The following is an 84383-nucleotide window of genomic DNA, read 5'->3' on the forward strand; positions in this document are numbered from 1 at the left end:
CCCTGCTGATCCCCGAACGCCGGGAACGCACCTGCCCCCGCGCCGTCAAACGAGCCCGCCACAACAGCTACCGCGTCAAGAATCGCGACGAGCCGACCAGCATCCGCCACCCAGACCCAGCCACCGTTCACATCTACCGTCTTCGACCCCACACAACATGATCAACTTAAGCTACGTGGCATTGAGCCTAGAGCGATGAGCCCGAAGCTCCCATGCACCGTTATGCTTAATTCCGGGACGGTCACCCAACCCGTCATGGGAAAGCGATTCGATCAAAGTCAGTGGATGAAACAACCAACTCACGTGAACAAAGTCGATGTCTTGTTGTCCGCCATAGACATGCAGACCATATTGGCGCGTTCCTTGAATCTCCGGGAACAACTGCCTACGATTTGAAAAATGGGCATGGAACCGGAGATGGCGGTAGGTTGCCCGACGCAAAACGCCCTCATTGGCGCCACTGAAGTGACTATCGGGGTGGATCAGTGCAGCCATCCCCTTTGGGGCTTGATTAGCCCACGCCCGCACCATAAATGCCCTATAAAGGTCCGGCTGCGTGCCGACCAAGAGTCGGTACGTACCGGACGAGCCGAAGACCTGGGATCTACCAACATTCGAGGCAAACTCCCTCAGCAAAAACCAGCGCCCCGCAGCCAGGAGGGCGGCCTTTTTTCGGTCACGCCATAGCTGCGTCGAGGGCTTCCCCGAGAGGGTGAACCAGGGGTCCAATTCGGCCAGTACAGTCGGCTCATCCCAGATAGGACGCACCCAAGGCGGGTTACCCACTTGAAGATCAAAGCCGCCCTTGACGAAGGCTTGAGAGAAAGTGAGTTCCCAGTGGAAGAAGCCCTCCTGTTCGGCGAGCAAGCTGGCGGCGAGAAGCCAGGGGAAGCGGTCAGACAGAGTCCAAGGCGAGTCGACGCCGATGACGCCGTCGAGCTTCCGCTCGAACTCGCTCATCTCGCTCAGGCTGGTGAGCGTCCGGCCGTAGAATCTCTCGGTGTTCTCGTCCACATCGCTACGGCCGATGAGTGCCTCGGCGAAGGTGAGCCAGTCGTCGAGGTTGGACAGCGGCACCTGCTGGCGGAGCTGTTCGGCCACCGTCATTCGCCGGGTCCCCCCGGTCGGCATCGTCGGCAGCTTCATCTGTTGCGGCTGCACGTTCCCGAAGATGTCCGCGGTCTCGTACACGGCCGGTTCCTCGTACGCCGGCTCGTCCCTGATATGTGAGACCTCGACGGGCGCGGCCGGGTAGACCGGGTCGGAACCGTCGAGCAGCCCAACCTTGTCCAGTGGCCAGAACCACAGCGCGCACCAGACGTCCATCAGCGTCTTGAGCCGCCAGTACGGCGTCCCAGGCGCGGTCAGGTCGGCGAGGATGTCCTCCCGGGGCACCGCTTCCGTGACCGGCGGCAGGTCCTCGGCACCCCAGACCGCGATGTCGCGGCGGATCTCCCGCTCAGAAATGTCGAGCCGCTGCTGCACCAGCCCCCACAGGAACTCGACCCGCCGCGCGAGGGCCTGCAACCGCTGCACCTGCGAGTTCTTCCCCTTGGCGGACGGCGTGCGCTTCATCGCCGTACGCCAGGCTTTCAATCGGGCGGTCTCGGCCGGCGCCAGCTCGCGGGCCTCCTTCTCGCCCGCTACCGCGCCCCAGCCATCGGCGGGGAGCAGGAAGTGGTGGATGGTGCCCTCGTCGATCGGCCCGTCCCGGAACGGCTGCTCCTTCGGGGCGGTGGTGAGCCACGACTTGTCGGCAAGCTGCTTCGGGCCGTAGGTCTTGCGGCCGGCGCCGATGAGTGAGTTGCCGCGTTGCAGGTGCAGGCCGAACCAGGGTGCCTGGAGGCCGGCGTGCATGACGTTGAGCCAGAGCGACACCTCGGCCAGCTCGACGGCGGTGCGGTTGAGGTCGACGCCGTAGCTGTTGTGCAGGGCGATGTACGCCTTCACGCGCTGGAGTTCGAGGTGGTACTGCTCCGGGTCCAGGTCGACCTGCAACTCGCGAGCGCGACGGCGCAAGTACTCCGCCGCGACCTGGTTGATCGCCTCGTTGAGGAACGCGCCGGAGCCGAGTGCCGGCTCGCAGATGGTCCAGTCCAGCAGTTCGCGGGCCGGGGTGACCGTGTCGTCCTGGTCGAGCCGGTACTTGAGGGCGAGCTGGACGGTGACCTCGGTGAGCGACTGCGGGGTGTAGTAGGAGGCGCTGGTCTGCCGGTCTCGGCCAGCAAGCCGGTAGACGAACTTGCCAGGCTCGTAGCTGACCCGGCTGCGCACGCCCGTGTACGGCTCCTCCCGGTAGACGAAGACGCTGTCGTCGTACTCGTCCGTCTTGGAAGCCGGGATCATCCACGAGCCGTCCTTCGGGTCGCCGTTCTTGGCGACCTCGAAGAGCTGCTCGGTGGCGACGAACCCGGTGTACGACATCAGACCCTCGTAGACCGCGCCGAGCTGGTTGATGCCGAGCTGGGCGTACGAGATGAAGCCGCCGCGGCGCTTCTTGCCGCCCTTGGTCAGCATCAGCCGGCGCAGCACCTCGTAGAGGACCTTGTTGCGCAGCCGCGTGTCGATCTTTGGGCCGTCCGAGTCGTCCGGGTCGCTGCCCGGTACGGCAATGAGCCGGCCGATGAGCTTCGTCTTCTCCGGCAGGAACAGGTCCGACTTCATCGGCTCGAAGCGCAGCCCCTCCCCCTCGCTGGCCTTCTCCTCCACCTCGGCGCCGCCGCGTGGCCGGTGTCCCTCGTTGACCATGCGGAAGAGCAGGTCGAGTGACTCGTACAGGTGGGTGCCGTCCTCGCCGGAGGGGGCGAGGCGGCGGGAGACGAGGTCACCGAGGCGGGTGAGGCTGTAGCCCTCGACGTACTGGGGGTCGTTGACCGGCAGTACGCCCAGTTCGGGGCGGGCCTCGGCGTAGAGCAGGAACAGGATGCGGTAGAGGTAGCGCAGCGACTCCCGGCCCAGTTCCTTGGCCAACTCGTCGAGGTCCATCACCTGCTGCGGCTGGTAGCCGGCCCGCCGAATCTGGTCGAGGACCTCGTTGGCGATGAGTTCGACGGAATCCTTCAGGCCCACACGAAGTTCGCTGGAGACACCGACGGCGTGCTGGCGGGAGCCGGCGACCAGGTCAGCGAGGGGTTCGGTGCCGCCCTCGGCGGGCGGACGCAGCGAGTCGGCGCCGAAGAGTGCGGCGACGACGTCGAACTCCTTGTCGTCGTTGCGGGCGTACGCGGTGTCGAGGCTTACCGCCAGGTAGCGGCCCTCACCCCAGACGGTGCGGTCGGCGAGGGTGATCACGCCGCCGCTGAGGATCAACACGTAGCGGGGCTTCGGGCTGTCGGCGGCGAAGAGCAGCGAGGCGAGCTTGGCGCCCGTCTCGATGGTCTCGGCGCTCGACAGGGTGAGCGGGTCGAGCAGGCGGCCGGCGTCGTCCGGGTCCTGTGCGGCCTCGGTGTCGACCGCCCACCCGCAGTCCAACGCGATGATGCCGTGTGCGGTGGTCAGCTCGGCGTGGGCGACGTGGACCTCGTACTCCTGGCCGTTGCGCTCGACGGTGATGGTCTGCGGCTGCGGGTCGAAGCCGAGCGCCCGCAACACGTCCTGGTGCTGTTTGCGCAGCCGCTCCGGGTCGAAGAAGTCGACGTCGGTCAGCTCGGTCTTGGCGTCGAAGTACTGCCGGCGCATGCCCCGCAGCCCGGCGCGCGGTGTGACCCGGCCGGACTTCTCGTCCTCGGTCCACTGCTTGAGCAGGCCGCCCTTGAGGGTCGTGGGCAGGATCTCGGCAAGGTAGTGCGCGGAGAGGTACTCGCCACGGTTGGTCAACGACTCGAAGCTCATGCGGCGTTCTCCTGCGACGGTACGAGGACGGCGAGCACCCGCAGCAGCGGGTCGCCGGCGGTTTCCAGGCGGTCGAGCAGGTCGTGCTGCTCCTGGACGGTGCTGTCGACGCGTTGGCGTCGCTTCTCCCGGTGCGCCCCGGGCAGCTCATCGAGGAGGCTGGCCTGTTGGAAAGTCCTCAGCTGCTCGCGGTGCCGCCGCAGTGGCTCGGCGTTGGCCTCGGCCCACTCGGCGCACTTGCCTTCCAGGTACTGCCGGGCAACCGCGACGGCCTCCGGCAGCAACTCCTTCAGCGGGTCGATGGCGATGGCCTCGGCGCGGTTGACCATCGTGGGGCCGACGTTGGCCTCGCGCAGCACCTCGTCCATCGGCCGGATCGTCGGCGACGCGGGCAGGTCGGAGATGGCCATCCACTGGACGACGGTGGGCTGGCCGAGGCGGTTGGCGTAGACGCCCTGGATCAGGAACGTCGGCGCGGTCACATCGGCGGTGAGCACCGGGGCCTGCTGGCGGCCCAGCCGGATCAGGACCTTGTCCACCAGCCAATCGACCATCGGGTGTACGTCGCTGAGGAAGGCGATGTCCGGCCACATCGGGGTCTTGCTCTGCCGGGCCTGGTCGAGTTTGCGCTGCGCGAGGGCACGGTCGAAGGTGACCTTGAGCCGCAGATCCTCACCCTCCCGGTGCGCCCGCAGGTAGGAGCGGGGCAGGTCGGTGAGCCGGTGCACCAGGTCGTGGGGGGCGAGGAAGGTCATGAGTTCGTCCTCGCGGCGCAGGTCGATGTGGTCCTCGGGGCGGTCCTCGTAGATCTCGTAGAGGGCGGCGTCGACGAAGTCCTGAGTGGAGTCGAAGAGCTTCGGAACCCGTGCCTGGAGCACGTCAGCCGTGACGGGCGCGGTGCCGACCTCCCCGAAGAGGTCCGCCATCACGTCGACCTCGGCGTGGGCAGCCTCGTAGGACTCGTCCACCGACTTGCCGGCGAGCAGATCCCGGACCAGCCGGTCCTCCTCGGCCTTGGCGTCGTACTGGCCGGTCACCGCCTCGACGCTGCCGAGGCTGCGGTGGGCGGTCTCCTCCCGGTTGAGCAGCTTCTCGGCGACCGTCCTGTCGTCCTTGGCGTCCTCCCGGTCGGAGGTGAGGATCAGTGCGCGGAACTGCGGCTGGTGCTTCTGCCCGTAGCGGTCGATACGGCCGTTGCGCTGCTCGATGCGGATGAGGCTCCACGGGATGTCGTAGTGGATCAGGTGGTGGCACTGCTGATGCAGGTTGACACCTTCCGAGGCGACATCGCCGGTGAAGAGCAACCGGACATCGCTGCCAGCCAGCTCGAACTCCTGCAGGATCGTCTGCTCGTCGGAGTCAGCCACCCCGCCGTGCAGCACCCGGATCGCGCTCGGCTTGAGGCCAAGCAGCCCGGGGACGACCTCGGCGAGCCACTTGATGGTCGGCACCCGCTCGGAGAAGACCACTGCCCGGGTGCTGCTGTTCTTGCCGACGCCGATCTTCCTCAGCTCGTCGACCAGGCCCTTGAGCTTGCTGGAGTCGCTGTCGGTCATCGCGGAGGTCAGCTCCGCGAGCCGGTCCAGCGCTGCCCGCTCGGTGCCGGTGGCCTTCTTGCGTCGGTTGGTCACCGTCTCGTGCAACGCCCGGTGTGAGGACAGAAACGACTTCAACAATGTGTACGGGAAGAGCCGGTGCTGCCCGGTGATCGGCTCGTCGGTCCATTTGCCGGCCAGCCACACGTCGGTCAACTCGTCGAAGATCTGCTCCTCGGTGGTGGTCGCCGTGCAGTGCAGGGCCTGGGAGGGGCCTCGGTCGGCCCAGCGGTCGCCGATCTGGTCGCGTACCTCCGGGCTGATCTTCGTGCGGCGCAGGTAGAGGTGCGCGATGTCGCTGGCCTGATAGTCCTTCTCGTTGGCGATCGCCGCCGGGTCGAGCAGCGAGATCAGCTGCGCGAACGACTCCTTGTCGCCGTTGTGCGGGGTGGCGCTGGCCAGCAGCAGTGCGTCGGTCTTCGCGGCCAGACGGCGGGCCAGCTCATTGCGCTGGGTGCCCTTGTTGATGAGGTTGTGCGACTCGTCGATGACGACGGCGTCCCAGGTCGTGGCGTCGAGGTGATGACCGAACTGGCCGGCGTCCTTGAGGGTGTCGACCGAGATGATGGCCCGCTTGAAGTAGGTGAACGGGTTGCGCCCGGCCGGGATCTCCTGCTGAATGCGCTGGATGCCGGTCGAGTCGAGCCGGACGAGCGGGATCGCGAACCGGGTCCACAGCTCCCGTTGGAACTGCTCCAGGACCTGCTGCGGGGAGACCACCAGGATGCGCTCGCCTCGGCCCCGGCGGATCAGCTCGGCGAGGATCAGCCCGATCTCCAGGGTCTTGCCCAGGCCGACGACATCGGCGAGCAGGATCCGTGGGCGCAGGCCAGCCAGCGCCAGCTCGACGGGGCGCTGCTGGTAGGTCAACGGGTCGAGGAGGAACCGGTCCGCGAGGGCCAAACCCCGCTCGGTGCGGGGCAGCGGAGTACGCCGCAGCACGGCCTCCAGGAAGAGGCGGCTCTGCCGGAACCGCGACGAGGTGTCCTGGATGAGGTCCGTCTCCTCGGGCACCAGCGGTGTGATGGTCTCAAGATCGGTGAAGAAAGTCGCCTCGACGTCCTGCACGAACTCGGATACACCGACCGCCTTCACCATCGTGCCGTCCGCGGTGCCGGTCTTGACGCTGCGGATCAGCCACTCCTCGTCGCGGACGACGATGCGGGAGCCCGGGGCGAAGGTCGCGGCCTGGGTGCTGGTCATCGGTGGTGCCTTCCTACAGGGTCGAGCGGCGGGCGTACTGGCGGCGCATCTTGTCGACGAGCCATGTCACATCGGCTGGCACGTTCGCGGGCCGCTCGGGGCCGCGCTTGTCGGGCTTTGGCGTCGGATCCGGAGGGGTCTCGTCCTCGACGACCGCGGTGCCCTCCGGGTCCTGCCGCGGATCATCCAGATCTGGCGGGACCAACAGTTCGGTGTCCCCGTCGTAGGTGAGCGCGGCCACCTCCTGCCGCAGGGCGTGGACGCTCTTGCCACTGGCAGCCGTGGCGACCGCGAGCAGCCGGGCGCGAACGTCGGTCAGGCCGGGGCGAGCGGTGGGGTCAAAGGCGAGCATCGTGCCGAGCAACTGCACCAGCTCGGCCGGCACGCCGGACAGGTCGGGAAGGTCGCTCGGCTCGCTGATGCGCAGCAGCAGATTCCAGGAGTTGGTCTGCGGGTAGAGCCCGTGGCCGGTGAGGGCGAAGACCAGCGTCGCGGCGAGGGCGTAGATGTCGACCGCCGGGGTGAGCTCCCGTTCACCCTTGACCTGCTCGGGCGACATGTAGGCGGGAGTGCCGACCAGGGCGCCAGGCTCGGTCAGGTAGTCGTCGCGCTCGATCAGCACCGCCAGGCCGAAATCGATCAGCTTGGGACCGTCGGGGCCAAGGATGATGTTTTGCGGCTTGAGGTCGCGGTGCAGCAGCTTGACCTGGTGCACCTTGGCGAGGCCTTCGGCGAGCATCGCGCCGACCATGGCGGCCAGCGGCAGGGGAAGCGGCCCCCGAGCGTCGACGTGCTGACGCAGCGTGGCGCCGGGAACGTACTCCACGGCGAGCCACGCCGGGCTCGCGTACGGGTCGGCGCCCTCCAGGCGGGCCACCCGGGAGCCGAAGACCAGCTTGAGGCTGTCGACCTCGGCGGCGAACCGCTCGCGCACCGTCGGCGCCTCGATCAGGTGCTGCTTGATCACCTTGACGGCGACCCGCTCGGCGGTCGGCGACACCGCGAAGAACACGTCGCCCATGCCACCTGAGCCAAGCGGCCGGAGCAGTTCATAGCCGCCGATTCTGCCCAGCGTCATTCGTCCCCCTCACGATGACACCCACCCCAACTACCGTCCCGCCCTGGACGTCTGGCGGACGCATGACCGTACAACGTACAACTTTCAACGAGGAAGCGTCCGAATGGCGGTTCCTGGTGGGCCTCGAATTCACACTTCGGTAGGCTCCAGTGTATGAGTCGACGTGTGACGATCTCCGTCCCTGATGACGTGGCCGAGCAGCTGGATGCGCTCCCGGCCCGCCAGGTTTCCGCGTATGTCACCGAAGCGCTGCGCCGGCGTCGGATATCCGACGACATGCGGGCCGCTCTGCGGGCAGCCGGGCACGGCGAGTTTCCGTACGACCCGCAGGGCGCCGTGCAGCGGCTGGCAACCCGGCAGGTGACACCGGAGATGCGCGAGGCGGCGATCGCCCGGGTCGCGGAGCTGTTGGAGCGGCCGGTCGACGAGGTCCGCGCCGACTTCGACCGGCCGAGCGCGGCATGAGCGCGCCGGTCTACGTGCTCGACACCGGCGCCCTGATGGCCTACGCCCAGGGCGTCGACGCCGTCGGTGAGGCGATGGTGGCGGCGGCCGACGCCGATGCGACAGTCGCCGTGCCGCTGGTCTGCCTGCTCGAGGCGTACAGCCTGCTCGACCACACCGAGCACGAGTACCTGACGATGCTGCGTCGCAACCCGACCGTCCAGGTCCTCGCGCCGGCCCTGCAGATCGACCAGGCCGACGACTGCCCGGTGATCGGGGGCATGGCCCGGCAGACCGGTCGCCTCGGCGCCGGCCACGCGGCGTTCCTCGCGATCAGTAGCGCTGCGGGCCTCATCACGTCTCGAGCGGATCAGGTGCGCAAGGTGCTCGGCGACGACTGGCCCATCGTCGAGGTCTGACTGTGACCAGCAAGCTTGTCAGCTGGTCCAAAACATCAGATCGCGTGCCTGCCGCGAACAAGCCGTCAGCTCCGGCACGCCCCGCGAAGGCACGACGTAGTGTCGAAGATGCCCTCCTGCGGCTCGGCGGAGCGGACCGGCCCGAATTCGCGGAACATCCCCGCCGCCCTCAGCTGACCGCCGCCCATCAACGCCCACCGTTCGGATAGAAGGTCTTCGACTCTCCGCCGCCCCGGATCATCGGGGTCTGCCCCACCGGACCATGCCGGTCGACACCGACAGCGTCTGTCGGTGCCGTCACGGGCACTCCGAGAGCATCGGCGACCTGTCGCGCCGCCGGATGTCGAACCGCAGTGTCCCGGACAGGCTCGAAGCCTGTTTCTCGTTCGCCGACGTCCTCAGTTGCCCGGCCAGGAACCGTTGACGGTCCTGGGTGTGGCGTTGCGCCTCAGGCCACCTGCGCGGCGGCCGACTCCTCGTCCAGTGCTCCGGCGAAGTGGCACGCCGCCGCGTGCCCGGTGCCCACCTGCAGCAACGGCGGGGTGCTGGTGGCGCAGACGTCCTCGGCCTTCCAGCAGCGGCTGCGGAACCGGCATCCGGTCGGCGGGTCCATCGGGCCGGGCACGTCGCCGGTCAGTCGGATCCGCGCCTTGGGCGCCGCGCCGCGCGCCACCCCCAGGTCGGGTACGGCGGAGAGCAGCGCCTGGGTGTACGGGTGCTGTGGCGTGCCGTAGAGCGCGTCCCGGTCGGCGATCTCGGCGACCCGCCCGAGGTACATGACCGCCACCCGGTCGCAGAAGTGTCGTACCACGCCCAGGTCGTGCGCGATGAAGACGAACGCGATGTTGAACTCCTTGCGCAGGTCTTCGAGGAGGTTCATCACCTGCGCCTGGATCGACACGTCGAGGGCGCTGACCGGTTCGTCGGCGACGATCACCTTGGGCTGTACGGCGAGCGCGCGGGCGATGCCGATGCGTTGCCGTTGGCCGCCGGAGAACTCGTGCGGGTACCGGTTGTAGTGCTCCGGGTTGAGGCCCACCACCTCCAGCAACTCTCGTACCCGGTTCAACTCCTTGCCCTTGGGCACGAGGTTGTGCACGCGCAGGGGGGCGCCGATGATGGTGCCCACCGTGTGCCGCGGGTTGAGCGACGAGTACGGGTCCTGGAAGATCAGCTGCAGCTCCCGCCGGTACGGCCGCAGGTCCCTCTCCTTCAGGTGCGTAATGTCGGTGCCCTGGTAGAGGACCTGCCCGCCGGTCGGCTCCAGCAGCCGGGTGATCAGACGTCCGGTGGTGGTCTTGCCACAGCCGGATTCGCCGACGAGACCGAGCGTCTCGCCCACGCGCAGTTGCAGCGACACCCCGTCGACGGCCCGGATCCGGTGTGTGTCGCGGCCGAACCATCCGTCGCCCCGGGCGGTGAAGTGCATCTGCAGGTCCCGCAGCTCCAGCAACGGCGTCCCGGTCGTGCCGGCGGGCGCAGCGAGAGTCGCGGTGTCGGTTGAGGATGTCAACTCGTGCTCCTTCAGGGCAGCCGGGGCAGGATGTCGGTCGCGAAGATCCCGGCCGGGTCAGACAGGTGGCAGCGGGCGGTCCGAGTGGTGTCGTCGGTGCGGGAGACCAGATCGGGCAGTTCGACCGAGCACGCGGCGCCGGGTACCCGGCCGGCGAACTCGCAGCGCGGGTGGAACGAGCACCCGCTGGGCAGCGCGAGCAGGCTGGGCGGCGTGCCGGGAATGGGGTGCAGCCGGGCCGGTTCGCCGGAGACCGCCGGGATGCTCTCCAGCAGACCCCAGGTGTACGGGTGCAGTGGCCGGCCGAGGATCGACTCGGCCCGGCCGTACTCGACGCCGCGGCCGCCGTACATGACCAGCACGTCGTCGGCGATCTCGGCGACGACGCCGAGGTCGTGGGTGATGAAGAGGACCGCCGAGCCAAAGTCCTGCTGTAGTTCCATGATCAGGTCGAGGATCTGCGCCTGCACGGTGACGTCCAGCGCGGTGGTGGGCTCGTCGGCGATCAGCAGCTTGGGGTCGTTGACCAGGGCCATCGCGATCATCGCGCGCTGCCGCATGCCGCCGGAGAACTGGTGCGGGTAGTCGTCCAGGCGACGGCGCGGGTTGGGGATGCCGACCCGGCCGAGCATGTCGACCGCTCGGTCCCGGGCCACCCGCTTGGACACCCGGTGGTGCGCCCGGTACGCCTCGATGATCTGGTCACCGACGGTGAAGTACGGGTGCAGCGACGACTGGGGGTCCTGGAAGATCATCGCGGCGTTGGCTCCCCGCCGCTTGCGAAGCTCGGCGGGCGGCATGCCGACGATCTCCTCGCCGCCGACCGTGATCGAGCCGGTCATCCGGGTGCTACGCGGGTCGTGCAGGCCCATGATGGCCATGCTGGACACGCTCTTGCCTGAGCCGGATTCGCCGACCACGGCGAGGGTGCGGCCCAGCGGCAGGGAGTAGCTGAGCCCCTGGACCGCCTGCACGAGCCCGTCGGCGGTCGGGAAGGTGACGGTGAGGTCGGTGACCTCCAGGTAGGACTGCCCTTCGGTGCGGTCGCCGGTGACCCGGCGGGCGCGGGAGACCGTTTCGGGCCGTCGGTTCGGGGTCGACAGCAGTTGCGGTTCGGTCATCCCAGCCTCACTCGCGGGTCGAGGATCGTGTAGAGGATGTCGACGAGCAGGTTCATCGCGACCAGCACCACCGAGCCGATCAGCACGCCACCCATGAGCACCGGCAGGTCGTACTGGTTGAAGGCCCGCAGGGTCAGCACGCCGAGGCCGGGCAGCCCGAACATCGCCTCGGTGAAGATCGCGCCGGTCAACTGGAAGGCCAGGTCGAGGCCGAAGATCGTGGCGATCGGGGTGATCGCGGCGCGCAGGCCGTGGCGGTAGACCACCCGGCGTTCGCTGATGCCCTTCGCGCGGGCGGTGCGGATGTAGTCCTCGCCCAGCGTCTCGATCATCGACGCGCGGGCGTAGCGGGTGTACGAGGCGGCGTTGGCCAGGCCGAGCGTCAGCCAGGCGGCCAGCAGCCCGGTCGCCCAGGTGAGCGGGTTCTCCAACAGTGGGTGGTAACCGGCGTGCGGCAGGAACGTCACGTAGAGGGAGACGAGCAGCGCCACCACGAAGTACGGCACGGCGTTGATGCCGAGCGAGGTGCCGACCATGAGCCGGTCCAGGTAGGTGCCTCGTCTTCGGGCGGCGATGATGCCGCCGAGGATGCCGGCGATCAGGTACACCAGGGCGCCGCCGAGGACGATGGAGACGGTGACCGGCAGCGCCTGTCCGATCAGTTTGGTCACCGGCTGGCCGAGGGTGTACGAGTAGCCGAGACAGGGCGCGTCGCACTCGATGGTGAGCCCACCGGAGTGGTACGTGCGCCCGACCGCCAGGCCCTTGAGATACTCGCCGACCTGCTGCACGACGGGCTCGTCGAGGTTGAGGCTGGCGCTGATGTCGGCGTAGCGCTCCGGGGTGCAGCGCTGGCCGCAGATCGTCCCGGCCGGGTCGGTGGGGGCGACGAAGAACAGGCCGAAGCTGGCGACCAGCGTCACGATGACGACGGAGACCGCGCTGGCGATCCGTCGCAGGATGTAGATGAGCACCGCCGAGGCTCCTGGTGGCAGCGGGCCCGGGCTGGGAGCCGAGGCCGGAACGGGGAGAGGGGTGGACGCCGGCCGGCACAGGTGCCGGAGGCCGGCCGGCGTCCACGGTCGGGAGGGCGGAAGATCAGTTCTTGAGGAACATGTTCAGGTAGAACGGCTCACCCGCGGAGGCGTCGCCCTCGGCGCCACCGATGTTCGTGCCGGTGACGAAGGCGAGCTTGCCGTAGTAGCGCGGCAGGACCACGTACTTGCCCATGATCTCCTTGTCCAGCTCACCCCACTTGGCGACGGCCTGGTCGGCCGGGAGGTTGCCGATCTCGTCGATCTTGGCGTCCAGCGCCTTGTCGCTGAGCTCGCCCCAGCTGAGACTGTCGCTGATGCTGTGCGTCTGGAACAGCACCGGGAACCAGCTCCCGCCGCTCGGCCAGTCCGAGCACCAACCCTGCGGCGCCTGGCCCATGTTGACCGGAGCGTCGTAGTCTCCGATCTTGGAGCGCAGCTCCGCGGTGGTGACACCGATCGGCTTCACGGTGAAACCGGCCGCCTTCAACGCGTCGACCCGGATCTGGTTGGTCTGCTGCGCGATCGGCTTGGTGTTGTCGTAGTACCAGCTGAGCTCGAAGCCGGCCTTGCCGGCCGCCGCCAGGTCGGCCTTGGCTGCGGCCGGGTCGCCCTGGCCGACACCACTCAGGCCCGGCAACGGCTCGTACTTGGTGTAGCCCGGCACGCTCGGCGGCAGGATGGTGCTGGCCGGCTGAGAGTTGAAGCTGTTCAGGCCGGCGGCCTTGGTGATCTGGTCGTACGGGTACGCCTTGGCGATCGCCTTGCGCACCTCCAGCGGGATCTTGCGGGTGTCCATCTGCACCGAGTAGGTGCAGGGCTGCTCGCCCTGGACCAGCTGGGCCTTCTTGTCCCCGGTCAGCTGCGGGATCAGCGAGGCGTCGACGGCGCCGTAGTTGAGCGCGTTGGCGTCCTCGCCGGCGCTGTTGAGCACCTGCTGCTGGGTCTTCGGGTCCTCGCCGCCCCACTTGAAGTCGAAGCCGTCCGGGTACTGGTGCCGCACCGCGTCGGTGTTCGGGTCCCAGTGCGGGTTCCTCTTCAGCTTCAGCTCGGTGCCCGGGGTGTAGGTGTCGAACTGGTACGGCCCGGTCGCGAGGGGGTTGTTCTTGTAGTTCTCCTTGGTGTCCTTGGCCTTCGGGATCGGGGTGAACACCGGGAAGGTCAGGTAGAGGGGCAGGTCCGCGTACGGCCGGGCCAGGTGGATGACCAGGGTGGTCGGGTCCGGGGTCTCCACACCGGCGTAGGTGTCGCCGCTGACGTAGGGGCCCTTGTACTTGTCGCCGTCCTTGAAGGTGGTCAGCTGGTACGTCGGGCCGTTGGCGAACACGTCGTGGGCGAACGACCGCTTGATCGCGTACGCCAGATCCTCGACCTTGACCTCGCTGCCGTCGGCGTACTTGATGCCCGACTGCATCTTGAACGTCCAGGTCAGCTTGTCCGACGAGACGGTGCCGAGGTCGGTCAGGTCCGGCACGAGCACCGGCTTGCCGTTGCGGATCGCGAACTGGGTCGGGCTGCGGAAGAGCAGCTTCTCGATCGCCAACGCGTCGGCGTAGTAGGTGTCGGTCGGGTCGAAGGTGTTCGGGGTCAGCTGGGAGTAGACCGTGATGACGCCGCCCTTCTTGGCGCCGGGCACCTCGGCCGCCGGCCCCTTGGCGGTCGGGTCGTACGTGCTCTGCTGGGTTTCGATGCCCTTGGTGTCACCTCCACCGCTGCTGCCGTTGTTCGACGAAGGGCTACCGCAGCCAGCCACCGCCACGGTGGCGGCCAGTGCGGCGGCGAGACCAACCTTCAGTTGCCTCACAGACGTGCTCCTGTCTTGTCTTCCGGTGTTACTTCAGCCCAGGGCGTCCTCATCGACGGGTCCGGGGATCGAAGGCATCGCGCACGGCGTCGCCGAGCAGGCTCAGGGCGAGCACCAGAATCGTGATGCCAAGTACGGGCAGCCACAGGTAGAGCGGGTCGGCCCGGTAGTACGTGGTGGCGGCCGAGATCGTCAGACCCCAGGACGGTGTGGGTTCGATCAGCCCCGCCCCGAGCACGGTCAGACCGGCCTCTGCCACGACGTAGCCGGGCAGGGCCAGCGACACGGAGACCACGATCGGTGCCACCAGGTTCGGCAGCAGCTCCCTTGAAGAGCACCTGCCGGGTCGGGATGCCGAGCACTTTGGCCGCCGCGACGAACTCGCGCTCTCGCAGCGAGAGCACCTGCCCGCGGACCAGGCGGGCGAGGCTGGCCCACCCGAAGAACGACAGCACGCAGATCAGCGAGATGAAGCGGATCTGGGCGACGTCCTCGGACCCGGCACCGTCCGGGCCGCCGAAGATCGCGACCAGGACGGCGGAGCTCGCGATCGCGAAGAGCAGGTACGGCAGGCTGAGCACCAGGTCGATCAGCCAGGAGAGCACCCGGTCGACCCAGCCGCCGGAGAAGCCGGCGACCAGACCCACGACCACACCGATGATCGTGGTGATCGTGGTGACCGCGACGGCAACGATGAGCGACGGCCGGGCGCCGTACACCCAGCGGGCGAAGAGGTCGCGGCCCAGGCGGGGCTCCACCCCGAACCAGTGTTCGCTGGTCGGCCCGATCGTCGGGAAGCCGAACTCGTCGATCAGGTCCTGGTGCAGGTCGCTGGCGTTCTGCCCCGCCAGCCGGGCGAGCAGCGGCGCGAAGATCGCGATCAGGACGTAGGCGACACAGATCGCAGCGCAGATCATCGCGATCCGGTCGCGGCGCAACCGGGCCAGGGCGATCCGGGTCGGCGACTTGCTGACCGTCCGGACCGGGGCGACGGGCGACGCCACGCTCTGCACCCGTTCGTCGCCCGGCTCTCCGGCGCGGAGCACCTGGGGCTCCGTGACCATCGGCTCCACGCGGGACGACCTCCTCATCGTGCTGACACATGACACCGCCACCCGAGCGGTTCTCCGTCCGGGTGGCGGCTCTAATGCCGGAACGTCATCCAGACAAATGATTTCGTTGTGGGTCCGCCCTGTTGCAGGTTAATTACGTGGACAACGCCAACCTGGCCTTTCGGACTGCCGGCCACAGTCCTCGTCGGCGACCGCGGCGCGACAGTCACCTCATGACGCGGAGTGACGTAGCAGCCCCGCCGTCGCCGCCACCGGGCAGCAGCGGCCCGCCATAAGGGCTGTTCAATGCGTCGATCTATCGATGCGTCGAACATAACGTTGACCGAGGCAACGACAGTTCATCACTTGCTGTAACGGCACTCAATGGGGCATTGCCGTCCAAGAATACGATTCCACGAAGCAGCCAGCGCATTAGCCACGCACAGAGGAAGGAGGTCTTCGGAACGATTTTGCATTGACTGCAATGCTCATCTGATGCACCGTACCGAATTCCCGGGCCGTACGGGCTGGACGATACGTAGCGCGACATCGGCGCAAGCGGACCGCGCACTCCTGCTCGGCAGTCGCTGGTCGGCCGGGGGCACCGACACCTCGTCGGGGTGCCGGACCAGATCACCGGGCTCGAGGTCGCCGCGGAGAATCTGAGGGCTGACACGCCCTTCCGGTCGCGCTAGCGTCCATGGCGGACGATCGACGTCCACCCGACCTCACCGCAGGAGACGCCGATGTTCGAGGAGTTCCTGGGCATTCCCGCCCACCCTCTCGTGCTGCACGCCGCGGTCGTTTTCGTGCCGCTGCTGGCCCTCCTGACGATCGGCTACGCGCTCGTCGCCCCGGTCCGGCCGCACACCCGCTGGGTGCTGGGGCTGCTCGCCCTGGGCGCGCCGCTCTGCGCCCTGATGGCGAAGCTCACCGGTGACGCCTTCTTCGAGCGGATGCGCTCCGCCAACCGGGTCACGCCCGAGTTCGTCCCGAAGCTGGAGGCGCACCAGGATTTCGGTGACCTCACCCTCTACGCGACGATCGCGCTGGCGGTCGTGGCGTTGGCGCTGGTCCGGTTCGTCCCGCCGGGAACCGCCGAGGGCGTACGCCCTGGTCGGGCGCTGACCATCGCGTTGCAGGTGTTGTCGCTGCTCGCCGCCGGCATCGCCGTGTACTACGTGGTCCGCACCGGCGACTCCGGCGCGAAGGCGGTCTGGGAGGGCCAGTGACTCGGTAGTACGCCAGACCGGTCGCCGGGCAGCTCGGTACGGCAGATGGTGTGCTGGTGCGGCCCGGTTGCAGGTCGGGCCGCACCAGCTCGTTGACCGTCAGCTGGCCTGGTACGCCCGGATGACGGTCTGGTCGATACCGCTACCACCGTTCGCGGCGGCCTTCACCCGCAGCGAGACGGCCTGCCCGGAGGTGGTCTTCGGCAGGTCGAACCGGTAGCCGTCACCGCTGCCGGTGACCCGGGCCGTCTTCCAGGTGGCGCCGTCGTCGGTCGAGGTCCAGACCTGCATCGACGTCACCTTCTGCGCCTTCACGCCGTGTGCCTGCCGGACGGCCAGCTCGGCCGTGCCACCGACCGTGTGGTTGTTGTGGTCCATCGGCAGGGCGTAGTCGACCGCGAGCAGCGGCAACGGCACACTTCCGGTCCCGTCCGGCCCGGCGGACCGGAACGTCCACGAGGTGTTGACCTTCGTCGAGATCGGCAGGATCAGGCTCGTGTCGACGTCGAGGGTCAGCCGGTAGTCGGCCATCGACTGCCCGACGGTGAAGTCGCCGAACGGGCCGTTGCGCTGCTCGACCAGCTTGCCGTCGCGATACAGCGACAGGGTGCGCCGCACGCCGACCGCTTCGCCCTGCAGGCAGTCGGCGCGCTGGTGCTGGTCGGTCAGCGACACCAGGTCGATGTGCAGGTTGCCCCGGGTCCGCGACGGTGCGGAAGCGCAGGTCCACCCCGCGCCGGCCGGGTCGTCGTACCAGTCGGAGTGCAGCGGCTGCCGCGCCCAGATCTTCGGCTGCCGGCTGCCCGGCAGGTACTGCCGGGGCGCCTCCATGGCCGGCAGGCCGCCGTAGATACCGGTGTCGGCCCAAACGATCTCGGGCGAGACGTAGGAGGTCCGGGCCGGCGGCATCGGGCCCTCGTCGGTCTGGGTCACCGCCACCCCGTCCGGAGTCGCGCCCACGCGGAGCAGCTGGGTGGGCATATCCGGTGAGTCGGTCTGGTGGAACCGCTCGTCGATGCGGGCCAGCCGGGCCTGCTCGGCCCGGCTCATCCGGAACGACGGGTCGGCCGGCACCCCGCCCACGTACTCGTGCACGAGGTTGTAGCGGTACGGGTTGGCGGTCCCGGCCGGCGAGTCGAGGTTGACCGCCGCCCAGGTGCGCCGGGACCCGATGGTGGGCTTCGGGATCGCGGTGCTGCGGAGCGCCGTCGCTACCCCGAAGCCGCTGATCTGCTCCCACCACGACAGGCCGTTCGCCGCGGTCTGGACGTTGGTGAAGTCGATCCGGGTGGGCTTGGTGGGCACCCCGTCGACGGTTCCGGTGACCGGCCGGGCCTGCGCCGGGTCGAGGGTCACGCTGCGCGCGCCGTGCACATCCAGGTCACCGGCGGCGGCGAGGGTGCTTTCCCGCACGTCACTGTCGACGTAGTAGGCCACGGACGAGCCGAGCACCGAGTATCGGCCGGCCGGAACCCGCAGGGTGAAGGTGTCCCCGGGGGTGCCGTTGACCCCGCGGTAGTAGAGCAGGGGGTCGGTGAGGTTGGCGACCATGACCCTGACCCAGGAATCCGCGCCGTCCCGCAGGCCGGGCAGCGGCTTGGTGCGGATCGTCAGGTCGTAGCTGGGCGGCTCGACGTAGAAGCTCACCGGCGTGGTCACGACCGCGTTGCGGCCGGTGCGGGCCGTGACGGTGGCCACGTAGAAGCCCGGCCGGTTGGCAAACGCCGCGCGGTTGAGGCGCAGCGTCGCCCCCGCCGTGGCGCCGCGCTTGAGCGTCACCCGGGTCGTCGACAGCGACGCGGCGCCGCGCGGCACCGGTTGGCCGTCGTGGTTGACGATCGACACGTCGAGGTCGAGAACGCTCGTCGCCGGGGTGGACCCGCCGGTCCAGCTGAGCTTCGTCGCGCTGGTCCCGGACTGCGGGTACGCGAACGTGCCGAGGTTGACCACCGGCTGGTCGCTGGTCGGGCCGCCGAGGGCGCGGGCCGCGTTGAGGCGGCCGGCCCCGATGGCGTACGGGTCGATGCCGGTCAGCGGGTCGGCCGCGCCGACGAGCGCGGCCTTGATCTTCTCGCCGGTCCAGTCGGGGTGCCGCTGGGCGAGCAGCGCGGCGGCGCCCGCCACGTGTGGGGAGGCCATCGACGTGCCGCTGCTGGCCTCGTAGTACCTGTCGATCGGCGTCTGCAGGTTGGTGCCGGCGGCGCGGGCGGCGACGATGTCGACGCCGGGCGCGACGATCTCCGGCTTGGCCGCGTGGTTGTTGATCAGCGGTCCCCGGCTGGAGAAGTAGGCGAGCTTGTCGTCACGGTCGACGGCGCCGACGGTGAGCGCGGTGGCGGCCGAGCCGGGCGAGGAGATCTGCGCGCCGCTGTTGCCGGCCGCGATGACGAAGAGCGTGCCGGTCTGCCGGCTCAGGGCGTCGACGGCGAGTGAGAGGGGGTCGCTGCCGTCGTCGGCCCCGATGCCGCTGAGGCTCATGTTGATGATGTCGGCCCGGGTGGACGCCCACTCCATGGCGGCGATGATGCCGGAGTCGTCGCCGGACCCGTGGTCGTCGAGGACCTTGCCGATCACCAGCTTGGCGTCCGGCGCGACGCCGCGACGCTGGCCGTGGGCGGCCGCGCCGGTGCCGGCGATTGTCGACGCGACGTGCGTACCGTGGCCGTTGTGGTCGACGGCGTCCCCGCCCTCGGCGGTGAAGTCGGCCCGGTCGACAACCCGGCCGGCCAGGTCCGGGTGGGTGAAGTCGGCGCCGGTGTCGAGCACCGCGACGCGGACGCCCTTGCCGGTGTAGCCGGCCTTCCACGCCTCCGGGGCGTCGATCTGGGCGAGGTTGCGGTCCAGGTCGGCGGGCTTCGCACCGGCGGGCAGGGCGGTGGCGCGGACCTTGCGGTCCAGCCAGACCTTCTTCGCTCCGGCGAGCAGCGAGTTCGTCGCGAGCTTCGCGGTGGCCGGGCTCTTCTTGGGTACGTGTCCGGCCACCGCGCCGATGCTGGAGAGCGTCTGCACGTCGGCGAGCGCGGCCACCCGGGCGGAAGCGGTGGCGGGCTGCACGATGACGGGCAGCTGGGAGGTGGTCTCGTCGTCGTACCCGTCCGCGATCAACGCGGTGACGTCGAAGAGGTCAGGATCGAGGACCGCGCCGATCTGGGACTCGACGCGGGCGGGGATGACGTGCAGGTGACCGTCCGGGCCGCAGGTCTGACGGATCACGTCGTTGCCGTCGACGGGCCGTACGGTGGCCTGCGGGCATCCGGGGCCGGTGCTCCGGACGTTCACCACGTCTCCGGTGAGCAGGGTGACGGTGCGTGTCTTCGGGTCTGTGGAGGTGCCGGGTGTGCCTGTTGGGGCACCCCCGCTGGGCCCGGCTGTCGCGGTGCCGCCCGGCAGGGCGGTCAGCGCCGTGGCCGTCATGGCGACGGCCAGCAGCCAGTGCGTTTTCCTGAGCATTTCGCTCCTGTCTCATGTGGACAAATGCGCCGCTTCGGCGACATAGCGCAAGATCATATGCCCGGGTACCGGATCCTCGGGAGTCGGTGACCAGGTTTTTTCCCCGCCGGAGCAGGGGTTTCCGCCATGTGTCGGCGCCCGGCCCACTTCGATGTCGGTTCGATTACCGCTATTTTTCCCGATCCGGATAACGGCCGACGGCGACCACCCGAAGGGATCGACGTGACCTCCACTCGCACCTAACATGGCGACGAATGGATCTTCACGATTGGCCCCTGCCGAGACCCGGCAACCAGCCCGACCGAACGGAGACGCGCGTGCGTCGACCCCGCCATCTCGCACTTCTCAGCGTCGGCGTGTCCGGCGCACTGGTCCTGAGCGCGACACCGACACCGGCAGCCGCCCAGCCCGCGGCAGCCGCGCCCACCGGCATCGTGGTGGCCGACGGCATGACCCAACCGGTCTTCTCGCTCGCCGACGCCATCGAGGAGCGGGTGTACGTCCAGACCCCGGTGGACACCGACCACGACGGCCGCCCCGACCGGGTCGCCATCGACGTCTCCCGGCCCCGGGAAACCGCCACCGAGGGCTTCAAGGTGCCGGTCATCTTCGAGCACAGCCCGTACCGCAAGGGCACCTGGGGTGACGTGCCGTACCCGAGCGTGCTCGTCGACGACCTGCCGCAGAACGGCCTGACCGACCGCACCGGGCAGCGGACCCTCGACGCCGGCACGCGGCGCGCCCAGGCCAAGGCCAACCTGCCCGGTTCGCTGGACGACTACTACGTGCCGCGCGGGTACGCGGTGGTGCTCGGCCAGAGCGTCGGCACCGGCGACTCGGACGGCTGCCCGACCAGCGGCGACCAGGCCGAGACGCTCGGCACCAAGGCCGTCATCGACTGGCTCAACGGACGCGCCAAGGGGTACGACGTCAACGGCGCCCCGGTCACCGCCGGCTGGACCACCGGCGCGGTCGGCATGACCGGTGTCTCCTACAACGGGACGCTGCCCAACCAGGTGGCCACCACCGGGGTCAAGGGACTGAAGACCATCGTGCCGGTCTCCGCGATCAGCAGTTGGTACGACTACTACCGGGCCAACGGCCTGGTCGTCGCGCCCGGCACCTTCCAGGGCGAGGACCTCGACATCCTGGCCCAGTACACCGCCGGGCAGGAGCGGGCCGAGGGGCGCTGCGCCGATGAGATCGCGCAGATCACGAAGGAGCAGGACCGGGTCACCGGTGACTACTCGACGTTCTGGCAGGAGCGCGACTACCTCGACGCCCGCGACGTCAAGGCCAGCGTCTTCGTGGTGCACGGCCTCAACGACTGGAACGTCAAGACCGAACACTTCGCCGGCTGGTGGGACGAGTTGGCCAAGCGCCACGTGCCGCGCAAGATCTGGCTGCACCAGGGTGAGCACGGCGGGCCGGGCAGCGGCGCCTCGGTGACCCTGCCGGACGGCCGCACCTGGACGTACAAGCAGACCGAGAACCGCTGGTTCGACTTCTGGCTGTGGAACGTGCGCAACGGCATCATGGACGAGCCGACCGCGGTGCTCCAGCGGGAGGACCGGGCCTACACCACGTACGCCAACTGGCCGGACCCGGCCGCGCGTGAGGTCGACCTGAACTTCACCGCGACCGACGCCACCGCACCGGGCACCCTCACCACGGGCAAGCCGCCGAAGGGCACGGTCGAGCAGAGCTTCGTCGACGAGGGGCGGACGATCCACCCGGACGCCCTGGTGGCCAACCCGGACACGGCGAGCGGGAACCGGCTCGCGTACCGCTCCCCCACGCTGACCCGGGACGTCCGCTTCTCCGGTCGTCCGGAGATGCGGCTGCGGATGGCCGTCGACAACAGGCCGGACGCGAACCTCACCGCGTACCTCGTCGACTACGGCCCCGCTGGGTCGACCGCCGCACCCACCGTGGTGACCCGCGGCTGGATGGACCCGCAGAACCGCAGGAGCCCGGCCCGCACGTCAGCGGTGCGGCAGGGCAAGCTGTACGACTACCGGTGGACCATGGAGCCGAAGGACTACATCTTCGCGGCGGGCCACCGGATCGGCGTGGTCGTGTTCTCCAGCGACCAGGAGTACACCCTGCTGCCGTTGGGCGGCACCGTGCTGCGGGTCGCACCGAACGACAGTGAGCTGCGGCTGCCGGTCGTCGGCGGGCGGGGTGCCCTCGGGTTCTGAGCTGCTGCTCGTGGCGCAGGTGGGCAGTCCGACGTGTCGGGCTGCCCACCTGCGCGTCCGCCGTCGGTACCGGATCCGGCTCGCCCGGGGCAGAGGTCCGGCCCGTCGCCCGTCATTTCCACCAACTGCCAACGGTCGGGACCTGGACTCCCCGGATCACAAGAGTCACCTGGCGTACCCGGTGAACCAGGCCTGCCCGAGCACGCACCCGGTACACGTGCCGAAGTTGCGGCAGGTACTGCGGTACCCCGTCAACGGTGAACCGTCGCGGTTCCGGCTGGCGTCCGGGCCCGGCTACACCATCCACGGTGACCTCTTCAACGCCTGGCCGATCGAGGAGATGGCCCGGCGCGTCCAGGACTGCATCCGCCCGGCCACCACCGCGCTGGTCAGCGACGGCGGCAGCACGGCCGGCGATCGACCACCAGGATCAGCGGGCCGGCGACGCTCAGACGGCGTAGCGGGCGGCCAGGTCGACGGTGCGCCGTGCGGCGGCCACCATCGCCCGATCGGCGAATCGGCCGTCGGGCAGGACCACGGTCCCCGAGTCCCGCAGCTGCGCCTCGGCCACCGCGGCCAGCAACTCCTCGGCACGCGCCACTTCCCGGTCGGCCGGCCGGAACGCCTCGACGATCACCGGAAGCTGACGCGGGTGGATCGCCGCACGACCGAGAAAGCCCAGCCGCCGGCCCACCGCGCAGGAGGCGGCCAGGCCGGCGACATCGACGACGTCGGCGTACACCGCCATCGCCGGCGGGGTCAGACCGGCCGCGCGGGCCGCGACCACCACGCGGCCGCGCGCCCAGAGCAGGCCGTCGTCGTCGCTCACCCCGAGGTCCGAGCGCAGGTCGGCCTCACCGAGCCCGATCGAGGCCACCGTGGGATGGGCAGCGGCGATGGGGTACGCGGACTCCAGCCCGAGCGCCGACTCGATCAGCAGGTGCAGGGGCGCGTCGACCCGCTCGGCGAGCGCGGCCACCGTCGCGGCCGACTCGACCTTGGGCAACCGCAACCCGGCCAACCCGGGCCGGCCGGCGACCGCCGCGAGGTCGGCGTCGACGTCCGGGCCGGTCAGTTCGTTGACCCGGACCTGCACGGGCACCGGATGCGTCTCGGCGAGGAACTCGGCGACGGCGGCCCGCGCGTACGCCTTGCGTCCGGCGACCACGGCGTCCTCCAGGTCGAGGATGACCGCGTCGGCGCCCGAGGCGACCGCCTTGGCGAACCGGTCCGGACGGTCACCCGGCACGTAGAGCCAGCTCAGCAGCATCAGAGCACACCCCGCTCGCGCAGCGCGGCCAACTCGTCGGCGCTCAGGCCGAACGCGCCGAACACCGCGTCGGTGTCCTGCCCGTGCCGCCGGCCGGCGTGCCGGATCTCCCCCGGTGTGTCGGCGAGCCGGAACGGCACGTTCTGCATCCGTACCTCGCCCAGTTCCTCGTCCGGCACGGTGCGGACGGTGCCCAGTGCCGCGTACTGCGGGTCGGCGAGGATGTCCCGTACGTCGTAGACGGGCGCGACGGCGGCCTGCGCCTCCTCGAACGCGGCCACCACCTCGTCGCGGTCCCGCTGCGCCACCCAGGCGCTGACCGCCGCGTCCAGCTCGTCGGCGTGCGCCGCCCGGCCGCTGCCGGTGGCGAACCACGGCTCGTCGATCAGCTCGGCTCGGCCGACCAGCCGCAGCACCCGCTCGGCGATGCTCTGCGCGCTGGTGGACACCGCCACCCAGCGCCCGTCGGCACAGCGGTAGGTGTTGCGGGGGGCGTTGTTGTTGGACCGGTTGCCCAGCCGGGGCTGGATGTAGCCGAGCTGGTCGTACCAGGTGATCTGCGGTCCGAGCATCGCCATGATCGGTTCGATGATGGCGAGGTCGACCACCTGCCCGGTGCCGGTGACGTCCCGGGCCCGCAGGGCGAGCATCACGGCGTACGCGGCGGCGAGCGCGCTCACCGAGTCGGCCAGCCCGAACGGGGGCAGCGTCGGCGGGCCGTCCGGTTCCCCGGTGGCCGCCGCGAAGCCGCTCATCGCCTCGGCGAGGGTGCCGAAGCCGGGCCGGCGGGCGTACGGGCCGACCTGCCCGAACCCACTGATCCGGGTGATCACCAGCCGGGGGTTGACCGCGTGCAGCTCGGCCGGTCCGAGCCCCCACCGCTCCAGGGTGCCGGGGCGGAAGTTCTCCACCAGCACGTCGGCGTCGGCGAGCAGCCGGCGCAGCAGCGCCGCGCCGTCCGGGTCGGACAGGTTGAGGGTGACGGTCCGCTTGTTGCGGCCGAGCACCTTCCACCAGAGTCCGACGCCGTCGCGGGCCGGCCCGTGTCCCCGTGACGGGTCCGGCTTGGCCGGATGCTCCACCTTGATCACGTCGGCGCCGAAGTCGCCGAGGAATGCCGCCGCGAGCGGGCCGGCGAAGAGGGTGGCCAGGTCGACGACCCTGACCCCGTCCAACGGCGCGGTCACCGGGTCACCTCCGCGGCGTCGGTCAGGTCGGCCGCGCAGCGGAAGCCGACCTGGTCGGAGCGGGTGAGACCGGTGCCGGTGAGCAACAGCTTCACCGACACGTCGGCCGGTTGCGGGCCGCCGTCGAGGTACCAGTCGGAGCCCTCCGCCCGGTACTGGGCGCCACCCTTGAGGATGGCGAAGCGGGTACGACCGTCGGAGTGCTCGCTCTCGGTCAGGTTCCACACCAGCGGCTCCCGCCGCACGAGCAGCCCCGCCTCGGCGGCAACCTGCCACTCGTCCTCGGTGGGCAGACGCAGCCCGGCCCACGCCGCGTACGCGCGTGCGTCGGCCAGTTCCACCCCGGTCACCGGTGCGTCGGCCGGTCCGCGCCCCGCCGTGAACCGCTCGGGACGCGTCGGTCGGTAGCCGGTGGCCCGCAGGAACTCGGCGTACTCGCCGTGGGTGACCTCGTGGGTGGCGATGGCGAACCGGCCGAGCCGGACGCTGCGCCGCAGCGTGCCGGTGTGGTGCAGCCGGGGCGGCAGCGGCTTCCACTCGTCGACGTAGGGCGCCTCGCCGTACAGCCCGGTCTCCCGGACCCGGTGCCGGACGAGCAGGTCCCGCCGGCCGCCCTCGACGGCGACCAGGCCCGGCGGCACCTCCCCTCGGGGCGCCCACGGCGTGCGGACGCGCACCGCGGCGCGGGCCGGGAAGGACGGGTCACCGGTCGGCGGCTCGTGGTGGTGCTCGGCGTCGGCGCCGGGCACCACGGCCGCGATCGCGCCGGCGGGCAGCGGCCCGCCGACCGCCAGTCGACCGTCGGCGGTCTCGGTGACGGTCAGCTCGGCACCGGTGACCAGGTCGACGAAGCGTCGGCCGGCGCTCGGGTCGGTGACCAGCCACGGCCCGTCGTGGTCGGCGCCCCGGTTCACCACCGTCCACAGTGGCAAGTCGTCGTGCGTCCAGCGGGACGCGTACACCTGGCCCTCGCCGGGGTGGTCGGCAAGCGGAACCCAGTCCTCGGCGCGCAACCACGCCGCGTGGCTGGCCTGCACCCGGCGCATGGCCCGCAACACCGCGCGGTCGCGGTCGTTCCAGCCGACCCAGACGCCGAAGACGCTCTCCCACACGAGGACGCCGACGCCGTTCAGCCAGGCCGAGTGCAGCTCGTCGAGGTGGTCGCGGTGCCAGCGCCGGGTGTGGTGCAGCACGTGCCGCCGCTCGAACCACTTCGCCCGCAGCACGCCGGGCACCTCGGAGTCGGCGAACCACTGCGCCCAGGACATCGCGTGGTCGGCGATGCGGGCCAACGGAACCCGGCTCTCGCCCTCCAGGACCAGGCCGGGGCGGACGGCGTCCAGGGCGGCGCGCAGCTCGCCCGCGCCCTCCTTGAGGGTGTCCAGGAAGACGCCGTCGACGCCGAGCTTGCCGGCCAGCGCCGCGACCTCCTCGGCGTCGGTGCCCGGCTCGCGCCGCGTGCCGGTGTCCCACGGGTTGTAGTCGACGAAGACCCGCACCCCGCGCTCCTGGAAGGCGCGCACCACCTCGGGCAGCTCGGGCACGTCCCGGTACCAGTCGAACTGGTTGCGGTCGTCGAGGCCGATCACCGGGTACGCGTGCCAGAGCACCACCCCGTCGAAGCCACCGAAGTCCCGCCCGGCCGCGTCGAGGAACTCGTCGACGGTGAAGACGCCGCGCTCGTGGTCGTAGAGTGCCTCGTCCCAGAGCCAGGCGAGGCAGACGCTGAAGCAGTCGCCGGCGATCTCGTCGTAGTGGGTACCGGTGTAGCCGATCCGGTCCCGGGCTTCGACGCGCCAGCGGGCGATCTGCTCCCGCCACGCCGGCCAGTCCGCCGGGTCGGCCGGCGCGGCGAAGATCTTCGCCTCGTCCAGCGTGCTCAGGTCGGCGTGCCCGCCCAACGGCACCTCGGTCGGCCGGTCGATCGGGCGCGGAACGTACGGGTTGAAGCTCACGGTGCACCTCGGTAGGTCGCGTCGTAGAGGGCGTCGATGGCCAGCCGGTCGGGCAGTGCGGTGGACGCTCCGGGCCGCTGGGCGCAGGCCGCGCCGGCGGCACACGCCCAGCGCAGGGTCGCCGTGACGGTCTCCTCGTTGCTGGCGCCACCGCGCTCGGCCCAGCCCACGGCGAGGGCGCCGGTGAACGCGTCACCGGAGGCGGTGGTGTCCACCGCGTCGATACGCGGCGCCGGGACGGCGATCCGCAGGTCACGCCGATCGGCGTACGCGGCGCCGCGCGCGCCGAGGGTGAGCACCACCCGGGGCACCATCGTCAGCAGGGCGTCGAGCAGGACCGACGGGTCGTCGGAGCAGACCCCGGCCACGACCGCCGCCTCGTGCTCGTTGACCACCAGCACGTCGACCAGGTCGAGCAGCTCGGTGGGCAGCACCGCGGCCGGAGCGGCGTTCAGCACCACCGTGGTGCCCTCCGCCCGAGCCCAGTCGGCCGCCCGGGTCACCGCCGCCAGCGGCACCTCCAGTTGCAGCAGCAGCACGTCAGCCGCCGCGATCGTCGCGCGGTCGTCGGCGTCCAACTCGGTCAACGCGCTGTTGGCGCCGGGCGCGACCACGATGAAGTTCTCCGCAGCCCGGTCGACGGCGATCAACGCGACACCGGACGGGCCGGCGACGGTCCGCAGACCACGGACGTCCACGCCCGCGCCGACGAGACTCGCCCGCATCTGCGTGCCGAACTCGTCGTCGCCGACCGCGCCGACGAACTCGCAGACGGCGCCGGCCCGTGCGGCGGCGACGGCCTGGTTGGCGCCCTTGCCGCCGGGCACGGTCCGGAAGTTCTCGCCGAGCACCGTCTCTCCCGGGCTGGGCAGGCGCGACGCCGTGACCACCAGGTCCAGGTTGCTGCTGCCCACCACCGCCACACGGGCGCTCATGCCGCACTCCCTTCGGTGCTGCTCCCCGGCCACACCAGGGCCAGAGTCCGCTTCGCCAGGTCGTCGAAGCCGATCCCGTCGAAGCCGGCGATGCTGCTCGCCAACCGGTTGCGCAGCGGGGAAACCCAACGCGCGGGCAGACCGGACGCGCCGGTGAGCGCCCCGGTCACCGCGCCGACCGTCGCGCCGGTCGAGTCGGTGTCCCAACCGCCGCTGACCACCGCCGTGATGGACCGCTCCAGGTCACCGCGCCCGTACGCCAGCGCGGCGGCCACCAGCGCGGCGTTGTTGCGTACGTGCACCCAGTGCAGGTGGCCGTGCCGGGCGTACAACTCGTCGACCACGCGCTCCCAGTCGTCGGTCCCCGCGCCGAGGGCGCGCGCCTCGCGGACCGTTGCCGCGAACCGGCTGCGCGGCGGCAGCACCGCCTCGGCGGCGTCCAACACCTCGTCCACGGTGTCCGCGACCGGCGCGGCGGCGGCCAGCGCGGCGGCCCAGAGCGCACCGTGCACCCCGCCCCGGACGTGGCTGACGGTGGCGTCGCGCAACGCCAGCTCGGCGGCCCGGTCCGGCCGGCCGGGGTTGACCCAGCCGTACACGTCGGTGCGGATCTGCGCGCCGATCCACTCCCGGAACGGGTTGTGCCGACGGGCGCTGTGCGGTGGCGCGTACCCGAGCAGCAGGTTGCGGTACGCCACCCGCTCGGCGGTGAAGACCCGCCCGCCGGGCAGCCAGTCCAGCCACGCCTGCGCCACGTCGGCGCTGGTGAAGCCCCGCCCGTGTGTCTCCAGCACCCGCAGGGCCAGCAGCGCGTAGTTCAGGTCGTCGTCCTCGGGCATGCCGTCGATGTTCTCGGCGAGGCTGGTCGGCGCGCTGCGCCGGTTCCACGGCCAGCGGGCCGCCACGTCGTCCGGCAGGCCCTTCGCGGTGAACCAGTCGCGCAGCGGCCACCGGCCCGTCCCGGTGAGGATCTCCCGGATGCCCTCGCGGGGGATCTTCTCCACCGGCTTGCCGAGCAGGCAGCCGACCGCCCGGCCGAGCCAGGCGCCGTGCAACCGGTCGTCCGTCACGTCGGTCGGCAGCGACCAGCTCGCCGGCCATCCGGCGCGCAGCCCGGCCAGGTCGTCGGCCTCGTCGGCGGTGTCGCCGGCGGGCAACGCGTCGGCGGCGTCCAGCAGCTCCGTGGCGAGGGCCCGCAGCCGCGGCGACGCCGGAGTCGGCGACGCCCCGCTGACCGGTGGGGCCAGGTCCCCGCCGGCCACCGTCCACCGCTCGGCGAGCGCGGCGACGTCACGCCCCTCGTCCCGGCTGGCCGCCAGCTCGTGCGGCAGCAGGTCCTCCGGCTGCACCCAGGTGATCCTCACCGGGTCTCGCCCCCAGCCTCCCGGGTGGCGTCGCCGGCCAGCCCGGCGAAGCGTTCCGCCCGGCGGGCGAACCGGGCCTGGTCGCGCTCGAAGACCTCACCGGCCACCGCCGCGAGGACCCGGGCCGGCTCCACCAGGTCGGTCTTCGAGGCGGTCGCGACAACCTCGGACCACTGGGCCGGCACCGCCGGCGCACCGCCGAGCGCACCGGCGATGGCGGCGGCCATGGTGGCGGTGGAGTCGGCGTCCCGGCCGTAGTTGACCGATCCGAGCACCGCCGAGCGGAAGTCGCCGCCGGCCACCACGAGCATGCCGAGTGCCACCGGCAACTCCTCGATGGCGTGCAGGCGACTGGGTCGCCGCGCCCCGAGGCCGGGGCTGCGGTACTCCTCCCCCACCGTGTCGTAGGGCGCGACCGCGGCACGCAGCGCCGGAATCGCCTGCTTCCAGTCGTGGTGGCCACGGGCCTCCTTGACCACCGCGTCGATGGCCGCGCGGGTGCCGTCGCGGGCCAGGTCCAGCGCCGCGGCGACGACATCCTCGACGCCCGCGCCGGGGGTCGCCGCCGCCGCGACCGAGGCCGCGAACACGGCGGCGGCCTCCCGCCCGTAGCTGTGCTGGTGCGCGCCGGCGATCTCCACCGCCTCGGCGTACGCCCCGGCCGGGTCGCCCGCGTTGACGATGCCGACCGGGGCCATGTACATGGCCGCACCACAGTTGACGATGTTGCCGACGCCGGCCTCACGCGGGTCCGCGTGGGCGTGGTGCAGGCGGGTGACCAGCCACCGCTCGGCGGCCGCGAGCCGGTGGAAGGTCACCCCGTCCCGCTCCATGTCGGGGATGTGCACCACCCGCTCGATCAGGTCGGGGACCAGCAGCTCCACCACGTCGTACGCGTCGAGGTGGTCCCGTTTGGCCGCGTACGCGCGGACCAGGGCGTGGGTCATCAACGTGTCGTCGGTGATGTGCCCGTCGCCCTTGTGGTACGGCGCGAGCGGACGCGCGGTGGCCCAGTCGGCGTGGTACGGGGGCACGATGCCCTCGACCCAGCCGCCGAAGCGCGTGCGGATCTGCTCGGGCAGCGCCGTCTCGGTGGCGCCACCCAGGGCGTCTCCGACCGCGGCGCCGACCAGGCAACCGACCGATGTGTCGAGCAAGAGTGACATGTCGTTACCTCAGAACCTGCTTGCCACCGTCGACCAGCTGCGTGGCGAGCTGATCGAGGGTGATCTTGTTGGCGAAGTACTGCTGGAGGGCCGGGGTGGCGTACTTGGTCTTCCACTCCGGGTAGCCGTCGGCCTGCTGGAACGGGGCGACGGTCAGGTCCGCGGCACTGTCCGCGGCGACGTCCCAGCCCTGCTTGCCGGCGGTAAGCTTGACCAGCTCCTCGTTGGCCTGCTTGCCGGTCGGTACCAGCCAGTCACCCTTGGCCAGCGCGGCCATGTTGCTCGGGTTCAGGAAGTACTCGAGGAACTGCGCGGCCTGCTTCTTGTGCTTGCTGTCCGCGGAGACCGACAGCGTCTGCGGGTTGGCGGCCTGCTTGGTGGAGAGGCCCTTGATCGGGGGCAGGGTGACCCATTCGAAGCCGGCCGGCGCCTGCTCGACCATCTGCTGACGCAGCGACACCGAGCCGGGCAGCATGGCGTACTTGCCGCCGAAGAAGCCGGGCAGGGTGTCCGCGCCGCTCATGCCGAGCGCCTCCGGGGAGGCCGACTTGGCGGTGTAGAGCATGTCGTGGATCCGCTTCGGGATCTCCTTCTCCGCGTCGCCGACCTTGACCTCGGTCTTGCCGCCGTCGCCGTAGAAGAACGTGCCGTCGTAGTTGAGCGCCAGGTTCAGCACCCGGTTGGTCGGCGACTTCAGCGCCCAGGCCGCGCCGTACTGGCCGGGCTTGGTGAGCTTCTGCGCGTTGGCCTGGAACTCGTCCCAGGTCCAGCCGCCGTCGGCCGGTGGCACCGCGACACCGGCGGCGTCGAGCAGCTTCTTGTTGGCGATGACGACCTGCGACTCCAGCAGGAACGGCACACCGGTGACCTTGCCGTCGAAGGTCGCGGTGTCCCAGATGCCCTTGTCGATCTGACCCTTGAGGTCGTCGGAGAGCAGGTCGGAGAGGTCGGCCAGGTAGCCCTGCTTGCTGAACTCGCCGATCGAGGACGCCTCGTAGTGCACGATGTCCGGCGCGTCGCCACCTTCGAAGGAGGTGAGCAGCTGGTCGTGCACCGAGTTCCAGTCACCCTGGACGTACTCGACCTGGATGTCGGGGTGCTCGGCGTTCCACTTGGCGACCAGGTCCTTGTTGACCTGCAACGACTCCTTCTGCCAGGCGAGGCTGAGGAAGCGCAGCTTGACCGGGCCGGATGTGGCCTCGTCGTCGCCGCCGCTGCCGCACGCGGCGAGCGCGCCGAGGCCGACGACCGCGACCGCGGTGGCCGCGGCGAGTCGACACAATCGGGTACGGAGCATGGGGGTTACCTCCTTGGTGGTGGTGGTGGGGGACGGTTCAGCCCTTGACCGCGCCGGCGAGCGACCCGGACGAGAGCCGGCGTTGCATGAACGCGAAGAAGATCAGGCTGGGCAGCGTGGCCAGCAGGGAACCGGCGGCCAGCGGGCCCAGTCGGGCGGTGCCCTCGATGCCGACGAACCGGGCCAGCGCCACCGGCAGGGTGGCCAGCTCCGGCGTCTTGATCAGCACGAGCGCGAAGAAGAACTCGTTCCAGGCCGAGATGAAGGAGAACAGCGCGGTGGCGACCAGGCCCGGGGCGAGCAGCGGGAAGACCACCCTGCGCAGCACCTGTATCCGGGTCGCGCCGTCGACCGAGGCGGCCTCCTCCAGCTCGCGGGGGATGTTGCGGACGAAGCCCTGCAGCATCCACAGCGCGAACGGCAGCGCCCAGACCACGTAGATCAGCACCAGCCCGGCGTGCGTGTTGGCCAGGCCGACCTGCCGCAGCACCAGGAAGATCGGGATGATCAGCAGCACGAACGGGAAGAGCTGCGACAGCAGCACCCAGCCCAGCGCGGCGGTGCCGAGCTTGGAACGGAACCGGGCCAGCGCGTACGACGCCGGCATGGCGACCAGCACGGTCAGCACCGCCGAGGCGAGCGAGACCTGGAGGCTGTTGAGCGCCGCCCGGCCCAGCTCCTGCTCGGTGAACGCCTGGACGAAGTTCTGCAGGGTCGGGTTGTCCGGGATCAGCGTCGGGTGCAGGCGGACCAGCTCGCGCGGTGGTTTGAACGCCGTGGAGAGCAGCCAGACCAGCGGGAACCCGAGGAAGATCAGGTAGCCGGCGAGAGCCACGTACTGCAACGTCCGGCTCGTGCGGCTCGGTTTTCCGAACATGTCAGTTCGCCTCCCTGAGCCGGCGACGGAGATAGACGGCGAGCAGCGCGATGATGATCACGACCATCACGTTGCCGAGCGCTGCCGCGTAGCCGTAGTTGCCGTAGCGGAACGCCTCCTCGTAGGCGAAGAGCATCGGCAGCATCGTCTTGCCGCCCGGCCCACCCGCGGTGAGCACGTAGACCAGACCGAACGAGTTGAAGTTCCAGATGAAGTCCAGCGAGGTGATCGCCACGATCACGGGGGCCAGGGCGGGCAGCGTGACGTGCCGGAACCGGTGCCACGTGCTGGCCCCGTCCACCGCCGCCGCCTCGTGCAGCTCGCGGCCCACGCCCTGGAGGCCGGCGAGCAGGACGACGGTGGTCTGCGGCATGCCGGCCCAGACCCCGACGATGATCACCGCGGGCAGTGCGGTGCTGAAGTCGCCGAGCCAGTTGGTCCGCAGCCCGTCGGCGCCGACCCGGTGGAAGAACTCGTTGATCAGGCCGGCGTCGGGGTGGTAGACGAGCTTCCAGAGGATGCCGACCACGACCGGCGGCATCGCCCACGGCACGACGGCCAGCACCCGGGCCACGCCCCGGAACCGCAACTGCTGGTTGAGCAGCAGCGCCAGCCCGAGGGCGAGCAGGAACTGCAGCACCGTCACCCCGACCGCCCAGAGCAGGCCGATCTTGAACGAGTTCCAGAACAGCTCGTCGCCGAGCAGCTCGCGGTAGTTGGCCAGGCCGGTGAAGCTGACCTCGACGTTGCGCCCGGCCCGGGCGTCGGTGAAGCCGAGGTAGATGCCCCGCAGCAGCGGAAACACCGACAGCACCAGGATCGGCAGCAGCGACGGCAGGAGCAGCAGGTAGATGGCGGTGCGGTCGGAGCGGAACCGGTGCGGTCGGCGGGCCGGGCCGGGCCGCTCGACGTCCGGTCGTTCGGCCAGGGTGGTCATGCGGTCACCCCTTCGCTGGACGGGTGGGTGGTCGGTGGGCCGGCGGGACGGGGGGCCGGCAGCGTCGCGGCACTGGATGCCCGCACGGTGAGGCTCGGCGGCACCTGTTCGCGTCGCGGCGGCAGGGTCGCGTCGGCGATGCGTTGCAGAAGCAGTTCGGCGGCCCGGCGACCACGCTCGGCCGAGCCGAGCGAGACGCTGGACAGCTGGGGGAACATCATCCGGGCCAGCTCGGTGTCGTCCATGCCGACCAGGGCGACGTCCTGCGGCACCCGACGTTCGGCGGCCAGCAGGGCGTGCAGCGCGCCGACCGCGATGAGGTCGTTGGCGCAGACCAGGGCATCCGGGTCGGCGCGGGCGAGCAGCCGCTCGGTGGCGTCCCGGCCGGCGGCGTACTGGAAGTCGCCGACCTCGATCAGCTCCTCGTCGAGCGGGATGTCGTGCCGCGCCAGGGCGGCCCGGAACCCGGCGTCACGCGCGGCGCCCGGAACGGTGTCGAGCGGGCCGTTGACGAAGCCGATCCGGCGTCGGCCGGTGGCGACGAGGTGGTCCACGGCCAGCGCCACACCCTGTCGGGAGTCGGTGCGTACGTTGTCCACGGCGGCGTCCGCGCCGAGCTGGCCGACGACCACCACCGGCACCGGGCTGTCCACCAGCGCCCTGAGGTGGTCGTCGGTCACCCGGATCGGCGAGACGATCATCCCGTCCACGTAGCGGTTGGCCAGCCGGCGCAGCAGCGCGGTCTCGTTGTCGATCCGACCGCCGGTGGCGTGCACCAGCAGTTGCCGCCCGGAGGAGGCGACCACGGCCTCGATGGCGCGCATCATCTCCACGTACACCGGGTTGCCGATGTCCTCGACGGCGAGCGCGACGAGGCCGGTGCGCTGCGACTGCAACGACCGGGCGATGGCGTTGGGCACGTAGCCCACCTCGGCCGCCGCCTCGCGGACCTTGCGGATCGTCTCGGGGCTACCACCGACGCCGTTGAGCACCCGCGAGGCGGACGCGATGGAGACGCCGGCGCGGGCGGCGACGGTGTGCACCGTGGGCCGGCCGTCCGCCGGTTCCTGTAAACGTTTACGACCCACGTCCGGCACCTCCACCCGATAGCTGTAAACGTTTCCGGGGAGTCTGCTCCGCAGGTGGCGGAGAGGTCAAGGGCTCGTTACGAAAACGTTTCCAACCGCCCGGACCAGCCGAACAACGCGGGTGGGGGCGATCTCAGCCGGTTGTTGTCAGGAGTCGGGCCACGGCTGCTGGTTCGGCCAGGTGTGGGAAGTGGCTACCGGGGAGCACGGTCACCAGGACCGACCGGATCGGCGACCCCCACCTCGGTCACCTGGTCGTGCACGGCCTCGACAACCTCCGCCATCGCGTACGAGGACCGCCGCTGTGAGTCGCCGTGACCGGGCAGGTCGAGAGCGAGAACCTGCCGGGCAGGATCGATCACCGCGAGCTCCCGCCGGACCGGGTCCCACTGCCCCCGGTCGAATGTGAGGCCGTGCAGCAGCACCAGCGTGGGCGACGATCGTCGTCAGTCATCGACGTTGCCTTTCCGGTGTCCCGATCTCCCGGTACCGCCCGAAGGTGAGGTGGCGGCGGAGGGTGAAGCCCATGGCCTCGTACAGTCGGATCGCGCTCGTGTTGACCGTGGCCGCGTGCAGGAAGGGCGTCTCGCCGCGCGCCTGGACACCGGCCGCGACCGCACGGATCAGCCGGGTCGCGAGGCCGTGGCCCCGGTACGCCGGATCCGTGCAGACCGCGCTGATCTCGGCCCAACCGGGCGGACGCATGCGCTCCCCCGCCATGGCAACGAGCGAACCGTCGCGCCGGATGCCCAGGTAGGGGCCAAGTTCGATGGTGCGGGTCAGGAACGGCCCCGGCTCGGTCCGGCGGACGAGGTCCCTGACCGTGCGCCCGGGTGCCTTCCACCGCCCACAACCGGCACCCGTGCGGCGGGGTGTGCGCGGCGGCGAACGCCAGCAGCCGACTCAACCCGTCCTCGTCGGTGGGCACGGTGACCTGCGCCAACACCGCCCCGAGCCGGTCGAGCACCGCAGCGGTGCGCGTGTCCGTGTGGGTATCCACCCCCACCACCACGTCATAGCGATCCGTAACCCGCTCTACGATCTGTGCCATCTCGGGTTGTTGCTCCTTTGCCAGTGACGACCGGGACAGTCGGCGTCGGCTCGGGATGCAGTCACCTCAGCGGCAAATCTGTGATGGGCCACGTGTGCTCGCACGGGCAGGCTTCTGATCAGGCCAGCAAGGTGGGCCGGGCCGGCGCCGACGACCACCTGGGGACAGGTCTTGCACAAGGCACACCCGCACTCCGAGCGGCCGGATCGGCAAAGAGTCACCCAAATGATCATTGACGCCGAACCCTATCGGCAACCGACCGAACCGATCACCACAGACATAGAAGCGTCTTGCACTTACTGTCCCGATATACGGGGCATCCCACTCATCTCGACAACCGAAAGTGCAAGATCAGCGCGGCGGGGCGGGGGCGGCGGGGCGGGCGCGGGGGCGGGGGCGGGGGCGGGGGCGGGGTTCGGGACGGCGGGGGCGGGGGCTACCGGCGGGTTGGTGCGTTGTCCGCCGTCGCGGGGCTTGATTCCGGCACCGTCGCGCCCTCGTAGAGCGCGACGTACCGGCGGCGCCACTCGTCGCCGTCGGTGCCGAGGGCGGCGAGGTTGAGGGTGTTGTGTTCGACGCCCAACGCCTCCGGCAGAGTGCACACCCGCAGCGGTATCGCGTTCGCGTCGGCGATCCGGCGCGGCACGGCGACCGCCGCCCTGAGATCCACCACACGGTCGAGCGGGCTGATCGCGACGGCCGCGGTCCGTAGACCGGTCCGCCGGGGCGGCTTCGGCAGCGTGCGGGCGATCGTCAGGTACTGGGTGACGGCGGCGAGGGAGTATCCGCGCGACGTGACGCGGTCGCGGAGGATACGCCGCCCGTACAGCACGATGAGCGGTTTGACCGCGTAGGCCGGCGCCTGTCGCGGATTCGGGCCGAAGAACGGCGACAGCAACAGCAGATGCCGTACGACGGTGCCGGGCACCTGAGCCAGCCAGGCGGCCAGCACCGCGCCGCCGGAGATCCCCACGACGCCGACCTCGTCTCCCAGGGCCGCCGCGACGGCCCACCCCTTCGCGGCGTACGTCGTCAGCCCGCCGGCCTCGACCCGGTGGTGGGCCGTCCGGTCGACGGTTCCGTGCTGGGGGGCCCGGGGAATCCAGACGCTGTACCCACGGTCGAAGAACTCCTCGGCCAGCCCTTCGTACTGCTCGGGCGCGAGGGTGTATCCGTGCAGCAGCAGCACGGCCCTACCGGTACGGGAACCGTGGCTCAGCAGGCGGCTGCGCGACTCCGGGTCGGCGTCCAGATCGAAACGGTCCAGCCACGGGGCACCGACGGCACCCGGGGGCAGGAGCCAGGCGGCCCGGCCCACCAACCGGCCGGCGCGCAGCGCGACCCAGGTGTTCTCGGGCCGGTAGCCGCCGCCGGCGATCCCGTCGGCGTACGCGACCTGGCGCAGTTGGGGCAGCGGATCGGGCATGGAGTCGAACAGGTTTTCCTCGCCCGCGACGAGCGGACGGATGACCAGATCAGTCATGGGGTTGGTCCTCCGGGAAGCGGGCGCCCCGGGTCAGATCCGCGCGGACGCCGGAGCGCGGAGGGGGCGCAGAACATCGGACATTGTTCTGACCTCCTTCCCGCTCGACGGCGTGCCCGACGACCATACGCGCAGTGGTCGCCGGCTCGCAATGGATCGTCACAGCGTCGGGTTGGTCTCCGACCCACGCTTGTGGGCTCGCTGGTCGTACACGGTGATGCCGCCCAGGATCACCGCCGCGACGGCCGTCACCGCGACAGGCGGGAGCAGCACCATCACCGGGGCCGCCACGAGCAGCGCCGCCGCACCGAAGTACAGCGCTCGACAGCGTGGTGCGTTTCGGTTCTCCTGCTCCAGAGTGCTCCGCCCGATCAGGAACAGCACCGGACCGCCGAAGATGATGGCCACCAGCGCCCAGTCGATCGGCGGGTGCGGATCCTCGATGACCTGCCCGAAGCCGACGGCGGTGCAGATGATGCCTCCGACGATCAACAGCAGGCTGTAGCTCGCCCACCGCGACAGTTGGATTCCCTCGCCGCTCGGCGTCGAGGCATGACCGGATCTGACGTGGTAGAAGTAGATCCGCCAGAACGAGACGACCGCCACGAACGAGGCGACGAGGGTGATGGTCCGATCGGTGGAGAAGCCCGGGAAGCTGACCGCGGCGCCGGCTTCGAGCACCACCTCGGCGAGCGCGATCATGAAGAACTGGTTGTACCGCTCGGCGAGATGCACCTGGGAGACGTTCACCGTGCTGGCGAGCGACGCGCGGCCCAGTCGGGGCGTGGCCCAGTTGATGTGCCCGCCGATGAGCTCGATGGCCAGCCCGATGGACCAGAGGACGCCTCGACCGAGACCTCCGCTGATGCCGCCGCTGATCCAGAACACACCGGACACCGTGTGCCAGGCCAGCACCCGGAGGGCGAACCCCTGGCTGGGGTGACCGCGCAGCGCGAGCACCAGGTAGAGCGGTCGGCCGACCTGGATGGTGACGTACGTGCAGGCGAAGATCACGCCGCGCTCGCCGAACGCCTGCGGCAACGAGACCGCCAGCACCAGCGTGCCGAACATCGAGGCCAGCAGCACGGCCTGCAGGTCGGGGCGCCGGGGGTCGTAGGTGCTCGCCAGCAGGGCGTTGAGTGACCAGATCATCCACATCGCGGTGAAGAACAGCAGCGTCTGACCGGCCTCCGACAGCAGGGTGTGCCGGACGATGGTCAGGTCGTCCGCGACCCGCCCGGCGAGGCGGGCGAGGGCGAAGACGTAGACGATGTCGAAGAGCAGTTCCAGGACGGTCGCGGAGCGCGGGCTCCGGCTGTCCCCGAGGCCGAGAGTCCCGGCGCGCGTCATCGCCCCGAGCCTCCTCGCCCCCGTCCTGTTGAGCGATTTTATCCGGACATCATGTGATCCCGGCGGCTATGGCGGGATCACGGGCCGACTCAGGCCCGGCTGGAGATCTGCTGAACCGCCCAGCCGTTGCCGTCCGGGTCGGTGAAGAACACGAAACCCACGTTGTCCAACGGATCCGGCACCGGCCGGGGGTTGCCCCCCATCACCTGGATCTCGCTGACCTCGACACCCCGCTCCACCAGCTCCGCGCGGGCCTTCTGCAGGTCGGGCACCACCAGTTGCAGCCCCTTGAGCGATCCGGGCTCCATGTCGGGCACCACTCCCCGGCCGATCACGACCGAACAGCCCGAGCCGGGCGGGGTCAGCTGCACGATCCGCGCGTCGTCGTTGATGACGGTGTCATGGTCCACGACGAAGCCGAGCCGGTCTGCGTAGAACTCCTTGGCGCGGTCCACGTCCGAGACCGGCACGACCACGACTTCCAACGTCCAGTTCATCCGGGCACTCCCTCACCGTGTGGAATCCGGTTCGCGTTCATCAGGCGGGCGTGGACCACGCCATGGACGCCGACGGTACCGCCGCGGCGCTGCGTCCCGATGGAAAACCGTTATCCCGTGGTGGTCGGCGAGTCTCCTGAGGGGAGGCGCTGGTAGCGATCAACCACCGCCCCCTCGTCGAGTGACGAGGCGACCACACGAAGGAGTCGAGACGATGCGCACAACCGGCCGGGGTGCAACCGACGCCGCGAAGATGAGCCGGGGCGCCCACGCGGAACCCCGACGCGGTCTGCGCGGTCGCCTCCCGATCGGCGTTCGGCGTCTGCTGTGGCCGCTCGCCGTCGCCGCCGTGGTCGCCGTACTCGTGACCGGGGTGATCGTCGTGGTCCAACCGACCGGGCCGGCGCCCGCACCGGCGGCGACGCAGGCGGCCGATGCGCTGCCGCCCACCGACCCGGCGCTCGGCACACCGGCCGCGACCACGCCCGCCGCCACGGCGAGCCCGACGGCGACGACGCCCCCACCCACCCCGGCGGCGAAGCCGACGACCGGGCGGCCGGTCGCCCCGGCGGTGTCCGCGGTGACCTCGAAGCGCAAGGGCGTCGGCGTGTGGACCTTCGACGGGGTCAGTCAGGCGCTGGCCAGCTCCGGGGCGAGCTGGTACTACACCTGGGACGTCGCCCACCCGGGCGTCACCAGCCCGACGGGCGCCGAGTTCGTCCCGATGATCTGGGGTGCGAAGAGCGTCACCGCCAGCAACCTGCAGCAGGCGAAGCGGAACGGCCGGCAGCTGCTCGGGTTCAATGAGCCGGACATGGGCGGACAGGCGAACATGTCCGTGGAGCAGGCGCTGGAGCTGTGGCCGCAGCTGGAGGCCACCGGGCTTCCGCTGGGCAGCCCGGCGGTGGCCTGGGGTGGGGACCGGCCGGGCGAGTGGCTCGACCGCTTCATGGCCGGCGCGAAGCAGCGCGGCTACCGCGTCGACTTCATCGCCCTGCACTGGTACGGCGGCGACTTCGCCACCGCCAACGCGGTCAACCAGCTGAGGTCGTACCTGCAGGCGGTGCACGACCGCTACCGGCTGCCGGTCTGGCTCACCGAGTTCGCGCTGATCGACTTCTCCAACGGCGTCCGGTTCCCGAGCCAGACACAGCAGGCCGCGTTCCTCACCGCGGCGACGAAGATGCTGGGCGGCCTGTCCTGGCTGCACCGGTACGCGTGGTTCGGCCTGCCCGCCAGCGACAAGGATCAGACCGGCCTGTTCCGTACCGGCAGCACCGCGACCGCCGTCGGTCGCGCCTACCAGGCCGCGCGCTGACCCCGGGACTACGCCTGGTCCACGTGGTCCCGCCACGAGTGGCGCGGTTCGTACCCCAGTACCCGGCGTGCCTTGTCGATGCTGAGCAGCGTCTCGTGCTCGCCGAGCTGCCTGCGGATCTCGACGTTCGGGTAGACCTCGGCCATCAGGCTGGCACTCGACCTGGTCATCACGGTGTCCGCGTTGGCGATGATGAAGACGTCGGCACCGGGCTGGTCGTGGGCGAGCGCCCGCTCGACCGCCTGGGCTCCGTCGCGGGAGTCGATGTACCCCCACAGGTTCCACCGGCGCAGCGACGGGTCGGCGTCGAACGACGGGAACGGCGCGTAGTCCTCGACGTCCATCACGTTGGAGAAGCGCAGACCCACCATGACCAGCTCCGGGTCCCAGCGGCAGAAGTGCCGCGCCATCTCCTCCTCCAGGGCCTTGTTCAGCGAGTACGTCGACTCGGGTCGCGGCGCGTACTCCTCGTCGACCGGCGCGTACGGCGGCGGGGTGTCGAACGGCAACCCGAGGACCGTCTCGCTCGACGCCCACACGACCCGCTTGATCCCGGCCGCCCGAGCGGCGGCGAAGACGTTGTACGTGGCGGCCGAGTTGTTCGCGAACGTGGTCGCGTTCGACATCAGCCCGGGTGCCGGCACCGCCGCCAGGTGCACGACCGCGTCGATCCCACCGGCGTGCTCGTCCGCGCCCCCGGTGATCGCCTCCACCACCTGCCCGTAGTCGGTGAGGTCGACGAGAAGGAACTCGCCGTCGACGTCGCGCGGGTCGCGTCCACCCGCGCGGTCGACCGCGAGCACGTCGACGCCCACGCCGCGCAGGTGGGCGACGACGGCGCGGCCGAGCTTGCCGGTGGCACCGGTGACGACGACGCGGCCGGGCAGTGCGGAACTGGTCATGACCACATCCTCTCCGGCGGCGACCGGAGCCCCGCAGGCGGGTGCGCGCCGCACCCGCGCCCGCGGATCACCGGATCATGTCTCCGGTCACCGCCGGCAGCGCCCGCCCGAACTGCAGCAGTTCCCGCAGTGCCGCGAGGTAGCCCTCGCGGTCCCGATGCCTGATGGCGAGGTCACAGTCGCCGGCCGCCCACTCCGCACCGGCCAGCAGCGCGTCCCAGGCGGCCTGCTCTCGCGGTTCGGGATAGTCGAAGTAGCGGCGTGCGTCGGCGACCGGGCCGGAGATCGCGACGCAGCGGGGACGCAGTTCGGCATCGATCACCGACCAGTCACTGAACGCCCGGTACGACCCGTCGGCAGTGAGCCGATCGATCCGTTCGAGCAGGGCCAGCACGCCGGTCAAGACCTGGTTGATCCGGTCGGCGCCGCCGAGCGCGAGCCACGCGTCCACCTGCGCCGCCCGTACGGTGGGCGAGGTCGGCTGGTCGGTGAGCACGAAGTTCGTCGAGACGGGGCCGGCATCCGTCGATGAGTCCGACCGGGCGTCGACGGCCATCACGGTGACCAACGTCGCGGTCACCAGACACGGCATGAGCACCGCCGCGCGGCGCAGCGCGAGCCGTCCTCGGCCGGGCCGGTCGGGCAGGTCGGTGCGGGGCCGACGGGTGGCCATGGCGCGGTCGCGGAACCGACGCAGCGGCCGGCGGGCAGGCACGCCCAGGGCAGCGGCCGCGACGGCGAGGAACACGCCCAGACCCAGCGTCGTCGACACCAACAGGGCGGTCACCGTCCAGCCCGCCACGGGATCGAACCGGCATGACGACCCCAGGATCTCCAGCGGGCGGACGCATCCGTCGACCGAGGCCAGCACGGCCAGGGTGGCCAGTCCCGCCAAGCCCGTGGCACCCGACACGATGAGGCTCTGCAGCAACGGAGTGCGGTCGGCCAACGCGGCGGCGAAGCCCGCCGCCACGAACATCGCGGCGACGATGACGACCATGAGCCACGTCAGGTAGCTGACGAGATGGCCCTGCTCTCCACCGGCGACCACCGGTGACCACGCTCTGATGCCCGCCGTCGTGGCCACGACCAGCACGGTGCTGCCGAACGCGCCGATCCCGGCGGCGGGAAGGGTCGGCCACGGTGCGCCGGTGCTGACCCGGCGGGGGAACCAGGCCAGGATCGCGGTGACGCAGAGCAGCCCGGCCAGGCAGAGCAACTCGACCCGCATGCTCAGGAACAGCAGCGGCGGCAGACCGGGCGCGAGGTGCAGGAGCGTGCCTTCGTAACCCTGGCCGTCGGTGACGCTCCGCTCGAACTGAGCGAACAGGTCGGCGGTGAAGGCGTTGAGGCCACCAGCCAGCAAGGTGCCCTCGCTCTCCCACCAGTACCAGGCGAGTGCCATCACGCAACAGCTCACGCCGAGTCCGACCAGCAGCGGCCACCGTTGTGCCGCGCCCGCCGGGCGAGTGGCGGAGACCTGGGCGTACTCCGCCGTCCACCAGGTGGCCGCGAGGCCCGCGAGCACGGGCAGCGCGAGGTACCCGGGCTGATCGGGGAGCAGATCCCACACGCTGCCGGAGCGACCCACCGCCAACTCACCCACGATCAGGCCGGCGCCCAGGGCACAGCCGGCGCGTAGCCCCGACGGCGCCGGGCCGCCGGTGCGGGCCGCATGGGTCACCGCCGGCCAGAGCAGCAGCCCGGTGATCGCGGTGACCAGGACGGCGACCAGCCCCGCGATGATCACGTGTTCCTGGCTGGCGTTGACCTCCACCATGCTCAGCAGAGCGGGCAACCTGGTGGCGGCAATCGCCGCCGTCGCTCCGGTCAGGAAGAACGACAACACCTGCGGCGTCAACATCGTCCCCGAGTTCACCATCGACCCGAGCCGCTGCTGCCAGGTGGGATGGGCTCGCCAGAGCGGGCCCCCGGACGCCCTGGACCACCTGGTCGCGAGCGCGGTCCGCCCGGTGACCTCCTGGGCGGCCGCCCTCTCCCAGAGGCGGACGTTCGCACCCCACCGTCGTGCGGTCAGATCGGCGTGGTGCTCGCGGGTGCGCAGAATGTCGACGCGGGCCAGGTAGGCCAGTACGACGGTGATGACCAGCATCGCCACGTGGTGCGCCACCCGGGTCTGTTCCCGCGACTGCATGTACGTGCCGGCGGTGCCGGGCAGGCTCACGACCGCGACGTACCCCAGGTCGAGAGGGAGGATCACCCCCAACAGGATGCGCCAGAGAGCGACGGTCGCGTAGGCGATGTCAACGTCACGGTTGTGCAGGTGGGCCAGTTCGTGCAGCACCACCGATCGAAAGTCCTCGGGGTCGCGGCGGCGTCGGGCGACGAGGCCACCGTCCAGACAGACGGTGTAGCGACCGAGACGGCCGAAGACCACCGCACCGGTGCCGGGTACGGCGGGCGCGATGACGAAACGGGGCGGGCGCCTCAGCCCGGCCACGGCGACCAGGTCGGCCAGGACGGTGGAGAGGTCCGCGAGACCGTCGACGTCCTCTACCGGCACCACCCGGCTCCGCCGCCCCTTCCACAGCGGCAGCACCCAGTACAGCGCCACGGCGCAGAGCGACACCAGCAGCAGTGCGCCGGGCTTCCACCACCATGCCTGGTGCGGCACGAAGCGCTCCACGCACTCCTTGAACGCGGATGCCTGGTCGACGGCGCGCACCCGCACGTCGAGGTCACTGAGGCCCGGGTCGCCCCCGCTGGCGAGAGTGCAGCCGACCCCCACGCCGTTCGGGTCGGAGCGCGCGTTGATGACGCTGCCGGTGATGACGGCAGCGACACCCACGAAGAGCACGATCAACAGGAGGAAGCGTGGAAGAGTGCCGGCATTCGACATGCTGAGGTGTGCCGACGACGGCTCCGTCGGCGTCGTCCGGTCCAGGACCACCGACATCGTGCGCCTAATCCCTTCCGGCCTGGTCGACCTCACCGGGCCCCGACGGGTCGCCGTCGACGGCCAGGACCAGCCGGGCCACCACCCGGTCACCCAGCAGATCCGCCTCCTCCGGGGTCAGGCCGGCGGGAACCCCGAGCTCGACCACCCGGTCCCGGACGGCCTGCAACTGCCGCACGGTCAGCGGGGCCATGGGCTGTGGTGGCGCTTTCCGGCGTAGGCGGGCACGCAGCCAGCCGCCGACGCCCGAGCCCGCACGACTCGCACCAGCACCGACCGACAGTCGGACGGTCTCGTCCAGGGCGATCCAGACCAGCGGGGTGACCAGCGCCGCGGTCTCGGCCAGGCCGAACCCGAGCGGCTCCCGCCCGGGTCGACGCCGCGTCAGGCGACGCACCACGGTGTCGTCGTCGAAGCGGTGCAGTGCGTCGACGAGCACCAGTTCGTCGGGAGCCAGCTCTGCTACGACGTCACGCACCACATCGCGTACCAACTGCGGGGGCCGCACGCCCCGTCCATCTGCCCGTTGAATGTCCGGTTCCATCGAAGCTCCCCGCAGTGTCGCCGCTACCGGAAGGTACCGATTGTATTGACCGTCTCCACATTTCGATGGCCGGTAGCGGCCGAACCCGGTGCACGCGACCGGACCCAGGCCGCGTTGCGTGCTCGTGAACGGGGACTGCTCTGACCGCCGTCACGCTCCGCCGCGGCGCGTCCCACCGTGGTCGGCACGGCTACGACCGGACCCACCGCGCCGACATTCGGGTCCGACCGTGATCGGGACCGGCGGGTGCGTAACGTGCAGGGGTAAACGTTGTCGCGACGAGGAGACTTCATGTCCAAGCCACCGCTTCCCGAGGCCGCGGTCGCCATGCTCCAGAAGCCGAACCCCGCCGTCATCACCACCCTGCGCAACGGTGGCCAGCCGGTATCCGCCGCAACCTGGTACCTGTGGGAGGACGGCCGGATCCTGGTCAACATGGACGAGAGCCGCCGCCGGCTGGAACACGTCCGCAACGACCCCCGGGTGTCCCTCACGGTGCTCGACGAGGCCGGTTGGTACACCCACGTCAGCATCATCGGGCACGTCGCGGAGCTGCGCCCCGACGAGGGTCTCGCGGACATCGACCGGTTGTCGAAGCACTACACGGGCAACGCGTACCCACGGCGGGAACGCGCCCGCGTCAGTGCCCTGATCGAGATCGACCGCTGGCACGGCTGGGGCGCGCAGAAGGACAACAACCAGGTCGGCTGACCGCTGCCAACCACGCTGACGCCCTGGCGGGGCCACCGTCAGGGCGTCAGGGCAGCCCATGCCGCCCTCGGCTGGGCGGCTCTTGACCGCACGGTGTGCTCGGCTTAGCTTCATCAATCAAATAAGTGTCTTTACTGATTGATTGCCGTCCTCGTGGGAGTGTGCCGATGCGACAACTCCGTCACCGCCGTCTCACCGCCGTCGTCACCCTGGCGGCCCTGCTGGTCACCGCCGCGCCACCCACCGCCGCGAGCGCGGGCGACAACGCGAAGCGCCGCGACGGCTACCACCGGGTCGGGTACTTCACCCAGTGGGGCATCTACGGCCGGGCCTTCCCGGTCAAGAAGCTCGACACCTCCGGCGCGGCGAGCCGCCTCACCCACCTCAACTACGCGTTCGGCAACGTCAGCGAGGACGGACGCTGCTATGTGGACGGCGGCCCGGGCGAGGGTGACGCCTGGGCTGACTACCAGCGGCCGGTCCCGGCCGAGGAGAGCGTCGACGGCGTCGCCGACGCCCCCGGCCAGGCGCTCAACGGTAACTTCGGCCAGCTCGCCAAGTTGAAGGCCAAGCACCCCGGCCTGAAGGTGCTGATCTCGCTGGGCGGGTGGAGCTGGTCGACGTACTTCTCCAACGCCGCCCTCACCGACGCCTCCCGCAAGACGTTCGTCGCGTCCTGCATCGACCTGTACCTGAAGGGCAACCTCCCGGGCTCCCCCGGCGCCGCCGCCGGCGTCTTCGATGGCATCGACCTCGACTGGGAGTGGCCGAACTGGGACGGTGAGCCGGGCAACGTCATCCGCCCGCAGGACCGGGAGAACTTCACCAAGCTGCTCGCCGAGTTCCGCCGGCAACTGGACGCGTACGGGCGTACGACCCGCACGCACCACCCGCTGACCGCCTTCCTGCCCGCCAACCCGGCCACCATGGACGCCGGCTACGAGGGCCGCAAGATCTTCACGTACCTGGACTTCGCGACGGTCCAGGGGTACGACTTCCACGGCGGGTGGGAGGCCGTGGCCAACCAGCAGTCGGCGCTGCGCGTGCCGGCGGGTTCGCCGGACAACCCGGACTTCTCCGTCGAGGTGGCCGTCGACGGCTGGATCGCCCGCGGGGCGCCGCGTGCCAAGCTCGTCCTGGGCATCCCCTACTACGGTCGCGGCTGGACCGGCATCACCGGCGGCGGCAACGGCCTCTTCCAGCCGGCCGCGAGCCCCGCGCCGGCGACGTTCGAGGCCGGGTACGAGGACTACAAGTTGCTCAAGACCCTGGCCGGCAACGGTTACACCGTGCACCGCGACCTGCGCGCCGGGCACGCCTGGCTGTTCGACGGTACGACGCTCTGGACGTACGACGATCCGGCGGTCGTGCTGCAGAAGATGCTCTACATCCGGCGTACCGGCCTGGGTGGCGCGATGATCTGGTCGCTCGACGGCGACGACGACAATGCCACGCTGACCAAGACGATCGGCCTCGGCCTGACCACCTGGTAGCCGTACCCCGCTCGCCCGGCCCGTCGCCGGCCGATTCCCCGGTCGGCGGCGGGCCGGTGTCAGGTCAGTAGGTGTACCACCGCTCGCTGTACCGCCAGGCCGGGCTGCCATCCGACCGCGTGGGCAGCCGGTCCTCGTCAGGATCGGATGGGGTGACCCCGTGCAGGGTGCCGCCCGCGAAGTCGGGCCAGTTCGGTGACGTTGGCCCGCACGGCCGGCAGATCCTCCAGCGCCTGTTGGCTGTGCGTGGCGGTGCCGATCAGCAGCGCGGTCGACCTGCTCGGGTCGGGGCGGCTCACCGGTCGTTCGTCTCGACAGACGGTTCGTGATCGGCCAGAGCGCGTACGGCAGCCTCGATGAGCGCGGTGACCTGGTCCATGTCGCGGGCACGGCGGACGTCCAGCTCGGCGGACGATCCGCCGGGAAGGGTCAGCTTCACCGTCACGTCCTCGCGGCGGTGGGTCAGCCAGCCGGCGATCGCCTGCACAAGCACCATCACAGCGCCGCCACTGCCGACGGCCACCAGCAACACGTCCGTTGCACCCGCCGACATCTCGTCGGGCGGCGTCGTCGAGCCGGGAGCGGGCGCGGCGGTCACCTGCCCGCGGAGCACATCCTCGGCGCGAAGCCACGACGCGAGGGAACGTCGAGCATCGGCAGAGGGAAGATCCGGATAGACCGAGAGCGTGATGGTCTCCTGAGACGCGGGCACCGTCTTCTCCTTCCGGCGAAGGCCAACCCCCCTTTGTCATCCTGCCAGGCGGCATCACCTTCGGGCAGCCCCGGAGAGTCACCGAAGTCGATCAGACCTTGACCGCCACATCAGCCGATTCATAGGCTCCGGCCACTGCGAGGCTTTCCCCCAAGAAGGGAACCCGAGACATGGCCCCATCGTCGCGTCCGTTCTGGAAGATCCCCCCGAGGCGGCTGGCGGGAGCCGCCACGATCGCGCTCCTGCTCGGCATGACCCCCCTGCTCAGCGGCACCTCGGCCGCGAGCGCCGCCCGGCCCTCCCCGTGCCGCACCGACCCGACCGCCCGGTTGGACACCGTGCCCAGCCCGGAGGCCGTGTTCGGCTTTCCGCTCGGGGCGGGTCAGGAGCGGGTCGTCACCAACGAGGAGGTCCGGACGTACCTCGGGGCCGTCGACCGCGCCTCCGACCGGGTCGTCACCGGAGTGATGGCCACAAGCGTGCTCGGCCAGCCGCTGCCGTACGCGGTGGTGTCCAACGAGCGCAACGTCCGGCCGGCGGCCCTGCGCCGGATCGCCGACGACGTACGGGACCTGCGTGATCCCCGCCGGACCAGCGCGCGGACCGCCGCCCGGACGGCGAAGGACAGCCCGGCCATCGTCTGGGTCGCCGCGAACGTGCACGGCGGCGAGAAGAGCGGCACCGACGCGGCACTCAAGACGCTGTACGAGTTGGCGGCCGGCCTGTCCTGCGCGGTCGAGCAGCGCAACGACAACCTGGTCACCATCATCGTTCCCACCCAGAATCCGGACGGCCGCGACGCGACCCGGCGGCAGAACGAGTTCGGGTTCGACATGAACCGGGACTGGTTCGCGCGCACCCAGCAGGAGACCGACGGCAAGCTCGAGCTGCTGCGCCGCTACCCGCCGCAGGTGTTCATCGACGCGCACGAGATGGGCGGCCGGCAGTACTTCTTCCCGCCCAACGCCGACCCGATCCACCACGAGATCGCCGGTGAGGCGGTGGACTGGATCAACCGGATCGGCGAGGCCAACAAGGCGGGCTTCGGCTACAACGGCGCCTGCGACGACACCGTGACCACCGAGTGCTACTTCAACTACGACACGTACGACATGTTCTTCATGGGTTACGGCGACACCGTGCCGACCACCGGCTTCGGCGCGGCCGGCATGACGTACGAGAAGGGCAGCGCCTCGGCGGTGGCCGACCGGGTGCAGCAGCAGTTCCACACCCAGTGGTCGACGCTGGGCTGGGCCGCCGCCAACAAGCGTGAGGTGCTGGACGGCTACTTCGACATCTGGACCGACGCGCTCGCCCAGGGCCGGGCGGGCACGCTGGAGCCGAACGAGGTGGTGCAGCCCACCAACGAGGTCCAGTTCCCGGTGCCGGCCATCACGATCCGCTCGTACTTCCTGCTGCCCGACCGGCAGCTCGCCGACGTCCGCCAGCTCGTCGAGCGGCTGCGCCGGATGGACGTCGAGGTGTACGAGGTGCAGAAGCCGACCCGGGTGCCCACGGCGCGGGTCTTCGGCGGCCGGACCGCCACCAACGTGACAGTGCCGAGGGGCGCGTACTGGATCCCGATGGACCAGCCGCAGAAGCACTGGATCCAGGCGATCATGGGCGAGGACCCGTACGTCCCGTTCCCCTACTTCTACGACGTGTCGTCCTGGAGCAACCCGCTGCTCATGGGCGTCTCCACCATCTACACGGGAGACAACGTCCGCCCGAGGGCCCAGCTCGTCCGCACGGTGTCCGGCGGCCGGTCCGGGCTCGCATGGCCGTGGGGCTCCTACACGTACCCGCTGGACTCGGCGGCCGCCGCGGAGCTCACGTTCGGCCTGCTCGGCCGTGGCGTACCGCTCGTGCGTGACCTGGCGACGAGCCGGGTCGCCATCCCGGCGACCACGGTCAACCGGACGGTCGACGAGCTGGCCGGATCCCTCGGGGTGACGCTCACCCCGGGCGGCCGCCCCACCGGCACTCCCCTGGCCCGGCCCGACGTCGGGCTGTTCCAGGGCACCGGCATCTCCACCACGTCCGGCTCGCACGGCGAGGCCCGCTACGTGCTCGGCAAGCGGTGGGGGCTCGACCTGAAGCCGGTCACCACGGCCGACATCAACGACAACACCGAGGCGTTCACCGGGCGTGCCGTGCTGCTGGTCCCCGACGGTAGCAACGCCACCGGCGGTCTGACCGCCGCCGGGCAGGTCAACCTGCGTAACTGGATCGCCCAGGGCCACACCTACGTGGGGCTGCGCAACGAGGGCACCCGGGTGGCCCGTGCCGCTGGGCTCACCTCCACCACCGAGAAGGCCAAACCGGCCGACTACCTGGTGATCGGCTCACACCTGCGCGTCGACGTCGACACCGACAACCCGGTCGCGTCGGGCCGCCCGGCGGAGGACTTCGAGTTCAACAACAGCGACCCGATCCTCACGCCGAGCACCACAGGCACGAACGTGCTGCGCTACCCGACCGGTGACACGTTCTGGGCCAACGGCTACACAGTGGGCGCGGACGCGCTCAAGGGGACGGCCGCCGTCGTGGACGAGCCGACCGGCGCCGGCAGGGCGGTGCTGTTCGCGTTCAATCCGCTCTTCCGGGCGTACAACGAGAATGGTCTGCACCTGGTGGCCAACGCGCTGCTGTACCCGGCCGGCGCGGCTGACGCCCGACGGACGCCGGGCCTCGACGCGGCGCGCGCCAGCGCCGCCGCCGCGCCTGTCGCTCCGGACCTGGGCGGCGGGTGGCGGCCGATCACCATCGAGGTCGCGGCGACGGACCTGCCGCGCACCCGGGCCATCGTCGAACGCTTCACCGCCGACGCCCGAACGTCCGCGAAGGACGATTCGGTGTACGTCGTGATCCCGAACCCGCAGGGACTCCAGGCCGACGAACACCCGTTCGCGAAGGATCTGGTACGCGCGCTGCGCGACGCGCGAGTGCCACTGCGGTCGGTGGTCGCCTGACAGAGCCCCGCACAGCGAAGCGCCCGTCCCCGATCGGGGGCGGGCGCTTCCGCGTGTTGGAGGTGGTTACGGCCGCCGGGCGACCTCGGCGACGAACGCCCGCCACGACGCCGGCCCGAAGACCAGCGCCGGCCCTTCAGGATCCTTGGAGTCCCGCACGCCCACGATGCCCGGCAGATTGTCCGCAACCTCGACGCAGTTGCCGCCGCCGGAGCCACTGCGGGTGGATCTCCGCCACACAGCGTCGATCAGGTCCATGATGTCTCTACTTCCCTCATCAGAACGAGTGACTGGCGGCGGGGCTGCGCCTCACTGCGGACCATCTCCCACCTCGACATGAGGGTATCCACATCGTCGTCGCGGTCAACGACAACCCCGCCGAGCTGGTTCTCCATCTCGGCCACCCGCCAACCTCGCCGCGCTGAACCCCGCCGCGCCACTGCCCGACCTGACCGAACGCTTCACCGGCTGGGCGTCCGCGCGGTAGCTGGGCCGCGGGGGTAGATCTTGGACAGTTTCCGTTAGCGCGGAACGGAAAGTGTCCAAGATCTGGTGGCGAGAGGCTCGGACGGCGGCGAGACTCCCGGGAATGGTGCCCCCCGACGATGCCGACGCACTCGAATGGCTCGCCTTCGAGCAGGCGGGCGTGCTGACCACCGCGCAGCTCTCCGGGCTGCTGAGTGAGGGCACGGTTCGTGGCCGGATCCGCTCCGGCCGATGGCGGTCGATCTGCCGAGGCGTTCTGCTGACCGGCAACGGTCGCCTCACCCGCGACCAGCAACTCTGGGTCGCGGTGCTCGCCGCCGGGCCGGCCGCGGTGCTCGCCGGTGTCACCGCCGCGGCCGAAGCCGGGGTACGCGGACTACGACGCGAACCGCTGCACGTGCTGGTCCCAGCCACCCGTCGCGCCGCACGGACCACCCTGCGTCGACTGCCGATCGACATGCCTGCCGTCCTCGTTCACCGCACGTCGGTGCTGCCCGAGGCCCATCTCCAACTCGCCCGTCCACCGCGAACGACGACGGCGCGGGCACTGGTCGACGCGGCGGGCTGGGCGGCCGGTGTGGACGAGGCGCAGGCGCTGCTAGCCGCCGGCTGCCAGCAAAGGCGGGTGCTGCCCGAGGAACTGGACGCTGTGCTCGCCGTCCTACGCCGCGCACCCCGCCGGCAACTGATCCAGCAGGCCGTCACCGACATCGCCGGCGGCGCGCAGGCGCTCTCCGAGATCGACTTCCTGCGGCTCTGCCGCCGGCACCGGCTGCCCGCGCCCGACCTGCAGAGACACCGGGTCGATGCGGCGGGCCGAAACCGGTGGCTGGACGCGTACTGGCGGGAGTGGCGGGTGCAGGTGGAGGTCGACGGCGCGCACCACATGGACGCCCGGCAGTGGGCAGCGGACATGCGCCGGCAGAACGACATCTGGACCAGCGGGGACCGGATCCTGCGCTTTCCCGCGTGGCTGGTCCGTGCCCGCCCCGACGAGGTCGCCGAGACCGTCCGCCGTGCCCTCGTCGCCGCAGGCTGGACGGCAACCCCGCCCCTGCGCCGCCCTGGGCAGAAGTGACCGTCCAGCGCCGCCGCTCATGGTTTACGGCCGACGCCGCTGTAACCGGTGCCGGCGACCTCCGGATCGTCGGTTGCCGGCGGCTCGGCGTACGGCCACATGTTGACCAGCCCGGGTGGCTCCAGGACGAAGTTGCCGAAGAACCTCGCGATGTCCGCGTGGCTGCGCGGCACGAACGGGCTGTTGGCACGCTGGTAGATCGCGGAGATGCGGGCCATCAGCTCGGGGTGCGCATCCGTGCCGGCGTGCGACAGCGCCAGGTAGCTGCCGGGCGCGAGGGCGTCGCGGTAGCTCGCCACGATCCGCTGCGGACCCTGCTCGTCGGGCACCAGGTGCAGCACGAACATCATCAGCACCGCGACCGGGCTGCCGAAGTCGATCGCGCCGCCGATCTCCGGGTGGGCGAGGACCTGCTCGGGGTGTCGCAGGTCGGCCTGCAGCACCGACACCGCCTTCGAGCCGGCGAGCAGAGCGCGGCCGTGCGAGCAGACCACCGGGTCGTTGTCGACGTAGACGACACGCACCTCCGGGTCGATGCGGTGAGCGATCTCGTGCACGTTGTCCCGGGTGGGCAGCCCGGAGCCGAGGTCCAGGATCTGCCGGATGCCCTTCTCCTCGACGAGGTGGCGAACCGTGCGGGCGATCAGCTCGCGGCCCTGCCGGGCGGCCTCGGGCATCCACGGCGCGACCTGCAACACCATCTCGGCGGCGGCCCGGTCAGCGGCGAAGTTGTCCTTGCCGCCGAGGTAGTAGTCGAACATCCTGGCCGCGTTCGGCCGGTCCGGTTCCAGGCCGACCTCGGGCTCCGACTGTGTCACGACCGACCACCTCTCCCCCGTCGATCCCGCAGCCTAACGTCCACGGTGGCCGACCGGCTGCCCCTCCGGTCGGCTTGCGGACAACCACCGGGCCGGATCACGACAGCGGTCACGGCACCGCGCGGCGCAGGCTGGCGGCGATCGCCGACGACGGGCGTCGGTCGGAGGAGGCGCGCGGCCCATGGGCGTACCCCGGGCAGGGTCGGTGGGTCGCACGGCGCTCGCCGGTTGCCTCGCCCTGCTGCTGATGTCCACCACCGTCGGGTGCCGCCGGTCGCGTTCCGCGCCTGCACCGGCGGGCGCCGCCGCCACGGTCGGCCTCACCGTCGCGGTGTCCCAGCCGTCCTACCGGTTGGGTGAGCAGATCAGCCTCCGGATGAAGCTGACCAACAACCGGGACGCCGAGTGTCAGCTCAGCCGGGTGCCGGACGGGGCGGTGACCGTACTGTCGCTGACCCGCGACGGCACGCCTGTCGCGCCCGCCATCGGCGGTGCCGCCTACTACCGGGACTTCACCGCGTACCTGATCGGCAACCTGGTCCGGGTGCCACCGCGCGGGTCGGTGGAGCTGACCCTCGGCAGCGACCCGCAGAGCCCGGTGGGCGCGGCGTTGACGACGTCCGCTCCGGACGGTCGCGGCGGGGCCACCGTCACGTGGTGGCCGGTCGACCAGCCGGGGGCGTACCGGCTGGTGGTGGGCTACCTGCGGGCACCGCTGCGGGGAGTGCCGGCGGACGCCTGCGCCGCGACGGCCGAGCAGGGCACCGTCGCGTTCGAGGTGCGGGGCGGGTGAGCGGCGTGCGCGCGATCCGGGCCGGGTTGATCCTCGCGGGGGTGCTGGTGCTGCTCGCACCATCGGCCGCGGCCGCCGTGGTCACCGTCGAATCCGACCTGCAGACGGAGTACGCGGGCTGCGTCGGACAGATCCGCGGCTCCGGCAACGGGGCCGTGCTCGACGAGTTGGAACGCTCCGGCAAAAAGATCAAGGTCCGTAGGCCCATCTTCGGCTCGGAGAGCAGCACCACGACGTACGTCCCGGGCAGCGACGTGCAGATCAACTGGGTGCCGGAGAACGACGGGCGGAAGCTGGACGACGAGGGCGCAGGCTTCACGGAAGACCAGTGCGCCACCCTGATCCACGAGATGAACCATGCCCTCGACGAGGTGAACGACACCGACCGGGGCCAGTTCTGCACCCAGGGCGGCCAACAGGCGAGCACAGTGGACCCCGCCGAGGTGCACGCGGTGTTGGCGGAGAACGCGTACCGCAAGGCGGTCGGCGTGCCGACGCGCCCGTCGTACGGTGGTATGAAACTGCCGGCCAACGGCAAGGACTGCGACCAGCCCAGGCCCCGACCGCCCGGCGGTGGGGGTTGCTCGATCTCGGTGATCGGCAAGGGTTACCGCTGCGCCAACAGCAACGGCGACCCGCACCTGCTCACCTACGACGGCCAGCGCTACGACTTCCAGGCCGCCGGCGAGTTCGTGCTCAGCCGCTCGACGACTGACGACTTCGAGGTCCAGGTACGCCAGACGATGTTCCCGGCCAGCTCGGTGGTGGCGGTGAACTCGGCGGTCGCGGCCCGGGTGGCCGGCGACCGGGTCGGCGTGTACGCGACACCCGACGGCCCGGCGGTCCGGGTGAACGGCGGCTCGCCCGTGTCCGCGCCTGACGGGGTGAAGCTGCCGCGCGGCGGCACCGTCACGAGCTGGTACGACGGCACGATCACGGTGGACTGGCCGGACGGCACGCAGCTGACCGCGCACCCGATCGGTGTGTGGGGGTTGAGCGTGAGCGTCGGCGCACCGCCCGCACGCGCCGGGACGCTTGAGGGTCTGCTCGGCGACCACGACGGTGATCCGGGTGACGACCTGAGCGTCCGCAACGGGACGAGGGTGGCGTCGCCGCCCACGTTCGAGGCGTTGTATCCGGGCTTCGCCGACAGCTGGCGGGTCGAGGCGCAGCGGTCGTTGTTCGACTACGAGCCGGGCCAGTCCACCGCCACGTTCACCGACCGGCGCTTCCCCGAGCGGCAGCTCACCGTCGACGACCTGCCCAACCGGGCCACCGCGGAACTCGTCTGCCGGCGGGCCGGCGTGACCGATCCGCGTGCCCTCGCCGAGTGTGTGCTCGACGTCGGCCTCACCGGGCAGGTGGCGTTCGCGACCGACGCCGCACGGGCCCAGCGCGCCACACCCGGTGCCGGTGACGTCAGCCTGGAGGTGACGCGGCCCGGTGCCACCGCCGCCCTGAAGGTGCCCGGCCGGGCCGGTCAGAAGATCTTCGTCGAGGTGCCGGCGGCCACCACACCGGACCGGTGCGGCATCCTGCTGCTGCTCGACCCGCAGGGCCGCCAACTGGCGACCGGCTGCGTGATCTCGGGAGTCGGCTTCATCGACACCACCACCCTCGCTGTCACCGGCGACCACCAGGTGGTGCTCGACCCGTGGGACGCCGACCTCGGCCGGGCGACGGTGCGGTTCGTCACCGTGACCGACGAGGACAAGACGCTCACCCTCGACGGGCCGGCGGTGCGGGCGACGCTCGCCCAGCCGGGGGCGGTGAGCCGCCTGGCGTTCGACGGTCGCGCCGGCCAGAAGGTGTTCCTCCAGGTCACCGGCGCCACCCTGCCCGACCGCTGCGGGCTGCTCCTGCTGCGCGACCCGGCCGGCGAACAGGTGACCAGCGGCTGTGTCATCGGCGGCACGGGGTACGTCGACGGCGTCGTCCTGCCGGTCACCGGCGGGTACGTCCTGGAGGTCGACGGGACCTCCACCGACACCGGCTCAGCGGACGTGCGGCTGCGCGACGCCCACGACGAGCAGGCCGACACCGTCGCCGACGGCCGTGCCGTGACGCTCACCGTCAGCCGACCCGGCGCCGTGAGCCGGCTGCGGTTCCCCGCCGACGCGGGTCGCCGCGTCGCCGTCGAGGTGACCGCGGCGAGCCTGCCCGACCGGTGCGGGATCCTGCTGCTCACCGGGCCGGACGGCGACACGGTGGCCAGCGGCTGCGTCATCGGCGGGACTGGACGGTTCGAGACGGACCCGTTGCCCAAGCGCGGCACGTACACGCTGCTGCTGGACCCGGGGGCCGACGAGACCGGCACGGCGACGCTCACCGTCCGCCAGGTCGGCTGACCGTGGTCCGGCCGGCCCGACGGGCCGGCCGGACCACAGCGTCAGCCCGTCGCGCAGACGGTGCCGTTGAGACGGAACGCGGTGGGCAGCACGTTCGGTCCGCTGTACGCGCCGACGAAACCGGCGCTCACGCTGGCGCCGGCGGCGATCTGCCGGTTGTCGTCGGTCGGGGTGACCCGCACGGCGGTGCCGACCTGCTCCCAGGTGGCGCTCCACCCGCTGCTCACCTGCTGCCAGCCGGTCGGCCAGGTCCAGGTGAGCGTCCACCCGTTGATCGGCTTCGTACCGTTGTTGGTGATCTCCACTCCGCCGATGTAGCCGTTGCCCCAGTCGTTGTCGGCGGTGAAGCGGACGGTGCACGTGCTGGTGGCCGGGCCGCCGGTGGCGAACGTGAGCGGCGGCGACGACCAGGACACCCGACCGGCGGTGTCGCGGGCCAGCACGTTGACGGTGTACCTGCTGCCCGGCACCAGGTTGCCGACCGTGAACGCGGTCCGACCAGCTCAAGCGGGGACGCTCCCGCCGTCGGCGGTCGGGGCGCGGCGACGGCGGCGGGCGACGTACCCGGCCAGCGCCAGCAGCACGACGGCCTCGACCACCAGCACGGTGACCGCCCAGCCGGGCCCGATCCAGCGGGCCAGCGAGTCGTACCAGAAACGGACGAGCAGGATCAGCACGGTCACCGCGAAGACAGCCGACGCCACCCCGTACCCCGTGTAGATCAGCCGTTCGCGGCGGCGGTAGCCGGCGGTCGCGCGCCGACCGCCGCGCAGCAGCCGCCCCCAGAATCGGTACGTGTCGGCGCGCAGGTCGGCGAGGTTGAGGGCGTGGCTGAGCATGTGGTAGCCGTCCAGCCGCAGGAACGGCACAAGGTTGAGCGTGGCGGTCGCGGTGCCGAACAGCAGCATGGTGCCGGCCAGGTCCCGCAGCGCGCCGGGCCCGGCCCAGGCGCGGATGGCGGCGAACGGCACCAGCGCCAGCATGCTGACGAACACGCCGGCGAACGCGGTGGCGACCCGCCGCCGGGGGGTGAACAGCACGATGTCGTCGACCTTGCAGTACGGGGCCAGCAGCGGGAACCGCCACATCACCCCGATCTCACTGACCCGCCCGCCGAAGTGTCGGCAGGTCAGGCCGTGCGCGCACTCGTGCAGGAAGACGATCAGCCAGGTGATCACCACGGCGGCCACGATCGCGGCGAGCGGACGGTGCCCACCGCCCACCCCGGTCAGCAGATCCGGCAGGTGCGCCACGACGTACCCGGTCACGACGAGCACGGCCAGCAGGGCGGGCAGCACGAACCACCAACTGAACAGCGGGCCGAGCCGGGGCAGCAGTCGGGTGAAGAGGGCGTCCGGGTCGAACAGCGGCCAGCGGGCCGACAGCGGCCCACGCCGGGCCTTCGCGGCGCCCTCGGCGGCGGACGCGGTCAGGCGGGCGATCTCCCCCGGATCGGTGGCGCCGTCGAGCAGTTGCCGGCGGTGCAGCATGCCGAAGAGCTGCTGCCAGTTCTCCGGCCCGAGCCGACGCTTGAACGTCGCGGCGTACTCGGCGGCGATGTCGTCGAGGGTGCGGGTGCCGTCCATCCGGGAGAGCAGGAAGTGCTCGCGTGGGCCGACCCGGTAGAACCAGCCGGTCTCGGCGTCCCGGACGTGGTGCACGAGCTTCTCGCCGCGCCACTGTCCGGGACCGAGCGCCACCCCGTCGCGCAGTCGGGGGCGGGTCCAGGTCGCGTCGACGGTGGTCATCGCGTGCCGGCCGGCGCCTCGTCGAGCAGCGCGGCGCGCAGCAGATACGACAGGTAGATCTCGTCCAGGATGCTCACCCCGAGCCGGTTGTTGGTCATGTGCACGTACGAGCTGAGCAGGATGGGCAGCGCGGCGTCGAGGTCGGTGACCGGTGTCGGGTCCGCCCCGCCGCGCTGGAACAGCAGGTCGCCGCCCTCGGCGAGGGCCACCACCCGGTCCCGCAGCGCGGCGCAGTGCGCCAGCCAGCGGCCCTCGACGCCACCGAGGCGCGCCGCCGACCGGTCCCGGGCCGCCGCGCGGATGTCGGCGAGCCGGCCGCGCAGGGCGGTGTCCATCCGCCGGTAGCTGGTGTCGAAGCTGGCGTGGTAGTCGTCGCTGGGCTCCGAGTAGGAGACCTCCCAGAACGTCCGGTACTCATCGAGGAAGCCGGCGATCCGCGTGTCGTCGTCGAGGAAGACGGCACACATCATCATCGTGAGCTGGGCGGAGAGGCCGAGCAGCACCGGCCGGACGTGCACGTTGGTGGTGGCCAGCAGGTCGAGCACCACGTCGCTGGAGTGCTCGAAGTGCCACTCGGCCAGCTCGATCCCGGCGGGCCCGCCGTAGCGGCCGTACTCCCGCTCGTACGGGATGTGGTGGTGGCTGTTGTTGGCCCGGATGGGCATCACGCCGTCCGGGCCGTACTCCTCGTCCCACCGCTGCTGGCCGTACTCGGCGAGGAACATCTGCCGGTACAGGTCACCGAGGCCGGCGCTGTCCACCTCGTACAGGGCGGGCCGGCGGCGCAGGAACGCCTCGATGGCCGCGTCCACCCGGGCGCGGACCACCGCTGGGTCGACGCCGGGGGCGGGCAGCACCCGCAGGCGTACGTGTGGCCCCTCCATCCAGTACTTGATGAAGAAGTACCTGCTGATCAGCCCTTCGGCCCGCAGCTCGTCCACCAGCGGCCGGACGCCCTCGACGAGCATCGGGTTGGCGTTGCTGGCATAGAAGACGTGCACGCTGAGCCAGCCGTGGTCGACAGGCGAAGGGTAGTCAGTCATCGTTCACTCCGTCTCGGACACCGTTGAGTTCGACGGTCAGCTCGGTGACGTGCGTGCCGGCGTCGCCGCGCACCATCTGCTCGTCGCGGCCCGGCAGCATCTCGGTCAGCACGAGTCGACTGCCGGCGCCACGCGCCGTCGTGTCGAGCAGGTGCAGCGAGAAGTGGCTGTCGAAGTCCACGTAGAGCGGCTTGTGGTCCGGCCGGGTCGCGGCCTGGGCGCCGTCGTCGCCGGCCGCCGGGGTGAGCCGGGTGCCCTCCGGGGTGGCGAAGACCCGCCTCGGCAGCCCGTTGTCGCGCCGCCACCGCTGCCACGCCAGGAACCACTGTGCGTCGCTCTGCTCGGGCGTACGGGTCGGCAGGTGGTCGGGGTGCAGCTTCCACATCCGCCGTTGCAGCACCACGTCGCCGTGCACGATGCGCGGGTAGCCGGCGATGCCCCGGCCGGGCAGCGGCACGGTCGTGCCGGCCCACAGGTCGGGCTGGGCCATACCCAGGTAGGCGAAGGTGAGCAGCACCTGCTGCACCTCCGGCAGCGCCATCGGCAGCAGGAACCCCAGGTAGACCGGGATCACCTCGGCGTCGAGGCGCCGCGAGCGCAGCAGCAGCCGGTCGCCCACCGGATCGTGCTCGACGCTGAGGTCGTCCATGTCGATCTGCTCGGCCGCCGGTCGGTGGCTGATCTCCCCCGGGCACACCAGCTCGTACGGGGTGACCACCGGGTGCAGGTTGAGGTTGGTGGCGTCGTACCCGCCCTTGAGTTCGGCGAGCACCGCGCCGGGCGGCTGGAGACGCAGCAGCTCGGCGCGCAGCGCCCCGGCGAGGTCCTGCTCGGCGAAGAGGTGCGCGAAGCGGGAGAAGAGCAGCGTCATCCCGGAGTAGACCCGGTTGACCACCACCCGGTGCCGGCCGCCCTGGTCGGCGAGCTGGAGGAAGAACGACCGGGGGTCGAGCGTGCCGAGCGTCTCGGGCACCATGGCGGCGACGTCGGCCATGAACGCGTCGTCGAGGGTCAGCTCCTCGGCGTCGGCGGGCAGCCGGTCGTACGCGTCGTTCATCCGCCGGGCCACCTCCAGGCGGGCATCGTCCAGTGCGGTGATCTCGTCCTGCCGGAACCAGTTCTCCTGCCGGACGTAGCGGTTGTCCTCGTCGAACGCGCGGCGGCGCATCATCCGACCGCTGTAGTGCTCGAAGAAGTCCTGCTGGAACTCGTGGGCGAAGGTGAGCAGGTCGTCGCAGCGCCCGCCGTCGCCGTACCGGGCGCGGAAGAAGCCCTTGGTGGCCAGCCGGCGAGGCAGGTTGATGTCGAACACCGGCATGATCCGGGCCAGCGCCCGCAGGCCGGGCAGGATCTCCCGCTCCCAGCGGGCGCGGTCGGCGGTGACCGGGGCGTCGGTGTGCCGGGTGGCGTCCTCATAGACGAGGGTGCGCGGGGCCGGAACGTCGGGGCGTCCGAGGTCGGCGTGCGCGGCGACCAGCTCGTCGCGGATCCCGTCCAGCGCGCGGCGGCGGCCCGGCACGTCCTGCTCCGGAAACGCGGTGGCCAGCCGGTTGGCCCTGGCCACCCGCTCGGCGAGGCGGCGGGACCAGTCCCTGTCGATCTGCCGCAGCGCGCCGCGGTAGCCCTCGACCGGGTCGTCGGCGTGGATGTCCAGTTGCAGGTTCGGCACCACGAGCAGGCCGACGCGCAGCAGGTGGTGCAGGTACTGGGCGACCTCGTCGGCGGGCCGTCCGTCGGTGGTCAGCTCGGTGACCAGGTCGGCCATCCGCCGTACCCGGCCGCCGTCGAGGGCGGCCAGGATGTCGTGCAGCACCCGGCCGGTGGGGAGCACGAACAGCGACTCGTGGATCGACTCCAGGGTGATCGCGGCCTCGCCGTCCTCCGAGCTGGTCCGCCGCCGGCGCAGGTAGCGCAGCCGGCCGTGGGCGATGCGCCACCCGGTGGTCAGGGTCACCGGCAGGTCGGAGCGCAGCGTCTCGTCGGCGAGCACGATGGCCGAGAGCCGGCCCAGCGCGGCGAGGTTGAGCCGGGCGCTGCCGCGCGTCGCCGCGACCGTGTCGGCGGTGCTCGGAACGACGTGCAGCAGCTCGCCGGTGCCGCTCGCGAAGGTGCCGACGTTCACCGTGGTCAGCCGGCTGAACGGGCTGGTCTTGGCGGCGGTGCGGTAGGCGTACTCCAGCAGGGACCGCTCGATGCGACGGGCCCGCTTGCCCAGCGGGCCGGTCCCGGTGGCGTAGCCGGACAGGTAGCGGTCCAGCGACGGGGAGGCGAGCAGGATGCCGCCGCGCAGGTCCGGGTCGTCGGCGAGGGCCCGCAGCAGCGTGCGCCGGCTCGCCAGCTCGTCGTCGAGCACCGCCGGGCCGGCGGCCAGCTCCGTCCGGTACGCCGCGAAGGTCTCCAGCCAGTGGGTCAGCTGCCGGTGGGTGTCCGCGCCGACGGCATCGACCGGCCAGGCGGCCGGGTCGGCCGGGCGGGGCGCGCGGAGGTTGAACACGTCACGGCGCAACCGGATGAGGCGCTGCCGCAGCCCGTCGTCGCTCAGGTTGCGCCCCACCGCGCTCTGCAACGCGTCGGCCAGGTCCCGTCCGGTGGCGCGCAGCCGGTCCTCCAGGTCGAGCACCCGGCGTGCCCATTCGGCGCTGCGGTCGACGGCGAGCCGGTCGGCGACCTCGATCGGCAGTCCGGCGGTGCGCAGCATGAACACCCCAGGCATCCGCCAGGAGATCGGGGTCGCCGGTCGTGCGGGCAGGGACACCGTCACGGGTCTCTCCTTCGTCGGGTCGGCGCGGGTCGGGGCGTCACAGCCGGTACGCCATGTCGGCGGTGGCCTGCGGGTGTCGCCCGAGCAGCAGGAAGAGCACCGTGCGTTCGTCGGTGCCGTCCAGCCCGAGGGCGGTGTTCATGGCGACGTTGTCGAAGCCGAGGACGGCGCCGCAGCCGAGGTCCTGCGCGGTGGCCGCGCAGTAGACCCGCTGGGCGACGGTGCCGACCTCGGCGTTCAGGAGCCGGTAGCCGCGCGGCCCGAACACGTCGAGGACCGCGTCGGGACGCCCGGAGATGGCCAGCACCGCGCCGACCTGACCCATCGTGTAGTTGGTGAGGAAGTACTGCTGTTGCAGGAAGGCGGCCATCCCACCCTCGGGCTCGGGGGCGGCCGGCAGCAGGGCGTGTCGCCGCTCGCAGTAGGCGTAGCCGCCGCCCGGCAGCCCGTCGACGTGGTTGGCGAACACCCACAGCCGGGTCAGCTCGGGCCCGCCGTCGGGCCGTTTGACGTCCGCCAGGTAGCGGCGGCCGGCGGCGGCGAACGCGAGGGTGGTGCCGAGTTCGGCGGCGGTCAGGTCGGGTGGGCGACGGAACCGGCCGAAGCTGCTGGACCGACCGGCCAGAACCGTCGACAGTGGACGGGCCAGCCGGTCGAGCTGCGCGGCGGGCAGCTCGACCGGCGCACCGGGCAGCTCCCGGGGCGCGGCGGTGTCGACGGTGTCCGGAGCGGGCGCGGCGGGTGCCGCCGCCGCCCGGTGCACGGCGGTGACCGCCGCGAAGTCCCGGACGCGCCGGGACCGCTCAAAGGCCGGATAGCGGGTCCGCACGTCCGCGGGCACCGGCGTCGCCGCCGGGCCCGCGCCGCTGTCACCCCAGTCCAGGGGTACGACCGCGAAGACGCTCTCCGCGTCGCCGTCCAGGTCGAGCAGCCGCTCCAGGAGCGCCGGGTCGAAGCAGAGCAACCGCCGCAGGGGTACGCCCAGCGCGGGCGCCAGCAGGTCCCACGAGCCGAGCAGCGCACCGAGGTCCTGGGTGACCACGTGGTAGCAGAAGCTGTTGTACTTGAACGAGTTCTTCCAGAACCGGATGCCGGCCAGCAGGTAACTGTCGCCCGGGGGCGCGTCCACGCCGAGCGCGGCGCGTACGGTGCCGGTGACGTCGCCGATCAGCAACCGTTCCAGCATGTGCGAACCGGTGTGGTAGTGGTAGACGCCGGGCAGCAGCGGTCCCCCGGCCCCCGCCACCAGATACAGCTCCACCGGATACATGCCACCGCCGGACGCGGTGCCGCGCCCCCACACCGCGTGCTCGAAGTGCGCCCGCTTGGCGGCGTCCTGGTTCCAGTTGATCCCCAACCGCCGGTCCAGCACCCCGTACGACAGACGCAGCAGGGCGGCCAGTCGGGCCAGCGACCAGCCGGTGACCGGCGGCAGGTGCTCGCCGGTGTGCAGGTCGCGCAGGGTCGGCAGGTCGGGCGGCGTGGCCGGTAGCGGCAGCCGGGGCGCGTCCGGATAGCTCTTGTGCCGCGACGGCTGGTCGGCCCAGTCCACCTCGAAGTTGAGCGGCTCCATGGGCGTGCGGGCCCGCCGGAACACCGCCTCGGTGTACTCCCGGACGACCTCGATGGCCTGCTGCTGCATGGCGCTGCTCCTACGGGAAGGGATGCGGGTGGGGGTTGCGGCCGGTCGCGCCCAGCCCGTCCGGGCCGTGCCGCCCCCGGTCCACGTACCGGTCGAGGCGGTCGCTGAAGAGCACCCGTTGCCGCTGCCAGCCGAAGTCGATCGGGACCAGCGAGGGGGCCACCACGGCCATCGTGTGCACCCCGGCGACCTGCTGTTCGGGGCAGGTCTGGTCGACCGCGACGACGTCGCCGCCGAGGCCGGCGATCAGACCGGCGAGGTACGACATGTCGGCACGCAGGTCGTCGTGTGCGGGTCGGGCGGCGAGCCAGTCGCCGTACAGCTCGGACATGGACCGCAGCGGCGGGTCCTCGAAGAGGAACGCCGCGTGCCGCGCCATCTCCGGCAGTCCGTAGAGCAGGGCGTGGTGGCTCAGCTCGGTGACCCGGGTGTAGTCGCGGATCATCTCCCGCAGCTCGGGTTCGCTGGCGGCGACCCGCTCGTCGAAGCCGGGCACGTAGGAGGCGGTCTCGCACAGCGCCGCGCGGACCGCGTCGTCCGGGTCGAGGCTGGCCCCGGCGGCGAAGCAGAGCTGGCCGAGGCCGTCGCCGCGCTTGACGGCCACCGCCGTGACCACCGGGATCGGCAGGTCCGCGCGGGTGTCGAAGAGCCGGACGTCGTAACCCAGCAGGTCGACCCGGTCGAGCATGAAGTGCACCCGCTCGTCCCGGCAGGTCGCCGGGTCGATCTCGGCCAGCCGCGCCCGGCCGTACCAGGCGAGCAGGAACGCGTCGCGCTCGACCAGTTCGAGCATGCCGTGCAGCAACGCCTCCTCCGGGCAGCTGCCGCTGGCGCAGCCGTTGGAGCACTCCTGGACGAACTTGCGCTGGTCGGTGCGGCGGTCCAGGTAGTAGACGAGCTGCTCGGGGACGAGACGGGGCTCCCCGTCGCGCACCGAGAACCCCCACACCCAGTGCATCGGCTCGTCCGGCGAGTACGGCGCGTAGTAGAGCCCGTGGCCCTGGTAGAACGCCGGGTGGTAACCCAGTCCGGACGGGTCGAGCGCCGCCGGGGCGAGGTTGGCGTAGCTGTCGAACACCTCGGTACGCCTGGTCCGCGGGAACTGGCCGGCGTACCGCTCCAGGCCCTCCAGCAGCGCGTACGTCTCGCTGCCGCCGTAGCTGTTGGCGTGCCCGCTCCACCACATCTCGTGCAGGTCGTAGCGGCTGCGGACCCGGAAGTAGCCGGTGACCGGGGCGGTGGCCGTCACGTTGTACGCCCGCAGCGCGTTGCCGCCCAGCGCGCCGACGACGGGGTTGGCCAACGCGCCGACCGGCAGGTCCAGCTCGTCGGCCGCACGCAGCCGGTACGACGTCGGGTCGGGCTTCGGTCGACGGGTCAGGGTGGGAACGGCCGCCTCGGCGGTGTCCGGTCGGGTGGTGGCGCAGGCCGGGCACTCCGAGTCGGCAAGCACCTCCACCAGGGTCGTCTCCAGGGTGTCCATCCGCAGCTGGTGCAGCCGGGCGACACCAGGACGGTCGTCGGAGGTGCGGCAGGCCCGCCGGAACAGCTGCCAGAGCGCGTCGACGGCGAAAGGGGTGAGGTGCGGCAGTGACGCCACCACACCTACCGGAGACTCGTGCTCCAGGGCGTGCCGCTCCTCGCGGAGCCGGATGGCCTGCCAGCGACGTTGCACGCACAGCGGGCACGGGCCGGGCAGCGACCCCGGCTCGGCGGCACCGGTCCAGCGGGGGCCGACCAGCGCCGTCGCGCCGTGCAGCCAGATCGGCACCACGTCGCTGGTGAGCCCCTCACCGGCGTCGGCGTACGCGTCGGTGAGGCCGAGGGCGGCGATGCGTACGGTGATCCCGGCGGGCGGTCCGTCCTGGGCAGGCTGGTCAGCCCGGTCCTGGAGCCGCTCGTGGAACGCCTCGCCGAGCTGCTTGAGGCTGCTGTCCCACCCGGTGGAGGTGGTCCGGACGTCGACGATCATGCGGTTCACCTGTCTGCGGTCGCTGCGGTCTGGGGGTCGGGACCCGGGGTCCCCGCCGGCGTGGCTCGCCGGCGGGGACGGTTGCGGCGGTGGCTATCCGCCGCCGCATCCGGTGCTGGTGCTGCTGCTGCAGCAACTGGACGTGCTGCAACTGCAGCAGCTGGAGCAGGAACAGCTGGAGCTGGACCAGTCCATGACCATCGCGTCGATCGCGTCGACGTCCTCGATCTCGAACGTCTCGGTCTCCAACGCGCGGAGTTCCTCAGTCAGATCCGGCATTCCCTCTACCTCCCCTCGGGCGTACGCGGGCCTCGACGCCGTCCGGCCGTCCGGACCGGCCGGGTGGTGCCGAGGCTCAGCTGGTGCTGCTGCAACTCGACGAGGTGCAGCTACAACAACTGGACGTGCTGCAGCTGGAGCAGCTCGACGTGCTGGTGCTGCTGCTGCAGATGTCCATGTGGTCGGCGGACAGATCCGCGATGTCCTCGACCTCGAACGTCTCGGTCTGCAGGTCGCGCAGCTCGCCGCGGACCGAGTCGGACAGTGCGGCGGATGCCAGGGGTTGGGTCACGGGCCTCTCCTTGTGCCGAGGTCAGCGCCAGTCGTGGGTGGGTCTGCGTCCGCACCACCACGATGGAGCCAGCGGAGGCACGCAGGGGCTACTCGCCGGTGTCGGCCGGCGGCGGTTGGTGCGATCGGATGCGACGTCCCACCGGGTGACTGGATTGCGTCAGCGTTCGGGGGTCAACCCCCGGTTACCCCGGTCAGCCGCAGCTGGAGGTGCTGGTGCTGGTGCTGCAGCAGCTCGACGTGCTGCAACTGCAGCAGCTCGAGCAGGAGCAACTGGAGCTGGTAGCGGCGAGCGCCTCGCCGCCGTCCTCCACCTCCTCGATTTCGAAGGTCTCGGTCTCCAGCTCGCGGAGCTCGTCGTTCAGGGTGATCGGCATGTTTCCACCTCCTTCCACGGTGCGTGCCTCGCTCGGACCACTGGTGTGGTGGTTTCAGTCGGCCGTCCGGCCGTGGTGGCGCAGCAGGACCACACCGCTGCGGAACGCCCCGCTGGCGCGTACGTCGCGGGTGGTGGTCTCGACCAGCAGCGCGCTGATTCCCCGCTCGGCGAGGGTGGCCAGCACCGCGGCCCGGTCGGTGCCGCCGCCCACGGTGGCCCCGCTGTTGGCGCTCGCGGTGATGGTGGCCGGGTCGAAGTCGGCGAGCACCGGGTCGCCGAGGTCGGCGTCGGTCCCCTCGAAGTGCCGCACCTGGATCCGGCCCACCAGGTCGCGTACCGCGGCGAGCCGCGTGGCGACCGGGTCGAAGCCGCCGGCGAGCCGCCAGTCGCGGCCGCCCGACGTCTCGGTGACCGCGAGCACGGCGTGCGCCGGCGCCGCGCCGGGAAGGGCGAAGACCGCGAGTTGGCGGCCGAAGCGGTGGGCCGCCTTGACCACGAACGCGGTGTCGTCGTCGGCCACCAGCTCCTCCTCGCCGACCACGGTGAGGCCGCCGGCGCCGCGCATGGCCGCGGTCAGCGCGTGGTACGCCAGCGCGTCGGCGAGCCCCTGGTCGACGACACGGTCGATGCTGTCGGCGGCCGCCGCTCCGGCGACCGTCCGCTCCCCGAAGCCCTCGCCGTTCGCGGCCGACGTGGGCAGCGCCAGCGCGGCGGGCACCCACACGGTGTCGGTGCCGTCCAGCACGGTCGCCGGCAGCCAGCGGACCGACCGGCGCGGGTCCTCGGGGACGGCCCCGCTTGTGGTGCCCAGTTCGGTCCACGGCACGGGGTGCTCGCCCCGGTCGCGGAGCTGTTCGGCCGTGGCGAGCACACCGGCGTGCGGGTCGGCGTAGCGGGCGGCGTGGTCGCGCACCGCCACCCGGTACGCGGCCAGCCGGGCGCTCATCACCGTGTGCACGTCGAACGCGGTCACCTCGCGCGGGCCGCGTCGGCCGGGCAGTCGCAGCCGGGCGGTCTTCAGCGGCGCCTGCTCCAGCGGGTCGTCCACGAACCGGGTGAACACCCCGGCGTTCGGCGACACCAACGCCTGGGCCCGCTGGTAGGTCTCGTCGTCGGAGCCGCCGGGCTGCGCCGGCCCGGGTACGTCCACGTCACGGCACACCGGGCAGGCCGGGTGTGGCAGCACCTTCTCCCGGATGGACTCCAGGGTGGACCGGTCCAGCAGCAGCACCCCGTCGGCGGTGTCCGGCGCCAGCGCGCCGGTGAGCACGCGGAACACCTCGAACGCGGCGGCGTTGCCGAGCATGCGCGCGGTCACCTCCGGCAGCGGCGCGGGCACGTCGGGGCCGGCGCCGAGGGCGAGGTGCCGCCAGAAGTCGGCGGCGTCGGTGGCGTCGGCGCCGGCGGTGAGCCGCAGTTGCGCGCAGAGCCAGCAGGGCGCACGCCCGGCCTCGACGGTCGGGCCGACCACCGCCCGCTCGTCGTCGGTGAGCACCGGGACCAGCAGCGGGCCGCCGCGGTGGCAGGCGCGGGCCAGCTCGGCCAGGCGGGGCAGGCCCGTCCGGTCGGTGCAGTGGACCACCGCGTCGGCGCCCGTGAGCTCGACCGGCCCGTCGTGCACCCGGACCTCGGCCGCCAGCCCGTCCGCGCGCAGCGTCGCCACCTCCGGCCGCAACGCCTCCGCGTAGCGCGACGGGTCGTCGTCCGGATACAGGTCGAGCCGGAGGCACCCGTTGCGCAGCAGGCTGCTCGCCGCGGCCAACACTGTCGCTCCCCCACCGGCGAGCACCACCCGGGCGGTGTGGAAACGCAGGAAACGCCCGGTGGGGTCGTCGGCGAAGTGGTCGACGAACTCGATCTGCGGGGCGAACCGTCGGGCCACCGGCTCGGCCAGCTCGGTGCGGTCGCCGGCGTCCTTGGCGAAGCCGCGGGCCAGCAACGCACGCACCAGGGTGAGCACGGTCTGCCGCTGCGCCTCGTCGAGTGCGGCGGTGAGCTGAGCGAGGGTGTGCTCCCCGGTGAGGTAGGGGCTCAACGAGGTCAGCCAGCGGAACGCGGACCTGCCCTTGATCAGGAAGGCGGTGTCCGGGCCGCGCAGGTACGCACCGGCCGGCGCATCCAGAAAGACCACGTCGTGTCGCAGCTTAGGTCGGACTTCGAGGGTCTGGGCACTGTCCAGCGGCAGACTCATCCGGGCTCCTATGCCAACGATCACCATCGACTCGAAAGTGTCTACATGCTGCCCAAGGGCAATACGTTCGTCAACAGAATGTTTCGTGTCGGGTAGCGGCTGGCGTGAATTGAAGGCCACTGAGCTGCGACGGGGAGAAATTTTCTCGGGCCCCTCGGTCGCGGACCTACCGGTCCCGATCAACCTCCGCTAGTCTGTGGGCGCTGTCAAGCCATTGCGCAGGTCAGGAGCTTTTCCATCGTTCCAGACGTGAGGTGGCCGAACGGCGCGATCCTGCATGGTGGACGGTCGGACCGCCACCCCGACCGCCTTAACGATCAGTTAATTGACTGCGCGCAATCAACCAGGCGTTGCGGTCGGGAATGAGTAAGGACCGCTCATATGAAGGCGACGCAAAAACCCGGCGGTGAAACCCGCCACGTCATCGGACGATTGCGCCAGTCCGTTGGGGAATGACCGATTCGCCATTGAAGTCCACGAGGTGACCAAGCGTTATCCCGGCGGTGTCACCGCGGTCGACGGGCTGACCCTGCGGGTGCCCGAGGGGACGGTCTTCGGCTTCCTGGGGCCCAACGGCGCCGGCAAGACCACGACCATGCGGATGCTGGTCGGGCTCGTCCGACCCACGTCCGGCCGGATCCGGGTGCTGGGCCAACCACCGGGCACCCCGAACGAGCTGGGCCGGGTGGGCGCGCTCATCGAGTCGCCGGCCTTCTACCCCCATCTGTCCGGTGTGGACAACCTTCGGCTGGCCGCCCGTTACTCGGGAGTGCCCGACAGCGCCGCCGACCGGGTGCTGGCCGAGGTGGGCCTCAGCGGCCGCGCGCGCTCCGCGTTCCGGACGTACTCCCTGGGCATGAAACAGCGACTCGGTGTCGCCGCGGCGCTCCTCAAGGAGCCCAGCCTGCTGATCCTCGACGAGCCCACCAACGGCCTCGACCCGGCCGGAGTGTCGGAGATCCGGGAGCTGCTCCGCTCGCTCGGCCAGCAGGGACGCACCGTGCTGCTCTCCAGCCACGTCCTCGGCGAGGTCGAGCAGGTCTGCGACCGGATCGCCGTCATCAACCGGGGCCGGCTGGTCGCCGACGGCACGTCCGACGAGCTGCGCGCGGCGCTCGGCGGCGGGGAACTGCTCATCGCCGCCGACCCCGTCGACAAGGCCCTCGCCTGCCTGCGCGACCACCGGGGCGTCCGCGCCGCCGAGGCCGTCGACGGTACGGTGCGGGTCAACGCCGACCCGGCGCTCGCCGCGGAACTCAACCGGACGCTTGTCGAGGCCGGCGTCGAGGTACGCGAACTGCGCACGCTACGCCACTCGCTGGAGGAGGCGTTTCTGGAACTGACGAGCACGACAGGGAGCAGCCGATGATCGCCTCGGTACGCGCGGCCTGGTTCGCGGACCGCAAACGGCCGGCGGTGTGGACGGTCACCCTCACCTGGATCGCGTTGGCGCTCGCCTTCGGCGTCGGCGTCCCGTACCTCGTGCACCTGGCCCTCGCCGGCGACCCGAAACAGGCCGACGACGCGGCGTCGCTGCTCGACGCCGTGCTGCCCGGCCAACTCGTGCCCACCGGGATCGCGCTGTTCCCCCTGTTCGGCGGGGCGATCGTGGTGATCCTCGGCGCCGTCGTCGTCGGCAACGAGTACCGCTGGGGGACGCTCAACCTGATCTTCACGCAGCGCCCCCGACGGGCGCAGGTGCTCGCCGGGCACGCCGTCGCGCTCTGCGCGCTGACCCTGGTGCTCGTCGCGCTCACCTTCGCCGCGATGGCCGCCGTCACCGCGCTGCTCGCAGTGCTCGAAGGTCGCGTCCTGGACTGGCCGCCGGCCGGCGACCTGGCCGGAGCCGTGGCGGCGGCCTGGCTGATCTGCAGCGCGCACGCCAGCCTCGGCTACTTCCTCGCCATCGCGTTCCGCAGCACCGCCACCGCCATCGCCGTGGGCCTGGTGTGGACGCTCGTGCTGGAGAACGCGATAAGCGGTCTCGCCCTCGTGCTCAGCCCGCTCGAGGTCGTCCAGAAGCTCCTGCTCGCCCCCAGCTCCGGTGCCCTCGCCGGCGCGCTCGGCGCGCGGTCCCAGTTCGAGGGCGGCACCCCCGGGGTGATCGAATCGGCCGGCGCCGGATTGCCCGTCACCGTCCTGCTCGGATACGTCGTGCTCATGTTCGGGCTGGGCACCTGGCTCGCCGTCCGCCGGGACGTCGGCTGACCGGAAAGGATGTCGAGATGGACTTCCTCCTCGCCTTCGCACTGACCGGGCTCGTCGCGTCCAGTGGCTGGATCGTCTGGGGTCTGTCTCGTGGCTGGGCGCGCACACGCGACCGACGGCACCAGGTGCGGCTCGCCCGTGCGCGGTCCGCGGCCGAGCTGCGCCAGGCCGAGGTCCGCAAGATCGAGCTGGACAACGAGACCTACCAGGACTTCGTCCGCCGCCACCCGGAGTCCTGACCCGCTCGCGCCGCCCGGCTCGGCGGACCGGGTGGCGACGCACGACGGGTTCCGGCTCCCGCATCGCCCTGGGTGTCGGTGGCCGGCCGTGCCGTGGCTACGCGGCGCGGTGTCTGTGGCCGGCCATGCCGTGCCCGCGCGGCGCGCGGGTCGCCCGGTGGTGGTCCCGGGGCGCCCGCCGACGCCGAGCCCGGCCACACACGTGCGTCGGCGACGGCGCACCGACCCGATCGCGGGGCACCACGCAGCGCCACCGGTTGGTAACGTGGCGGCGGTCTCGGCGGTGATGATGGCCAATGTTTCCCGGGGGTCGGCGTGTGGGCGGATGATGCCGCGTTGGACGCGGCGGGGCGCCGCCTCGACGAGTGGGAAGCGTCCCTGGCCGACCGGGCGGCCCGCGCGACGGCGCTGTCCACGCGGGTGCGGGCGCTCACCGGCACCGCCACCAGTCCCGACCGGTCGATCGTGGTGACCGTCGACTCGAACGGCCTACTGACCGACCTGCGCCTCGACGAACGGATCCGCGAGCGGTCCGCGACCCGCATCGCCCGACAGATCGTGGAGACCACCCGGGCCGCCCACGCCGACCTGCTGAGCCAGCTCACCACCGCCACCGTCGAGACTCTCGGCGACGACGTGAGCGCCCGGGCGATCGTCGACTCCTACCGGAGCCGCCTGCACCCCGGCCCAGGTGCGCACGATGCCCAGCGGTGACGGCATCCAGGTCGACCCGGACGGCCTCACCTCCCACGCCGGTCGCCTCGACCGCATCGCCGACCGCCTCGACACCGCCCGACAGGCCGGTCAGCACGTCCAGGTGGGCGCCGACGCGTACGGGCAGCTCTGCGCGATCATGCCCACCCTGCTGGACGGCCTCGGGCGCACCCTGATCAACGGCATCGGCGCCGCCGCCGCATCGGTGCACGACACCTCCGACAGACTGCGCGTCAGTGCGGACCGCTACCGCGCCTCCGACGCCCGCGCCGAACGGCTGCTGCGCCAGACACGGAACTGACCGGTGCCGGCCAACCCGCTCATCGCCACGGCCTCCGGCCCGTCGCCCAGCGCCTGGGCCGGCATCTGGATCTGCGAGGACATCGAACTCATCACCCAGGGCATCCGAAACGGCAGCTGGATCGACGGCAGCCTCGGCGTGGTCAGTGCCGGCCTCGACGCCCTCGCCCTCGTGTCCGACCCGGTCGGCGCACTCCTCCAGTACGGCATCGCCTGGCTCATCGAACACGTCAAACCGCTCAGCGAAGCCCTCGACTGGCTCGCCGGCAACCCCGCCGAGATCACCGCCCACGCCCAGACCTGGCGGAACGTCGCCACCTCACTACGCGAGGAGGCCACCGGGCTGGCCGCCGCCGTCCGCGCCGACGTGGGAACCTGGGGCGGCACCGCCGGCCCCGCCTACCGCGGCTGGGCCGACGAGCAGCAACAGGCCATCGCCGGGCTCGCCCAGGGCGCCGACACCCTCGCCGCGATCACCGAAGGCGCCGCCGGCCTCGTCGCCGCCGTCCGACTCCTGGTCCGCGACGCCATCGCCACCTGCGTCTCCCGCCTCATCGTGTACGCCGGCGAACTCGTCGCCACCGGCGGGCTCGCCGCTCCACTGGTCGTGGAGCAGGTCACGACACTGGTGGCCTCCTGGGGCGCGCGGATCGCGCGACTGCTCCGCGGACTACTGGCCAGCCTCCGACGACTTGTCCCCGTGATCCGCCGACTCGGCGGCCTCATCGACAAGCTCCAGCAGATTCTCCGACGGCTCCAGAAGGGCGAGTCCCCACCGACCCGAAACACCCCGGAGCCTGAGTCGCCTCGCGGAACTCCTACCTCTCCGCGGACGGAACAGCAACGGATTCACGACCTCGGCATGGATCCGGCGACCGGGACGTTCCGGCCCGGCGAAGCCGAGACAGCGGTCCGCCTGGAGCAGGAACTGGGCGTGACGCTGACTCGCGCTCCGGTGGAGTCCAGCGCCGACTGGGTCGACGAGGCGGAGCGGACCTACGATGCAGTGGGCAACTTCCCGGCGCAGTTCTTTGACCGCCAATGGCCCCAACTGCAGTATCAGATCGTGCGGCACTTGGATAAGGCGGACCTGGTGCCGGTGGACGTCTCGAAGTTCACCTCGGAACAGGTCGCCCGGCTCGAACAGTTCATCACGGACCGAGGCCTCGGTCCTCGAGTGTTCGTCGTGGGGAAATGATGGCTGGCCTCATCGTCCTGAAACCCGGTGTCGACTGGACCGCGACAGGAGGATTGTTCGACTGGACGCTGGAGTTCCTGATTTCTCGCCTCTCCGACAGACAGGCCGCCAACCACCTGCAGGAGATCGTCGACAACAATCTCGGTTCACTCTGGGTCGATGATCTACCGGCCGCCGCACAGCGGGAGATCGTCAGCCTGTGGCGGGACGGCTTGGTAGCGGCCGGCGAGGAACACCTCCCGGAGACCGAGCACAAGGCCGACGTCGTCCGCCACCTTCAGGATCTGGTGGACGCGACCTACTCGGCGGGGATCCTGGGAACGAGTGATCCTGGGTAGTGGCGGAATCTCTCGGCGGTCAGGCTCCCACCTCCGTCGGAGCCCGACGACGAGCCGCTACGATGCGCCAATGAGCTCCGAGGCGGTTGGCAGGTACATGCCCCCTGTCGTGACGCTCGATGACCTCACCGCGATGATGGCTGCGGACCAGAACCATCGGTATGAGATCAGCCCCGAGGGAGTCGTCTCGATCATGCCGCCGCCGGGGTACGTCCACGCCATCATCGCGACCCGGCTCATGATGTGGATCGCCCAGGGTGGTGTGCCGGCGGACCGTGTCGCCCAGGCTGTGGGATTACGCATCCCAGGTCGTGACGGTGGTGTAGGCGGACGTATCCCCGACCTGGTCGTGTGGAGCAAGGCCCAGGCTGACGGAGTCTGGCTGCCGGTTGCCGACGTGCTCCTCGTGGTCGAGATTGTCTCGCCTGGCTCCGAGGGCGTCGACACGGTGACCAAGCGCAGCGAATACGCTGCCGCTGGCATCCCCCAATACTGGGTAGTCGACCAGGACACGGCGCAAACTGTCGCCATGTACCGCCTGGAAGGCAGCCGCTACGTTGTCCGCGCGACCATGCCGCTCGCCTGGCTCCTCAACACCGGTCTCGAGGAGCACGACCTCGGCTGAGGCGGTTGACCCGACCCAGGCCCGGCCGGATTAGTCTCGCGGGCATGCGGGGACGATTCGGTGCGGCCAGGCGGTGGTACGGGGAGCACCGGCGGTTGGCCCGTCGTACGCTCCTCGCGTTCGTGGTGGGTGCGGTGGTCCTGACCGGTGGCACGGTCGCCAGCGTCAAGTGGATCCGCGACACCGCGGACGGTCACCTCTACAGCGAGGCCGACGTGCCGGGCGCGCCGGTCGCCCTGGTCCTGGGCACCAAGGTGGAGGCGGACGGCACGCCGTCACCCGTTCTCGCGGCTCGGTTGGAGATCGCGCGGCGGTTGTTCGACGCGGGCAAGGTGCGGGCGATCCTGGTGTCCGGCGACAACATGAACGCCGACTACAACGAGCCCGCCGCGATGCGGAGTTGGCTGGTCGAGAGGGGCGTGCCGGCGCACAAGGTGGTGCTGGACCACGCCGGTTTCGACACGTACGACTCGTGTGCGCGGGCGGAGCAGATCTTCGGGGTACGACGGGCGACGGTCGTGACCCAGTCCTTTCACCTTCCGCGTGCCGTGGCGCTGTGCCGGCGCCTCGGTATCGACGCCAACGGTGTGGGTGACGACAGCGCCGAGCGGTACGCCCAGACGTGGTGGTTCAGTTCGACCCGCGAGAAGGGCGCCTGCGTGAAGGCGGCGCTGGATCTGCTGTCCGGCCGCGAGCCGGCTCACCTCGGTCGCCGGGAGACCGGCGTCGACGACGCGTTGCGCGACGTCTGACGGGGTCAGGCTCGGGGCGGTGCGGCGCTGTCGCGTTCGACGAGTTCGGTGGCGAGTTCGACCCGTGGGCTCTCGACCTTCTCTCCCCCGGCGAGCCGCAGGATGGTCCGCGCGGCCATCATGCCCATCTCGGCCAGGGGCTGACGGACCGTGGTCAGCGGCGGCGAGCACCAGCGGACCTCGGGCAGGTCGTCGAAGCCGACCACGCTGATGTCGTCGGGCACCCGCAGGCCACGTTTGCGGACCGCCTCGTAGACGCCGAGTGCCATCTGGTCGCTGGCGGCGAAGATGGCGGTCGGCGGGTCGGGCAGGGTCAGCAGTTGCGTACCGGCGGTGTAGCCGGCCTCGTGGTAGAAGTTGCCCGGCCGGATGAGGGCGTCGTCGATGGGGATGCCGGCGGCGCCGAGGGCGGCCCGGTAGCCGTCCAGGCGCGCCCGGCTGCACATGAGGTGCGGTGGGCCGGCGATGAAGCCGATGCGGCGGTGGCCGAGGCCGATGAGGTACTGGTTGGCGCTGAGGCTGCCCGCCCAGTTGGTGGCCCCGATGGTGGGTGATTCCTGCGGGTCGACGCCGGCGGGGTCGATGATGACCACCGGGAGGTGCAGCCGGCGCAGCTCGGCCTGCAACGGTGGGTTCACCATCGAGGTCACGAAGATGACGCCCTCGGTGGATCGGGTACGCATGTTGTCGAGCCACTGTTTCGCCGAGGAGATGCGCCAGTGGATCGCCGAGACGACGGTGCCGACGCCGCTGCTCCGCGCGACGTCCTCCACGCCTCGGATGATCTCCACGGCCCACGGGCTGTCGAGGTCGTTGAAGACCAGGTCGATCAGTGCGGCGTCGTCCCTTCGTGCCGGTGGCCGGCGGCGGTAGCCGTGGTGGTTGAGCAGGGCCTCGACGCGTTCCCGGGTGTCGGGGGCGACGTCGGAGCGGCCGTTGATGACCCGGGAGACCGTGGGCACGGAGACACCGGCCAGCCGTGCGATCATGGCGATGGTGACGTTTCGGCCGTTGTCGGAGCCCACGGTCCGCCCTTCGTTCTCAGCCCTTGACGCTGCCGGTCAGGCCGCCGATGAGCTGTCGTTCGGCGACGGCATAGAAGCCGAGTGCCGGGAGCATGGACAGCACGACGTAGGCGAGCACCCGCGCGGTGTCGTCGGCGTACTGGCCCTGGAACGCCTGGACCCCGACGGGCAGGGTCCACCAGCTCTGGTCGCTGAAGACGACCAGCGGGAGCATGAAGTTGTTCCAACTGGTCACGACGGCGAGCACCGAGACGGTGGCGAGCGCGGGACGGGCCATCGGCAGCAGGATCCGCCAGAAGAAGCCGAAGGAGCCGCATCCGTCGAGGACGGCGGCCTCCTCGACCTCGGCGGGGATGGTACGGAAGAACTGACGCAGGATGATGATGGTGATCGGCAGCCCGAAGGCGGCCTGGGGCAGGATCACGCCGAGCGGGTTGTCCAGCAGGCCCATGCCGCGCAGCAGGACGAACAGCGGCAGGATGGCCACCGCGAACGGGAACATCAGGCCGATCGCGAACAGGGTGACCAGGAACTCGCGGCCCCGGAAGGCGTAGCGCGCGAAGACGAACGCCGCCATCGCCGCCGCGCCGACGACGATGAAGGTGCTGCTGACGGCGATGAGCAGGCTGTTGCCGAGCTGACGCCAGAACACCCCGGAGACGAAGAGGTCGGTGTAGTTCTGCGGCACCCAGGGGTCGGGCAGACCCAGCGGGTTCGTCGACAGCTGGCCGTTGTCCTTGAATCCGCCGATCACGCCGAACCACACCGGCACGACGATGAGCGCGCCGACGGCGATGCAGACGAGATGCAGCACGAGGCTGCGGGTCCGCTGGGCGCGACTGGTCGTGGCGCTCATCGCTGGCCTCCCTGGTTGGTGATCGCGCCCGCGGTGTCCCGACGCAGGACGATGCGCTGGTAGAACAGGGCGAAGACGAGGCTCAGCAGGAACATGATGATGCTGATCGCGCTGGCGTAGCCCACCTCGAAGCGGCGGAAGCCGTACTGGTACATCGTGACGGCCATGGTCTCCGAGGAGTGGATCGGGCCGCCGCCGGTGAGCACCCAGACCATGTCGAACAGTTGGATGGTGCCGATGACCGACAGGAACACGCTGATCCGGATCGTCGGGCCGAGCAGGGGCAGGGTGACGTGCCGGAACGCCTGCCAGGCGCTGGCGCCGTCGGTGACGGCGGCCTCGGACAGCTCCTTGGGGATGCCCTGCCGCGCCGCCAGGAACAGCATCATGTAGAGGCCGAAGTACTTCCAGGACACCACCAGGAAGACAGCGAACAGCACGGTGTCCGGGTCGGCGAAGACCGCGCCGGCGTCGGCGCCCAACCACCGGGAGACCGACTCGCCCAACCCTCGGTTCGGTGAGAACACCAGCGTGAACAGGACGGCCGTGGTGACCTCGGAGAGCACGTACGGCGCGAAGAAGATCAGCCGGTAGGCGGCCCGGCCGCGCAGCGGCTGGTTGAGGAGCATGGCCAGGGCCAGTGCGGCGGGCAGCTGCACGGCCAGGGACAGCAGCACGAGCACGAGGCCACGCCACAGGTCGCCGCGGAAGGTCGGGTCGCCGAACGCGCGGGTGTAGTTGTCCAGCCCGACGAAGTTCTCCGGCAGTCCGAAGCCGTTCCACTTGTAGAGACTGGCGTAGCTGGCCACCACGATGGGGGCGACGACCAGCAGCAGGAACAGCGCCAGGGCAGGCGCCAGGAACACGGCGAGGACGCCGCCCCGGCCCGGCCGGGGCTGGCGGCCGCGCTGTCGCGCGGTGCCCGGCCCCGGTGCCGGCGGATCGGTCGCCGTGTCGCCGCGCCTCGTGTCGGACACGGTCGATGGCCTGGTCATGCCTGCTCCACTCGGGTTCTACGGCCGGCTACGGATGAGGGAAGGGCCACGGTCAGACGGTCTTCGCCACCTGCGTGATGTCCTTGAGGATCGCCGCGGGCTGCTTCTTGCCGGCGATGATCTCGGCGACGCTGTCGTTGATCTGCTGCCCGAGTGCCGGCGCGTACGCCTGGTCGAGGTACAGCTGGAAGCCCGTGTTCTTGGCCAGGGTCTCCGCGACGACCTTGTTGTTGGGGTCGGTGATGGCGTCGGTGGCGTCCTTCACCGTGGGCAGCACCGCGCCGGTCTTCGCGGACCGACGCTGGTTGTCGGCGCTGAGCAGGAACTTCAGGAAATCGATGGTGGCAGCCGGAGCGTCCTTGCCGACGGCGAAGCCGTTGCCACCGCCGAAGACCTCGGTGGCGGAGCCCTTGCCGCCGTCCACGGCGGGGAACGGGAAGAAGCCGAGCTTGTCGCCGATGCCCTTCTTGCTGGTGGAGCTGGACGCCTGCACCGCCGGCGCCCACTGGCCCATCAGCTCCATGGCCGCGCCGCCGTTGCCCATCGTGGCGGCCTGCCCGTCGGGCGACCCGTACTCCGCGCCGAGGAAGCCCTTCTGGAACGGCTGCAGGTCGACGAGTTCCTTGAGTCGCTCGCCGGCGGCCGCGAGGTCGGGGGTGTCGAAGTTCTTGTCGTCGACGGCCTTCTGCAGCGCGCCCACCCCACCGATGCGCATCGCCAGGTAGGACCAGTAGAAGTGGGCGGGCCACTTGTCCTTGCCGGCCAGGGCGATCGGGGTGGTGCCGGCGGTCTTGAGCTTGCGGACCGCGTCGAGCACGCCGGTCCAGGTGGTGGGGGTCTCGGTGATGCCGGCGCGGGCGAAGAGGTCCTTGTTGTACCAGAAACCGACCATGCCGATGTCGAACGGGATGCCGTAGATCTTGCCGTCGATCGTGTACGGCTGCATGGCGGCCGGCAGGATGCCGTCGGCCAGCGACTTCAGGTCGTCGGTGAGGTCCTTGACCAGGCCGGCGTCCACCTGCTGCTTGAGTACGCCGCCACCCCACGACTGGAAGAGGTCCGGCGGGTCGCCGGCCTGCGTGGCGGTGGTGAGCTTGGCCTTGAACGCCTCGTTCTCCAGCGGCTGGATGGTGATGGTGACGTTGCTGTGCGCGGTCTTGTACTCGTTGGCCATCGCCGCCCAGACCGGCAGCATCGGTTCGGTGTTCTGGATGTGCCACCAGTTGATGGTCTGCGGGGCGTTCGGGTCGGCCGACTCGCCGTCGCTGCAGGCGCTGAGCAGGTAGGCGCCGGCACCGGCGCCGGCGAGGCCGAGCAGCGTTCGGCGGGAAAGGTGCGTGGTCATGATCCATCCCTTCGGGAATTCACGGGGTGCTCGGTCGCCGGTCGAGCCGGCAGGGTGCGCGAACATGGATCTCCGGAACTTTCATTGCTTCGCCGGTATTACCGGTCGATGGCGGGCACGCTACGAGCTGTTTCCACACCGGTCAAGACCCCTGTCCTATTGCGATAAGACCGGCTAGCGTAGGCAGGACTTCCAGCGACCCTGGACCGCAAGTTTCCGGAAGTTCCAGAGAGCCACCCAGAGGAGCCCCCGTGTCGACCGACACCGCTGACGTGGCGACCGCTGCCCGGTCGATCCGCAATCCCGTCCTTGCCGGGTTCCACCCGGATCCGTCGATCCTGCGCGTCGGCGACGACTACTACCTGGCCACCTCGACCTTCGAGTGGTATCCGGGGGTACGGATACACCACTCCCGTGACCTCGTGAACTGGCGCACCCTCGGTGGCGTCATCACCGATCGCCGCCTGCTCGACCTGCGCGGCTGCGGCGACTCGAACGGGGTGTGGGCACCGGACCTGACCTACCACGACGGCGAGTTCCATCTCGTCTACAGCGACGTGGCCAGCTTCGCCAGCGGTTACTGGGATCCACAGAACTTCCTGGTCACCGCCCCCGACATCGCCGGCCCCTGGTCGGACCCGGTGAAGCTGCACGGGCGGGGGTTCGACGCCGCGCTGTTTCACGACGACGACGGCACCAGCTGGCTGTTGAGCATGAGCGCGGACTGGCGTCCCGGCCGGGACCGCTTCGGCGGCATCGAGATCCAGCAGTACGACCGGGCCACGCGCCGACTCGTCGGACGGCCCCGCATCCTGTTCACCGGCACCCCGGTCGGGGTGACCGAGGGGCCGCACCTGTACCGCCACGACGGCTGGTACTGGCTGATCACCGCCGAGGGTGGCACCAGCTGGGAGCACCAGGTCACCGTGGCACGGTCGCGGGAGCTGTTCGGGCCGTACGAGGTGGACCCGGACGGGCCGCTGCTGACCTCGGTCGGCCGACCGGACCTGCGATTGCAGAAGGCCGGGCACGGCAGCCTCGTCCGCACCCAGGACGACGAGTGGTATCTGGCCCACCTGGTCGGCCGCCCCTACTCCCCGCTGGGCAGCTGTGTGCTGGGCAGGGAGACCGCGATCCAGCGGGTGGAGTGGCCGTCCGGCGGCTGGCCCCGGATCCCCGGCGGGGTGCCGGCCGACGAGGTCGTCGCGCCCGACCTGCCCGAGCACCCGTGGCCGGCGGAACCGGCCACCGACCACTTCGACGACGCCGAGCTGGGCGCCTCCTGGTCGACGCTGCGCCGCCCGGCCACCACGGACTGGGTCGACCTGCGGGCGCGCCCGTCTCACCTGCGGGTCCACGGTGGGCAGTCGCCGGTCGGCCGGCAGTCGCCCAGCCTGGTCGCCCGGCGCGTCGGAGCGACGCGCTGTTCGTTGGAGACCGTTGTCGAGTTCGACCCGGTCGACCACCGCCAGCTCGCCGGGATCACCGCCTACTACAACACCCTCAACTGGCACCACCTCTACCTGACCAGGGCCGACGACGGGCGGACGGTGCTGGAGCTGCTCAGCTCCGACAACGGGCGGCGCACCCCGTACCCCGATCTGACCGTCGACGCGAGCGGCGTCACCCGGGTCGGTCTGCGGGCGGTGTTCGACGGGCCGGTGGTGCGGTTCGACTACGACCTCGGCGCCGGCTGGCAGCGGCTGCCCGTCGACCTGGACGCGACGATCCTGTCCGACGAGCACGCCGCGCTGATCATCGACGGCGAGCCGGCGGCGTGGGGCTTCACGGGGGCGTTCCTCGGCCTCTGGGTGCAGGACCTCGGCGGCGACGGCGTGTACGCCGACTTCGACCTGGCCACCTACCGGGAACACTGAGTTCGTGGACGGCACCCGGCGGTTCGGGTGCCGTCCACGTCCCGGCCCTACCGGCCGACCTGGGCGGCGGCGGTACGCAACTGGCCGAGGGTGGTGCGGAAGCCTCGGCCGGACGCGGCCGGGTCCTCGGCGAGCAGGCCGGTGACCGCCATGGCCTGCGAGCGGGTCGACGCGACGGCGTCGTCACCACCGCCGGTCACGTCGAACACGCCGAAGTCGCCGCTGAGCGTCCGGTACGTCGGGGCAGCCGGGTCCTTCGCCAGGTACAGCACCACGACCTGGCCCGCGTCGAGCTTCGACATGTGGGCCATGTCGGCCACACCGGAGTCGAGGCTGGCGAGGGTGATCCGGGCACCGGGCCGCACGTCGGATCCGCCGCCGGCGCGCAGCACCTCGTCGACCCGGAACCCGGCCGCCTCGACCTCGCCGCGTACGACGAGATCGGCGGTCTCACTGAGCTGCCGAACGGTGCCGTACCCGCGCAGCTTGCCCTTGACCGGCGGGGGCGGCGCGTCCGTTGGCGTGGCCGCACTGGCCGTGCTCGGCGCCGTCGGCGCGGCGGCCGGGGCGGCGTCGTCGGCGCTGCCGCAGGCGGACAGCGCCGCCGCGGCGAGCACGGCGGCGGCCGCGACCCACAGGGGCCGGGTACGGCGGAGGTCGACTGCCATGGGAACGCTCCTCGCGTCTCGGTGCCGTCCCGGGTCGTCTCGCCCGGGTCGCGGCACTGCTTACGCCCTCTATCTGTGCGGCCCGGGCACCGAGTTCCACGATTCTTCGGCGCGCCGGCTCCGCTCGGTCGCGACCTGGGCCTCAGCCTCGCTCGGCCGCGACCTGGCGCAGCTCGGGCAGCGTCGTGACGAACGCGCGTCCCGCCGTGGTGGCGTGCTCGGCGCGCAGCCCGGTCACCGATCTGGTCGCCGAGCGGCTGGTGACCGTGTCCCCGGTGACGTCGAAGATCCCGACGTCACCGCCGAGCGGCGTGTAGGCGGGTGTCAGTGGGTCGCTGAGCGCCAGGTAGAGCACGGTCGCCCGGCCGGTCGCCTCCGGTGCCAGCACCGTGATCTTTGCGGACACCGGGGCGTGCGACGCGCGGTAGAGCACCTCGGCCACCCGGTAGACGACCCGACCGTCCGCCGCCGACTGCGCCTCGCCACGGACCACCAAATCGGCGGTGGCGGTGAGGTGCCGCACCGTGCCGTACCCCTGGATCTTCGCGGTCCCGCCCGGTGGCGCGGGCCGGGCGGCCGGGCGGCTCGCGACCGGCGCCGGGAGGGCCGCCGGCGGGTCGTCACCGGCGGTGGCGGCGAGCCCGGCGCCGACGCCCGCGACCAGGACCAGCGCGGCCGCCGCCAGGGCGGGCCGCCGCCACGTGCGGGCGACCCCGGGGGTACGCGTCTCCTGCGCGATCGCCGCCAGCAGGCGGTCGCGGTGCAGCTCGTGGCGACCCGGTGGCAGGTCACGCGCACCGGGGTGCGGGGCGATTCCGGTCCACTCGGACGGGTCGGGCGCGCTCACTGGCTTACCTCCCGCACGAGCGAGACCGGGTCGTCCAGGACCGGCTGCCGGGAGGCGCGTGGCGGGGCGTCGACGAGGGTACGCAGCCGGGCGCGAGCCCGCGACAACCGGGACCGGACGGTGCCGACCGGCACCCCCAGCGCCTGGGCTGCGGCCTCGTAGTCCAGGCCCTCCCACAGGCACAACGTCAGCACCTCGCGCTCGGGTCGACGCAGCCGGGTGAGCGCCTCGATCGCGGCGGCGATCCGCCGGGTGTCGTCGAGCCGGCCGGCGACCTCGTCGGCGTGGTCGGGCTGGGTGCGGTCGCCGGCGAGCAGCGCGGCAGCCACCCGGCGGTAGCGGCGGTTGCTGCGAATGTGGTTGCGGGCCTCGTTCGTGGCGATGCCCAGCAGCCACGGCCGCAGCGAGCCGCCGTCCTCGGTGACCCGGTCGCGGGAACGCCACGCCTGCAGGTAGGTGGCGGCCATGACGTCCTCCGCCGTGGCCCAGTCGGCGGTGAGCCGGAACGCGTGGTTGTACACCGAGCGCGCGTGCTGGTCGAAGAGCTCGGCGAACGCGCCGGGATCACCGGCTCGCACCCCGGCGCGCAGACTCGACTCCATGACCATTCTCTGTCCGTCGGGCGGCGCTGGGTTCCGCTGATCCGTGTGCCGGCCGAGGATAGCCAGCGGCGCACAGGCCGTTGCAACAGAGGTGAACAGCCGATGCCACCAACGACTTCCTCGGTTGATCCCGCACCGTCACCGTTTGACAGTTGATCGACGCACTGCTATCTGTTAATACAGTTTCCTGATGCTCGCGGTGCCCGCCGGGGCCGATCGCCGCGCCGGGCCACCGACCGGCCGGCGGCACGCCGCCCCTTCCCCGAGGAACACCATGGTGCGCAAGAGAACAGCCGCCTCCGCCGTGGGTGCCCTGCTGGCCGCCGTCGCGGCGCTCGGCTACGGTCTCCCGTCGGCCAGCGCCGCGACCGCCGGCCCGATCACCGGCCTCGCCGGCAAGTGCGTCGACGTCGCCGGGGCGAACCCGGCCAACGGCACAGCGGTGCAGCTCTACGACTGCAACGGCAGCGCCGCCCAGACGTGGACGGTCGGCAACACCGACAACTCCGTCCGGGCACTCGGCAAATGCCTCGACGTCACCGCCGCGTCCACCGCCAACGGCGCGAAGGTGCAGCTGTACGACTGCAACGGCACCGGCGCGCAGAAGTGGACCGCCAGCAGCGGCGCGCTCGTCAACACCGGCTCCGGCAAGTGCCTCGACGTCACCGACCGGAGCACGGCCAACGGCGCCCGGCTGCAGATCTGGACCTGCGGCGGCACCTCCAACCAGCAGTGGACCCTACCCGGCGGGAGCACCCCCACCCCCACGCCCACGACCCCGGCGGGCACCAACCTCGATGACCCGGCGAAGAAGGACGTCGCCATGCAGCTCGTCTCGGCGGCGGAGAACTCGTCGCTCGACTGGCGCGCGCAGTTCTCCTACATCGAGGACATCGGCGACGGGCGCGGCTACACCGCCGGCATCATCGGCTTCTGCTCCGGCACCGGCGACATGCTGGAACTGGTCGAGGCGTACACCCGGACCAAGCCGGGCAACGTGCTGGCCGGCTACCTGCCGGCGCTGCGCGCCGTCAACGGCACCGCCTCGCACGCCGGCCTCGACCCCAACTTCCCCCGCGACTGGCGGACCGCCGCCAACGACTCGGTGTTCCGGGCCGCGCAGGAGGCCGAACGTGACCGGGTGTACTTCAACCCGTCGGTACGCGACGGCAAGAACGACCGGGTCCGGGCACTCGGCCAGTTCGCCTACTACGACGCGGCGGTGATGCACGGGTACGAGGGCATGCGCCAGATCCGCAGCCGCGCCCTCGCCCGCGCGAAGCCCCCGGCCCAGGGCGGCGACGAGCGGACCTGGCTCAACGCGTTCCTCGACGAGCGGGTCGTCGAGATGAAGAAGGAGGAGGCCCACTCGGACACGTCCCGCGTCGACACGGCCCAGCGGGTGTTCCTCACCAACGGAAACTTCAACCTGAACACGCCCCTGGTGTTCGCCGTCTACGGCGACCAGTACCGCATCGGTTAGGGCTTCGATGGTGCGGCGGGGCGAATTCGGTCGCCCCGCCGCACGCCGAGGTCGGGTGCGCTCGCACCTCCGATGCCTTCAGATCGATCATGGTCGCTGAAATTTGTCGTACACCTGTTCTAGTGTCGGGTCATGGTCGGGGAGTTGACGCAGGCAGAGGACGCTATCGCGGCCTGCGCCGACACGGCCGCCAGGGCGCTGCCCGAGCAGGAGCTGATCGCCGCGCTGGACGCCGCGCACCGCCTGGAGCAGCGCCTCGCCGCCGTGAAGCTGGCCCTGATCCGTGAGGTCGACGGTCGGGGCACCGCCCGCGCGCAGGGCGCCTCCTCCACCACGGTGTGGCTGCGGGAACGACTGCACCTCACCATCGCGGCCGCCCGCCGACTGGTCGACCTCGCCACCGCGCTGGACACCGGCAACCCCGGAATACGCCACGCGCTCGCCGACGGACACATCACCGTCGAGCAGGCCCGGGTCAT

The 84383-nt window shown here is 71.1% G+C and carries 71 protein-coding genes and 3 pseudogenes; 24 read left to right on the forward strand and 50 right to left on the reverse strand.

The window, feature by feature from the left end:
- Nucleotides 1-171: 171 nt before the first annotated feature.
- From AB0H52_RS19545 to AB0H52_RS19555, 3 genes are read right to left on the reverse strand one after another with little or no spacing between them, the layout of a single operon-like run.
- The gene (locus tag AB0H52_RS19545; RefSeq protein WP_357949061.1) at nt 172-3831 is read right to left on the reverse strand and encodes a class I SAM-dependent DNA methyltransferase; all 3660 of its coding nucleotides are present in this window, start codon (nt 3829-3831) and stop codon (nt 172-174) included.
- On the reverse strand, nt 3828-6629 hold the full coding sequence (locus AB0H52_RS19550) for a helicase-related protein (RefSeq protein WP_357949064.1): 2802 nt from the start codon (nt 6627-6629) through the stop codon (nt 3828-3830). The genes AB0H52_RS19545 and AB0H52_RS19550 overlap by 4 nt, the downstream gene beginning before the upstream one ends.
- A gap of 13 nt (nt 6630-6642) precedes the next feature.
- Nucleotides 6643-7707, reverse strand: coding sequence for a serine/threonine-protein kinase (locus AB0H52_RS19555; RefSeq protein WP_357949067.1), 1065 nt, complete (start codon nt 7705-7707; stop codon nt 6643-6645).
- A gap of 153 nt (nt 7708-7860) precedes the next feature.
- Between AB0H52_RS19555 and AB0H52_RS19560 the strand changes: the two genes are divergently transcribed.
- Both AB0H52_RS19560 and AB0H52_RS19565 read left to right on the forward strand, forming a co-directional pair.
- Nucleotides 7861-8172 (forward strand): hypothetical protein, encoded by a 312-nt coding sequence (locus AB0H52_RS19560; RefSeq protein ID WP_151489394.1) that lies wholly within the window; start codon nt 7861-7863, stop codon nt 8170-8172.
- Nucleotides 8169-8570, forward strand: a complete 402-nt coding sequence (locus AB0H52_RS19565) for a hypothetical protein (protein WP_151489395.1) — start codon at nt 8169-8171, stop codon at nt 8568-8570. The genes AB0H52_RS19560 and AB0H52_RS19565 overlap by 4 nt, the downstream gene beginning before the upstream one ends.
- 448 nt (nt 8571-9018) lie before the next feature.
- Here the strand turns inward: AB0H52_RS19565 and AB0H52_RS19570 are convergent, their stop codons facing one another.
- From AB0H52_RS19570 to AB0H52_RS19595, 6 genes and pseudogenes are all read right to left on the reverse strand, one after another.
- Nucleotides 9019-9999, reverse strand: coding sequence for an oligopeptide/dipeptide ABC transporter ATP-binding protein (locus AB0H52_RS19570; protein WP_357949147.1), 981 nt, complete (start codon nt 9997-9999; stop codon nt 9019-9021).
- Between the two features lie 95 nt (nt 10000-10094).
- Nucleotides 10095-11204, reverse strand: coding sequence for an ABC transporter ATP-binding protein (locus AB0H52_RS19575; RefSeq protein ID WP_357949072.1), 1110 nt, complete (start codon nt 11202-11204; stop codon nt 10095-10097).
- Nucleotides 11201-12178 (reverse strand): ABC transporter permease, encoded by a 978-nt coding sequence (locus AB0H52_RS19580; RefSeq protein ID WP_357949075.1) that lies wholly within the window; start codon nt 12176-12178, stop codon nt 11201-11203. The genes AB0H52_RS19575 and AB0H52_RS19580 overlap by 4 nt, the downstream gene beginning before the upstream one ends.
- 124 nt (nt 12179-12302) lie before the next feature.
- On the reverse strand, nt 12303-14042 hold the full coding sequence (locus AB0H52_RS19585; RefSeq protein WP_225854349.1) for an ABC transporter substrate-binding protein: 1740 nt from the start codon (nt 14040-14042) through the stop codon (nt 12303-12305).
- A 49-nt stretch (nt 14043-14091) separates the two neighbouring features.
- The gene (locus AB0H52_RS19590; RefSeq protein ID WP_357949150.1) at nt 14092-14349 is read right to left on the reverse strand and encodes a hypothetical protein; all 258 of its coding nucleotides are present in this window, start codon (nt 14347-14349) and stop codon (nt 14092-14094) included.
- Between the two features lie 79 nt (nt 14350-14428).
- A pseudogene (locus tag AB0H52_RS19595) lies at nt 14429-15133 on the reverse strand (ABC transporter permease); the annotation flags it as partial.
- A 707-nt stretch (nt 15134-15840) separates the two neighbouring features.
- On the opposite strand from AB0H52_RS19595, the gene AB0H52_RS19600 reads away from it, so the two are divergent.
- Nucleotides 15841-16326 carry a DUF2231 domain-containing protein gene (locus tag AB0H52_RS19600; protein WP_151489399.1) on the forward strand — a complete coding sequence of 162 codons (486 nt, stop codon included), beginning with the start codon at nt 15841-15843 and terminating at the stop codon, nt 16324-16326.
- A 99-nt stretch (nt 16327-16425) separates the two neighbouring features.
- On the opposite strand, the gene AB0H52_RS19605 is transcribed toward AB0H52_RS19600, so the two are convergent.
- Entirely contained in the window at nt 16426-19776 is a 3351-nt protein-coding gene (locus tag AB0H52_RS19605) for a S8 family peptidase (RefSeq protein ID WP_357949078.1), read from the reverse strand.
- 317 nt (nt 19777-20093) lie between these two features.
- Between AB0H52_RS19605 and AB0H52_RS19610 the strand changes: the two genes are divergently transcribed.
- Together AB0H52_RS19610 and AB0H52_RS19615 are read left to right on the forward strand one after the other, a co-directional pair.
- On the forward strand, nt 20094-21977 hold the full coding sequence (locus tag AB0H52_RS19610; RefSeq protein WP_357949081.1) for a Xaa-Pro dipeptidyl-peptidase: 1884 nt from the start codon (nt 20094-20096) through the stop codon (nt 21975-21977).
- A gap of 19 nt (nt 21978-21996) precedes the next feature.
- Nucleotides 21997-22245: pseudogene (locus AB0H52_RS19615) on the forward strand (DUF1996 domain-containing protein); the annotation flags it as partial.
- Nucleotides 22246-22425: 180 nt separating this feature from the next.
- Here AB0H52_RS19615 and AB0H52_RS19620 read toward each other — a convergent pair.
- The 15 genes from AB0H52_RS19620 to AB0H52_RS19690 all read right to left on the reverse strand — a co-directional run bounded on the left by AB0H52_RS19620 (nt 22426) and on the right by AB0H52_RS19690 (nt 38434).
- On the reverse strand, nt 22426-23247 hold the full coding sequence (locus tag AB0H52_RS19620; protein ID WP_151489401.1) for a CoA ester lyase: 822 nt from the start codon (nt 23245-23247) through the stop codon (nt 22426-22428).
- Nucleotides 23247-24434: a CoA transferase gene (locus AB0H52_RS19625; RefSeq protein WP_357949084.1), complete on the reverse strand. Its 1188-nt coding sequence runs from the start codon at nt 24432-24434 to the stop codon at nt 23247-23249. The genes AB0H52_RS19620 and AB0H52_RS19625 overlap by 1 nt, the downstream gene beginning before the upstream one ends.
- Nucleotides 24431-26389 (reverse strand): SUMF1/EgtB/PvdO family nonheme iron enzyme, encoded by a 1959-nt coding sequence (locus AB0H52_RS19630; protein ID WP_357949087.1) that lies wholly within the window; start codon nt 26387-26389, stop codon nt 24431-24433. Before AB0H52_RS19630 ends, AB0H52_RS19625 begins: the two co-directional genes overlap by 4 nt.
- Nucleotides 26386-27324 carry a ribokinase gene (locus AB0H52_RS19635; RefSeq protein ID WP_357949090.1) on the reverse strand — a complete coding sequence of 313 codons (939 nt, stop codon included), beginning with the start codon at nt 27322-27324 and terminating at the stop codon, nt 26386-26388. The genes AB0H52_RS19630 and AB0H52_RS19635 overlap by 4 nt, the downstream gene beginning before the upstream one ends.
- A complete protein-coding gene (locus AB0H52_RS19640; RefSeq protein ID WP_357949093.1) occupies nt 27321-28688 on the reverse strand; it encodes an ADP-ribosylglycohydrolase family protein in 1368 nt (455 codons plus the stop codon). The genes AB0H52_RS19635 and AB0H52_RS19640 overlap by 4 nt, the downstream gene beginning before the upstream one ends.
- Nucleotides 28685-29854 (reverse strand): ADP-ribosylglycohydrolase family protein, encoded by a 1170-nt coding sequence (locus tag AB0H52_RS19645; protein ID WP_357949096.1) that lies wholly within the window; start codon nt 29852-29854, stop codon nt 28685-28687. The genes AB0H52_RS19640 and AB0H52_RS19645 overlap by 4 nt, the downstream gene beginning before the upstream one ends.
- Before the next feature lie 4 nt (nt 29855-29858).
- Nucleotides 29859-31151 (reverse strand): sugar ABC transporter substrate-binding protein, encoded by a 1293-nt coding sequence (locus AB0H52_RS19650; RefSeq protein WP_151489406.1) that lies wholly within the window; start codon nt 31149-31151, stop codon nt 29859-29861.
- A 37-nt stretch (nt 31152-31188) separates the two neighbouring features.
- Nucleotides 31189-32028 (reverse strand): carbohydrate ABC transporter permease, encoded by an 840-nt coding sequence (locus AB0H52_RS19655; protein ID WP_151489407.1) that lies wholly within the window; start codon nt 32026-32028, stop codon nt 31189-31191.
- Nucleotide 32029: 1 nt separating this feature from the next.
- Complete coding sequence (locus AB0H52_RS19660; protein ID WP_278122236.1) at nt 32030-32965, reverse strand: sugar ABC transporter permease; 936 nt, start codon at nt 32963-32965, stop codon at nt 32030-32032.
- Entirely contained in the window at nt 32962-34053 is a 1092-nt protein-coding gene (locus tag AB0H52_RS19665) for a LacI family DNA-binding transcriptional regulator (RefSeq protein ID WP_278122235.1), read from the reverse strand. Before AB0H52_RS19665 ends, AB0H52_RS19660 begins: the two co-directional genes overlap by 4 nt.
- A gap of 194 nt (nt 34054-34247) precedes the next feature.
- Nucleotides 34248-34478, reverse strand: a complete 231-nt coding sequence (locus tag AB0H52_RS19670) for an alpha/beta fold hydrolase (RefSeq protein WP_225854892.1) — start codon at nt 34476-34478, stop codon at nt 34248-34250.
- Between the two features lie 25 nt (nt 34479-34503).
- The gene (locus AB0H52_RS19675) at nt 34504-34836 is read right to left on the reverse strand and encodes a GNAT family N-acetyltransferase (protein ID WP_151493342.1); all 333 of its coding nucleotides are present in this window, start codon (nt 34834-34836) and stop codon (nt 34504-34506) included.
- Between the two features lie 704 nt (nt 34837-35540).
- Nucleotides 35541-36587: an alpha/beta fold hydrolase gene (locus AB0H52_RS19680; protein ID WP_357949101.1), complete on the reverse strand. Its 1047-nt coding sequence runs from the start codon at nt 36585-36587 to the stop codon at nt 35541-35543.
- Nucleotides 36588-36746: 159 nt separating this feature from the next.
- Nucleotides 36747-37937, reverse strand: a complete 1191-nt coding sequence (locus tag AB0H52_RS19685; RefSeq protein WP_357949104.1) for a low temperature requirement protein A — start codon at nt 37935-37937, stop codon at nt 36747-36749.
- Between the two features lie 89 nt (nt 37938-38026).
- Nucleotides 38027-38434 carry a VOC family protein gene (locus tag AB0H52_RS19690; protein ID WP_151488669.1) on the reverse strand — a complete coding sequence of 136 codons (408 nt, stop codon included), beginning with the start codon at nt 38432-38434 and terminating at the stop codon, nt 38027-38029.
- Between the two features lie 214 nt (nt 38435-38648).
- Between AB0H52_RS19690 and AB0H52_RS19695 the strand changes: the two genes are divergently transcribed.
- Nucleotides 38649-39752, forward strand: coding sequence for a glycoside hydrolase family protein (locus tag AB0H52_RS19695; protein WP_151488668.1), 1104 nt, complete (start codon nt 38649-38651; stop codon nt 39750-39752).
- A gap of 8 nt (nt 39753-39760) precedes the next feature.
- Here the strand turns inward: AB0H52_RS19695 and AB0H52_RS19700 are convergent, their stop codons facing one another.
- The 3 genes from AB0H52_RS19700 to AB0H52_RS19710 all read right to left on the reverse strand — a co-directional run bounded on the left by AB0H52_RS19700 (nt 39761) and on the right by AB0H52_RS19710 (nt 44115).
- Complete coding sequence (locus AB0H52_RS19700; RefSeq protein ID WP_151488667.1) at nt 39761-40654, reverse strand: NAD(P)-dependent oxidoreductase; 894 nt, start codon at nt 40652-40654, stop codon at nt 39761-39763.
- 67 nt (nt 40655-40721) lie between these two features.
- The gene (locus AB0H52_RS19705; RefSeq protein ID WP_357949108.1) at nt 40722-43571 is read right to left on the reverse strand and encodes a M48 family metalloprotease; all 2850 of its coding nucleotides are present in this window, start codon (nt 43569-43571) and stop codon (nt 40722-40724) included.
- A gap of 7 nt (nt 43572-43578) precedes the next feature.
- Nucleotides 43579-44115 carry a hypothetical protein gene (locus tag AB0H52_RS19710; RefSeq protein ID WP_151488665.1) on the reverse strand — a complete coding sequence of 179 codons (537 nt, stop codon included), beginning with the start codon at nt 44113-44115 and terminating at the stop codon, nt 43579-43581.
- Nucleotides 44116-44406: 291 nt separating this feature from the next.
- Between AB0H52_RS19710 and AB0H52_RS19715 the strand changes: the two genes are divergently transcribed.
- Nucleotides 44407-44826, forward strand: a complete 420-nt coding sequence (locus AB0H52_RS19715) for a PPOX class F420-dependent oxidoreductase (protein ID WP_151488664.1) — start codon at nt 44407-44409, stop codon at nt 44824-44826.
- A gap of 167 nt (nt 44827-44993) precedes the next feature.
- Nucleotides 44994-46319 carry a glycoside hydrolase family 18 protein gene (locus tag AB0H52_RS19720; protein WP_151488663.1) on the forward strand — a complete coding sequence of 442 codons (1326 nt, stop codon included), beginning with the start codon at nt 44994-44996 and terminating at the stop codon, nt 46317-46319.
- A 137-nt stretch (nt 46320-46456) separates the two neighbouring features.
- On the opposite strand, the gene AB0H52_RS19725 is transcribed toward AB0H52_RS19720, so the two are convergent.
- Complete coding sequence (locus AB0H52_RS19725) at nt 46457-46618, reverse strand: hypothetical protein (protein WP_357949112.1); 162 nt, start codon at nt 46616-46618, stop codon at nt 46457-46459.
- Entirely contained in the window at nt 46615-47031 is a 417-nt protein-coding gene (locus AB0H52_RS19730) for a hypothetical protein (RefSeq protein ID WP_151488662.1), read from the reverse strand. The genes AB0H52_RS19725 and AB0H52_RS19730 overlap by 4 nt, the downstream gene beginning before the upstream one ends.
- A 170-nt stretch (nt 47032-47201) precedes the next feature.
- Here AB0H52_RS19730 and AB0H52_RS19735 point away from each other — a divergent pair, with 170 nt between their 5' ends.
- Entirely contained in the window at nt 47202-50003 is a 2802-nt protein-coding gene (locus AB0H52_RS19735) for a M14 family zinc carboxypeptidase (protein WP_357949115.1), read from the forward strand.
- A gap of 66 nt (nt 50004-50069) precedes the next feature.
- Here AB0H52_RS19735 and AB0H52_RS19740 read toward each other — a convergent pair whose 3' ends face one another.
- Nucleotides 50070-50261 carry a DUF397 domain-containing protein gene (locus AB0H52_RS19740; protein ID WP_151488661.1) on the reverse strand — a complete coding sequence of 64 codons (192 nt, stop codon included), beginning with the start codon at nt 50259-50261 and terminating at the stop codon, nt 50070-50072.
- Nucleotides 50252-50407: a hypothetical protein gene (locus AB0H52_RS19745; protein ID WP_225854188.1), complete on the reverse strand. Its 156-nt coding sequence runs from the start codon at nt 50405-50407 to the stop codon at nt 50252-50254. The genes AB0H52_RS19740 and AB0H52_RS19745 overlap by 10 nt, the downstream gene beginning before the upstream one ends.
- A gap of 185 nt (nt 50408-50592) precedes the next feature.
- On the opposite strand from AB0H52_RS19745, the gene AB0H52_RS19750 reads away from it, so the two are divergent.
- On the forward strand, nt 50593-51567 hold the full coding sequence (locus tag AB0H52_RS19750; RefSeq protein WP_151488659.1) for a DUF559 domain-containing protein: 975 nt from the start codon (nt 50593-50595) through the stop codon (nt 51565-51567).
- A gap of 17 nt (nt 51568-51584) precedes the next feature.
- Here AB0H52_RS19750 and AB0H52_RS19755 read toward each other — a convergent pair whose 3' ends face one another.
- Nucleotides 51585-52385 carry an SAM-dependent methyltransferase gene (locus tag AB0H52_RS19755; RefSeq protein ID WP_357949118.1) on the reverse strand — a complete coding sequence of 267 codons (801 nt, stop codon included), beginning with the start codon at nt 52383-52385 and terminating at the stop codon, nt 51585-51587.
- Nucleotides 52386-52566: 181 nt separating this feature from the next.
- Between AB0H52_RS19755 and AB0H52_RS19760 the strand changes: the two genes are divergently transcribed.
- Nucleotides 52567-53178: a hypothetical protein gene (locus tag AB0H52_RS19760; RefSeq protein WP_192580162.1), complete on the forward strand. Its 612-nt coding sequence runs from the start codon at nt 52567-52569 to the stop codon at nt 53176-53178.
- The gene (locus AB0H52_RS19765) at nt 53175-55526 is read left to right on the forward strand and encodes a VWD domain-containing protein (RefSeq protein ID WP_192580161.1); all 2352 of its coding nucleotides are present in this window, start codon (nt 53175-53177) and stop codon (nt 55524-55526) included. Before AB0H52_RS19760 ends, AB0H52_RS19765 begins: the two co-directional genes overlap by 4 nt.
- A 41-nt stretch (nt 55527-55567) precedes the next feature.
- Here AB0H52_RS19765 and AB0H52_RS19770 read toward each other — a convergent pair.
- From AB0H52_RS19770 to AB0H52_RS19815, 10 genes and pseudogenes are all read right to left on the reverse strand, one after another.
- Nucleotides 55568-56020: pseudogene (locus AB0H52_RS19770) on the reverse strand (cellulose binding domain-containing protein); the annotation flags it as partial.
- 9 nt (nt 56021-56029) lie between these two features.
- Nucleotides 56030-57274 carry a peptidase M50 gene (locus AB0H52_RS19775; protein ID WP_151488656.1) on the reverse strand — a complete coding sequence of 415 codons (1245 nt, stop codon included), beginning with the start codon at nt 57272-57274 and terminating at the stop codon, nt 56030-56032.
- Nucleotides 57271-58317, reverse strand: coding sequence for a thiopeptide-type bacteriocin biosynthesis protein (locus tag AB0H52_RS19780; RefSeq protein WP_151488655.1), 1047 nt, complete (start codon nt 58315-58317; stop codon nt 57271-57273). Before AB0H52_RS19780 ends, AB0H52_RS19775 begins: the two co-directional genes overlap by 4 nt.
- A complete protein-coding gene (locus tag AB0H52_RS19785; protein ID WP_151488654.1) occupies nt 58310-61078 on the reverse strand; it encodes a lantibiotic dehydratase in 2769 nt (922 codons plus the stop codon). The genes AB0H52_RS19780 and AB0H52_RS19785 overlap by 8 nt, the downstream gene beginning before the upstream one ends.
- A gap of 37 nt (nt 61079-61115) precedes the next feature.
- Complete coding sequence (locus tag AB0H52_RS19790; protein ID WP_151488653.1) at nt 61116-62720, reverse strand: SagB family peptide dehydrogenase; 1605 nt, start codon at nt 62718-62720, stop codon at nt 61116-61118.
- A 10-nt stretch (nt 62721-62730) separates the two neighbouring features.
- Nucleotides 62731-64692, reverse strand: a complete 1962-nt coding sequence (locus tag AB0H52_RS19795) for a TOMM precursor leader peptide-binding protein (protein WP_151488652.1) — start codon at nt 64690-64692, stop codon at nt 62731-62733.
- Nucleotides 64693-64785: 93 nt separating this feature from the next.
- Nucleotides 64786-64971 carry a thiazolylpeptide-type bacteriocin gene (locus AB0H52_RS19800; protein WP_089021435.1) on the reverse strand — a complete coding sequence of 62 codons (186 nt, stop codon included), beginning with the start codon at nt 64969-64971 and terminating at the stop codon, nt 64786-64788.
- Nucleotides 64972-65047: 76 nt separating this feature from the next.
- Nucleotides 65048-65263 (reverse strand): hypothetical protein, encoded by a 216-nt coding sequence (locus AB0H52_RS19805; RefSeq protein ID WP_225854185.1) that lies wholly within the window; start codon nt 65261-65263, stop codon nt 65048-65050.
- Nucleotides 65264-65456: 193 nt separating this feature from the next.
- A complete protein-coding gene (locus tag AB0H52_RS19810; protein ID WP_046564715.1) occupies nt 65457-65639 on the reverse strand; it encodes a hypothetical protein in 183 nt (60 codons plus the stop codon).
- A gap of 54 nt (nt 65640-65693) precedes the next feature.
- Entirely contained in the window at nt 65694-67832 is a 2139-nt protein-coding gene (locus AB0H52_RS19815; protein WP_151488651.1) for a TOMM precursor leader peptide-binding protein, read from the reverse strand.
- A gap of 481 nt (nt 67833-68313) precedes the next feature.
- On the opposite strand from AB0H52_RS19815, the gene AB0H52_RS19820 reads away from it, so the two are divergent.
- From AB0H52_RS19820 to AB0H52_RS19860, 9 genes are all read left to right on the forward strand, one after another.
- Nucleotides 68314-69201: an ABC transporter ATP-binding protein gene (locus AB0H52_RS19820; RefSeq protein ID WP_225854184.1), complete on the forward strand. Its 888-nt coding sequence runs from the start codon at nt 68314-68316 to the stop codon at nt 69199-69201.
- A complete protein-coding gene (locus tag AB0H52_RS19825) occupies nt 69198-70040 on the forward strand; it encodes an ABC transporter permease (protein WP_151488649.1) in 843 nt (280 codons plus the stop codon). The genes AB0H52_RS19820 and AB0H52_RS19825 overlap by 4 nt, the downstream gene beginning before the upstream one ends.
- A 17-nt stretch (nt 70041-70057) precedes the next feature.
- The gene (locus AB0H52_RS19830) at nt 70058-70279 is read left to right on the forward strand and encodes a hypothetical protein (RefSeq protein WP_151488648.1); all 222 of its coding nucleotides are present in this window, start codon (nt 70058-70060) and stop codon (nt 70277-70279) included.
- 315 nt (nt 70280-70594) lie between these two features.
- On the forward strand, nt 70595-70993 hold the full coding sequence (locus AB0H52_RS19835) for a YbaB/EbfC family nucleoid-associated protein (RefSeq protein WP_278122207.1): 399 nt from the start codon (nt 70595-70597) through the stop codon (nt 70991-70993).
- A complete protein-coding gene (locus AB0H52_RS19840; protein ID WP_151488646.1) occupies nt 70980-71294 on the forward strand; it encodes a type VII secretion target in 315 nt (104 codons plus the stop codon). Before AB0H52_RS19835 ends, AB0H52_RS19840 begins: the two co-directional genes overlap by 14 nt.
- A 3-nt stretch (nt 71295-71297) precedes the next feature.
- Nucleotides 71298-72491 (forward strand): WXG100 family type VII secretion target, encoded by a 1194-nt coding sequence (locus tag AB0H52_RS19845; protein WP_151488645.1) that lies wholly within the window; start codon nt 71298-71300, stop codon nt 72489-72491.
- Nucleotides 72491-72829 (forward strand): hypothetical protein, encoded by a 339-nt coding sequence (locus AB0H52_RS19850; protein WP_151488644.1) that lies wholly within the window; start codon nt 72491-72493, stop codon nt 72827-72829. The genes AB0H52_RS19845 and AB0H52_RS19850 overlap by 1 nt, the downstream gene beginning before the upstream one ends.
- A gap of 70 nt (nt 72830-72899) precedes the next feature.
- The gene (locus AB0H52_RS19855) at nt 72900-73454 is read left to right on the forward strand and encodes a Uma2 family endonuclease (RefSeq protein WP_225854183.1); all 555 of its coding nucleotides are present in this window, start codon (nt 72900-72902) and stop codon (nt 73452-73454) included.
- Between the two features lie 44 nt (nt 73455-73498).
- Entirely contained in the window at nt 73499-74206 is a 708-nt protein-coding gene (locus tag AB0H52_RS19860; protein WP_151488643.1) for an ElyC/SanA/YdcF family protein, read from the forward strand.
- A gap of 5 nt (nt 74207-74211) precedes the next feature.
- Here the strand turns inward: AB0H52_RS19860 and AB0H52_RS19865 are convergent, their stop codons facing one another.
- Genes AB0H52_RS19865 through AB0H52_RS19880 form a run of 4 tightly spaced genes read right to left on the reverse strand, consistent with a single transcriptional unit; the run spans nt 74212 to nt 78427 of the window.
- Nucleotides 74212-75231, reverse strand: coding sequence for a LacI family DNA-binding transcriptional regulator (locus AB0H52_RS19865; RefSeq protein WP_357949130.1), 1020 nt, complete (start codon nt 75229-75231; stop codon nt 74212-74214).
- Between the two features lie 16 nt (nt 75232-75247).
- Nucleotides 75248-76087: a carbohydrate ABC transporter permease gene (locus tag AB0H52_RS19870; RefSeq protein WP_278122200.1), complete on the reverse strand. Its 840-nt coding sequence runs from the start codon at nt 76085-76087 to the stop codon at nt 75248-75250.
- Complete coding sequence (locus AB0H52_RS19875) at nt 76084-77082, reverse strand: sugar ABC transporter permease (RefSeq protein ID WP_357949134.1); 999 nt, start codon at nt 77080-77082, stop codon at nt 76084-76086. Before AB0H52_RS19875 ends, AB0H52_RS19870 begins: the two co-directional genes overlap by 4 nt.
- Before the next feature lie 52 nt (nt 77083-77134).
- Nucleotides 77135-78427 carry an extracellular solute-binding protein gene (locus AB0H52_RS19880; RefSeq protein WP_151488639.1) on the reverse strand — a complete coding sequence of 431 codons (1293 nt, stop codon included), beginning with the start codon at nt 78425-78427 and terminating at the stop codon, nt 77135-77137.
- A gap of 251 nt (nt 78428-78678) precedes the next feature.
- Here AB0H52_RS19880 and AB0H52_RS19885 point away from each other — a divergent pair, with 251 nt between their 5' ends.
- Entirely contained in the window at nt 78679-80304 is a 1626-nt protein-coding gene (locus AB0H52_RS19885) for a glycoside hydrolase family 43 protein (protein ID WP_151488638.1), read from the forward strand.
- A gap of 47 nt (nt 80305-80351) precedes the next feature.
- Here AB0H52_RS19885 and AB0H52_RS19890 read toward each other — a convergent pair whose 3' ends face one another.
- The 3 genes from AB0H52_RS19890 to AB0H52_RS19900 form a co-directional block, all read right to left on the reverse strand.
- Nucleotides 80352-80972 carry a hypothetical protein gene (locus AB0H52_RS19890; protein ID WP_151488637.1) on the reverse strand — a complete coding sequence of 207 codons (621 nt, stop codon included), beginning with the start codon at nt 80970-80972 and terminating at the stop codon, nt 80352-80354.
- 142 nt (nt 80973-81114) lie between these two features.
- Entirely contained in the window at nt 81115-81819 is a 705-nt protein-coding gene (locus tag AB0H52_RS19895) for a hypothetical protein (RefSeq protein ID WP_151488636.1), read from the reverse strand.
- Complete coding sequence (locus tag AB0H52_RS19900) at nt 81816-82421, reverse strand: RNA polymerase sigma factor (RefSeq protein ID WP_357949139.1); 606 nt, start codon at nt 82419-82421, stop codon at nt 81816-81818. Before AB0H52_RS19900 ends, AB0H52_RS19895 begins: the two co-directional genes overlap by 4 nt.
- 190 nt (nt 82422-82611) lie before the next feature.
- Between AB0H52_RS19900 and AB0H52_RS19905 the strand changes: the two genes are divergently transcribed.
- Together AB0H52_RS19905 and AB0H52_RS19910 are read left to right on the forward strand one after the other, a co-directional pair.
- Nucleotides 82612-83904, forward strand: coding sequence for a chitosanase (locus tag AB0H52_RS19905; RefSeq protein ID WP_357949142.1), 1293 nt, complete (start codon nt 82612-82614; stop codon nt 83902-83904).
- A 144-nt stretch (nt 83905-84048) separates the two neighbouring features.
- A partial coding sequence (locus AB0H52_RS19910; protein WP_357949144.1) for a DUF222 domain-containing protein occupies nt 84049-84383 on the forward strand: 335 nt, incomplete at its 3' end.

This window comes from Micromonospora sp. NPDC050695 (assembly GCF_040654415.1).
Classification (GTDB): domain Bacteria; phylum Actinomycetota; class Actinomycetes; order Mycobacteriales; family Micromonosporaceae; genus Micromonospora.

Excerpts from the sequence above, each read along its gene's own strand:
- AB0H52_RS19780 (WP_151488655.1), bottom strand. The coding sequence starts at position 58,317 with ATGACTGACTACCCTTCGCCTGTCGACCACGGCTGGCTCAGCGTGCAC.
- AB0H52_RS19575 (WP_357949072.1), bottom strand. The coding sequence starts at position 11,204 with ATGACCGAACCGCAACTGCTGTCGACCCCGAACCGACGGCCCGAAACG.
- AB0H52_RS19855 (WP_225854183.1), top strand. The coding sequence starts at position 72,900 with ATGAGCTCCGAGGCGGTTGGCAGGTACATGCCCCCTGTCGTGACGCTC.
- AB0H52_RS19565 (WP_151489395.1), top strand. The coding sequence starts at position 8,169 with ATGAGCGCGCCGGTCTACGTGCTCGACACCGGCGCCCTGATGGCCTAC.
- AB0H52_RS19605 (WP_357949078.1), bottom strand. The coding sequence starts at position 19,776 with ATGCTCAGGAAAACGCACTGGCTGCTGGCCGTCGCCATGACGGCCACG.
- AB0H52_RS19875 (WP_357949134.1), bottom strand. The coding sequence starts at position 77,082 with ATGACCAGGCCATCGACCGTGTCCGACACGAGGCGCGGCGACACGGCG.
- AB0H52_RS19600 (WP_151489399.1), top strand. The coding sequence starts at position 15,841 with ATGTTCGAGGAGTTCCTGGGCATTCCCGCCCACCCTCTCGTGCTGCAC.
- AB0H52_RS19705 (WP_357949108.1), bottom strand. The coding sequence starts at position 43,571 with ATGTCGGTGGTCCTGGACCGGACGACGCCGACGGAGCCGTCGTCGGCA.
- AB0H52_RS19840 (WP_151488646.1), top strand. The coding sequence starts at position 70,980 with ATGCCCAGCGGTGACGGCATCCAGGTCGACCCGGACGGCCTCACCTCC.
- AB0H52_RS19740 (WP_151488661.1), bottom strand. The coding sequence starts at position 50,261 with ATGGACCTGATCGACGCTGTGTGGCGGAGATCCACCCGCAGTGGCTCC.
- AB0H52_RS19700 (WP_151488667.1), bottom strand. The coding sequence starts at position 40,654 with ATGACCAGTTCCGCACTGCCCGGCCGCGTCGTCGTCACCGGTGCCACC.
- AB0H52_RS19880 (WP_151488639.1), bottom strand. The coding sequence starts at position 78,427 with ATGACCACGCACCTTTCCCGCCGAACGCTGCTCGGCCTCGCCGGCGCC.
- AB0H52_RS19550 (WP_357949064.1), bottom strand. The coding sequence starts at position 6,629 with ATGACCAGCACCCAGGCCGCGACCTTCGCCCCGGGCTCCCGCATCGTC.
- AB0H52_RS19545 (WP_357949061.1), bottom strand. The coding sequence starts at position 3,831 with ATGAGCTTCGAGTCGTTGACCAACCGTGGCGAGTACCTCTCCGCGCAC.
- AB0H52_RS19860 (WP_151488643.1), top strand. The coding sequence starts at position 73,499 with ATGCGGGGACGATTCGGTGCGGCCAGGCGGTGGTACGGGGAGCACCGG.
- AB0H52_RS19715 (WP_151488664.1), top strand. The coding sequence starts at position 44,407 with ATGTCCAAGCCACCGCTTCCCGAGGCCGCGGTCGCCATGCTCCAGAAG.
- AB0H52_RS19645 (WP_357949096.1), bottom strand. The coding sequence starts at position 29,854 with ATGTCACTCTTGCTCGACACATCGGTCGGTTGCCTGGTCGGCGCCGCG.
- AB0H52_RS19560 (WP_151489394.1), top strand. The coding sequence starts at position 7,861 with ATGAGTCGACGTGTGACGATCTCCGTCCCTGATGACGTGGCCGAGCAG.
- AB0H52_RS19760 (WP_192580162.1), top strand. The coding sequence starts at position 52,567 with ATGGGCGTACCCCGGGCAGGGTCGGTGGGTCGCACGGCGCTCGCCGGT.
- AB0H52_RS19650 (WP_151489406.1), bottom strand. The coding sequence starts at position 31,151 with ATGCTCCGTACCCGATTGTGTCGACTCGCCGCGGCCACCGCGGTCGCG.
- AB0H52_RS19660 (WP_278122236.1), bottom strand. The coding sequence starts at position 32,965 with ATGACCACCCTGGCCGAACGACCGGACGTCGAGCGGCCCGGCCCGGCC.
- AB0H52_RS19790 (WP_151488653.1), bottom strand. The coding sequence starts at position 62,720 with ATGCAGCAGCAGGCCATCGAGGTCGTCCGGGAGTACACCGAGGCGGTG.
- AB0H52_RS19620 (WP_151489401.1), bottom strand. The coding sequence starts at position 23,247 with ATGCTGCTGAGCTGGCTCTACGTGCCGGGTGACCGTCCGGACCGGTTC.
- AB0H52_RS19900 (WP_357949139.1), bottom strand. The coding sequence starts at position 82,421 with ATGGAGTCGAGTCTGCGCGCCGGGGTGCGAGCCGGTGATCCCGGCGCG.
- AB0H52_RS19825 (WP_151488649.1), top strand. The coding sequence starts at position 69,198 with ATGATCGCCTCGGTACGCGCGGCCTGGTTCGCGGACCGCAAACGGCCG.
- AB0H52_RS19815 (WP_151488651.1), bottom strand. The coding sequence starts at position 67,832 with ATGAGTCTGCCGCTGGACAGTGCCCAGACCCTCGAAGTCCGACCTAAG.
- AB0H52_RS19680 (WP_357949101.1), bottom strand. The coding sequence starts at position 36,587 with ATGACTGATCTGGTCATCCGTCCGCTCGTCGCGGGCGAGGAAAACCTG.
- AB0H52_RS19555 (WP_357949067.1), bottom strand. The coding sequence starts at position 7,707 with ATGACGCTGGGCAGAATCGGCGGCTATGAACTGCTCCGGCCGCTTGGC.
- AB0H52_RS19655 (WP_151489407.1), bottom strand. The coding sequence starts at position 32,028 with ATGTTCGGAAAACCGAGCCGCACGAGCCGGACGTTGCAGTACGTGGCT.
- AB0H52_RS19830 (WP_151488648.1), top strand. The coding sequence starts at position 70,058 with ATGGACTTCCTCCTCGCCTTCGCACTGACCGGGCTCGTCGCGTCCAGT.
- AB0H52_RS19690 (WP_151488669.1), bottom strand. The coding sequence starts at position 38,434 with ATGAACTGGACGTTGGAAGTCGTGGTCGTGCCGGTCTCGGACGTGGAC.
- AB0H52_RS19870 (WP_278122200.1), bottom strand. The coding sequence starts at position 76,087 with ATGAGCGCCACGACCAGTCGCGCCCAGCGGACCCGCAGCCTCGTGCTG.
- AB0H52_RS19810 (WP_046564715.1), bottom strand. The coding sequence starts at position 65,639 with ATGCCGATCACCCTGAACGACGAGCTCCGCGAGCTGGAGACCGAGACC.
- AB0H52_RS19635 (WP_357949090.1), bottom strand. The coding sequence starts at position 27,324 with ATGAGCGCCCGTGTGGCGGTGGTGGGCAGCAGCAACCTGGACCTGGTG.
- AB0H52_RS19905 (WP_357949142.1), top strand. The coding sequence starts at position 82,612 with ATGCTCGCGGTGCCCGCCGGGGCCGATCGCCGCGCCGGGCCACCGACC.
- AB0H52_RS19890 (WP_151488637.1), bottom strand. The coding sequence starts at position 80,972 with ATGGCAGTCGACCTCCGCCGTACCCGGCCCCTGTGGGTCGCGGCCGCC.
- AB0H52_RS19685 (WP_357949104.1), bottom strand. The coding sequence starts at position 37,937 with ATGACGCGCGCCGGGACTCTCGGCCTCGGGGACAGCCGGAGCCCGCGC.
- AB0H52_RS19720 (WP_151488663.1), top strand. The coding sequence starts at position 44,994 with ATGCGACAACTCCGTCACCGCCGTCTCACCGCCGTCGTCACCCTGGCG.
- AB0H52_RS19735 (WP_357949115.1), top strand. The coding sequence starts at position 47,202 with ATGGCCCCATCGTCGCGTCCGTTCTGGAAGATCCCCCCGAGGCGGCTG.
- AB0H52_RS19800 (WP_089021435.1), bottom strand. The coding sequence starts at position 64,971 with ATGCCGGATCTGACTGAGGAACTCCGCGCGTTGGAGACCGAGACGTTC.
- AB0H52_RS19795 (WP_151488652.1), bottom strand. The coding sequence starts at position 64,692 with ATGATCGTCGACGTCCGGACCACCTCCACCGGGTGGGACAGCAGCCTC.
- AB0H52_RS19750 (WP_151488659.1), top strand. The coding sequence starts at position 50,593 with ATGGTGCCCCCCGACGATGCCGACGCACTCGAATGGCTCGCCTTCGAG.
- AB0H52_RS19695 (WP_151488668.1), top strand. The coding sequence starts at position 38,649 with ATGCGCACAACCGGCCGGGGTGCAACCGACGCCGCGAAGATGAGCCGG.
- AB0H52_RS19710 (WP_151488665.1), bottom strand. The coding sequence starts at position 44,115 with ATGGAACCGGACATTCAACGGGCAGATGGACGGGGCGTGCGGCCCCCG.
- AB0H52_RS19570 (WP_357949147.1), bottom strand. The coding sequence starts at position 9,999 with ATGCACTTCACCGCCCGGGGCGACGGATGGTTCGGCCGCGACACACAC.
- AB0H52_RS19850 (WP_151488644.1), top strand. The coding sequence starts at position 72,491 with ATGGCTGGCCTCATCGTCCTGAAACCCGGTGTCGACTGGACCGCGACA.
- AB0H52_RS19775 (WP_151488656.1), bottom strand. The coding sequence starts at position 57,274 with ATGACCACCGTCGACGCGACCTGGACCCGCCCCCGACTGCGCGACGGG.